We start from the raw sequence: 115,343 nt of genomic DNA on the forward strand, positions 1-115,343 counted from the left end.
CGCATATCTGGCAAAAAAGCCCGCACATGCGTTTTGGGTTGTACTGGCTTATCCTGCTGCCTAATCTGAAAGCTTTGAATCAGCCCTTCCGTATCGGCAAAATCGCTCTCCCTAGCACTACCGACTCGGGGCAATGGAAACAGAACTGTTTCTTCGATGTCTTGGTCAGTCAAATTTTTAAACTGATAGGCCACCCGAATCTGCTTTTTACTAATAAACAAGTCTTCACTCTGCATCGCAATCTTGGGATTATGCAAATATTCAACGCCTCCAGTCTCCACAAAACCTGTACTATCATTGGCATAGGCATTCACCACTATCAAGGCACTTACCCATATACTGCACCACTGCCATTTATACATTCTCTATCCTTTTATCTTATTCAAATTTTGCTGATCTATCGTTTAATACTATATTGAATTTATTTAAAATCACGCCATTTCGGGGACTCAAATGCCAGCTAAACAATCGCTTTTCGCCATATCTGCACTGCTGATTTCTAGTACACTCTTTGCGCATCCCACCTTTCAAGATTATCCAGCGCAGGCGTATACAGGCAAAAACCATGCTGTGGTTTTGAATAAAGAAACTAGACTGTATAAAACCTTAATGACTGAACTTTCAAAACAGCCTGTTAATTTTGCCGGTCATTATGGCGTTGAAACTTATGGCTGTGGTGGCGGATGTGTCGCAGGTTTACTGTATGATGCGAAAACGGGTGCAACCGCCTATTTACCCGACTCATTCCGAGACTGTTACTCCGAACAATATGGTTTTTCATCGAGAGAGATCAAATTCAAAGCTGATAGTCGCTTGCTAATAGGTACAGGCAGTCGCAAAGGCGATCATGAACAATGCGAGCTGGTTTATTATCTGATGGAGAATGGTCGATTCAAAGAATTAGAAAGTTATCGTATCAACAACGGTCAGACCCCTTGGGTGAATGCATTATTCGAAGAATGGAATAAAGAAGAAAATTAATGCTTAAAATTCCGCAGACCCGAATTTTAGTTAGTGAGCAATCCTATCTCAATTAAATTGCCAAACGGTTATTTTTGCATTCCAAGCTTGATGGCTACACATAAAAATACATCAAACTTGGAATCTTCAAAATCTGCTAATTGCGTACAGTCGATTGAAGCTGAACACCACGATCATTAATCACAATCGCTTGTCGGCAAATGCCTTCCGCTTTACGCTGCTGTTCAAAAACCAAGGCAGGCATTGACTCAAAATTATCAAAGAAATAAATGGCTTGATCATCAATCGAATACACCAAGGATTGATTACCCACTTCATCTAAAGTGTCGTAGTACACAATCACCATGTTTCCCTGCGCAATTTCTTTTTGGATTTGGGCATAGCTCAATGCAGGTTCAATCGGAATCCGCAACGCTTTGGCTTCGGTATAACTTTGACGCTCAGTTCGGTCAATATTGGGATCTAGATCGCTATGAAATGACACCTTAAAGCCGATCTTTTTTAAAGCAACCGCCAAAGCAATGGTAAAAGTTCCATCTTGACGATCATGTCGGCATAACTTGATTAGCTCTTCGATGTCGATATGCACACCATGATGTTGCAACAACATCCAAACTGCAAAGACCCCGCAGTTTGCTTCTAGATTCAGCAAGGAATCAGGAATCTCTAAAGCCATAGGTTTGATCTCAAGATATAATGGGCGGATGATAAAGCTTACAGATTTAAACTCAAGGATTATTCCAGCAACCTGAGCTTTGACTATCAAAAAATTCCACCTCAACTTGTGGAGCTAACTTATTTATTTCAGTATAAATACGATGACACTCTGATTGATCTTTAGAGTAAGTAGAAATTGCAATTTTACCACTTAATTTATGCTTAAAAATTTGATCAACCAAGTGAGACTCTTGTTGCCCCATTCCCCATCCATAAATGACTAAATTCGTTTTATCTTTAATTAGTGACGGTAAAACCTCGTAAAAAACCGTACTTAAATATGGACTCGTTTTAATAGATTCCTTTTTCTTTTCTCCCGTGCCTTCAGCAACGAATAAAGGAATTTTATCATCTGTCCAATGTTGAGTTATCGTATCTAATAATTTTGAATCCTCTAAAGCTTTTAGCTTTTTTTCAGTATTAAAAATATCTCTAAAAATAGCTAAACTGCCATGTTGATAAAATGTCAAGGTAATTGCTTTTTCGCTTCTATAGGGCTTCTGAAATTTTTCCCAATCATGATCGAATACACCACCACCAATAAAACAATCTTTAAAAATATGTCCATCATTATTGATTTTCAAATCATTGCCATACATTCGAATCCAATACAACAACAGATCATAATTTAGAGAAACAATCGTGCTAAAACACTTTGTAAACTCGTAAAGCTGTGGTAACTGATCTACAATTTGATCTCTAGAACAATGTACTTCACGTACAACTTGAATGAGTGCATTTTTTATATTTTCATAAGCCTGATTTGTTTTTTTATCTTCTATTTGCAGTTTTTCATTAATCAATTTTGCATGCCAAACTAATCGAAGGATTAGTTCAAAATCAGATGTTTCAAACTCATTAAACAGTTTGGAAATATCATGATTAAACAACTCTAATTTTTCAGCTTCTTCTTTTAATGAACTAAATCCAAATTTGGAGTGCAGTGCCATACTTGCACCGTTACCAATGATCAGGCTGCCATTTTGATAATCATCTTTAATATCGCACCATTCTTTAATTTGATATTTAAAACTATTACTCATTGAATCATCTCAAATTTTTCTTATCAGCCAGATATTAACCAATTACAGATTGGAACAAAATCAATTTCCAAGTACAATATCTCGCAGTCGAGGGATGCTGCGACTTTTTCACAGGTACACAAATGTGAAATCGCTAGGCTCGACGATTCGGTTAGACACTCGCTCTAATCAACAACGGCATCCGCGAACATAATGATCAATTTTTGTATTTATAAGGAGATCGTAATGAACGCGGTTAATGCTTCATTTACAGATTATAAAGTTGCTGACATCACTCTAGCTGACTACGGCCGTAAAGAAATCAAACTTGCTGAAGCTGAAATGCCAGCATTAATGGGTCTTCGTAAGCGCTATGCTGCTGCAAAACCACTTGCAGGTGCGAAAATCCTTGGCTGTATCCACATGACCATTCAAACTGCTGTTTTAATTGAAACATTGGTTGAATTGGGTGCAGAAGTTCGTTGGACTTCATGCAACATCTTCTCAACTCAAGACCACGCTGCTGCTGCAATTGCAGCTTCTGGTGTTCCTGTCTTTGCTTGGAAAGGCGAAACTGAAGAAGAATACATGTGGTGTCTTGAACAACAAATCAATGTAAATGGCACACCTTGGGATGCCAACATGATTTTGGATGATGGTGGTGATTTAACACTCCTTGTTCATGAAAAATATCCTGAAGTGATTGCAAAAATTCATGGTGTAACTGAAGAAACAACGACAGGTGTTCAACGTCTGTATGAAATGCTTCGTGACGGTACTTTAAAAGTTCCTGCAATCAACGTAAATGACTCTGTAACAAAGTCTAAAAACGACAACAAATACGGTTGCCGTCACTCACTCAATGATGCAATCAAACGTGGTACAGATATGCTTTTATCTGGTCGTCGCGCCCTTGTGATCGGTTACGGTGACGTAGGTAAAGGTTCTGCTCAATCACTTCGTCAAGAAGGCATGATTGTACGTGTAACTGAAGTTGACCCAATCTGTGCAATGCAAGCATGCATGGACGGTTACGAAGTTGTTTCTCCATACAAAAATGGCGTACAGACTGGTAAGAAAGAAGACATCAACCTTGACCTTCTTCAAAACACTGACCTAATCGTAACGACTACTGGTAACTACCACGTATGTGACGCTGCAATGCTTGATTCATTAAAAGCAGGTGCAGTGGTGTGTAACATTGGTCACTTTGACACTGAAATCGACACGGCTTACCTCCGTGGTTACAAGTGGGTTGAAGTGAAGCCACAAGTTCACCAAGTTTACCGTTCAGAAGATGAAAATAACTACTTGATCCTTCTTTCTGAAGGTCGTTTAGTGAATCTTGGTAACGCAACAGGTCACCCATCACGTATTATGGATGGTTCTTTTGCCAACCAAGTACTTGGTCAAATGCACTTATTCGCTGAAAAATTTGCGGATCTTCCAGAAGATCAAAAACAAGCAGCAATTCGTGTAGAACTTCTTCCTAAGAAATTAGATGAAGAAGTTGCAGCAGCAATGGTTGCTGGTTTTGGCGGTGTCTTGACTCAATTGACGCAAGAACAAGCAGACTACCTAGGTGTAGCTGTTGAAGGTCCATTCAAATCTGACGCTTATAAATACTAAGTTTTATATTCCCCCTCATCCTAGCCTTCTCCCGGTGGGGGAAGGGACTTTTCATGATTAATTCAACTTATATGGAAAGTTCCCTCTCCTTTTAGGAGAGGGATAGGGAGAGGCCTAAATAAAAAGCATTTATAAAAAAGGATTTGATGATGAGCAAAAAAGTTCCAATTTCTTTTGAGTTTTTCCCAACCAAAACTGATGCGGGTGCAGAAAAACTTAAAGTCGTACACCAAGAACTACAGTTATTAAACCCAGAGTTCTTCTCTATTACTTATGGTGCTGGCGGTTCAACTCGTGAACGTACGCTTGCAGCGATTGCTGAATTCAATGGTAAAGGCACACCGGTTGCGCCGCACTTATCGTGTATTGGTGATGACAAAGCCCGTATTGCTGAATTACTTGATATCTATAAAGACCAAGGTATTGACCGTATTGTGGCTTTACGTGGCGACTTACCGTCTGGACAAGTCGGTTTAGGTGAACTGCCTTATGCAACAGATTTGGTGCGCTTTATCCGTGAGCATTCGGGGGATCACTTCCATATTGAAGTGGCGGCCTATCCAGAAATGCACCCACAAGCAGAAAGTTTTGATTTAGATATCCAGCGTTTCTGCGACAAAGCCCATGCAGGAGCGAATGCTGGTTTAACCCAGTTCTTCTTTAATCCAGATGCCTATTTCTACTTTGTAGAGCGCATTCAAAAAGAAGGCGTGAATATCCCAATCGCACCCGGCATTATGCCGATTACCAATGCCAGCAACCTGATTCGTTTTGCTGATGGCACAGGCGCTGAAATTCCACGCTGGATTCGTAAGCAATTGGCAACCTATGGTGATGATACTGCAAGTATTAAAGCTTTTGGTCACGAAGTTGTGGTCAAACTCTGCGAGCGTCTACTGGCTGGCGGTGCACCGAGCTTGCATTTCTACACCATGAACACCACTGATCCAACCCGTCAGCTTGTGACTGACCTTGGTTTAGTTTAATCCTGACTTAGACGAGTTGTACTTTATGCCACGTTTTTATATTGAAGCTGAATTAGCGGTTGAAACCCAGATTGAACTGACGGAAACTGTTTTTCATCATTGGTGTAAAGTACTTCGCGCCCAAGTTGGCGATCAAGCCATCTTGTTTAATGGACAAGGGGGTGAATACCTCGCAGAACTCACCGAAGTTTCGAAAAAGACTGCGACTGTTCAGGTATTGACGTTTAATCCTAGCAATCGGACTCCTGCCATTCACACCCTACTCGGTCAAGTAATGAGTAAAGGTGATCGCATGGATTATGCGATTCAAAAAGCGGTTGAACTGGGTGTTGCTGAAATTCAACTGTTGACCTCTGAGCGCTGTGAAATGCGTTTGAAGTATGACCGTGACCAGAAAAAATTAGACCATTGGCAAGGTATTGCAATTGCAGCATGTGAACAGTGCGGCATGAATATTGTGCCAAAAATCCATGCACCGATCAGTTTAGAGAAATGGCTTGCATCTGCATTGCCAAACACTAAACTCGTGCTTGCACCGAATAAAGATGAAACCGATCCTTTGAACGATGCGAGTCAAGATATTACTCTGCTGATTGGACCTGAAGGTGGTTTAAGTGAAGCGGAAATACTGGCCGCCAATCAGGCTGGGTTTACGAGTTGGTGCATTGGTGAACGTGTATTACGTACCGAAACTGCCCCTGTGGTTGCATTGTCCATCTTGAATTACAATGTTAGACCATAGTTTTTGAATATTTATGCAAATACAGATGGATTCGATTGAAATTTATGAACAACCTGATTAATCTAAAAGTGATTCAAATTACTGTAATTTTATTAAACGCCTAAGCTGATGAATGGAACGTATAACCTATACTGTATCTAGAACAAAACAAAAATAAGGTTATGAAAGATATGCCAGATTTTTTAGATGCGAATCTTAAACCGCAGTTAAGAGCTGCGCAAATTCATAATTCCATACGGCATATCCAACTGTTTTTAGCCAGCATTCTGATTATTTTTCTTTATGTATATTGCGTTTACCAATTTAATTTTTCTCAATTTTCCACCTTTTTTAATATCTGGTTTATTGGCACTGAAATTTTAGTCAGTTTTTTTTGGTTACTAACCGCCATTTGGTTCAAGCCCGAGCAATATCAAATCACTAAAGCACATCACTGGGTGCAGTTTCTTTGCCTGAGTGTCGGCAGTTTGATCGCGATTGGAATTGCCCTGATTTATTATTACTTACCTCAGGTCAACCCAAATTTTGAACATGTCCATGCATTAACCTTATCCGCGTTAATGCTGATCGTCACGCAAACCTTGGCACTAACATTTCTAACCCAACGCCTAGATTATTTTTGTTTAGTTTTTATCCCCTCGATTATTCCCTATTTTATTTCTCAATTCATTCTAACCGACCAGATTAATCAACTCTTTCATCTCACGGTCAATTTTGTTCTGATTGTTATTCTACTTTGCGCAAATTCAACTTCTAGAATTCATAAACGTTTATCCGCTCTGTATTTACGTAATGCTCAATTAATCAAAAATACAGAACAACAAGTGACTTGGACTGAAGACTTGTGCATGCAACTCCAAAACGAAATGAACAAATCCAAAGAAATTGAATTACAGCTTCAGCTTAACAATCAGCTTTTAGAACAAAAAATTAAAGAACGAACGTTTGATATTGAACAAATGAACTGCAATCTCGAAAATCAACAGCAAAATTTGGATCTTGCGCATGAAATTGCAGGCTTAAAGCCTTGGGACTGGAATATTCGTGAGCGGCATATCTCTGTCAGTGATTACCAACAGCAGCAGAAGCGTAAACACTCCAAAGATCATCGTATTCAATTAAAAAATATCATTCATCCCGATGATCTACGCTGTTTTAAAACCGCTTTAAAACGCCACTTACGCGCAGAAACAGACCGTTATGAAGCCACTTACCGTGTGCTACAGAGTACCGGTGAATGGACGTGGGTCCATGATATTGGTCGTGTAATTGAACGTGACCCTCAAAGTAAAAAACCATTGCGTATGGTGGGTATTCAACGTGACATTCATCGTGAGAAAACCGATCAGGAACGACTAAAACTTGCTGCGAGTGTCTTAGAGCAAGCAGCTGAAGGCATTTTTATTTTAGATAAACATTTACGTTATGTGAATGTGAATCCTTTCTATGAAAAAATTACTGGCTTTAATCAGGAGCATTGTCTAGGACTACATCTTTTTGACATTAGCTCAAAGAGCAAAATACAGCAGCAAAAAAATCATCTGCTTATTCTCGAACAATTAGAACGTACAGGTGAATATGATGGCGAGTTAACCGAAAAGTTTGACTCTGGCAAAGAACTCACCCTCTGGCTACACATCAATGCCATTCACGATGAATACGATCGTGTCATTAATTATATTGGCATTGTGTCGGACTTGACTGAACGCAAACTCCAAGAACAGCGTCTGTCTTATCTGGAAAATTACGATACCTTAACTGACCTGCCGAACCGTTTTTATTATAACTATCAATTACATCAATATCTGGTTTCGCATCAAGATTCCATTCAACAATTGGCTGTCATTCGGCTCAATATTGACCGTTTCCGCCCATTAAATGAGTTTTTAAGCAACAATGGTGGTGATGAGCTTTTAAGACAAGTCGCTCAACGCTTACGACTGACCAATACAGAAGCTTTATTCTTGGCACACTTAAATGGTGATGATTTCGCGATTGTGTACGAAATTTCGCATATCCGTCCGTCCATTCAGCAGCATTGCCAACGTATTCAAGATGCCTTTAGTGAACCCTTTGACATTTTTGGGCAAGATCACTTTATTACCATTTCTATGGGGATTTCTTTCTATCCAGAACATGGTCGCCAACTCGATTATCTGAACAACTGTGCTGAACAGGCATTAACTGAAGCCAAACGCCTCGGTGGACATACTGTTAAATATTATTCGAGTGATAATACCGCCCTGCTTGAACAAGGCATTTATTTAGAACGTGATTTACGCCGTGCAATCCGTAATGATGAGCTCATTGTTTATTATCAACCTAAAATTAATTTTAAAGATCAGCACGTTTATGGATTTGAAGCCTTGGTTCGCTGGAATCACCCAACCAAGGGCATTATTCCTCCGGCTTTGTTTATTCCAATGGCGGAAAAAACCAGCTTAATTTCTGATATTGGACGTATTGTTATTCATAAAACAGCCAAACAAATTAGTTATTGGAATTCGATTGGCTTTAAAAATATTTGTGTTTCCGTCAATGTGGTTGCCCAGCAATTACAGCGCGGACAATTACTATCTGATTTAGATGATGCGATTCAAACTTATCAAATTTCAGGTGAGAGTCTTGAGCTAGAAATTACTGAGTCATCGCTGATTGAAAACTCCAAAACTGTAAAACTGGTGCTCGATCAAATCAAACAACGCAAGATCAATATCGCTCTCGATGACTTTGGTACAGGCTATTCGTCCTTAGCCTACCTTGCCGACTTCCCGATTGATATCTTAAAAATAGACCGCGCCTTTATTGCAAATATCGGCGATGGCAAACAAGATGCCATCATCAGTGCCATGGTAGCTATGGGCAAAGCCATGGGGCTGACCGTGGTTGCTGAAGGAATTGAAACTGAACAGCAGCTTTGCTATCTCGAAAAACTACAATGCGATATAGCGCAAGGCTATCTCTTCTCCAAACCTTTATCTGAAAATAATGCGACCGAATACCTTCAACAGCACAAACTTATAGCTTATTAATCTGAGTCAATAGGCTTTAGGTCTAAGTTTGTGTAAAAAAGAACCGTGTTCGACTGTGCTTAAAACGCAAGTAATGGTATATTCGAGCAAATTCAGCAAAAACCACCAGCCTCGCTGGACCACTCAGTAACAAACGAGATTCAGATGGACGATCAATCATTAAAACAGCAAGCTTTGTATTATCACGAGTTTCCAACCCCAGGTAAAATCAGTGTTACACCAAGTAAGCAGCTGGTCAACCAACATGACTTAGCCCTTGCTTACTCTCCAGGTGTTGCTGCTCCTTGTTTAGAGATTGAACGCGACCCTTCAACTGCAGCCCTATATACTGCTCGTGGTAACTTAGTTGCCGTTGTCAGTAACGGTACTGCTGTACTTGGACTAGGCAACATCGGTCCATTAGCGTCAAAACCTGTAATGGAAGGTAAAGGCGTACTGTTTAAGAAATTTGCTGGTGTTGACGTATTCGACATCGAAATCGCTGAAAATGATCCAGACAAAATTGTGGATATTGTTGCGGCATTAGAACCAACATTTGGCGGTATTAACCTCGAAGACATTAAAGCCCCAGAATGTTTCTACATTGAGCGTAAACTACGTGAACGCATGAACATTCCTGTGTTCCATGATGACCAACACGGTACATCTATCATTGTAGGTTCTGCTTTACTGAATGCACTTCAGTTAAATGGCAAAAAAATTGATGAAATCAAAATCGTGGCTTCTGGTGCGGGTGCTGCTGCCCTTTCATGTTTAGATTTACTTTGCGCGATTGGTGCGAAGAAAGAAAACATCATCGTTGCGGATTCACGCGGTTTGTTAACCACAAAACGTGAAGGTCTAGACGACTCGAAAAAACGCTACGTACAAGATATCGAAGGCACTCAACTGGCAGATGTGATTGCTGGCGCTGACATGTTCCTTGGTCTTTCTGCTGCGGGCATCTTAACCAAAGAAATGGTTAAGGAAATGGCAAATGATCCTATCATCTTTGCATTGGCAAACCCAGATCCAGAGATTTTACCAGAGCACGCTCACGAAGTTCGTCCAGATGTGATTATGGCGACAGGTCGTTCTGACTATCCAAACCAAGTCAACAACGCGCTTTGCTTCCCATACATCTTCCGTGGTGCACTTGATGTTGGTGCAACCACCATTAATGAAGAAATGAAGATTGCCTGCGTATACGCAATCGCACGTATGGCACACATTGAAGCAGATGCTGCGACCTATGGTGAAAAATCTGCATCATTCGGTCGTGACTACCTGATTCCTCGCCCACTTGATCAACGCTTGATTCTTGAAATTGCACCAGCGGTTGCGCAAGCAGCAATGGATTCTGGTGTAGCGACTCGTCCAATCGAAGATTTCTCTGCTTATCGTCAACGCTTGTCTGAGTTTGTTTATAACTCTGCATTCATGATGAAGCCAATCTTCGCACAAGCAAAAACAGACCCTAAACGTATTGCTTATGCTGAAGGTGAAGACCTACGCGTACTTCGTGCGGTTCAAATTGCGGTTGATGAAGATCTTGCAAAACCAATTTTAGTCGGTCGTACTGCGGTTATTGAAGCGAACATTAAAAAGTTAGGCTTACGTCTTGAACACGGTGTAAACATTACGATTGTGGATCAAGAGAAAAACCCTGACTACGAAAAATTTGCTGAAGACTACTACGACATCATGCAACGTAAAGGGGTTACACCTGAATACGCACACCGTGAAGCACGTCGTCGTTCTACCTTAATCGCAGGTATGTTGGTTAAACATGGTCTTGCCGATGGTATGTTATGTGGTACGTATTCAAGCTATGACATTCACTTAGACTTTGTGAAAAATGTCATTGGTTTAAAAGAAGGTCACAACTCATTCTTTACACTGAATGCGTTAATGCTTGAAGACCGCAATCTGTTCATTGCTGACACTTACATCAATCGTAATCCAACAGCTGAACAGCTGGCTGAAATGACCATTTTAGCCGCTGAAGAAGTACGTCGTTTTGGTATCACACCGCGTGTAGCACTACTTTCACACTCAAGTTTTGGTTCAGATCAAAATGATCCAAGCGCGCAAAAAATGCGTAAAGTATTTGAAATCTTGAGTGAAATTGCACCAGAACTTGAAGTTGAAGGTGAAATGCACGGTGATGCTGCAATGGACGAAACCATTCGTCAATTTGCCTTCCCGAACTCACGTTTCAAAGGCTCGGCTAACTTGTTAATTATGCCAAACCTTGATGCTGCGAATATTTCATTCAACCTATTAAAATCGACTTCTGGTAACAACGTAACTATCGGTCCTATTTTATTAGGTGCAGCAAAACCAGTTCATATCCTTACTCCGACGACCACAACTCGTCGTCTTGTGAATATGACGGCTTTAACTGTGGCTGAAATTCAGCAAGCTGAAACTGAAGCACTTTAATCTTTAGTGAAAAGCTCAAGTTATTGACTTGAGAAAACCTCTATTCTGTAGCATGATTGCTTGAAGAATAGAGGTTTTTTCATGCAAGTTTATTTAGTAGGCGGTGCAGTACGAGATCACTTACTCGGACACCCCTATCACGAAAAAGATTATGTTGTTGTTGGTGCTACACCAGAACAAATGCTTGCTCTCGGCTATCAACCCGTTGGCAAAGATTTTCCGGTTTTTTTACATCCAGAAACAAAAGAAGAATATGCATTGGCCCGTACTGAACGTAAGTCAGGTCAGGGTTATCATGGGTTTGAATTTTATACGGATGTGAGCGTTCGCTTAGAAGATGATCTCATTCGTCGTGATTTGACCATCAATGCCATGGCCATGGATGAGCAAGGTCAAGTCTATGATCCTTATGATGGTCAGCAGGACTTAAATGATAAAATCCTGCGTCATGTATCCCAAGCCTTTGTAGAAGATCCACTTCGTGTATTACGTGTTGCGCGTTTTGCCGCACGCTATAAACCTTTAGGTTTTAGCATAGCCGCTGAAACCTTAGACTTAATGCGGGAATTGGCGGAATCAGGCGAACTGAATGCCTTAACGCCAGAGCGTGTCTGGAAGGAAACTTCTCGTGCACTCATGGAACCGCATGCAGACATCTATTTTGAAGTTCTGCACGCATGTGGTGCCTTAAAAGTTTTATTTCCTGAAATTGATGCCTTATTTGGCATTCCACAGCGCCCTGAGTATCATCCCGAAATTGACTGTGGCGTACATACCCTCATGTCATTACATCAAGCCTGCAAAGCCAATTACTCACTGGATGTTCGTTTTGCCGTACTGGTTCATGATTTAGGTAAAGCACTGACTCCCGCACATGAATTACCGCGCCATATTATGCACGAAGAACGTGGCATCAAACCTGTAACCGAAGTTTGTGACCGCTTAAAAGTACCGACTCAAACCAAACAACTGGCTTTGGCAGTCTGTAAGGAACATCTTAAATGCCATCAGGCTTTGGCACTCAAACCGGGAACATTGTGGCGCCTGTTACAGCGCTTAGATGTATTGCGCCGTCCTGAACGTGTTGAAGCCTTTATTCAAGCCTGTGAATGTGATTCGCGAGGTCGTTTAGGGCTAGAAGATCGAGAATATCCTCAAGCGGCTTATGTGCGGAATGCCATGGAAATTGTACGCGGCATTAAAGCACAAGATTTGCCACCTGAAATTCAAGGCTCTGAAATTGGTGAAATGCTGATTCAACGTCGGATTCAAGCCTTAGAAACCTATAAAGCACAACACGCCACCCCTCCTACTGCTGAATAAAATAAAAAGCCCTCACTTGGTTTGGTGAGGGCTTTTCATCTAGCATCATTTAACTTTTATGAAACCTGAGCAGGAAAAGTGATGACCTGCTCTAAACGCATTTTTTGGGTTGCAATCATCAACAAACGATCCAGCCCCAATGCAATCCCCGCACATTCACTCATCTGCGGCAAAGCTGCCAATAAATATTCATCTACAGGCATCACATGTAATCCGAGTTGTGCACGCTCTTGATTATCCGCCTCAAAACGCTGACGAAGCACATCTGCATCAATCAGTTCATCATAGGCATTCGCTAGTTCCAACCCTTCGATATATAACTCGAAGCGAGCTGCAACCAGCTCACCATCTTCATCTTGCTTGGTTTTCGCCAATGAAGCGAGCTCGGGGGGGAAATCTGTTAAAAAAACCGCTGTGTCAAAACCTAAACTTGGTTCAACAAAATGAGAGAACAAAAGATCAATATAACCGAGTCGATCCTCACCCAAATCCAGATTGAGCCCCATACGCTGACAACAATCCTGGAGCTGTTTAAGGCTGGCTTGTAATGGATTTAAATCCAAGCGATCCATAAAGGCATGTTTATAACTTAAGATGGTTGGACGAATTTCACCAAAACGTTGTGCCAAAGTCACATTTAATAAATCCGTGACCTCAAACATCAAATCTTGCAGGCTAAAGTGCGGACGATACCACTCCAGCATGCTGAACTCGCTGTTATGTTTACGACCATGCTCATCATCGCGAAACACCTTGCATATCTGGTAAATTGCACCACTGCCACTTGCCAGTAAGCGCTTCATCGCAAACTCAGGCGAAGTCTGTAAATAATGCGTTGCCAGTTTGCCCTGCACATGACGCTGTGCTTGTACAGAAGCCAAATGCACATCGGTTACACCAGCTTGAGATAAAATCGGCGTTTCAACTTCCAAGACTTGGCGATCTGCAAAAAACTGACGGATTTGAGCATACATTTTTGCACGGGCTTGTATTGCAGCCAGATCACAGGTCGGTTGATAGTGAATTTGACTCATGCTTGTGGCCCCCCATGAGCGGCCCATTCACGTCGCAGCGGATAGTTTTTTCTTAAAGCATCAAAAGCATGTTGCTCAACTTTGCCATCCCGCACACAGGCTCTCAACTGCGCATCATCTTGCGCAATATCATAAATCTGTTTGAGGTATTGTGAGATTACTGTTTTGAAATCGGCATGTGCGAAATATTGTTCGCAACTCGGTAATTGGGTTTCAAACTTTTTGTTATTGCTGTAGTCAAATACTCGACAGAAGGCATCATAAATCATTTGCGTTCCACGCGCTTTGCCTTCCAAGCTATACCCTGCAATATGTGGCGTGGCCAAACTCAGCATATTCAACAGTTCAGCCGAAATTTCTGGTTCATGCTCAAACACATCCAGCACCACTTGGCGACCTGTTTGCTGTATGTCAGCCATTAAAGCAATTTCTTCAACCACAGGACCACGAGCGGAATTAATCAAAATGGCATTCGGCTTCATTTCTGTAAAAGCCTGCGCATTAAACAAATGATAAGTTGGATAAGCCCCTGCTTGAGTTAAGGGCACATGAATCGAAATAGCATCGGCTTGTTGCAATAACTGAGTAAAATCGACTTGTGTGACATCTTGAGATTGAACAAATGGATCATACGCAATCACCTGCCAACCCAAAAGCTGAGCCATTGCAGCTAAACGTGATCCCACATTACCTAAGCCAATAATACCGAGACAAAATGTCTGCTGAGCAGTAATCAATTCCGATCTCAAATGCAATAAAGCGGTAATCACATATTCGGCCACGGCCTGCGCATTACATCCTGCGGCATTCGACCATGTTATACCTGCTGCATTTAAAGCGGCTATATCAAGATGATCTGTACCAATTGTGGCACTGCCAACATATTTCAAAGCGGTATTTTGAATCAAGTCCGCATTTACTTTGGTCACCGAACGGACCAACAGCGCATCAGCATCCACAACATCTGCATGCTGCAAATTGCGCCCTGCCGCATGTTGAATTGAACCAAATTCTGCAAAAAAATAATCCGTAAACGCTAGATTTTCATCAGCCACAATTTTCATAAAGTTGGACCTGCAATAGAGTCAAATCTATATTACTGTTTTCGAATTACACTGACTATTCAAATAGATTTTTTTGGCGCTCTCTGTCGCTCTTTTTATTTATTACTGCTTAGTTTACGTGCAAAGAAATACTGCAACCCATTAAAAAGATTTATTCCAGACAAATTGACACTTACAATGCTGCTCAATTTATTACTACACCGCATACAATGTTACGCCTTCCTCTTATCACTTGCATTCTGGCTTTATCAGGATGTGCTCTCGGTACCAGTCAAGAAATAAAACAAGCCGAAATACTGCTCGCACATTTTCAATGTCACAATATTGAAACGAGCCAGATGATGCATAGCCCAATTATTACTTACCATGAACGCGCTTTAGGCAATAGCCGTCAAAAAGTGGAAGGTTATCTACAAAGTTATAAAGATGGCGATATTCTATTTACCGAACCCTTGCCGGACATTATTTCCGCAGAATATGAACATTATAAAGCCGCCTGCCAGTCTTTAGGCGGCTTAAGCCGATAATCCCATCCAGTTGAGATTATACATATAGCAAAGGGCAGTAAAAACTGCCCTTGCTTGATAGTGCTGGAATTTAAGCATCTCGCTGATTGAGATATCGTGTATCGATACTGAATTTTTCTGGAAACTTCGGCTGAATACTGGCATAAAACTGCATGATTTCTTGCATATCCTGCTCATAATCTCCAGTGGGATAAACAATTTTGCCGACGCCTGCTTCTTTTTTTACATAATCCATATAAGCCAGTGCAATTGGCACGCCTGCATTTACTGCTACATGGTAAAAGCCCGTTTTCCATTGTTCTTGTTTCGAACGTGTACCTTCTGGCGTTACCAACATCACCAGCTTCGGGTGGGTTTTGAATAAATCAGTCATCAGTTCAACCATACTTGGTCGAGCATCCCCTGCTTTCTTCGGGCGACGGTCAATACCAATGCCGCCCATAGCACGCACAAAAGGACCAAATGGTAATTTCATATAACTGTCTTTAATGGTAATTCGGACATTTACCCCAAGTGCTTTCAAGGCTAAACGCGCATAGAGTGCATCCCAATTACTGGTATGTGGTGCAGCAATCATCACACATTGTTCTAGATCTTCCGGCCACTGATCATCTGTCTTCCAACCCATCAATGCTAAAGATTGTTCAGCCAACTTCTCAAACACAGCAACACCAAAATCAACAAAAAAAGACAGCGAATTCTACCAATCTGTTTGAATAAAAAAAGAGCCATAAGTACAAAAAACAGGCTATTAATATATAAATGTATAAGTTGTTAATTTTGATTTTTTTAATTTAATTGCTAAATCCTGAGCAGATTTTCATATGGTAATTATTCTGATCAGAAATGCATGCTATAACTGCGAATTTGGAATTAAATTCTTAGGGTGCTCTAAATTTTATAACCGTAAATCCCAACCACTGTTTTGTAAGCAAATATCTCTTTATTCATGATTCATCTTGGGCTTAAAACTTTTTAAAACCAAATAAAACTGAATCACAGAAACAAGACTTAAAATATATTTGATATATTTCAATAACTTAAAAAATATCAGCATTAAAATTTAATCACTATTTAAACGCCATCTCAGTGGTCTATGAAAAAGAGAAAGCATACTGGAGATTGGCTTATGGTTTACGGCCTAAGAGGATTGTCGTCCATCGGCTCATCAGCCCCAAACAGTTGCTCCACAATTCGCTCAGACTCAGCAAAAAAAAACCCTGCTTACGCAGGGTTTTTCGAATCAGTTCGCGACTTAGTGAGCAGCGAATTGGTTCATTGTGTTTTTAGCATCGTCATGTGCTTTAAGAGCGTTGTCACCAGAGAAGATTTCTTTGTGATCATCACCGATGTCAGAACCCGCCATTGCTTGGTGTTTAACACAAGCGATACCGCCACGGATTTCTTTACGTTGTACGCCAGCAACATAAGCCAACATACCTTCAGTACCGAAGTAACCTTGTGCAAGCTCATGCGTAGAAAGAGCTGCAGTGTGGTAAGTCGGAAGAGTGATCAAGTGATGGAACACACCCGCTTCACGAGAAGCATCAGCTTGGAATGTACGTACTTTCTCATCAGCTTCAGCAGCCAATTCAGAGTTGTCATACTCAGCGCTCATTAATTTAGCACGGTCGTATGCAGATACATCTTTACCTTCAGCAACCCAACGATCGTAAGCTTGTTGACGGAAGTTTAAAGTCCAGTTGAACGATGGAGAGTTGTTGTAAACAAGTTTCGCATTTGGAACTGTTTCTTTAACACGGTTCACCATGTGAGCGATTTCGTCAACGTTTGGAGTTGCAGTCTCGATCCAAAGAAGGTCAGCACCGTTTTGTAAGCTAGTTACACAGTCAAGTACAACGCGGTCAATTTGTGTGCCTTCACGGAATTGGTATAAACCAGAAGCTAAACGCTTAGGACGGTGTAATTTGCCATTACGTTTGATCAAGATTTCGTCTTCTTGAGCTTCAGAGATATCAATTTCAACTGTGTCTAAGTAGCTGATGTATTGAGAAGCGATGTCGCCTGGCTCTTTAACCACTGGGATTTTTTGAGTCAAGTCAGCGCCTTCAGAGTCAGTACGCGCAACGATAATACCGTCATCAAGACCCATTTCTAAGAATGCATAACGTAATGCATGGATTTTAGCGATGAAGTCTTCGTGTGGAACAGTTACTTTACCAGCTTGGTGACCACATTGTTTAGCGTCAGATACTTGGTTTTCGATTTGTAGTGCACAAGCACCCGCTTCGATCATTTTCTTAGCAAGTAAGTAAGTCGCTTCTTCGTTACCGAAACCAGCGTCGATGTCCGCAATAATTGGCACAACGTGAGTTTCAAAGTTGTCGATTTGTGCAGTGATTTCAGCAGCTTTAGCAGTATCACCCGCTTCTTGAGCTTTTTTAAGCGCACGGAACAAATCGTTTAATTCTTTAGCATCAGCTTGACGTAAGAAAGTGTAGATTTCTTCGATTAATGCAGGAACTGAAGTTTTTTCGTGCATAGATTGGTCCGGAAGTGGACCGAATTCTGAACGAAGAGCAGCAACCATCCAGCCAGAAAGGTAGATATAACGACGTTCAGTAGTACCGAAGTATTTTTTGTTCGCAATCATTTTTTGTTGTGCGATGAAACCGTGCCAGCAACCTAATGATTGAGTGTATTTGCTTGAATCGGCATCATAAGCAGCCATATCACGACGCATAATCGCAGCTGTGTATTTAGCAATATCTAAACCAGTTTTGAAACGGTTTTGCAATTGCATACGCGCAGCATCTTCAGGACTGATGTCTGCCCAAGTGTTACCGAATTTTGCTTTTAATTCGCGGATTGCATCAATCGCTGTTTGGTATGTAGTCATGATATTTTCCTGTAATAATATTAGGATTTCATCAATTGAAGCAGTAAAATCTGAATAATGATTTTTGTTCAGATTTACAACACTTCATTACGATGAATACAGATTAGATTGAGTTGTCAAATTAATCCAATATCCTCAAGTAATTTTCGGTATTTATTTAATAAATGTATAGATCAAAGTCGTATTATATTGCAAATAAATATAAATAATTATTTTAAAAATCAATAATATAGGAAAATTAAAATTACTTGCAATTTACATATAATGACTAAATATTCAGCATTAGACTTAAGTCTCGCATGCCTTAAAATCTATTTTTGGGGATGAAATAGCACAACTAAATGGACTTAATTTTGCCATTATAATTAAAATACAATCGTATAAAATAAATACAACCTTCAGCTCAGTTCACTTCGCTTTTTTTATTTTCAGCTTGGCATTCCAACTATATGGCTTATTTTCTTTCCTCCGCATGGGGGACGATATTGGTTTAGATCAGGCTTTTATCTGTTGTCATTTTCCTATACTATGCGCAGGCTCATAATAAAAATCCAAACGCGCTTTTTCATCATATTTTCTACACAAGCCTTACAGCTTATGGCATAATCAACATAATTTCATAAGTTTATTCTTGGTATTTATTTTATGAATCTGGAGCGGGTCGACCTTAACTTACTCATCTATCTTGACGTGTTATTACGTGAAAAAAATGTCACACGTGCAGCAGAACAATTGGGTGTCACCCAACCTGCAATGAGTAACATCTTACGTCGTCTTCGTAATCTGTTTAATGATCCCCTCTTGATTCGTTCATCTGAAGGTATGACACCCACCGAACGTGCATTGGAATTACAACCACGCATTCGTGATGCCTTATCTGACCTTTCGATGATTTTAGAGCCACGCACCGAATTCCGTCCTTATACCTCTAATCGCGTGTTCCGCATTATGACGTCAGACTATGCCGAAGCGACTTTAGTCCCTCGCCTAGTTAAAGCCTTACGTTCTGAAGCACCAAATGTCGTACTCGACTTTTTAACGCCCAGTGACGTGTCTTATCGTGATATGGAACAAGGCAAAGTTGACCTAGCCATCAACCGTTTTAATGAAATACCGCAAAGTTTCCATCAGGTTCTGGTTTGGCGCGACAGTTTCTCTTGCCTACTCAATGGCAAACACCCAGCCGCTACCAACCTGAACTTAAAAAGTTATCTAGATGCTCAACATATTTGGGTATCGAAAACAGGTATGGGGGTTGGCTTTGGTGTAAACCCAGAAAAACAAGCCGGTTTAGGTTGGATTGATCAAGCACTGGAACGTATTGGTCAAAAGCGTAAAATTTCTGTATTTACGCGTCATTATCAAATGCCGGCATTATTAGCCTCGAATGTTGATTTGATTGCGACCTTACCCACCCGTATTGCTCGTTTACAGGCGAAAAATCAGAACTTATTGATTAAAGACCCACCGTTCTATATTCCAGAATTTGAATTAAAAATGGCATGGTGCCCATTGTTACATCATCACCCTGCACACCGCTGGTTGCGCCAATTAATTTTATACGTTGCACGCCAGATGATTGAGGAAGAAAATCGTGAATTCTTACTCAATAACTCACAATTTTCACATTATTAATTAGATTTTTTCTTAAATTCTTAATTTTTGAGATTATACTGTAAGCACTTCGGGACTAATTAAATTATTCCCCTTGTGCTTTTTTTGTTCAAAATATTTCATAATAATGATGATCCGCAGGTGGATTCGTGAGCCTCTTCCAGAATATTATAATCATTTTTCTGCTCATCGCAGGAGCGGGTTTTCTGTCGCTTACAGAAATTGCGCTTGCAGGCGCGCGCAAAGTCAAATTAAAAATTCTGGCTGAAGCGGGTGAAGAACGTGCGCAAAAAGTTCTAGATTTACAGGAAAACTCTGCTGACTTCTTTGCTGCATCGCAAATTGGACTCAATGCCGTTGCCATTTTGGGCGGTATTTTGGGCGAAGGCGCCTTCCGGCCTTATTTTCTTACTTTTGTCTCTCGCTTCTACACAGGCCCTTGGTCAGAAACCATCAGTTTCGTCCTCTCTTTTACCTTGGTCACCTCGTTATTTATTCTTTTTGCCGATTTAATGCCTAAACGCTTGGCAATGATCGCCCCTGAAAAAATCTCAATTGCGGTGATTAATCCGATTCAGGTCTTTATTAAGGTCTGTAAGCCTTTAGCATGGATTATCAATGCTTTAGCAAATTTACTCTTCCGCCTGTTTAAAGTGAATACCATCCGTGATGACAATATTACCTTTGATGATATTTCCGCAGTAATGGATGCTGGTGCGCAAGCTGGGGTACTACAAAAGCAAGAACACCACTTTATTGAAAATGTGTTTGAGCTTGAAGAACGTAACGTACCTTCCAGTATGACGACACGCGAAAACGTGGTGTATTTTACCTTAAATGAATCTGAAGCCAGTATTCGTCAAAAATTGGCTGAATACCCCTACTCTAAATTTTTAGTTTGTAGTGAAAATATTGATGATGTAATTGGCTATGTCGATGCCAAAGACATTCTGGTTCGTATTCTCAATAATCAATCTTTATTGCAGCTCAACGAAAACACCATCCGGAATGTCCTAACCATTCCAGACACCTTAACCTTGTCTGAACTGTTAGACCGTTTCCGCTCCAGCAAAGAAAAATTTGCAGTAGTGATTAATGAGTATGCCCTTGTGGTAGGTGTAATTACTCTCTCTGACATCATGATTACCGTAATGGGTGATTGGGTTACCCCAATGGAAGAAGAGCAGCAAATTATTAAACGTGACAACAATTCATGGCTCATTGAAGGCAGCACTCCAATTGAGGATATGAAGCATGCACTCGAAATAGACGAGATGCCTGACGAAGAAAATTATGAAACCCTTGCAGGTTTTATGATGTATCGCTTACGTAAAATTCCTCGTCCAGCAGACATCGTTATTTATGCGGGTTATAAATTTGAAGTGGTCGATGTGGATCATTTTAAAATTGACCAATTGCTCGTCACTCGCCTGTTAGAGGAACAGTCGCTAAACAACAGCGACAACGTTGAAGATTAATTATTTTGATTTTTTCTTAGGCCTTGTCATCTGTACAAGGCTTTTTATTGCTTTAAATTTAGTGATAGCAATAAAGTTGCATTTTTAGATAGTTTATAAATCCATATTATTTATTAGAAAAATAGAATAAATAACACCATTTGTTAAATTATATTTAAAAAACCAGATGAATTTAATAGTATTAATTTCACTTGAATATTAAATAAAACTATCACACTCAAAGGACTGATCCATGCTGACTATTTTAGGCTTAGGCATGATTATTTGCTTTATGTATTTAATCATGTCCAAGCGTCTAAGTGCTCTTGTCGCCTTAACTCTTATTCCTATTCTTTTTGCATTAATTACGTATGCACTAAGTTTCTTTGTAGACAGTCTAGCTGGATTTAATATTTCAGAATTAGGTAACATGATGATGGATGGGATCAAGAAACTTGCCCCAACTGGCGTCATGCTGTTATTTGCTATTCTTTACTTTGCCATCATGATTGATACTGGCTTGTTTGATCCATCAGTAAAATGGATTTTGAAACAAGTCAAAGGGGATCCTCTAAAAGTGACTTTAGGGACGATTACGCTAACTTTGATTGTATCCTTAGATGGTGATGGCTCGACAACCTATATGATCTGTGTAGCAGCTATGTTGCCATTGTATAAACGGATTGGGATGAGCCCATTAATCATGGCATGTTTGATGATGCTTGCCAGTGGTATTATGAATTTAACCCCTTGGGGCGGGCCTACTGCACGTGCCGCAACCGCACTTCATGTCGATCCAAACGATGTCTTTGTACCCATGCTGTTTCCGATGTTGGTGGCGATTATCTGGCTATATTTCCTAGGCTTTATGTATGGTCGCATGGAGCGTAAACGCATTGGTATTGTAGAACTAGACATTAGTCATGGTGACAATATTCAAATCTCGCAAGTGCCAGAAGCAAACCGTCATCATTTACGTACATTTAATGCCTTACTGACACTCGGCCTGATGATTACGTTGGTGATGGGAATTTTGCCTGCGCCAATTTTATTTATGGTGGCATTATCTATTGCATTAATTGTGAATTATCCCGACTTAAACATGCAAAAGCAGCTGATCGGCAATCATTCTGCAAGTGCTTTGGCTGTAGTTGGGATTATTTTTGCCGCAGGGATTTTCACGGGTATTCTATCCGGTACAGGTATGGTCGATGCGATGTCTAAGCAATTGGTCGCAATTATCCCAGAAAGTATGGGACCGTATTTAGCACCTATCACTGCCCTCATTAGTATGCCATTGACCTTCTTTATGTCGAATGATGCTTTCTATTTCGGTGTCTTACCTGTGTTATCAGAAGCTGCTGGGCATTATGGCATTACCCCAGTAGAAATGGCACGTGCCTCAATTGTCGGACAGCCTGTACATCTACTTTCACCTTTGGTTCCATCTACCTATTTATTGTGTGGGCTGGCGGGTATCAATTTTGGTGAACATCAAGAGTTCACTTTTAAATGGGCCGTTATAACGTGCTTGGTGATGCTGGTGACTGCTGTCATTTTTGGTATTTTCCCACTCTATTCTACGCTCGGATAACTACGTTATAAAAAAAAGAGCACCTTTAGGTGCTCTTTTTGAGTATGAATCAAATATATCAGTATTTCGCAAGCAGCGCTTCTAGAACAGCTTGATAGTGAATCAGAATATCTTCTTCTAAAATTTTATAAGCATTATCGAATTGCACCATTGGCCAACCCTGTTTCCAAAATGGAAAGATGTTATGAAGATCTTCCGTAACGATTGCATCTTCACGGGTAATGGCTTGCGCAATCTGGGAAAGCACTTGTGCTGTTTCAGCACCATCAATGGCTAAATAATCAATACCTTGTGCTTTCAAAATACGAATACGATCTTTTTTATAACGGATTTTTTTCGCTTGGGTCGAATTTAAATTTAACGCCAAGGTCACTGCTTCAACAAATTTTTCTTCAAAAGATTGATGCAATGCCAATAAAGCCTGCTTATGCGACTCCTGACGACCCGCTTTTCCACCAGCACGAATAATTTGGTTGGCTTCAATATTGAGCTTATCGTTTTTCATAGACTTTAAAACGTCTAAAATTTCGATATCACTTAATTGCGCGGGAGATTGTTCAGTCATGCACTGCTCGTATAAATTCATTAGAAAGTACTATTCTCGCATACTTCCTTCATAAAGAGCAGTGTTTACGATGACCTTGGACACGTAAGCATGCAGAAAAGATTCAATCCCACTTTGAAAGCAATATTGAATCTTCTTTATCGCGCTCTTTTTAAATCGAATTAAATCACTTCGACCACAATTTTCCCAATATGATCCCCGGTATCCATGGCGCGATGTGCATCTTGAATCTGATCAAATTTAAAGGTTTTATAAATCATTGGTACACATTGCCCCTGCTCTAACAACGGCCAGACATGCTGCAATAAACCTTGGGTAATTTCTGCTTTTTCAGCCGTATTACGTGCACGCATAGTTGAACCTGTAATGGTTAAGCGTTTCATCATAATTTGACCCAATTTTACTTCTTTGGCTTTCGTTCCACCAAGAAAGGCGATATACACCAAACGTCCATCTTTACGCAGTAAATTCAGATTTTGATCTAAATACGGTGCACCTACGATATCTAGAATAATATCAACCCCGGCCTGCTCCGTTTTCTCCAAAATATAACTTTCGAAATTTTGTGTTTTATAGTTAATTGCATCGGTTAAATGCGCAATTGCCTGAACTTTTTCATCCGAACCAACCGTTGCAAAAGTTTTAAGCCCCATCGCCTGACATAACATCAGTGCAGTCGTGCCAATACCACTGGTTCCACCATGAATTAGAATGGTTTCACCTGCTTGGGCTTTGCCCATTTGGAATACATTTGCCCAAACTGTAAAAAATGTCTCTGGAATCGCAGCCGCTTGCACATAACTAAGACCACTCGGAATAGTTAAGGTTTGTGACTCAGGAACTACACAATATTCGGCATAACCGCCACCATTGGTTAATCCGCAGACCTGATCACCAACCTTAAAATTGCTGACTGATGAACCAACGGCAACCACCTCACCCGCAACTTCCAATCCAGGCACTGGCGTGACGCCTTTTGGCATTGGATATAAGCCCTGACGTTGTAAAATATCTGGACGGTTTAAGCCAAAAGCATGGACTTGAACCAAGACTTCATCTGCCTTTGGCTCAGGCACATCCGTTTGCACAATCGCTAATGTTTCTGGTCCACCCGCTTCGGTAATTACCACCTGATGCATCATTGGATTTGACATGATGTTTCCCTATATGTACTTGTGCTTATCATTCTGTATTTCATCATAAAGCCTTACTGGAATGAAACCAAACCTGCTACACATTTAGCCGTATAAATCATACATTTTGTATAAAAAAAGCCCCTATTTTCAGGAGCTTTTTCTTCAAATCAGATTTAGCGTTTTGGTAACGGAATGTACTGTGAACCCGCATTCTGTAGTTGGCGCTCACCCACAACCACATCTAGCGTTAAAGGTTGACCAGCACGATCGACTTGAATCTTAATGGTGCTATTTGGCGCTTGTAAGGCAACATAATTAATTAAATGTGAAGCTGAAGTAATTTTCTCATCATTCACTTGAATAATCTTATCGCCTTTTAATAATCCAGCCTGTGCCGCAGGACCATTTTTTAACACATCTGCGACCACAACACCCGCCTGTTTCGGTGCCATGACATCATCTTGTTGAACTGGCATTAGGCTGATGCCTAACCAACCGCGAACCACTCGTCCATCTTTCAGAATAGAATTTAATACTTGCTGACAAACTTTTGCAGGAATTGCAAATCCAATTCCTAATGACCCACCCGACTGCGAAAAGATGGCAGTATTCACCCCAATTAAATTACCCGCCACATCAATTAATGCACCACCCGAATTACCTGGGTTAATTGCTGCATCAGTTTGAATAAAGTCTTCGTAGGTATTGATGCCTAAATCAGAACGACCTGTCGCGGAAATAATCCCTTGTGTCACGGTTTGACCCACACCAAATGGATTACCAATTGCAAGGACTACATCACCAACTTCGTTGCCACTGAGTTTGAATGGCAATACAGGCAATTTATCCAAATCAATTTTGATTACCGCCAAATCGGTATCTGGGTCAGTCCCAATAATTTTTGCAACTGCACGACGTCCATCTTGCAAAGCAACAATAATTTGATCGGCCTGAGACACCACATGATTATTCGTGAGGATATAGCCATCTGGGCGCACAATTACTCCCGAGCCCAGACTATTTTCATTTTGACCTTGCTCTAATTGATCTGGCACTTGATTGCCAAAAAATTCTCGAAAAGCAGGGTCATTTAATAAAGGATGATCGAGCTGTTTCACTTTTTGGGTGGTGAAAATATTCACCACCGCAGGTGCAGCCACTTTAACTGCAGCACTATAAGAAACAACGCCGCCTGTCCGACTCGTATCAATTAAAGGCTCAACTTTTTCTGCGGGTAATTTCACCCCATCCGAGGCAATAGGTGCTTTCGGTTTTTGGTATTGTTGCCATGCAATAAAACCAATAATCACAATAATGAGTAACACCCAAGGTAACCATGTAAAGGTCCGGCGCACGTTGCTATCCTCTTAAAATATTTTAATTTCTTAATGACGAAGAATTTCTGCTTATTGTAAAGGCAAATACAGTTAGATACACAAAATTGATGCAAGAGTTTTGTGATGCTTTAGTTACAATTGAAAATATGTTTTGATGATATTAATTCGCAACTTAAGAGATTTTTATGGCCGCTCTACAAGAAATTATTCAATGGTGCAATGACACATTAAAAACCCACGAATTTAAAGACTATGCACCGAATGGTTTGCAAATTGAAGGGAAATCTGAGGTCAAAAAAATTGTCTGTGCTGTCACCGCCTCTCAAGAAGCGATTGATGCAGCCGTTGCACAACAAGCGGATCTCCTCTTGGTTCATCATGGCTATTTTTGGAAAGGAGAAGCCTACCCGATTACAGGGATGCGCGGTAAACGTATTAAAACCCTTATCCAACATGATATTTCTTTAGTGGCTTATCACTTACCGTTAGATTCGCATCCGATGCTAGGTAACAATGCGGCTATTGCAGATCTTTTAGAACTGGAAATTTTTGAAGCTTTAGATGCATCAGAACGTCATCCGATTGGTAATATTGGCTATTTAAAACAAGCACTTACTCCTGAAGATTTAAAAAATTTTCTTACAGAACGCTTAGGTTTTCAAACCATTCATTTACCTGCAGATAAAAAAACCATTCAAAAAGTCGGATTCTGCACGGGTGCTGCTCAAGACTTTATCAGCAAAGCCGCTGAACAAAATTGTGATGCCTACATTTCAGGTGAAGTCAGTGAACGAACTTATTACGAAGCCAAAGAACTGGATGTACATTACTATGCCTGCGGACATCACGCGACTGAACGTTATGGTGTACAACGTTTAGGCAAAGCTATTTCAGAACAGTTTAATCTTGAGTATAGTTATTTCGAATTAAACAATCCGATTTAATTTTGGATGGGGTTGATTTTCCATACTCAAAGTATGGATTTAAAGCAACGTGATCGGGTTTACAGTATTTTTTATATACGTATAAATTCGAGCTTTATTCTGTATTGTTATTTAAAAGTATTGCGCAAATTCAACCTCGAATCCTTTACAATAGTGCCACTTAATGTCAAAACCCAGCAAAAGCAAGGAATTGAAATCATGACAACGATCACTTTACCAGCACTTCCATATGGTTATGAAGATCTTGCTCCTCATATCAGCAAAGAAACTTTAGAATACCACCACGACAAACATCACAATACTTATGTTGTTAACTTAAACAACTTGATCAAGGGTACAGACCTTGAAGGTAAAACTTTAGAAGAAATCATCAAAGCTTCTGCTGGTGATGCATCTAAAGCGGGTGTTTTCAATAACGCAGCACAAGTTTGGAACCACACGTTCTACTGGAACTGTATGGCGAAAAACGGTGGCGGTAAAGCGACTGGCGCATTAGCAGCGAAAATTGATGAAACTTTCGGTTCTTACGAAAAATTTGCTGAAGAATTCGCTGCTGCAGCTACCACTCAGTTCGGTTCTGGCTGGGCTTGGTTAGTGGCTGACGAAGTAAATGGCGCGCTTTCAATCATGAAAACTTCAAATGCAGATACTCCACTTGCTCACGGTAAAGTTGCAGTATTAACAATTGACGTTTGGGAACACGCTTACTACATCGATTTCCGCAATGCACGTCCAAAATATATCTCGACTTTCTTAGAAAGCCTAGTGAACTGGGACTATGCAAATGCGAAATATGCGGGTCAAGCGGCTGGTGTTGAAAAATAATTTTTATTTTTCTGCATAAAAAATCACCCTTTATGGGTGATTTTTTTATTTTTATGGATTATCTGAATAATAATAAATCAAATAATACAATTATCTGCAAGAACGTGTTGACGACTTTGGTTTTCATGCCTAAAATGCGCATCAGATTCTCCAATAGCTCAGTCGGTAGAGCGACGGACTGTTAATCCGCAGGTCCCTGGTTCGAGCCCAGGTTGGAGAGCCAATCTACTATTCTCCCATAGCTCAGTCGGTAGAGCGACGGACTGTTAATCCGCAGGTCCCTGGTTCGAGCCCAGGTGGGAGAGCCAAGATTCTAAAAAACCCACGCATAATGACGTGGGTTTTTTATTGCTTTTTACTCAGCAAAGCTCCCGCCTTTTCCCCCTCTTTTGCCTAGATTGAATTGTTCAACTATTTTGATTATCTTAAGAAAGAATAAAAATTAGGCAGCTTATAATGAATACGCCTTGGTTAAAATCTTTAATCTTTTGGGTCATCGTTGTGGTGGTGATCTTTGCAGTTTTTCAATGCACTCAAAAATCAGAGAATAATAAATCGGCATCCACACTAATGTATGAACGTTTATACCAATGTAGCCGAGATTTATCGGGAAAAAATCCTGAAGTTTTAAAATCAATACAAACTCAGCTACATGCGAATATGACTCAACAACAACTGATGCAGTTGATCAATCAATGTCGTCAGGCCAATCCCCTAGCAAGCCAAGCCCGTTATATTGAAGCGATTCAGTCGATTAAATAAACGCTTTGTTTGTTTTTGAAGCACTTAATACAAAATCCCTGTTTTTTTCACTTTTTACTTGACCACATTGGCTTAGCCCCCTAAAATGCGTTCCAGATTCTCCAATAGCTCAGTCGGTAGAGCGACGGACTGTTAATCCGCAGGTCCCTGGTTCGAGCCCAGGTTGGAGAGCCAAGATTCTAAAAACCCACTCACTATGTAGTGGGTTTTTTATTGGATTCAATCTGTGTTTACATCCATTCAAACGTTGTTTTTTATTATTGGCTGTCTAGCAAGTTTTGTGTTGCTGCTGATGCTGTTTCAGCATTGGTTTTGGAAGCGTCAGCAATTTTATCAAAAGCCGATTATTACCGCGTTTGAACAGAAAATGTTTATCCGTTTGAATGAAGCATTACCTGATCATCATATCTTGGCACAAGTGGCTTTTAGTGCCTTAATTACCAGTCACCATTTCAAAATTCGTCAACAATTTAATCGAAAAGTCACTGATTTCGTCGTGCTGAATCGTGAAATGAAAGTGATTGCAATTGTGGAACTTGATGACCCAAGCCATATTGGTAAAGAAGATGAAGATCGTCAACGTGATGCCATGCTGACAGAAGCGGGATATACCGTGTTTCGTTATACCTCTATACCCAGTGCCCGTGAACTCCGTAAAGATTTACTGTAATAGTTACCGCTCAAACTTTTGGAGAAAGCTTCTGCACAAAAAAATAATCTCTACAAATTGCCTAAAATTAACAACAAAATTAAAACCGTTTTCATTTAATTTTTATTCAACAAACACTTACACTAACTTCTAATTGTTTAAAATCCCAGTTTACAGGTATAGAACATTTTCAGCATTTGGAACACAGTCAAAAGATAAATTGGATGCTCACGTCTAGGACAACAACATTGTGAATGAGCTTTTACTCCCAGCACCTGTCTTAATTCTTTCAGAAGAAATAAGCTTAGACCTTCACATTAAAATATTATTGATGGAGTTGGGTTATCCTGCGCAACTGATTCACTCTACCCCCTATTTAGATGATGCACTAGAAATTTATCGCCTACATTTACCCAATATTGTGTTGATTGACCTAAATTTTAGCCAAGCGCCATTACATGATTTAATCCGTTCGCTGAAATCTTTTCACCCGTACGTGGTCATTATTCTTTTGGCCTCAAAAGGACAGACCGAACAGCTTTTCCGTGGTATCCAGTCTGGTGCTCAAGGCTATTTTTTTATTGAACAAACGGATCGCGAAGCATTACAGCAAATTCGTACCATCTTGAGGGGGGGAGCAAGCTTGGATGCAGAACTGGCACAATATATTTTAAATGCCCAAACCCAAGGTTTCACGCGCCATTTCATTCAGTTTAGAGATGCTCCCGTGCAATTTTCAGATTTGGAATTTGAAATCCTGACCTTACTTGCCGAACAAAAAAATACCCGTGAAATTGCCCATCAGCTCAGCATGCCGCTGTACAGTATTGAAGGGCGAATTAAATCGATTTATCGTCATTTGAACCATAATTAAAGCATAAAAAAAAAGAGCCGATTAAGGCTCTTTTTCCTGTCAGTTATTTAATCCATTCCAACAAGGTTCGTTGTGCATTATGCGGCTCCTGCCCTTCAGCAACCTGTGCACGCAGCCAAGAACCATCACCTTGCAGTAACCACGCCTGTTGATTGTCTTTTAAATAATTCAATAAGCCCTGCTGATAAATACGTTTTTTCAAAGCAGGATCTTCTATCGGGAAGCAGGCTTCTACCCGATTGAATAAATTACGATCCATCCAGTCCGCACTTGAACAGTACACATGTGGATTACCATTATTACTAAAGTAATAAACACGCGTATGTTCAAGGAAACGCCCGACAACCGAACGCACTCGAATATTTTCCGACAAGCCCGGTAAACCTGGACGTAAACAGCAAATCGAACGGATGATTAAGTCAATTTGTACCCCAGCCTGCGAGGCTTCATACAGTTTATTGATTAACTGCAATTCAGTTAAGGCGTTTACTTTGACAATAATCTGAGCAGGCTTACCTGCCTTGGCATTGGCAATTTCATCGTCGATGAAATTGATTAATTGTGCATGTAAGGTAAAAGGCGCATGCAATAATTTTTTCAATTTTGCCATTTTGCCCATACCCGTCAGCTCTTGGAATATGCGATGCACATCTTCACAAAGTTCTTTGTCAGTCGTCAGCAAACCATAGTCGGTATAAATACGCGCATTACCTGCATGGTAATTTCCTGTGCCTAAATGGACATAACGCACCAGTTTGTTATTTTCACGGCGCACTACCAAAATCATTTTGGCATGGGTCTTGTAACCAACAATACCATACACCACCACAGCACCCGCTTCTTGCAGTACGTTCGCCACGGCGATATTGGATTCTTCGTCAAAACGCGCACGAAGCTCAATCACCGCAGTGACTTCTTTACCATTTCGTGCGGCTTCTGCCAGTACCTGCACAATTTCAGAGTCTGCACCGCTACGATATAAGGTTTGCTTAATGGCCAAGACTTGCGGATCACGTGCTGCTTCTCTGAGCAAGTTAATGACTGGCGCAAAAGATTCATACGGATGATGTAATAAGATGTCCTGTTTTTGCATCGCAGAAAAAATATTTTCAGATTTTTTCAAGACTTTGGGAATGACAGGCGTATGCGTGTCATAACGCAAATGCGGACGTTTAAAATTAGACAGTAAGCGCGCTAGATTAACAGGGCCATCAACCTTATAGAGCTGCTCTTCATCCAAATCAAATTCATTCAGCAAGTAATCATAAATATGTTTTGGACAGTTTTCCGTAACCTCTAAACGTACAGCACGTCCAAAGCGTCGCGAATTTAACTCCCCTTTCAAGGCTTTGGCCAAGTCTTCCACATCTTCATTCAAGGCCAAATCGGCATTACGCGTGACACGGAATTGATAGCAGCCAGTAGCCGTCATACCTGGGAACAAATCAGAAACATGCTCATGGATAATAGCCGAGAGCATGACATGATGTTCTTTGCCACCCGTCAATTCATCGGGTAACCGAACCACCCGCGGCAATGAACGCGGTGCAGGCACAACCGCCAGATCAATTTGACGTCCAAAAGCATCCTTACCTTCCAAGGTCACAATAAAGTTCAAACTTTTATTGACTAAACGCGGGAATGGATGGGCTGGGTCTAAGCTGATCGGGGTGAGTACAGGGGCAACCTGTTCTTGGAAGTATTTTTTGACCCAAGATGATTGTGCCGGTGTTAATTCCCCACGACGTAAGAAACAGATATCTTCCTCACGTAATTTCGTCAAAATTTCTTCATTTAAAATACGGTATTGGCGTTCAATTGCAGCATGGGCAGTTTGTGAAATTTGATCTAAAACTTGTTTTGGCGTGAGACCATCAGGGGTGTGACTTTCATTGCCTAAATCTAGCTGCTCCATCATTCCCGCAACGCGAATTTCAAAAAACTCATCTAAATTGCGCGAAAAAATCAGCAAGAAATTCATGCGTTCTAATAATGGATGCAGAGGATCTACAGCTTGTTCAAGCACGCGTAAATGGAAATCTAAAATGGAAAGTTCACGATTAATAAATCGATCATTATAAGTATATTCTACTGGCTCTAATGGAGTCTGCGCCGCCGTATTCATAATCAACCCATGATTTTAAGACGAAATGTGTATAGCCATAAGTATGCTTCAATTTTGTGACATTTTCATAAAAAAAGCCCAAAATAATTTGAGCTTTTACACGTTGAGTTGAGCGTTTAGGGAATTTGACTATATCGCATATATTTACGAATCATTTTTTTACGAATTTGAATACGGCGATCATTTTGATGGTCTTGATAATATTTAGGATTTGGTAATATCGCGGCTAAAAATGCAGCCTGATCACGGCTTAAACTGCGCGCACTTTTTCCAAAATAATGCTGCGTTGCCGCTTCCACGCCATAGATATTGTCCCCGAATTCGACTGAGTTTAAATAGACTTCAAGAATACGCTGTTTCGACCACATACGTTCCATCATCCACGTTGCAATGGCTTCTTGTCCTTTACGAATAAAAGAACGCTTGTTGTATAAAAATAAGTTTTTTGCCAATTGCTGTGAAATGGTAGAACCACCTGCCACGACTTTGCCTTTATCTTGATTGCGCTCTAAAGCATATTGCATACCTTCCCAGTCAAAACCATGGTGATGCATGAATTTACCATCTTCCGATGCGACGACAGCACGTTTCACGTAGTCACTAATCTCATCATAATCACGCCATTTGTGCTGAATAGCTTGAGAGGGTTCAGCCCAGTAATCTAAGCGCATAAACATGGTAGTTTCGACCGGATGGGTACGCCACCAAACCAAACTACTGAATATCCATAACTGTACAAGTAGAAAAAAACTGACAATGACTAACAAAGTTCGAACAAAAAAGGCTTTCATGTCAGTATGTTGCTCCAAATATTCTCATTCTTTCATGCTAAGCTTTATGCAAACATAGAGTGAAAGTCAAACCATAACATGTCTCATTCAACACCACCTTGGGTTCCAAACAAACTGAATATGCAGGATTGGTGGCTCACTGCACTGTTCATTGCAATCAATGTGGGTTTATTTCTCTGGCAAATTTTTTCTGGCGTAGATGCGAGCCATCCAAGCCTACCAGATGCAATACGCTGGGGAGCTGATTATGCACCTTTAACCTTTTTAGAGGAACCCATCCGACTGTTCAGTAGCATGTTTTTTCATTTTGGCATGGTGCACTTAATGTTGAACATGTGGGCTTTGTACATTTTTGGCAGCGTTGCTGAACAATTATTTGGTCGGTTTTATTTTCTGATGTTGTATGTGGCAGCGGGACTGATGGGGAGCTTATTCAGTGGTTATTTGTCCATACATGAGACCATCAGCATGCTCTCAAACCATGCCATTGATCCTGACTTATTGCCTCATGTTAGCGCTGGTGCTTCAGGTGCTGTCATGGGTTTAGGCGGTGCTTTAACCTTACTCTCATTGTTTCCTATTTTACCGCAACAGCGTTTTATCTTAGATAAAAAGACCTTAATCATGGTCATGGGCATTAACTTGATCATTGGCTTCACCATATCAGGAATTAATAATGCCGCGCATGTGGGGGGTATGCTGATGGGCGCAGTACTGGCAGGCATTTGGTATCTATGCCAAAAATGGCACAAGCCTTTCTTGAGTACCCTCTTCGGAAGTGTGATTGCGGTGGCCAGCTGCTGGTTGCTCTATCAATACTGCCTGCAACAACTCCAATTGATTGATCCACTTTGGACAGAATTGTTGCAAGCCATGCGGCAGCATTATCACTTTTAAATCCGCTAGAGATGAATCCTAAGACTGATTCATCTCTCTAAGACTTTGTAAAGGCGGAATATCGCAGAGATAACTTAATCGATAGCGTCCAATCAAGGCACATAACAGCATCATGCTCATAGGCAGGATCAACCAGATTTCCCAGTGCAGCTGAATCATCAAGTTCATTTTTGCACTGGCAATAGCGCTGATAAATTCGGCAAAAACACATGCAACGAGACCTGCTACCAGCCCCATAAAGCCAATCTCCAACATCAGCATTCGTTTCAGTTTTTGCTTAGAACTACCAAATGAACGCAACAAAGCCACTTCTCGCTTACGCTCATCTAACAGTAAGTTTAAACAGGCAATTAACACCAATATTCCTGCGACGCTAACCAATAACGCTAAAATGGTCACCACCCGAATCAATACATTCATTAAGCGCTTAATCTCATCCAGAATAAGCCCCACATCAATGAAAACAGTATTACTGAACTGCTGAATTAACTGGATCAGTTGTGGCTTATCCTGTTCGGGCACGTAAAAACTCCCCAGATAACTGCCTGCATTTTCATCTAAGGTTTCGGGTGAAAAAATAAAGAAGAAATTGGGGCTAAAACTCTCCCATTCCACGGTTCTCAAGTTCACCACTTTGGCTTGCAGTAAGCCTTCAGGCAAACTAAAGGTTAAACGGTCTCCAACCAGAATTCCCAACTCGGCAGCCGTTTTGGCCTCAACGGATACTTCACCAGCCTGAGCAAACTGAGCTTGCCCTTGTAAAATCTGATTATCCGCTGGTAAAACATTGCTTTGGGTCAAATTTAATTCGCGACGCAGCGAATTATTTTGCTGCACCAGTTGTTCCGAAAATGGCTGTTCATTTTTCGCCACCAATCTACCACGGATATTCGGATACAACGGGGTACTTTGCCAACCATGTCGTTGTAGTTGCTGTTTAAACTGCGCTAAATCGAATGGTGGCAAACCATATACAAACTGATTGGGTGTCCCCTGCGGTAACTGTTGTTGCCAGCGTTCCAATAAATCACTTCTTAAAACCGCCAATACAGTAATTAGACTCAAGCCCAAGGCTAAGGCGGTAATCTGAAAAGCAGTTTGATAAGGTACTTTAACGTAAGCTGAAACGCCTATTTTTAATTGTTTTAATCCTTTCAGAATGAACCAAACCACGGCATACAATACAGCAGATAGGACAATAATACCCCCAATCACCAAACTGCTTAGCCGCAGATTTTCAGTTAAAATGGCGCTAAAAATAAATAGACTGAACATACCTGTGATGAGTGTCCAGAATAAAGTAGACAGCGTTTGTGTTTGTTGACGAATTACCCGAATAGGCGGTGTAGACATCAGCTGCCATAAATTAGGCAGAATAAAACCTACTAGAACCACGGCACTGGTCAGCACTGCAATCGGTAAAGGCCCTGTGAGCATAGCCCAGGCCGAAAATTGCACCTGTAAGTTTGGAATCAATTGCAGCATTAACTGTAAAAGTCCATAACCTATGGCAATCCCCGTGACCAATCCTATAGCAATCGCGATGCCCAACATTAATAACAGTAAATATGCATAGACCTTTAAAATTTGTGCCTTAGATGCTCCCATACAACGCAGTAAAGCAATATAGTCTTGATTTTGCTGAACATAACGTTGACTGGTCAGCGCTATGGCAATACCACACAGTAAAATGGTCAAAATATTGGCGAGCTGTAAAAAAGTGTCCAGATTTTCAATCGGACGCATCAAGCGTGTATTTCCTTCAGTCGCGGTACGCAGTTTTAACCCGCTACTGTCATCAACTTCATGCTTAGCATTTTTTATCGATTGTTGCTGCGTAAATAAGCGCTGAAACTGACGAATCTGCGGAGGATCGCCTGCCATTAATAAGCGATAGTCAATACGGCTGCCAACTTGAATGGCATGGGTACGGGCAATATCTTGCTGAGCAATCATCACTGTTGGTGAAAACCCTGAAAAACCCAACTCCTGATTGGAATCATGCTTAATTTGAGCTGTCACCTTAAATGTGGCATCGGCAATTTGAATCTGGTCGCCCAATTTTACCTTTAACAAATCCATGACCCGCGGACTCAACCAAACCTCACCACGTTGTATCGGGCGCCGCAACTCAGGCAGCAACTGTAACTGCCCCCGCAGTGGAAATTGCGCATCAATCGCTTTGACATTAACCATGACAAATTGATCTTGGGTGTGTGCCATGGAGTTAAACACGGTCACTTCAGACTGCTTCAAATTCAGTGCATTGGCTTGTGTTTTCCAATGCGGCTCAAGCGCAGTCTGATCGGACAAAACCAGATCAGCCGCTAACAGTTCGGCCGCTTGTAAGGTGACTGCATTTTGAATCTGTTCATTACTAAATTTTAGTGCCGTGGTGACACTAATTGCCAAAACCAGTGCAATAATCAGCAAGTACATACCTGTGCTTTTCAGGCTCTGCTGCAATAATGGACGGAATAACGTACTCATAGTTACTCTCCATCCTGTGCAGACTCATGTAATTGACCATCTAACAAATAGACATGCCGCTGGCATTGTTGGGCGAGTTGTAAATCATGGGTCACCAACACCAGCGTCGTGCCCAACTCCCGATTTAAGCTGAAGAGTAATTGCTCAATCTCTTTAGCCGTTTGACTGTCCAAATTACCTGTGGGTTCATCCGCAAAAATGATTTTGGGCTGACTGATCAAAGCTCGGGCAATCGCCACACGTTGCTGCTCTCCACCAGAGAGAACTTTGGGAGTTTGCGTGGCCTGCCGCTCCAATCCAACTTTTTTCAGGAGCTGTAAAGCTCGTTGTTCTGCCTCGGCATAGTTGAAATCTGCATGCAAACGTAACGGCAACATCACATTTTCCAAGGCACTTAAATGCGGCAATAATTGAAAGGATTGAAAGACAAACCCAATATGTTGCAAGCGAATCTGTGCCCGTTGTTCTTCATCTAAACGGGGAATTTCTGCGCCACAAACTTTTAACTGTCCACTGCTGGCCTGATCCAGCGTAGCTAAAATACCCAATAAAGTGGATTTTCCTGAACCTGAACGCCCAGTAATGGCAACTTGCTCCCCCTCCATAATCTCAAGATTCAAATTTTCGAAAATCACAAGGTTCTTGTCGGCAAGTTGTATTTTTTGTGTCAAATTCTGGGCAGAGATAACGGCTTGTGGCATCATGAATCCTTCTTCTGTTTTGCTCAGGTTTTCGTCAGTTTATATGCATCAATTTCGTTTTAAAGTATTCATTTGTTCATGGGTTACCGCTGTGCTGTGCTGTGTTAGCCCCATAATGGCTTCTGCCAAAACCATTATGATCTTGGGAGATAGCATCAGTGCAGGTTATGGCTTACAGCCCCAACAAGGATGGGTATCGTTATTACAAAAACGATTGGAGCAACAGTATCCGAAACAACATCAAGTGGTCAATGCAAGTGTAAGTGGTGAAACCACCAGTGGTGCACTGGCACGTTTGCCTAAATTGCTAGCAACATATAAGCCAAATGTTGTGGTGATCGAACTGGGTGGAAATGATGGTTTACGCGGACAACCCCCACAAATGATTCAACAGAATCTGGCACGTTTGGTTGAGCAAAGCCAAAAGGCGCAAGCCAAAGTTGTAGTGTTTGGCATGAAAATTCCACCCAATTATGGAACAGCCTATAGCAAAGCATTTGAGCAAAATTACACGGTGATCAGTCAGCGCTATCAAGTAAAATTGCTGCCGTTCTTTTTAGAAGGGATTGCAGGAGAGAAAAACCTGATGCAAAAAGATTTAATTCACCCCAATGCCCAAGCGCAACCGAAATTATTAAATCTGGCTTATCCATACATTAAAGGCGCTTTATAAAGCGCCTTTAATCATGATGTTATGTTCTAAGTCGGTAAAACTTAGAAGTCAAAAAAAATCACTTCACCGGTTTCAAGTGAGTATTCTGCACCCACTACAATCATTTTACCTTTAGCAATTAATTGTTCTAACACGGCTGAGCCATGACGTAATTGATTCACAGAAGCAAAAACATTAGAACGTACTGCATGCGTTGAAAGCTTGTCCAAATCATTTTTCAATTCAGTTTGCATCAAGGTTTCAACGGATGGACGCACACGGTTCACAATGGACATTAAGTTATTCGATGGTGGACTGTCTGGATTCATCAAAGTATCAATCGTGGCTTTAATCGCGCCACAGTGACTATGTCCCAATACCACAACCACTGCACAGTCGTAACGTTCAGCAGCAAATTCCACACTACCGACTTGTGAAGGTGCAACCACATTGCCTGCAACACGGATGACAAACAAATCACCTAAACCTTGATCAAAGACCATTTCGGCAGGGACACGTGAATCTGAACAGCCGAGTACAATCGCAAACGGGTTTTGATCTTCTGCCATTTGAGCACGTTCTTGGTGCGTCAATTGTTTAGGGTGGGTCGTTTCCCCAGAGACAAAACGTTGGTTTCCTTTTTTAAGACGGTCTAATGCTTCTTGAGCCGTTAGCATGCTTTTTTCCACCATGATTTGAATTTTCACTATTCTAATCCCAGCTAAAATGAAAGTCACTTGCAAAAAAGGATAGTGTTTTGGAATTTATAAATTGGCAAAAAAGTTCATATGATCACCATCACTAGATTGAACAGCATCACACTATTCAGTCTGAATAAAAACTACTTCAATAAACTTATGCGTGACATTCTAACTATTGTATTTAAAATAGTTCACCATCAAGCTGAAGATAAAATTTGATACCATTTCAGCCCATTTAACTGCTTCTAAAACGGATTTTAAAGCAGTTTATTTTGATCAGAAGGATTTAAGTCAATGACACAAACTAGTAAATATTTTTCTCATTTTGTTACAGCAATGGGAATCCTAATTACCGTGTCCTTGCCCAATCTCGCCTCAGCCAAAACTCAACCACCCACCCCTGAACAAATTACTCTACAAAACTACTTGCAACACGAACGTGAAAGCAGCGGCTTAAAAAGTAAAACCCTCAAAGTCGGGGATGTTGTTTGGAGTTATAATGAAGGCGGTTCTCCGCAAAAGCCCACGGTGCTCTTGCTGCATGGTCTTGCCAGTAATCGGGACAACTGGAATCGCGTAGCGGCTTATTTAACCCCCAATTATCATGTGGTAGTGCCTGACTTACCTGTTTATGGTGAGACCAAAATCCCTGCGAATTTTGACATCGCGGTTCCCAATGTTACCTCAAGTCTCAGACAATTTGCTGAAGCCATCGATATAGAAAAAAAACTTAATATTGCAGGACATTCCTTAGGCGGCTCGATTGCGACTTTATATGCAGCGCAATACCCTTTTGATACGCAAAGTCTGTTTCTTTTAAACAGTGCGGGCATTTATAAGAAAGCCAATACCCCTTACAGCAAAGATCCCAATTTTTTAAAGCATATTATTGTGGCTAAACCGGGGGATTATGATGATATGCGCCATGAAATCATGCAAAATCCACCCAAGCTTTCCCCAGAACTGCAACGGGCAAAAGAACAGCTACTGATTGCTCAATCAGGCAAAAATAATCTGGTGATTGAACAAATTTCTACCTTAAACCGAATTTATACACCTGAAACATTTGCCCGAATTACTCGAAATGTTGAAGCCCCCACTCTCATTTTATGGGGCAAACAGGACAAAATTTTTAATGTTGAAGTGGCAGATGAATTAAAATCATTATTGAAACGAGCCGAGGCTCCTGTCATCCTTAACAATGTTGGTCATATGCCGTTATTGGAAGCAGATAAGCAAGTTGCGAATTATTACTTACCGTTTCTTGCGAAAACCCAAAATCTGAAAAATCCACTGGCTGATCAACTGATTCCTCTCCACTGAATTTGAGCTTGTATGCAAAAACACCCCATGATTGAGCAACTGATTGAGGCTCATATTCAATTTTTAAATGATGAATTCTCTCAGTCAAAAACAATTCAAAATGAGTTTGTCGAATTTTATCATTGGTTTAGAAAGCAAAATTTAAAACAACTTTGGACAGTTGAACAGATTCATCAACTGATTCAACAACAGGTCTTAAACACCCGTGCCAGCGATTTTTTAATTGAACAGATTGCAGAACATATTCGTTTTACACTGGTGCATCCAGCCAATGACCACACCAAAATTGCAGATGCCATCCCTGTACTCACCGTCGATAAAATTGCTCAATATGTGGCCAGTAAAAGTGGACATCGTCAGCGCCTGATTCATACCGTGGTCAATAATCCTGCTTTTTCTGCCATGATTACCCAATTGATTCAACATGCCATTCAGGACTACCTAGACAACTCCGTCATGGTGAAACATGTACCTGGGGTGTCACGCTTTATGAAAATGGGCAAGTCTGTGTTGGAAAGTGTCACCGACTCCAATCTTGATCAGGCCATTCAGCACTATTTACAGAAAAATATACAAAAGCTCAGTCAAATGAGTGAACAAGTGTTAAATCATCATTTTAATGACGAGAAGCTGTACCATTTCCAAGCCAACTTATGGCACAAAATTAAAGACTTACCTTTAAATGTTTTAAAAAATTATATTGAAGTTGATGATCTGCCGCAAACGGTCGGTTTAGGGCATGAAATTTGGGATCATTTGCGCCAGACCACCTACTTAGAACAGCAAGTCAAAGACGGAATTTCAGCATGGTACGCACGTAATCAAGATCGAAGTTTTGATGTGTTATTACGTGATTTAAATATTGATGAAGCGCTGATTCAAAACCAATTACAGCAGTTACTCGAACCTGTGATTCAGCACATGCTGCAATCGGATTATTTACAGCAGCGGGCACGTCATTATTTAGAAACGTTTTATTACTCAAGTAATACCTTAGAAATTTTACAGCAGAAAGATGCCTAAGCGCATCTTTCTGCATAACTGCTCAGCTTAGAACGAATATTTTAAGGATGCATAATAGGCACGACCCGGTTCGTTATAAGTCTGACTGGTCGACTCACTATCTCTTAATTTCTGTTCATCAAATAAATTACTCACCCCTATACGCGTACTCAAATTGTCAGTAAATTTATAGCCTAGATTAATACCTGCAATGCCATAACTTTTCACGACACTAGGTTGCAATGCATCATCTGTCCCCCCCGAACCCACACCTGCTTCAATGCGATTTTGAGCATATTGACGAGACTTTTGACGACCGTACTGGGTATAAACAAAATTCACATCCAATTGATCGGTAATGTCGTAGCCAAAAATTGAGTTAATCGTATAGTTAGGTACAAGAGAAAGTGGGTTACCTGTGGATTTATCTTCTGAATCCATCATATAAGTAAAGTTATTGGTCCAACTGATATTATCCCACTCTAGACCGATACTGCCTTCAAAGCCCTGAACCAAAGCTTCAGGAATATTCTCCCAACGCAAGACATTCCAAGTCGTTCCTGAAGTCGTTGTAGCTGTGGTAATAATTTCAGTTCCTGCCGCAATCTTGTCTTTATAATCATTACGGAACCATGCGAAACTCGCATTAACATTATCTTTGGCGAATTGGATCCCCAATTCTTTGTTGATTGATGTTTCAGGATTTAAATCTGCATTACCTTGAAGCAAACAACGGTTTTGAATAGTCGCTGGACAACCATTACCATTAGTCGATAACAAATACCCTTCTGCATTTTGATACATATTGGGGGCTTTATAAGCTTTCGCAATTCCACCTTTAACCGTGAAATAATCCCCTAATTTTTGCGTTATGTTTAGACTTGGGCTCCAATTTGATCCTGATTTATCATGATCATCAAAGCGTAAACCAAGTACTAGGTCTGTCGAATCGGTAATTTTTAAATTGTCTTCTGCATATACGGATGCAATTCGTGAACTCATATCACTACGATTTTTGGGTGCAATCGCATCTAAACCTGCTGAACTTCCTGTTGAACCCACGCTGGTATTGGCTTCGTCGGTAAAATCATCTTCAATCCATTCAGCACCTATGGTTAAATTCTGAGGAATGTAAACCTCAAACGGAATATTCACTTCACCATTTATACGGAAAGTATCTAAGGTTGAAGTCGACTTATCGGTTTCCGTATTAATCCGCCCTTCGGTGCTGCCACCTAAGCCTTCCAATAAACGCTTGTTCTTCGTTTTATCGTATTGAAAGATTAATTTATTATTACCCCAATCCCATTCACCATCATGCATTAATGAATAGCTTTCGCGGTACATTGTATTGGTTTCACTGCCATATAAGGCTGACAAAATAGCATTCGCTTCGGCATCCGCATTCAGTTGAGAATCACCTGAGTAGAGATTCCCCTGACGGCTGGAAGCAGCATCCAATGTAAGGGTTTGACTGTCTGTGATTTGCCAAGCCAAACGTGCAGATACATCCTCATTTTTAACCCCTTCTCTTCCTGCCGCAGTACTATTAATGAACTTATTGATATCTACGGCATCTGGTTGAGTCTTATTAAAGTTCCCATATAAACGATAGGATAAAACATCTTTAATAATTGGGCCGCTTAGATTTACACTGACACGCCCAGACTCACCTTCTTTAGAATCTTCAGGCTGATTGCTAAATAGTTCAACCGAACCATGTACTTCATTGGTCACTTTCTTGGTTTTAATATTGACCACACCGCCCATTGCTCCAGAACCATAGCGGGCTGCAGCTGGACCACGTAGCACCTCAATCGATTCAATTGCATCAGCTGGTACCCAGTTCGAATCACCTCGCGTATCACGCTCACCTCGCCAGCCATAACGCACTGAGTTTCTTGAAGTTACAGGTTTGCCATCAATCAAAATCAAGGTGTTCTCAGGTCCCATGCCACGAATATCAATTTGACGGTTATTACCGCGCTGCCCTGTTGCACTATTCCCCGTTAAATTCACCCCAGGCATACGGCGGACATACTCAGAAATGTCATTGACTACAGGCAGGTTTTCCAAATCTTCTGCGGTAATTACTGAGGCTCCTAGAGATTGTTTGACCTGTTCTTCAGCCGTCAGGACAATTTTTTCAAGCTGGGTCGTATCTGTAGCTTGTGTCGTCATTTGTTCTGTTGTGGTGGTGTGCTGTTCTGTTTGTAGATTCTCAGCATGACTGAGCACACTCATAACCGACAAAATAGAAAGTGCTAATGCGGATTGGACAATACGTCTGTTCATTCAATGACCCCAAAAAACTGTTGGAAGATAGAAAACAACATGAGATTTCGGTTTCAGAGTGTAACAAACATCACCATAAATGCAATTAATATTAATAACAATTATCATTAACATATGGTAATAATATTGCATGATCCGAATATAGGCTTATAACAGACATAAAAAAACCTCCAAAGGTGGAGGTTTTTTAATTTGAGGGTGCAGATTACTTGAAGTAAGCACCTTCTGCTTGGCTATGGTCAGTTTGGTCAATCACGCGTTGTAATTCAGGTACGTGTTGTTTAAGCGTGGTTTCTACACCTTGCTTTAAGGTGACATCGATTGCTGAACAACCTTGACAACCACCACCAAACTTAAGCACCGCAGTTAAGCCATGCTCTTCATCTTCAACCACTTCTACCAGCGCACAGTTTCCGCCATGCCCAGCCAAACCAGGATTAATTTCCGATTGCAAGACATAAGTAATACGCTCTTCCACAGATGCATCTGGTCCAACACGTGGCACTTTCGAGTTTGGCGCACGGAAAGTCAGCTGACCACCAAAACGGTCTTTATTGTAATCAATCACCGCATCTAATAGGTATGGAATTGATGGCGCATCTACATAAGCCGGGAAGTCTGGATAGTCTTGCTTATAATCTGTTGGAATAACTTCTTCAGGCGCACTATATGCCATACAACATTCAGCACGAGGTGTACCAGGATTCTCTACAAAAACACGTACACCAATACCTGGGGTATTTTGTTTCGCCAATAAATCACGTAAATACTCTTGTGCATTTGGTGTGATTAATAGGTTTGGAATCTCTTCTGCAACTGCAGTGCTGGTGTTCTCAGTCGACATAACAATATTTCCTCAAGCTGAAGTCGCTATTTTAACTGAAGATGCGGCTTAAATAAAAAAAATCAACCAAAATTGTCGGATTTATTCTAAAAGTTCTGTGCAATTAGACAATTAATGGCATTATTAAGCTTTAAATATGAAAATTTGAACCTTTCTCTATGCTCAATCTGCCTTTCAACCATACTGTAGCGCTGATTATCATTACTGTAGTGGTTTCACTTTTGGCGTTCTCCAATCAAAAGCTCATGAGCCGCTTAATTTTCTGGCCTCCTGCCATGCAAAAAGGTCAGTATGACCGTTTTATTACCCATGGTTTTGTGCATGCGGATGGCGCACACCTGCTGTTCAATATGATTACCCTATTTTTCTTTGGCAGCATTATTGAAAGTTTTTATCGTCAATATTTTTACGATCTTGGTTTTGCCCTGTTTTATTTAGGTGGACTTATAGTTGCCATCTTGCCAAGTTATTTAAAGCATAAAAATGATTTCCAATGGGCAAGCCTCGGGGCTTCAGGTGCCGTATCGGCAGTTTTGTTTGCCTATATTCTATTTGAACCATGGAAACTCATTTTTGTGTTCTTTATTCCTGTCCCAGCCATTATTTTTGCCGTGCTGTATGTGGCCTATAGCATTTGGTCAGGTAAACGTGGCAATTCGCATATTAACCATAGTGCGCATCTTTGGGGGGCAGCATATGGCGTAGTGGTCACTATTTTGCTTGAACCGCGCTTAATTCCACACTTCCTAAATAAGCTCGCTCAACTTCCCTTTTAAGAACTGCCTCAACCCGCTTTGATCAATGTTTTGGAATGGTGAATTATGCAAAATAACCCGCCATTCCTAACCTACTTGTTCAAATAATGTTTTATTTCATTGCTTCTTTCACATAGAATAAATCGTAACAATAAAGTGTTTTCTCTAGACATAAACCCAAATCAGAACAAGATGGAGAATGTATATATGCATAAATTTCTTATGATTGTTGCAACCTGTTTCAGTTTGAGCGCACTGACTGCATGTGCTGTTCATACTCCTGAAGGCAGTATTGTGGTCGATCCGAATGGTAACTTGGGGCACTATGAACATGGCGGAGGAGATTTCTGCCCACCAGGTCAAGCAAAAAAAGGCCGTTGCTAGTCATCTTATTATTTCAATCCATTTTTAATGACTGTCAGTCGATTGCCCTGACTGACAGTATTATCCCTTTATCTTTAAATGCCGATCTCAAAATTTTCAAAGCCCTACCCCATATTCCAGTTTCGCACTTCGCTTTTTTAAAATTTAGACGCTGCGGACATAAATTGGTATTTAATGCCACCCCAATCTTCAATTTGGCATAGATAATGAATACATCTGTATATTAATACTGTAATCAGACGAGATTTTTTGCATGTCCAGCTCTTTAGAGGGTCTACAGTTCCCTGTTCAACCCGACACCCAAAAACCAAGTACAACTCGTACAGGCAAGGAAATTATTGCTGAAGCATTATCGATTGTAGACCATCAATCTGCTCAGCAAGCTTTAAAAGAAAAAAAATGGCGTAAAAATTATCCAAAATATTTTAAAGCCTTGGTCGAACATGGCATTCGTAGTTGTAACAACCCGATTACCATTGCCAAGCAGGGGCTACATAAAGCTCAGCACAGCTTTGAATTTTACCGTAAGGGACAGCGTTATTTACTAAAAGACATGATGCAGGTTCCACAGGAACAGTTGCATACGGTGCAATTGCAAGGTGAAGGACAAGCAGAACCTGAATGGTATATTCCTTACCATGGCCAAAACCTAAAAGGTGAAAGCTTATTGGCTCAAGTACAAAAATGGGAAGATGACGGCATTATTGAACCTTCACATGCCGATGCCTTACGCCTAGCCAATGCACATCCAGAGTGGTTTGATTTATCCGACCGTACCATGGTGTTATTTGGTGCTGGCTCAGAAGCTGGTCCTCTGACCTGGTTATCACAATGGAAAGCCAATATTGTAGCGGTCGATTTACCGAATGAGCGCGTTTGGCAAAAAATTCTTAATACCGTACAAAATGGTAATGCGACCCTCTATGCACCAAGCGCAACGCCAGTACCTGAAAATACCCCAACCCGTGAATTAAGTAGCAAACTGGGGGCGAACTTACTCACGCAAACCCCTGAAATCGCTCAATGGTTACTACAAAGCCATCATCAGCTTGATTTAGCTGCGATTGCTTATTTAGATGGTGAAAAACACGTCCGTGTAGCCATGGCCATGGACAGCATTATGAAAGTGGTCAGTGAACAAAAAGCCGATACCAGCTTAATGTTTATGTGTACCCCAACCGATGTGTATGCTGTACCTAAAGAGGTTGTTGCCTCATCAGCCGATAAATTCCGCTACCGTTCGCAGCTTCAAAAAGTGCTGACCAAAGGGGTCGCAACAGCTTCGTTAAAACACTTTTTCCAGCAAAACCTGCATGAACTGATTGCTTCAGACAATGGGCAAGAATATGGCATTGCCGACTGCTTAGTAATAGAACAAGGTCCTAACTATGCGCTCGCCAAACGCATTCAACAGTGGCGTGCAATATTAGCCCGTCATGAAGGTCAACGCGTCAGTATCAATATTGCCCCTTCAACCACGACACATTCCGTCACCAAGAATCCACTGCTAAAAGCGGCTTTTAATGGGGCAAGCTTGTTCGATGTCGAAGCATTTAATCCTGAAACCACCAATGCCATTATGGCAGCGTTATGGATTCATGACTTACGGAATCCAGAGTCTGTTGCCAATCCTGAAACGGTGATGGAACATCCATTGGAGCTTATGATGCATGGTGCGAATCATGGTGGCTTATGGCGTGTGGCATATTTGGCCAGAACTGCACTGCCTTTTGCTGCCATTTATGGTTTTGCAACAGATAAATTACCGCTGAAAAAAGCATTTTCGATGTTCAAACGCTAAATCAAAGCTGAATAGATTTTAATCTACCGATCTAACGCAGGAGATCATCTCTAGATGATCTCCTGTGTTTTATTCGGCAGGAACTTAAATACTTAAGCTCTTTTTCAACTCGTCTTCAACAATCGTCAACTCAATTTCACTGAATTTACGAATTTCACCTTCCGCATGTTTTTCTAACATGCCACCAATTAAAGGCACCTTCACATTTACGGTCCAATCTAACTGGAATTCAATTTGCTGGTCTGAACCTTTCACAGAACGCTTACAACTGGCATGTAAAGGTAAGTTCGCACCCAAATCAACCGTTGAGGTCATGGCTTCAAGGTCACTCACATCGGTGCGATGTAAACGGAAGGCATCTTTTAATAGTTTTTTCGCAATTTCGGGAATATTGACATCTAAATTGTAGGCACGTTTTAACGTGTATTGATCCCCTTGTTTTTTAGACTCCAAAATTTCTAAATTTTCGCCAGGAATCCGGCGACAGACTTCTTCATGTAAGCGGGTATCTGCTGCTAGGCGTTTAAAGTCTGCCAGTGAGACGCCACGAATAATTGCATTCACAGTAAACTGGTGTGCCATGAGGGTTCCTTCTATTTTTGTTTTGCTTGGACTGAAATGCCACGCTCATACTCTGAATCGTCTCGATTGCGCAGCATCACTTGAGTGCCTGATTTAAATCAATTGCGCCGGCACTGTCATTGACCTATTTTGAATTATGCTGATTAGAAATGCCAAAGATGGCTGTGCTTTCTGCTAAACAGCTGATTTTTAAATAATGATGCTGATATTCAATTAAGGCATAAAACTCGGTTGCCCCGTCATCCAAGCCCGTCGCAGTCCACGTGGTGCCTGGCGGAAATTGTAATAACCACTCCGCCTGATAAAAATCAGCGACTGAATCAAATTGTAGATAATCCTGAGGGGAATGCGCAATTTTTCGCGCCAAAACATCAAATTGCTGCAATTTGGCTTGCTTAAAATCGATCAGCATAAGATTGCCCTATAAAACTATGCAGACTCGGTGAGTTTGTGTTGCTGTTGCTTTTGTACTTGAATCCATTGCCACCAGCCGAATGCAGCCAATCCCACGAAAGCAGCATACAGCCCCGCAGTTAAGAACAGATCTTTATAAATAAACATTCCAACATAAATAATATCGACAAATACCCAGAGTATCCATGTCGCAATATGCTTGCGGCTTGTCCAATAGGTGGCAAGTAAACTAAATGCAGCGAGTTGCGCATCAAGCAAAGGAACCGCAGCATCGGTCCAGAAATGAAGACTCAAACCAAACAGCAAACCGCCCAAAGCCGCCAATGCCATTTGCCATAACACGGTTTTACCGGCAATCGGTTCAATCCGAATCTCGTGATCTTGCTGTTTACCCTTTAACCAATGATAGAAGCCGTAAAAATTTAGCCCGATAAAGAAAAACTGTAAAATTGTTTCGCCATAAAGTTTAAAAGTATAAAACAAATAGGCATACAGAACGAAGGCGAGAAAATTAAACCACCAACACCACATATTGCGCTTAACCGTTAATGCCACGCCAATGAGGCTAATGATGACAGCAAAAATTTCCAGTCCAGACATCAGTCACATTCCCAAAGAGATGGCACATTATGGGAATTTTTTGTTAAAAGGCAAAGTAAATCAGCACATCGCAGGGAATGAATAGCCTTGCCCTTTGTTATGTTGTGCCGCGGTTGGCTAGCGATCCTGCGGATTTAATGTAGTTTCGCACTTATGTTCTTCACCATGACGATCTACATGACTACAGAACACCCCATATTTACCCACATAATACTCCAAAGACTGATCATAAAAATGCCAATAAATTGACCATTCATTTAGATCGAGTTGACGAATTTGAGTTAAGGTTTTTGCTGGTAATTTTTTCAGTAAATTATGTTGAATTTCTTCAGCACGCTGAAGATCTCGAATATGAATATTTTGCTCAAAAAACAGTTGTGCCGCATCATCAAACAGGACTTGCTCATAGTATTCAATTTCAATGACCAGCCCCTCTACCTGATCCAATGCTGGATCATCAACCATGAGGTTCTGTGTTTGTGTTTTGGCTAAATATTGAGTGCGATACTTTTGCGTCTTTCTCATTTTTTTAAAAATCTGCCAAGCCGCTGTCAGCACCATCCCCAATACAAACAAAACGATAATTTTAAACATATCCCCTCCCGATTAGGAGTACATTCAGCATTACAGTCTTTTTCATCATACTCGGAATTCTTGCTTGCTTTAACATAATTCTTTGAAAAATCAGATTAATGAAGGCTAAGTTCTCACTAATCTGTGACCCAGATCAAATAAATTGTGCTGGGTAAAGTTTAAGCGAATAGCAAAACATACATAAAAAGCAACAAATCGCCACTTTTGTAATTGAGCGTATTCACATGAAATAAGCCTGTTTTCAGGAAATAAGAACAAACAATGATTAGGGCAGCAAAAATTCAGGATATCCCTGAGATTCTTTATGTTTTACAGGAAGCGATTCGTGCCTGTGTACCAGACCATCAATCCGATGAAAGTAAAATTCAGGCATGGTTGGAAAAAATCACGCATGCCAATTTACTGTTATGGATGCATTATAACGACAGCTGGATTTATAGTATCAATCAGCACATTGTCGGCTTTATTATGGTCAGTGACATTGGGAAAATCTTACTGAATTACACCTTACCCGAGATGCAAAATCAGGGCATTGGAACCGCATTACTCAACAGTGCAACTGCCCATTTAAAACTAAGAAATCTGGAACAAATCACGCTTGAAAGTACCCAGACAGCTCTCAGTTTTTACCAAAAACAGGGCTTTCAAGTTCGTACTTATGCACTACCAGAACAACAGACCATTCCGATGATTAAATATCTCATAGCACATTAATTAGTCGCGATCATATTTTAAGCTGATCTCGCCCAGCATTCTTGGCGAGATACAGATTTTGGTCTGCGGCTTTCATCAGTTTGTGTATATCCTGAAATGGATGGTTTCGATCCATATAGGCCGCTCCAATACTCATGGTGACATATTGCTTTGCATCAGCACGGTTGAGGTGTTCAAAATGCTGATGACGAATGGCTTGTAGCAACTGATTTAAGCTTTTTTCAATCACCACAACTGGCATATCACGTATCAGTACAGCAAACTCTTCTCCCCCATAACGCGCCAAATAGGCATGTTCAGGCAGATGAGCTTGAATCACCTGAACCAGTTGTTGCAGGATTTCATCACCTTTGAGATGACCATAATAGTCATTATAGTTTTTAAAATAATCGACATCTAACATGGCAAATGCCAATACAGCATTATGATGTTGCGAGGTTTCAGCAAATTGACGCTGGATTTCAGAATTCAATGCGCCCCGATTAAATGCACCCGTTAGAGGATCTATTTTTGCCTGTAATTCTAGCTTTGCATTCAGCTCGCTTAATTGCAGTGTTCGCTCCCTCACCTTCTGATCTAAAGAAGAGTTAAGCTCTAATAAATTATTATTCAATTTTTCAATGCGGTCTGAATGGTAGGCAAAGCTCTTGGACTGTTGCAACATAATTAAAAATGCATAAAAACTGGTCGAAGCAAACGATAAATTTATGGAATCAATCCAGTTCAGGCTTAATAAAAAATCATGTAAGAAGGTAACGCACAGCAACACCACTGCCCATAGATTAATGCTCGAATAAGGCTCATGCCGCTTAATGGTAATTAAAAAACCATAGGCAAAATTCAATACCACCACAATACCAAATAGAAAACTATAAAATGCTAACCGTTCAAACACATCAGGGAGTGTTAAACAGGTCATCACAATATTCAGACTGAGAATAAAAACTGCGATGGCAAAGATGTTGGGATGTAAATAGCGTCGATTCAGTAAAAACATGTAGTTAATAAAAAATAACGCGGAAAGATAGGTGAAAATATATTCCAGCCGTGTGCCCCATAACCAATCAATATTGGTAAATACGGTATAGACATAGGGGGCAGAAAATAAATTATGCAGGGCTAAAAAGATAATAAAAACGCCGAAAACCAAGAAGCCCCGACTTTGGTGATGTTTGACACCTCGGAAAAAACCAAACAGGATGGTAAAAACACCAACACCGATCACGGCACCACAGACTCCAGCAATACTCATCATCAATTGTTGAAACTGACGGTTAATGGTTTTACTGACTCCTATGCGCATAGGATTTTCCAAACCACCGTGTAAACTTTGAAAACTCGACACCTGCATGGTGACAGTAAAATATTCATTCTCGGCAATAAAATAAGCAAAGCGTGGAGCATTTTCCGTCTGATGTGTTGCTACAGTTTTGCCCACCTCCCCGAGCCGGAGCAGTAAGTCCCCATTCAGGTACATCCGATAAGCCCCGTATTGATTTGGAATCCAAATCGCTATACGGCGACCAATAAATTCTGAGGGAATTTTAAAATGCCCGACAAAGGTGCCATAGGTATTTTTTGGGTAACCCAATTCTTTAAAGGAAATAGGCAATATAACGGTTTGCGTGGGTGCAGCAGGCGTTGCTGTTTGTATGAATTGCTGCGGATAAAATTGCCATTGCCCTGCCAAATAACTGGTGCTGTTTTCAGTAAAGTCGACAGGATTGATATTTTTCTGCTGGACGTAGTAAGACTTGGGGACTGGCTCGTAGAGTGCCCAACTGGATTGCTGTAGCAGCAACAACACACTACTAAGCGCATATAAGATAAATTGAATGATCCCATATCGCTGGGGGAATTTATTATACCAGTCGCGCTTATTCCTTGATCGCGAATTTAATTTTTAATGCAGTTTTGGTTCGGCTCAATAGCAATAACTGAGCCGAGCTTGATTTAACCATAACATGCTTTTTCATCCACATGCTATGGTTTATTTTTCAAATATTATTAGTCACGTGTTTTTACATCATATAATTCAATTTCAAAGATTAAATTTGAATTTGCAGGAATAATATTCCCCATTTTACGCTCACCATAAGCCAAATGTGCTGGGACGATCAACTTACGTTTACCGCCGACTTTCATGCCCATAATGCCTTGATCCCAGCCCTTAATGACTCGACCTGTACCAATCACGCACTCAAAATAATTACCTCGGTCAAGCGAGGAATCAAACTTGGTGCCATCTTCCAACCAACCAGTATAATGCGTGGTAATTAAAGCGCCTTTTACCGCCTCTTTACCTTCACCCACGATTAAATCAATAATCTCTAATTCTTTAGTCATTTCAAAAACTCCTTAAATACCGTTTACTGTAACTGAATCCACTCAATTTGTGCTTGGGCATGATCACCAATTAATGTCCACTCGCCATCCATCACATTCAATTGTAACTGCATGGTGCGCTCACACAATTGCTGAATGGCTTCTGTGGTTGCTGGCGTTAATTGCCAGACTTCAACATTGCGCAATGTTTTGAGTTTGCTGTTGCGTTTGTACCATTCTTCTACAGATGTACCATAGGCGATCACCGCCACCGACTTACAACGGGCACTGGCTTTTTTAACCTTATCTTCATCTGGACAACCCACTTCAATCCATTGAACCAATTGCCCCGTGAGGTCTTTTTCCCATAGCGCGGGCTCATCAGTTTCAAAGAGGTCTTTGGTGAATTCAAGCTGTTCCGACGCATAACGGGCAAATGCCAAAATCCGTACCATTAAACGTTCAAGGGTTTCTGAAGGGTGCAATGCCATGGTGAGTTGATAATCACCATATTGGTGAACATCCATATTGGCAATGTTCAAATCTGCTTTGTAAATTGTTGCTTTCAGCGCCATGAAAAGTTCCTCAAATTTGGCGCCTAGCATACTCGATTTTGATTGGCTTAGGACAGCTTGGCAGAGTTTTTGCTTTTGATGATCGGACAATAGAATGAAAGATGTAACTCATGTGGCAGAATCTCAAACACAACCTGTTCCTGCAAGTGGTCTTTGCCCTGATTATCGGCATTGCACTCGGTCTCAGTTTCCATGATTTTTCCCTAAATTTAAAACCTTTAGGTGATGGATTTATTTCTCTGATAAAAATGCTGATTGCCCCGATTGTCTTCTGTGTGGTGGTACTCGGCATTTATGGCGCACAAGACATCAAAAAAATGGGCAAAGTGGGTGCAAAAACTATTCTGTATTTTGAAATCGTCACAAGTATGGCGTTAATTTTCGGGTTTGCCGTCGCCTATATGTTTAAACCGGGCGCAGGCATGAATATTGATCTGCATGCACTGGATGCCAAAGATTTAAGCATCTATGCCGAACGCGCTGAACATTTAAGTTCAAGCAGTGATTTTATTTTAAATATTATTCCTAAAACCATTTTTTCCGCATTTAATAACGGTGATATTTTGCAGGTTCTATTGATTGCCATAATTTTTGGTATCAGTATGCTGCTGATTCCCAAAAAGTTTGCAGAAATTGTCCGCCAAGCATTAGAAGCCTTCTCTGAAGTATTCTTTAAAATGATGGGGCTGATTATTCGTTTAGCACCACTCGGGGTATTGGGTTCTGTGGCTTACACAACGGCAAAGTTTGGGCTCAGTTCCTTTGCTCAACTCGGCTATTTGGTACTGGTGTTTTATGTGACCTGTATCGCTTTTGTGATCCTGCTGCTGGGTAGTATTTTAAAAATGACAGGTTTAAATATTTTTAAATTTTTGAATTACTTTAAAGCGGAACTTTCGATTGTTTTAGGCACAGCATCCTCCGATTCAGTCCTGCCACGGGTTATGCAAAAACTGAAAAAATTAGGCATTAAAGATTCGACTGTGGGACTCGTAATTCCGACTGGGTATTCATTTAATCTCGATGGTTTTTCCATCTATTTAACATTGGCAGTCATTTTTATTGCTCAGGCCTGCAATATCGAGCTATCGATGACCGATTTACTGAGCATTTTATTGGTTTCTTTGGTGACTTCCAAAGGTGCACACGGTATTCCTGGCTCTGCCTTGGTTATTCTTGCAGCAACATTATCGGTCATTCCTGCACTACCAGCCATTGGTTTAGTGCTGTTACTTTCGGTCGACTGGTTTATTGGAATGATGCGTGCCTGCACCAATCTAATTGGTAATTGTGTCGCAACTGTTGTGATTGCCCACTGGGAACAGGATATTGACCATGCCAAAGCACAATATGTACTGAATCAACCCCAACCGATTACTGAAACTAGGCAAGATGCTTAAACACGGCAATCCAATAATTGTGCTTCAAACAATGTCCAATCCCGTGCTTGAAGCACAATTATTTCGATCCGATTGTCGACATTCTCTGCGGCAGACTGATAATTGAATTGATTCGGATTGAAATTAAAACTTTTCCAGCCCTGATTGGTATTGAAAATGCCTTTAATTCGAAGCCAATCCTGTTGTTCGCATAACAAGTCTAGCAAATCATAAAAATCGAATTGCCAACGTTTGGAAAATTTCCAACCTGCCACACTATAGCCTTGCGCTGTTTCGACATAATGGTAAGGCAATTGCTTAATTTCAGGTAAAGCATCTGTATTGCTATACTGCTTTTGTAATTGAATTAAGGGTTGAATTTTACGTTGTACGCCTTGAAATGGCACATCAATTTCGGCCAATTGGAGTTGCCCTAAATCGGGTTTTAACCATGTCTGGGCATACGCTGCATATTCTTGCTGTAATTGCTGTAAAGCTTGTTCATCCGCAGCCTGCATCTGTTCTACGTGAGAAATCACCACAATCTGCGCGGCTTTGAGCTGATCGGCATACAGGTTTTGCTTGACCCATTCTTGCTCATGCAAGCGTGAACCATCCACCACCGTAACTAAAGCGCGCATCTGAATTTGACTTTGCCAATGCGGTTCCGTCAGTTGTTCTAACAATTGGGCGGGATGTCCCAAACCTGTCGGTTCTATGAATAAACGGTCGGGTTTCGCTTCAGACAACAAACGCGATAACGCAATTTGCATTGGTAATTGACTGCTGCAACACAAACAACCGCCTAACAGTTCTTTGACCGCATAACCTTCGTCTTGTGGAAGCAGGTTTTGATCGACCCCAATCTGCCCAAACTCATTCATCAACACCGCCCAGACTTCATCTTCAGGCTTTTGTGCCAATACACTGTTCAATAAGGTCGTTTTTCCCGCACCAAGAAACCCAGAAATAATATGGGTCGGTACGGATTTTTGTGGGGTTAACAGTTTCAAAATGAGATGCTCTCAAGCCAAACGAAAAGTGAAGATTGATGTAATAGTATAACAAAATCTTTACTTTCGCTGTGTGTCCATCTTAGCAACTCATATGCCGTCGAATATATTTTTAAACGGATCTTGCATATCAACTTAAACAAACTGGCTCGAGTCGAGCATATGTAAGGTAATCTTTTTCACCTCATCTCGACTTTGCTGAATATGGGTGGCTATTGCCGCAATAGCATCTTCAGTTTTTTTCTCAAAAATCAGTTTTAAAATATGTTGATGTTCTTGATAAGTCGCTTCAATCCGGTACTGTTTCGAAAAATCTAGGCGGCGGATAATCCGTATTTTTTCACTTAAGTCACGATGAATTCGCGCCATCTCATGATTACCTGCTGCACGAAGCAAAGCACAGTGAAAATCTTCATCCAGTTGTGCGAGTTGCTTTATGTCATTCAGATAATCTTGTGGTTCCACCATCCAAATTGCTTTCAGTCTTGTCAACTCACTGGATGGCTCACAATTCTGCTGTGACAATTTATAAATGGCCTCTTTTTCCAGCACAATCCGTACATCATATAGTTCTTCATAATAGCGGAAGTTCAGTGGTCGGACTTGCCAACCACTGCGGAAACTGACCTCGACATAGCCTTCTTGCTGTAAGCGATACAAAGCTTGCCGAATCGGAGTTCGGCTCACCGCATAAACTTGAGCAAGTTCAGACTCAGTAAAACGCTCACCTGGCATGTATTTAAAATCAAAGATATCGTTTTTAATACGTTGATAGACCTGCGCGGACAAACTGTCTGCACTTTTACTTGTCGCGCTTTTCATTTCCTATACTCAACTCTATTCCATATACACCAAAGGTTCTCCGCTGTGTACGGTCTGCCCCGCACGACAAATGACTGCTTTAACGATGCCATCTTCAGTCGCATACACAGGCAACTCCATTTTCATGGCTTCAATAATAGCAACTGTTTCACCTTTTTTAATCTCCTGTCCTGACTCAACAAAAATTTTCCAGATATTACCTGTCATAGAAGCATTCACAGCTAAGAAATCATCAAAGTCTTCGAACTGTTGCTGAATGATTTCTTCGGGTTGTGCGCTATGTTCCTCTTTCCAACGCCCGACTTCTGCACTGAAAGCGTGTTGTTGCTGTTGCTTGAATGCTGCAATGCTTTCGGCTTCGTCCTGTAAAAATTGGGTATAACTGGCAAAATCAAACTCAGTTTCTTCAATTTGAATCTGCGCTACACCATGTGCAAAATCGGTACGCCATTGATTCAACTCTGCTTCAGTAACAGGGAAGAATTTAATTTGGTCGAAGAACTGCAAGAACCATTGTTTATCACCAAATTGTTTGTTTTGTTTAAACTTATTCCAAATAGGTAAGGTACGCCCCACCAACTGATACCCCCCAGGGGAGTCCATGCCGTAAATACACATGTACATACCGCCAATACCCACTGTACCTTCCGCAGTAAAGGTACGTGCAGGGTTATATTTCGAACTGAGTAAACGATGACGCGGATCAATTGGCACCGCACAAGGTGCAGTCAGATAGACATCGCCTAAGCCAAGCACCAAATAATTGGCATCAAAAATAATGTCGCGGACTTGTTCACGGCTGTCTAAACCATTAATGCGTTGAATAAAGTCGACATTGTTGGGCAACCACGGTGCTTTGGCGCAGACACTTTCCTGATAACGCTTCACAGCGCCCAAAGTCGCACTGTCCTCAAATGCCATTGGCAAATGCACAATCCGAGATGGAATTTTTAACTGGCTTAAATCTCCCATTGAAGATTCCAACTCAAGTAAATGTGCAATCAATTGTGGCTGTGAAATCACCAGACCATCATATTTAATTTGCAGAGAGCGTACCCCAGGCGACAGTTCTAAAATGCCGTTTTGGTTCGCGCTACGAATCATTTGCATCAATTGGTGTACGCGTAAACGCAGCGCCAAATCTAATACATTTTCACCATATTCCAGCAGAATATAACTGTCTCCTGCCTGACGGTAAATTGTTTTTGGTGTTGTTGCTGTTTCCTCACGTAAAGCCAGTATGGTGCTACCTAGCTCGATTTCTGCTGGTCTTTCTGCAACCATTTGAGCCGTAGCAAAATGCTCAATCTGCTCAATTTGCTGACGTTCTAAAGCATTGGCTTGCTCGACTGTCATCGGGTAAAAACTAATTTTATCATCAGCTTTTAATTGCCCTACTTTCCACAGCTCTGCTTTGGCAATCGTTACTGGACAAACGAAACCACCCAGACTTGGACCATCTTTTGCCAAGATCACAGGAAAATCCCCCGTGAAGTTAATTGCCCCAATTGCATATTCACAGTCATGTACATTGGAGGGATGTAAGCCTGCTTCACCACCATTTTCACGCGCCCAACTTGGAGTTGGACCTGATAAACGGACACCTAAGCGGTTGGAGTTAAAATGTACTGTCCATTCAGTTTGGAAAAACTCTTCAATATATTCCGCTTTAAAGAAATCAGGAGCGCCATGCGGACCATAGAGCACACCAATTTTCCATTCATGCCCATAACGTGGAATCAAATCGCATGCGAGATCTTGGGGTTCGGCTGTGGCTAAAGTTAACCCAACATGCGGCATATCAGGATCAACCAGTTTAATCATATCGCCAGTACGTAATGTACGCCCTGCATGTCCGCCAAAGTTACCTAAAGCAAAAGTTGCACGACTGCCTAAATATAGCGGGACATCTAAACCATGACGTACAGCCAAATAAGTTCGACATCCTGAATCCACCTGACCCAGTTTAAGCACCTGCCCCGCCTTCACCTGAATCGCCGACCAAAACGCAACAGGTTGATCATCCAATGTGGTGACACATGGGGCACCTGTTAATGCAATCGTAGTGGTCGCGTGGAACTTGAGTGTAGGTCCCAATAAAGTGAACTCAAATCCTGCCGCATTTTGTGGATTACCTACAATTTTATTCCCCAATTGGAAAGCATAATCATCCATTGGACCTGAGGGTGGAACACCAATATCCCAATACCCTGTCCGTCCCGGATAATCTTGAATCGAGCTTAAAGTTCCCGGCTGTAAGACTTCAATTACTTTTGGCACATAAGTAAAATCATCTAACATCCGTGTCCAAATGTTCATCTCGGCAAAACGCTGATCGGCAATAACAGCACGGGCATAATCCAAATTGGTACTGATACCATTAAGACGTGTTTCGCTCAACACTTGCTGTAATTTTGCAATCGCTTGTTCACGGTTTTCCGCATGCACAATGATTTTGGCAATCATCGGGTCAAAGTATTGTGAAATTTCTGTGCCCGTCGCCACCCATGTATCCACACGAGCGTGTTCAGGAAAATAAACTTCAGTTAATACCCCCGGACTCGGTTGAAAGTTTTTCACAGGGTCTTCTGCATAAATACGCACTTCAATCGCAGCGCCTTGCGGCTGAATATTCTGCAATTTTTCCCAATCTAAGCCATCACCCGCAGCCACTTTGAGCATACATTCAATTAAATCCAGTCCTGTTACCATTTCTGTCACAGGATGCTCGACTTGTAGACGAGTATTTACTTCCAAGAAATAAAATTCATCACGCGCAGCATCATAAATAAACTCGACGGTGCCCGCACTACGATAGTTAACCGAAGCACCCAGTTCTACTGCCGCTTGATGTAACTTCTGACGTGTCGCTTCAGGCAATAATGCAGCGGGGGTTTCCTCCACCACTTTCTGGTTACGGCGTTGTAAGGAACAGTCACGCTCACCTAAAGCCACTACTTGACCCAAACCATCGCCAAAAATTTGAACTTCAACATGACGTGCTTTATCGATAAAACGTTCTAAAAACACGCCTGCATCTTTAAAAAATTGTTCACCTAAACGTTTGACACTGGCATAGGCATCTTGCAGTGCTTCAGGCGTATCACAGCGGGTTAAACCAATACCGCCTCCTCCTGCGGTGCTTTTCAGCATAATTGGATAACCAATTTCTGCCGCAGCAACCAATGCTTCTTCTAAACTATTGAGCAAACCTGTACCCGGTGTCATTGGAACATGCGCAGCAGCAGCCAATTCACGTGCACGATGTTTCAGACCAAATTCCAAAATCTGTTCGGCAGTTGGTCCCATAAAAGCAATATGGTTGGCTTCACAGGCTTGTGCAAATTCAGTACTTTCAGACAAAAAACCATAACCTGGGAAAATTGCTTCAGCACCTGTTTGTTTTGCAGCAGCAATTAATTTTTCAATTGATAAATATGTCTCAGCAGGTTTGGTTCCCTGTAAGTCCACTGCAAGATCGGCATCTTGAACATGCTGCGCATAACGGTCACTGTCCGAATACACAGCAACACTGGTGATTCCTAATTTTTTTAAGGTACGTATTGCACGTACAGCAATTTCACCACGGTTGGCAATTAATACAGTTTTAAACATGAGCGTTCCTATTTTTTTAATGTGTTATTTGTAGTTGTTGTGCATTACGATGCTGAATATAGGCGCGCCAGCCACCAAAATGACTGATATTTTCAGCATCGGCTAAACCATAAGGCTCGCAAATAAATCCCTTGACCCAGCGCCCATCACTGAGTTCAACATTCCCCATGCCCAAAGGCGTTGGAATTTCAGCGACAAACTCACCAAACCTTGCTGTTGGCACATCCCAAAGTTCGACAATAATTTCCTGTCCCTGTGCTTGACGTGCTAAACCAGGTTTTGGCGGAATCGTACCATTCAAAGCATATAGGGCATAATGGGCTGAAGTTTTCGTGGTTTCCACATGTACGGCTTGTCGGGTCGTCAACTGAAAACTCAATGGCATTCCTGTCAAATGCGCTCCCACTACTGCCAAACGAATATGCTGTGCTGATGGTGCAGAGATTGACTTTACCTTTTCAGCGTAAGGACGTCCTGTCGCCCCTAAAGGGAGTTGCAGATGTTGCTGCCATTGGCGTCCAAAATCTGCCAAAGCACGGTCATGCCATGCAGGTGCAATCAAGCTGATGCCAAACGGCAAACCATCACCACGGAATCCCGCAGGTAATGCCAAAGCACTTAGATCTGCGAGATTGGTAAAGTTGGTATAAGTGCCAAAATGTGAATTGTACTGAATTGGCTGCTGCTGCATTTCTGCTAGGGTATGAATGGTCGGCGATGTTGGCACAACCAAGGCATCGAACTCAGACAGCAACTCTTGAATTTGTCGCGCCAAATCATGCTTCAAATATTCGGCTTTATAGGCATCGAGTGCCGTATAGTGCTTACCTTGTTGAATGATTTCTAAAACAGTTGGATCAAATGCTTCTGGTGCTTGCTCTAATATGGCTTCGACGGCCACTGTACGTTCAGCCACCCATGAACCTTGATAAAGTTGGGCTGCCAATTGTTCAAAAATCGAAAAATCTATTTCGGTCAACCGAACATTCATCTGTTTTAACTGCGCAATTGCTTGCTGAAAAGCTTGCTCTGCCTGTACATCACCAAAGAATTGCAAAGTTTTTGGAAGGGCAAAATTCAGTCCTGCCGAGAATTTGGCGGGCGCTGTTTTCGGGTTATGGCGTGAATAGCTATCACGTACATCAAATTGTTCCAATACCTCTGCCACCGCTTCAGCATCGGTTACGGTCAGGGCAAATACCGAAATACAGTCAATACTTTTACAAGCGGGTAATAGGCCATGATTCGAGAAGCGCCCTTTGCTTGGTTTTAACCCCACAATATTATTGAATGCCGCAGGAACTCGCCCCGACCCTGCCGTATCGGTTCCCAAGGAAAAAGGCACCAAACCCCGTGCCACCACACTTGCAGAACCTGAGCTTGACCCGCCACTGACATATTCGGGATTAAAACTATTTTTGACAGCGCCAAATGGCGACCGTGTGCCCACCAAACCCGTTGCGAATTGATCCAAGTTGGTTTTCCCAACCACAATCGCGCCGGCTTGCTTAAGTAACCGCACAGTTTCAGCATCTTCAGTGGCAATTGAGTTTAACGCTTTACAGGCGGCAGTCGTGGCGAAACCGTTGACATCAATATTGTCTTTCACCGCAAAAGGGATACCGTATAGTGGGAACTGTTCCCATAAGGACTGGCTATGAAGACTTCGCTGTTGCAATTCCTCAATTTGCTGTTGCAATACATCTGCTGGTGCTATGGCAATCCAAGCCGTATCTTGAGGATCAAACGACTGCACCCAAGTGATTAAATCTGCGAGTTGAATCTGTTGTTTAATATAAGCCTCTTGCCATTCATGAATGGTCCAGCCCAAAGCTTGAAGTCTGCTCACTTTATGCATCCTATCTTGTATACAAGTTAAGATACTGAAAGCGAATTCTATGCCAATTATATTTTTTATTTAAAATCAAATAAATAATTCAATTTACTTTATAGTAGCTTCAATACAGCCTTTTTTTAGATCGCAATATGCCTTGTTATTGCTCGCCCACCCTCGCTCTGCACTAAAATTATTGCAACTTGAATTAGTCAGTCAAATTGCCCTAGCTCTGTAGCTGCCTAGGTTCAATCCAACATATATTGCCGCTGATTGTTTAAGATCCAATAAAAAAATTCCCTTCCTCCATGTTTCAGGAAGAAGGAAGGACCTAAACTGGTAAAAATTAGAAAAAATTATTTTGATTTATAAGAAAGCTTCATCCCCACGACGTAACCGGTATTGTCTTTGAAATCACCTACAATACGACCATCCGATACTTCACCTTTAACGTCACCGAACCACAGGAAGCGACCACCTAAACTTAAGGCAACATTGTCATTAAAGTTATATCGTGCAGCTAAACCAGCACCCCAATAACCTTCAACAGGACCTAAAGTTGGTGCTGGAGCCCCTGCACCTGAGTCCCACAAACCAGACACCGATATTGCGAGGTTTGGCATGACTTTTTTACCAAGACCAAGCTCTACCGCAGTTTGGTCATCATGGTAACTTAATAAAGGCAAGCCTTTCCCTCCAGCAGCCCCCATTGATGCAGTGACTGCTTTTAATGTCGGTGGATAGTATGTGAAATCACCCCATGGCACCCAACGGACTTTTGCGAATAATGCTGTGGTTGGATTTAAACCTGTTTGTAAGTGCAAATTCACAGATTCAGGAGTAGTAATACTGCCTGATTTATCAAAAGATCCTAAACCTGGAATATCTTCATGAATTGAAGTTTTATGATCAATCTCGGAACGATAGGTTAATGAAGTAAGAATACCCAGCTCTGGCTTGGCATAGCTCATCCCTGCCACCCAACCGACAGCAATATCATCAAAGTTGTTGTTATAGCCACTCGATGAAGCGTACGTTGCACCACGTAAATGAACATCAGCTTGAAGCTCTTGCAGCGCTGGACCACCATAAATCATGAAGTTTTTATTGAGGTTATAACCCAATAAAGTGGTGAGATTTTTCGACTTCACCTCAACACGGGTACTGGCATCGTCAGCAGGTAGATTTTGTGCGATGAAATTATTTTCGCCATGAAATTTTACTTTCGCGCCATAAGGTTCATCATAGATAAAAGCAAGATGCAAATTTGGATTTAAATCTGTTTTAACTGCGTAACCAAGTGCTTGAGTATCTTCAGCTAGATCTGAAATGTGATTACCACTTACATCAGTACCCTGAACATCTGGTGAAATATGCGTATAGCTGACTTCGGCATAAGTGCCATTTTCAAACAAAGCATCAATTTGCTGTGGTGAACGCTCTAAACCTGCGGCATAGGTTTGACCTGCAAATACCGACAACATTGCTACGGCAAGGTATTTTTTCTTAATTAATTTCATCTCAACGCTAATCCTTTAGTGTAAGTTTAAATCAGTGAGTATTTTTCGGTCCTATGAAAAACACCCACAAATTCAAGATTAAATAGCTGATATCTAATCTGATGGGTTTTACGAAAGCACCATTACGGTACGTTTAAGCCGATGTCTTTAACTGGGAACTTCTTGAATGTGCTCGCATGGTAACGTACCAAATTCAAGGTACGTGGATACCCCCATTCAAAACCGTGATGGCTTGGAATTTGCTCTTTCGGATCTAAGTATAGGTTGTAAGCCCATGGTGCAGGACTGGCGACTGACAGTACTGTGGCATCAATATTCTTACGCGGTGAAGTGGTATCCATCACTTTAAAATGCACTTTAAACTCGTTCCAACGTAACGCTGCAAACTGGTTATTTGCATAGAAATAGGAGGTTTCACGATTGGATTCACCATCGTCTGCCAACAAGAAGCTCGTTTGGTCGATACCATCAAAATAGCGATCTTTTGGAATCTGGTTGCTTTGACCACCTAGAGCCACCGAGGTATTGAATAAGTCCAAAATGTCAAAGAGGCCATCGCTAACGCGACCCGCTTTAATCATACCCGGCCAGTAAGCAATACCTGGCACACGGATACCGCCTTCCCACGTGGTTCCTTTACCCCCTTTCCATGGATGGAAACCTGAATCTGGCCATACATCTTCATTGGCACCATTATCTGAGGTGAAGAATACGATGGTGTTTTCCAACTGCCCTGTATCTTTCAGGGTTTTCATTAAACGACCCACAATATCATCGACTTCGACTACACCATCTTTATACGGGAATTTGGCGGGGCTTTTGCCGGCATAACCTGGTGCTGGATAGTTGTCGTTATGCAAACGCGAGAATGAATGCACGAGGTAGAAGGGTTCATTCTTTTTCGCAGAACGACGAATGAAACCATCGGAATAATCCGCAAACTTTTGATCCAGACGGCTGATGTCATCAATCGTTTTAATGTTTTGTTCTACTTTAATCGGGCCATTTTTCATACCACTGGTAATTTGTGGTGGCTGAATTGAACGCATCGCTTCAATGCGCTCTGGATCATGAACCAAATTTGGATATAAACGCTCATCCGTCATTTCTGTGATATTTGAAATAACCTGTAAGAAGCCAAAATATTCGTCATAGCCATTTTGCTGTGGATAGGCACCATCAATTTCGCCCAAATGCCATTTACCAATCATGCCGGTACGGTAACCTGCCTTTTGCAACAGACCCGCAGCAGTCACTTCACCCTCCCATGGATTGGCTTTGAGTTTTTCACCCGTTAGGATTGGACGAGTTAAACCCGTCCGTATCGGTAAACGGCCAGTCATCATTGCCGCACGGGATGGCGTACTTAAAGGCTGTGCATAGAAAGAAATAAAACGCATTCCGCCATAGGCCAATTTATCAATATTTGGGGTTGGCGCACCGACTGCTTCACCGCCACCATTAGCACCAATATCACCCCAGCCCATATCATCCACAATAAAAATCAGAATGTTCGGGGTACGTCCTGTTTTCTTTTTATAGGCCTCAATTTTTTGCTGTGCAGCAGCATTTTGCGCGGGGTGAATAATCGCGGGTTCCATGTTTTCAGAAGTGATCACCGCCTTCAAAAAAGGATCATCGCTGATGGTCTTTCCTTTTTGATAGGTTGTTGATGATGCCGCTTGTACTGTCGTCATTGCAGCACATGATAATAAAGCCGTCCCGATAGACAAACACAGCTTTGACTTCTTGATACCCATGGTACCCTCCTTGACCGTTTTTTAAGGTGTAATTATCCCTTCCGACTTACGTCAGAATTTTTTTATGCGCTTCCATTTAATTGGCTTATTTCATGCAACACCGTTGTTGAGGTACTGCATCAAGACATCTTGGTCTTTTACTACTTGTCGATAAAATATTTTTAATCCTGCACACAGATAATTTAATCCTGCCTCTCCCTCTGGCGTGTGTGTAAATCTATTTTTTGGACATTCTCCCCAGCACAGGGCTAAGAAATCGCAACGCTTACAATATTTGGGTAAAGTCAGATATTTGTCATATGCAAACTTTTCCTGCTTTTTCGAGAACACCAAGTCCCCCTGATGGATGTCTCGGATATTCCCGAGTTTGAATTCCGGATAAACAAAGTGGTCGCAAGAATAAACATCACCGTTAAACTCAACCGCGACTGCTTTGCCACAAATCTGCCCTGTGGTGCATTTTTGTGGTCCAAAACCAAATAATTGTGAAATTACATTCTCAAACTGATCGACAAAAACGTCGCCATAATCCTTGGCGAGCCATTCTTGCCAGATTGTTGCAAGAAAATTGCCCCAATCCTGACTGTTCACCGTCCAACTGCTGACCGCAGCATCCTCTTTTTTCAATGCCGATTTGGGTTGCAGCATCCAGTCAGGTTCAACGGGGTCAATGCCAGCACTGAACTGAATCATTTTGGGGCGAACTTCATCTCTTAAATATTGATAGACTTCAAGTGGATGCTGAGCATTCACATTATTTACGACACATAAAGCATTAAACTCAATCTGGTACTGACGGAGTAATTCAATGGCCTTGAGCACCAAAGAGTGAGTCGGCTTATCATTTTTAGTACGACGATAAATATCATGTAAGCGTTCTGGACCATCAATCGAAAGTCCAACCAAAAAGCTATGTTGCTGCAAGAATGCACACCATTCATCATCTAGCAATAAACCATTGGTTTGTAAGTCATTAAAAATCGCTTGATTGGGCTTCTTATATTTTTGTTGCATAGCAACAATCTGTTTAAAGAAACCTAGCCCCATTAAGGTCGGTTCGCCACCTTGCCAACTAAACACCACTTCTGGTCCAGTTTGCGCTTCAATATATTGACGGATATGCAACTCTAATACCGAAGCTTCCATACGCGGATATTTCGGTTGATTAAGGAAATCTTGCTTATATAAGTAAAAACAGTATTCACAATCGATATTGCACTGCGCACCACTCGGCTTAACCATAGAATGGAATTGATACAATTCATTCGTATGTACCAGTTTCAATTGTGGTGAAATTGAAATATTTTCTACCGCAATTCTGTCTGTATGATTCACCATCATGGTTTAAATCCTTTTAGCAGCAATCTCTTGCAATCCTGCAAGTACTCAATATCTCAGCTATTCTCGAATTCAATATTGACGAGCTATATGTATTCGATTTCCCATCGATATTTTTTAACAAGCTGATATTTTCAAAAACACCTTCTTCATCCTGAATTATGGGGCTCTTAAAAATATAACTTGCGCCTCCACCTCAATCATTGAGTCTTGGAGCCGCTTCTGAAGATTAACAGCCTTAAAGTATGGAACAACCATGCAAAAGAATGGTTACTGAATGGTTTTGCATAAAAATTCGGCAACAAAGAACAAAAAATCGGCTTTTAATCAGCGCAAAAGAAGAGAAAATAATGCCCCTAACAGGGTTAAGTAGAAATACTCATCGACTGTCGGGACTACAGCCAAATGCTGCCCTTAAGTATTAAAATTTTAATTCCAGAAGATCATTTGCAAGCTAAGCTTTCTCAAACCCAGCCATTTTTACTGCCCCCTATCAAAACAATAATGTCGAATACACTGGCCCTAAATGAGTTTAGATCAAGAATTTTTACATGGATCAGCATGATGCTCCCAGAAAACTAGCTCCTCAAAGTTTTAAAGAGTACTCGTAAATTTATCCAGCAAGGTTTTGCAGCACAATTGAAAGCAGAATGATGCTTGAAAAGCCAAACTGCTGTTAGCTCAATCTGATAGAACAGCAAACAAAATCAAGTTTGCATTAGACTTCGTCACAGCAGAAATTTTTTGTCATGGCTTTGAAGCTCTATGCGTATCCCCCTAAGTTTCGGGAATATCTGATCGTAAAAACTGTAACACCTCGACAAGTCGGTAGCCCGTTTTAGATCAGTTCGCACCCTGCACTAAATTTTGTTTGGGCAATAACTTACATCCGCAGGATAAAGCATCATTTACACGAGCAACCGCTTTCCCCATCACCAGCATATGGGGATCACCAACAACAATCGTAGCAACGACTTTATGTAATGGGCATGTTGCTTTATCTCCAACACAGGCTACAGCAATACCTTCAATTAAATAGCTGGATTGACCCGAAATCACCTTCCCGCCCCCCGTTGTAGGACAACCTACTGTAATATAAGGTGTAGCCATAATCTAATTCCTCAAAATAAACTATAAGACTTCAAATTCAATTCTTCTATTTTTCTTTCGCCCTTCTACAGTTGCATTATCTGCGACAGGCTTTTCTGATCCTAAACCAGCCGTACTCAAACGTTCTGCAACGATTTTCTTTTCAATCAAATAGGCTTTAACGGCTTCAGCTCTCGCTAAACTTAACTGTGCATTTTTCTTTGCATCACCAGAACTATCGGTATGACCAATAATTTTGACATTTTTATTTTGTACCTGAACTAAAGCAACCGCCATCTCATCAAGGATTTTTGTGCCCGATGCAGTCAAAATGGCACTTCCTGATTCAAATTCAACAATCCGATCTTTTAAGGCATCATCGACAACTTTCTGTTCTGATTGATTCGCAGAAAGTAATGCATTGATTCGATACGGCGGTTGCACCAAAGACTGATACATCGAAGTAATTGGTTGTATTTCACTCGGATTATTCAATTTTCCAGTTAATTCGACCTGCGTGCCTTTTACCGCCAACTTTCCAGCACTGACTTTTTTTAAATCTGGCGTAATGACACGCGTAACTAAATCATTCCATCCGTTTGGTACAGCAACCGCACGAATTTGGACTTTATCTACCACCTGCTCTGCACCATATACCGCATATAATTTTTGTAAAATCGCCTGTTTACTGGCTTCATTCGGAACGACACCTTCAACAATAATTGGCTGTGCATAAGCCAAACAGCTGCAATATAGTCCAACACTAAAGATTAGTGCGCTAAATAATTTTTTATTGATTGCATTCATTTTCTTATTAACCATGTATAAACGTTTGTTTAAAAAGTTTGATGCCTTGATTTAAGCTAAGCTGACGCTCACAAAGCGCTTGTTCTAATACGGCTAATCCAGCATTTTGCTCCAAATAAGTATCTATCCACCCAGCATCAATCAATGAAACCCAGCGCTCCGAATTGAAGTTTTGTGAAAAAATATCACTTAAGGCAAAAATATCTGCACCTTGGAAACCAAATAACAAAACAGGCTCATGCTGATGGAATAAGCCAATCAAAACTTCGGTATTTTGATGACCAAGAAACATGTTGATTAAATTGACCCAAAATGCTGCTATTTCATAACTATAACGTGCATTATGAATCGGTAAAATCAGCACCTTATTCAGCTTGGCCACACCAAAATTAAGGATTGGCTGGAGTAATAAACCAAGACCTATCATGCTTTGCGCCAATTGATAACTATTCAGTTTCATTAATCCTGCAAATGAATGCATCGTATGATTATCAAAAAAATCTAAGTGTGTATTGGCATGTGTTTGCGACAAGTCGCGACTAAAATCCGCTAATAATTCGACTAACTCATCAGGATCTCGGACTGTTTTTAATCTTTTATTCTGCTGAAATAAATGGACTAAGGTCGGTTTATAAAGCAAAGGGGCATAAGACAAATTCAGTGCAGGATGCGAAACTTCAATTAAATGACTTAAAACCATTGGAAATTTTCGCCCCGATGAATCTTCACTAGACGCTAAGTTCGCTAGTAAAAACATCTGTTCAACAGGATTTGCTATAAAAAAATCTAGACTGGGCAGACTTTGATAAGCTTCATCGAAGTTGGCATTTTTCTTTGCCAACTCCAATGCCTCTGTCATCCAACGATCAATCATATTGATGATTGCAGATTGCCCTTTGCTTTTTAAAAAATCACCACGAGCAGGACTTTTACCAAAATACAAAGATGTGGATTTAATGATCTGCATTTGAACCTCCCGCATCTCGATGCCAACATTGCTGCATTAGTTATTCACTCCTGACAATGATGATTGCGGATTGGATACAGCAGCATTCCCCGACTGAGCAGATTTGATGGGCTCAGGTGCAACTTGGGCAGCAACAACGCGAACTGCTTTGTCCATTACCACTTTATCGACCAATTGCAAACCGGCATAACCGCGTCCAGAACCGACATTACTGCCACTATTACCGCTAATCAGACGGAAATTGAGCTTAACCGACAAGGCTGGATTTTTAGGATCAGCCCATGTCATTTCAAAACTTCCATTCTGCGGTTTACGTTGAGCCGAATCGATTAAGCGATTAATGCCATATTCACCTGGTGCATCAAAAATGGTATGGGTTTGTCCCTCTAAATCGACCGCAGTAATTCGTACTCCAGGAATTGCACCTGGATTTGGCCAAATAAAGTTCACCCATTGCTGAATACCGTTTTCATACAGCATGCGTTGCCCATCAATATCAATGCTATACGACTGCAACTTTGGATTTGGCAAAGGATAAAACTGAAAATTGGACTGATTTGCCGCGGCAGTTGCCGCAGTTTGATTGAGTTCTCCAGTCGCAACCCCATTTGCAGGTGCAACATAACTTTGGAAATTCATCACAAATTGTGGATTTAGACCAATTCCTAAATCTTTCCATGTTTTCGATGACAGCATATAGCCGCGTCGTATCACCAACGGATCTAAACTTTCTTTCACAAATCGGGCAATACTGCCAGTTTCACCAAAAACTTGACCAATTTCACCACTGGTGGCTTGAATAGTTGCCGCTGGATTAAACGGATAATTCTTTGCCAAATTTTGACTGAAAGGTTGATAGGCCTGCATCTGCCATAATTTATTGATTTCATCTTGGGCAGGTAATAACAATGCATTAAATGCTTGCGTTAATGGGCTAACCAATAAACGCTGTAACATTTGCTGATCTGTCGCATTTAAACCAACTGTGAGCTTTTCATCTACAATTTTTTGAGTATTATTAAATACAGATGCCTGATCATTAATTGTCTGTTTCACCACAGTTAATGCATTTGGACCAATGTCCCCTGCATTTTTCAGATCATTAAACTTACTTCGTACCTGCGACAAACTGTGTAAATACTCATCCAATAATGATTGATTTTGCTGATCATCACGCTTACGAACCAATTGATAAAACACAACAAATTCTTGAGATATCGGTCCTTGGGCTTGCTGCAATGCTTTTTTTACAGCATCTTCATTATTTTGTCTTAGAATTTTACGTTTAAACCATGCCACAAAACCTGTTTGAGGGGCAGCAAGCTCCGCTTGAACAACTGGATTATCCCAACTGGTTTCCTGCGCCACGCGATTTAAAAAGAGACGTATTGGCGAATTTTGGGACTCTCCCAAAATATCAACAATACGAGCATCAGCCTTAAAATCCGTCCCTTTGGCATAATGCACAGCATTAAGAAACTTTTTCCATTCTGCAATATATTCTTGCTTATATAGCTGTGTCAGTTGTTTTCTGATTTGATCCGGACTACCACTAAACGTTAAATCATCTGACTGAGTCGTGTTAAGCACCCAGTCTTTTGTATCTGTTGGTTTATTGGCGGCTGCATCAATTGCTTTTGCAACATAATCATCCCATGCATGGTAAGTAAATACGCCAGGTAATGCATATCCCCCCATTACGATAGTTTTATTGTTTTCACCGACGATTTGGGCAACGGTTAAAGCTGGGTAGCGAACCGCTGCACGCATTTTAATTTCATTATAAACACGATCCCGTGCAGGCATCCCACGCACCACAGATACCATCACTTGTCGTGTCTGCTCAACCAGTTGCGTATCCGCATCCAAGACAGGAAAATTTTTCTGATTGGCCAATGTCATTGCATAACTCAGCACTTGCTCTGCTTTTTGGGTCAGCTCAGCTTGAGGCATTGCTCCTCGATTCGCCAATAACCAAGAACGCCAAAATTTAGTGACCTGATCACTTAAATGACTGGCATCCATATATTCGGGATTGCTCATCATCAAATAAGCTTTTAAAGCGTTATAAGCATCTTGGGGATTATTATCTGAAGGTTCAAAATACTGAGGACTTTGCTGTGCAGATGCTTGCTGAATTTGAACATTGGCATGATTTGCTTTCAATACGGCTTCATTTGCCTTAACTCGTTGTAAATATTGCTCGATATTTTGTTGGGAGGGCTCTAGAACCAGTTGACGAATCCCCTTCAGATACTCAACTTCGAGCTTTTCTCTTAATGCTTGACCTTGATATAAGCCAAATGAAAATTTAAATGGTCGATCCTGTTCAAAACTATCCAATTGCTGTAGGCGATTTTGCAAAATTAATAAGGCATCAAACTGTGTAGCCAATTCGCTGCCTGTACTTTTTTCCATTTGCATTACTTTATTGAGGTCGGCCTGCACATCTACAATTAACTGCTGATTATTTCGATACGACCAAACCCATGCACCTAGACACAACGACACGGCCAAAAGAGCAATCATAAAACCGAAATAGCGTTGTCGTTTACGCATAGGGTTAATATGTTGTTTGACTAAATTCTTGTCTTTTAAGATGACATTTGAAAATAATCCTTTTAAAAAATATCCATGATTTTGAGTGGTCACTGCAAGAGAGTGCTCAGGTTGCTCTAATAATGTTAGATCAAACTCTTGTGCAATTTGCTCAGTCATTGGACTTTCAATCATGCCCTCTTGCAGGGCACTGGTAAAATAAAAGCCACGGAAAACAGGCTTAAATTGATAGGGATTATCTTCAAATAGTGCAGCAATAAATGTTTTTACCGCAGGTTTAAGCGTTTTAAATTCCAATGGAAAAGTCATTACTCCTGGCGAAATATTCTGCGCGTGCCGACGACTTAAATGTGTGGTACTAACACTCTTCAATCCATCAAATAAAATATTATAGTGCTGTTCAAATAATTCAGACGCATTCGGAGCAGATTCAGGATGATATGGGAGTGTTGCCCCCCAAACCTGATCAAATTCTTGACCATCATAGCAATCAAAAAACTCCGTAAAACCTGCAATCAAATCCATTTTGGTAAAGACAACATAGACAGGTGCAAAAACCTCTAATCGCTCGGTCAAGTCTTGAATACGTGCTCTTAAGTTTTTCGCCAATTTAAGAGACTTTTCTGGGCTTTGGCTAATCAGTTCCGCAATACTGACCACCACAATCAGGCCATTCACGGGAGCTTTGGGACGGTTTTTTTTCAATAATTTTAAAAATCCCAACCACTCTCCATGATCTTCAGCATAAACCGAATAACGACCTGCGGTATCGAGTAATACACCATCTGTAGAAAAAAACCAGTCACAGTTTCTCGTTCCACTCAGCCCTGCAGAAACCACTTTTTGATGCGATTCTTCGAATGGAAACTTGAGACCAGAATTATAAATTGCTGAACTTTTTCCAGCAGCAGGATTACCAATCACCATATACCAAGGCAATTCATAAAGTGCTGCATTGCCTTTTTTATCCCCCAATCTGGATTTCCGAATCAATTGGATGGATTCTTTCATCTGCTGTTGAATCAGCTTTAATTCTTCATTATTTTTTGTCTGGCCATATTCTGCATCAGTTTCTTTACCAATCGCCTCTGCGAGTTCTTCGCCTTGGCGCTCATGTTTTCTGCGTTGTATTAACCAATAAATGCCATAACCGATCAGGCCCACAACATAGGCCACGCATAACAAAATAAAAATATGTCGAGGAATCACATTATATGAGGATAGCAGTGCCACAAATAATGAAAGGGCAATAATGGCTTTGGGGTTGGTAATGTACTGCCATAAGTAGCCTAAAATTATATACATTGTTTTCTCATCAATTTTAATATTATGTTTGGTTAAATTCAGTTAAGTCATCTTCGGCATAAACATGCATTAAAGCCTGTGCAGCATCCAAGCTATAAACAAAACCATGAACAGATTCAGGTACCTGTAGCCCCAAAATAAAGGCATAGATTTTGGCCAGATTTTGGGTATGGCCTAAACTGTAATGGCTATATAGATGGTGATGCGGTTGTATCGACGAAGAGTCAAAATATTTTGAAATCTGTTGAATAACCCGAGGCTGGGCAATATTGTCAGGCAACACAATAAATGGCTGTTCTAATTCATATTGTTCAAGGTTTTCAATATTCAATCGTTTTAAAGCATCTGCTGCATTTACTTCATTCAGAACAAGATCCAGAACTTTTATATGAAGCTGTCCTAAAATCTGTACTGTTTGACTGGCAATACAACAACTACCGACAAACTCAGCAGGGATATATTGATCGGTCCGCCAACTATGATCATCAATCAATTCTTGGTCTAATGCCGAATCTGCCACCAAAAGAAATGACACTTCAGCAGTCTGATTTTGGATTTTTTTTAATAAATTCATCCATTTTGAATAACAATTGTGGATATCCCAATAGTGATATTGAATCTTGAGCTGCTGCGGCAGTAATCCTAAGTTATGTAGAAAATCCTGTATAAGATGCTCACTCTCAGTTTCATTCCAAACATGCAATAAAGTCTCGGATAGCACCAGATGTACATTGAGATGATTTAAACGTGGAATATCCTTAAGCGCAGGGATCTCTTCATCCTCTTGAGCATCTGCCTTGATCCAAGCAGGATGAATACGATATTCATAGGCAAGCTGCTGATCATAAAACATAGCCGATTGTTTTAAATGCTCAACCACATTGAGTAACACCTCTTCGTTTTCATATAACTCGTTCTGAATAAAGTGCTGAATCCGCTTCTGAATGTTTGCAATGAATGAATCTTCAAACTCCTCATCTTCAGCAGCAGTCAATTGCTCCTCCATACGGTACGATAAAATTGGATTACCAATATGATTCATAAGGACTGCATCTAATGTTGGAGCAAGCATATCCAAAGTTTGATGAAACGCCTCTTGGTTCCTTCCGATTGCACTCTGCAATGAGGTTGCATAGACATGCAATCGGATATGCTCCACTTCCGCTGTTTTATTTGCGACTGAGTCAGTCACGCTGTTTTCTGCCTGCATCTGCTCATTCAGCTGTTTTTTCTGCGATGCGGCTTTATACCCAGTCCAGATTAAATATGGACTTAACAGTATTAGACTGATGACACTGGGTAACAAAAACAAATACAGGAATAAATCTTCAGCCGTAGGCTCGAACTTTGAATCTTGCCAATAGACAATCACGACAGCAGAACTTAAGAGAAATACACTTAAGACTGTACTTACTATTAGCTTAAGCATATGAAATTTCCCGAATCAGCGGATAACAAAACTGTTGGTGTTCTTGGTGATCATCAGACAGCAAGAAGCTGCTCTGCCCTAATCCCATATTTCCCTGAGAACTGAGAACGATAGAATGCATTTCATCCATTTTGAGAATAAGACGAACATCAACTTGTAATGTTGGGCTACACCAACTTTGGACTATTTTTTTGAGTTTTAGACTTAAACTTTTTTGCGGTAAATAATCCAAATAATCTTGATGGCTTAATGGACCAATTTGGATTTCAATCTTTCCATCCACTTGGCGGATTTTTTCACCACAAAAGGTATTTATACCCAATGAACTTTGATGATTTCCGCCCAAACAGGTTTTTTGCTGATCACTCAAATAAAATGTTTCAGTGATAAATTCTTGAATATGCACCTGCTGTTTTAATACACAATGCAACATGGTCTGCATCGCATGCACATTATTATTTTGACCTTGCAACAGACCAGAAAACTCAGCAAAGAAATGTACTAAATCCGTATCTTCCGTATGATTTTTCTGACATCCACTCAAAGCATGTAAAATATTTAAATAGTGGTTTTCTTGCTCAATTTCATAACGAATAGGTAAATGATAAGTTAGGCTAGAATCGACATACTGACTGGTTAACTTATGATTAAATAGCCCGATAAATTTTTGAATTTCAAGTCGTTGCTTTCTAGCTGCTAGCTTTACTTTCTGCGTATACGTATAGGGTAAAGCTCCTTGTATCCCCATCAACCCAACAATCAGGTTCTTAATCTCAACTTTTTCATCATTAACGGTTAATGACTCGATTTCTGCCGCAGGGAAATTCAGATTAATTGAACTTTCAAAACTGAATTGACTCGACCAATCCAACCCCTGTTTTAATGCAGGCTGATGACGTAACAAACGTGTCGTTTGTATAAACTCATAAGCGGTAGGAACTTGAAATAAGTTATCAATTACAGAAGCTTCTTGCCACCAACGTTCTGCACGCATTGGTATAACTCCTGTCCTGATTGATCATCAATGATATTCAGATCGATAAAACTGTTCATCTGAACTTTTAAATTAAAAACATGACTTAATAATTGACTAAATAGATACAGACTATGCCCTCGAAAGACTTCCGATTTCATCACTAGACTGACCTTTAAACCTCGCACAAATGCTGGAAATGGCTTGGTATCCATCATTTTATGACTGAGCTCAAACTTGACCTGCTGAATTGAATTAATCAGCAAATGATTTTCTTGTGAATTCGGTAAATTATATAAAGTCAGTAATTCCTGAATGGGCTGAACCGAATCATCTTGCATTAAAGACATTAAATTGAGTGACAGGTGAGAAACCAGACGCCATTGTTCAGATTTATGTCCCGAAAATGCATAACACGCTGAAGGTCTTTTTAATACCAATGCTCTGCGAATTAATCCTGTGCTGGTGGAATTTAAAACCTGATGACTCATACTCATGGCTTCATAAGGCAAGTTACCATTCGAGCACAGCAAAGTTGAGCTAATAAAGTCAGATTTTATTTCTTGCGGATTAAGATTTTTAGAAAGAATCGAGTAAAATATTTCACAGTTTTTCTGATTTTGTTTTGTATTTAAAGTATAAAAATACTGAAGATTATCTTTGTGTGCATGACTCATTGCAAAAAAAGGAGAAATTGGATAATTCACTTCTTCTTGATCATGTTTTTCTCTTATCATTTGCATCTTTAAAATAGAATACACCCGATAAAACTCAGGATGATGGGCATCGGTTAAAATTAGATATTCTATTTTTTTATGATCAATCTTCTGTGGCTCGGCTTGTTTTTCAAAAAGATTAATGGCTGGGCTGGTAAAGAGTTTAAAATTCGCAATACTTAATGCAGAATAATTATGAACTAGGACGGGATCACTTAAATTTAATTTCAAGTGTACCTGCAATTCAAAATGATGACCGTGTAGTTTTAATTGCTTAAGAAAGTTTAGATTCAAGTTTAAATAATTAAATTTTTCTGGAAAACAAAAATACTCCATCAACAGGCGATAAGCATGATGAGTATGTTGATCGCGCGGTAATACACTTTCATTTTCGCCATACCCCATAACAGTAAAGGGATTATCAATATATACGACATGTTGACCCGATTTTATACAGAACCGAGTTTCTGATCTAAACACCGCATCCAAAAACTGTAAGGGAAAATTTGATATTGCATCCAAATAAATCGGAAGTGATTGATGTTCTAGCCAATCTTCCGCTCCATTATACACTTCGAAAGAAAATGCTAATGATGCATTTTGATTTAAATGAATATGTGAACTTTGGTTAGAAGTGAACTCTAACCCTTTCAGCTGTATGGGTAATAAATGCACATCCAAACTGGTTTTAAATTCACACTGAACCCCCTTAACACTTCTGGATTTGAGTGCGGTTTTGGCAGGAATCACATGGACTTCAGTTAATTTTTTTTGCTTTTCAATGTCTTCAAAACTGATGACTGTGCAGGCAGGGAAATGACGTAAATATTGCGGAAACATCACCTCAAACAAAGAATGGGTGAAGAGGTCGTAACTATCAACTAACTTCTTATCAATTCTAGCAGCAATCAAGGAAAAGGCTTGAATAAGCCGTTCAATGTGCGGATCATCAATTTGTTCTTGATTCAATGATAAACGTTGCGCAATTTTGGGATACTTTTTAGCAAAATCACGCGACTGTTGCCCAAATTCTTGGAGTTGCTTTTCGTAATACGGTAAAAGTTCTTCTATCACAATATTATCCTGAAAGCTTAAGACTGGGCTGACACAACATATTGTTGTGTTGTAGGTTTTAATAAAGCATCGAAAACCACAGGTTCATACAAAGGATGAATATTTAAAAAGGCCTGAATGGTTAAACAGAGTGCCCCCATATTGTGACCATCTAATAGCATTTCGACTTTGACTTGTCTTAAACGAGGTTCATGCGCAGAAATAGATTGTTCAATCGATTGGCAAATCTTATCTCGATCTAATGGATTTGCGGTTGATAAACCAACAAAATCTATAATGCCAAATTGGATAATTGACTGTTTAACCAAGGGATATTGGTCTAAAGCAGCATCTAACTTTGCCACACGACTATTCAGTAAATCTTCAAGATCATTCGCAACAGACTGTCTTAATTCTTGTAATGACAAACCGTTTATAGTCTCATTTTCTGGCAGTAAACGGTCAAAAAGTGTCGAACGGAAACCGTAAGGGTACAACTGATCTAAGCTCATTTTGATGATCTAAATTCAACAGTGATTTATTCAAAAAATAGAGGACAAGCCATGCTGTCCCCTATTTTCAGGTCGTTGTTTAATTAAGCAGCATAAGATGCCGTGTTATTAGACAATGACCATTTCTTAGTCACAGCACCTTTCGCAGTACCATTAATATCCTGTTGATTATACGTCCACTCAACCGCAGCATATTTCAAACCAAAGGTTTCAGTTGGTACACCTTCTTCATTCACGCTTGGCGCTACACTCGAAACTAAGACATGCTTAAGTTTGATTTGAAGATATTTGATACGCTTATCACCATTGGCACGGTAAAAATCGATTTGTACTTCATCAAAGGTATAACCCGCTGAACATGCTTCCCAAAGTTTAGGACTCGTTGCATCCAGGTCTTTGACAAAATGCATATCTGCATGTTCCACACGTTCAGCCGTATGACCACCGACGCTTGAAGAAGTTGCAGATTTTGGCTGACGGATATTGTGTGCCCAAGAGTTTACCTCTAACCAGCCCTTATGCTCTGAGTCGCGTGACTCACCATCAACTTTGTATTTACCTCGAAACTCGACGTATATATCTTTCATGGAATTATCCTATTATAAAGTTCTTAATTATTTAGCTGTTCTTAATTTAATTAGAAGACTGAGGCAACTCAGTGACAAGTCGCAAAGAGACGGACAACTCGTCCAGCTGGAAATGTGGTCTTAAAAAAACCACAGACTTGTAGTGACCAGGCTGTGCTGGATTTTCTACAACTTTCACGGATGCTTCTCTTAAAGGAAATTGTGCTTTCGCTTCTTGAGAAGCCCCATCATCCAGTAATACATATTTAGCAAGCCATTCATTTAAAAAGGCTTCAACATTTCCTGCCGAAGCAAAACTCCCGACTTTATCTCGCATCATTGCTTTTAAGTAATGTGCTATGCGAGATACTGCCATGATGTATTGGATTTGACTGGATAAAGCTGAATTGGCATTTGCGGTATCGCTATCGTATTTTTTAGGCTTTTGTGCAGATTGCGCACCGAAAAATGCTGCATAATCAGTATTTTTACAATGCACCAAAGGAATAAAGCCCAAATCACTCAGCTCTTTTTCGCGACGGTCTGTAATTGCAATTTCGGTTGGGCATTTAAATGCAACTTCACCATCGCTGGTTTTAAAGGTATGTACAGGCAGCCCTTCGACTAAACCACCACCTTCCACCCCGCGAATCGCGGCACACCAACCATGCATATCAAAAGCATTGGTTAAACGCGTACCAAAGGCATAAGCAGCATTCATCCACAAATATTCATCATGATTTTGGCCGGAAACCTCTTCAACAAAATTGAAACCTTCGGTTTGGGTTCCTTGTTTCGGATCATAAGGTAAACGCCCCAAAACACGTGGCATAGTTAATGCAACATAGCGCGCATCATCACTTTCTCGGAAAGAGCGCCATTGTACATATTCAGCTGTCTCAAAAATTTTAGAAACATCACGTGGTCGGTCAATATCGGTAAATGATTCAAGTCCCAACATATTGCAGCTTGTGGCAGAAATAAATGGTGCATGCGATGCTGCAGCCACATGAGAGATCTGCTCCAGCAAATACATATCTGCTGGTGTACGATCAAACTCGAAATCACCAATTAAGGTTGCATAAGGCGCACCACCAAATGACCCATATTCTTCTTCATAGATTTTCTTAAACAACGTGCTTTGATCAAAGTCAGTCGCACTTTGAAAATCTTTAATCAATTCTTTTTTGGTGGTATTAAGCATGCGAATCTTAATTAAAGGATTCGAAGGTGACTCTTGGCAGAAATAATATAGCCCACGCCAAGTTGATTCGATTTTCTGAAACTCGGCATGATGCATAATTTTGCTGAGTTGCTGCGAAATTAAGTGATCAATTTCAGCAATACGCTTATCAATCGACATAGACATATTGTCAGAGACGGTGATAGTTCCAGACATGACTTCTTTTGCAAGTTCTGCAATCAGACTTTTTGCTCGATCATGTTCATCATCAGTTCTGGCAATACGGCTTTGCTCTACGATTGAATCTAATAAAGTCAGCTCAGTATTATTGTCTTGAACAGCAAGAGCAGATTGCATATTACTCATTGTCTGCTCCTGCTTCTTGACTCAATTGTCGAACTTGCTCGGTATTTTTCAAAACCTCATCAAGTAAATCTTCTAGACGCTCACTATTTGAAATTTTATTGCGTAAATCGGTCAGACGTTCACGTGCTTCTACCAATTTACGCAGTGGTTCAATCTGTTGCGCAATATTTTCTGGACGAAAATCATCCATAGATTTAAAGGTCAAATCAACCCCAAAGCGCCCACCCTTTTCTGTCAGGGTATTTTCTACCTGAAACGCTGCTCGAGGTGCCAGTGATTCCATAACTTCATCAATATTCTCTAAATCAACATTGATAAATTTCTTATCTTTTAATTTCGTTTTTTCATGCTCAGATGCCGCTGAAAAATCACCTAACACCCCAACAACAAAGGGTAATTCTTTGATTTCTTTACCTTCACCGACTTCAACGTCATACGTTAATTGAACACGTGGAGGACGAATACGTTGCAATTTTTTTTGCACGCTTTCTCGTTTAGCCATGATTTTTTAACCTTAAATTAAATTGTTATAGACCTGCAAAAGGATTGCTACTGGTATTGCTCGTAGTTGTATTTGTTTTCGCTATGCTTGTATTGGGTTTCGTTTTGTTTGCTGGAGGGTTGGCTTTTGATTTAGTTTTACTTTTCGAAGCAGATACTTTAGTGGTTTTTGCTTTCGACGATTTAGAAGAACTTGGATTCTTTTCAGCAGTATTAAGTGCTGTTTCTAACAACACTGAAGCGGGTTTAGCTGAATTGATTGCCCGCGTAAAATCCTGCGCTGCGGGGTAAGTAATATCTGAACTTAAATAACGCATTTCTTTCTGACGCATCTGTTTTAATGCATCATTAGCAATACCAGTTGCTGCTAAAAATTTAACATCGGTCAGTGTATTACCTTGCACTTTTTCTGCTTCAAGTTGCTGAACAATGGCTAATGCTTTTTCATTTTTCCCAATCAACTGAAAGCGTTGTGCAGCTTGAACTAAATATCCATTTTTATTATCTGCATTTTTTTTATCACAGATTTGAGCATAGGTTTTTAATAAAACAGAATCTGTTTCACCAGCAATCAGCGGATTTTTCTTAATACAGCTTCTTGAAATATCCACTTCTGCATTACTCGCGAGTGTACTCATAGATACACAGCACAATGATAAACATGCAGATATCAAAATATTAGTTTTCAAAACAACCTCTGTTTATAAAGTATTTATCTAAAGTTTTAACCACATTCACTGGTTTTTACTTTATGTATTTTTAAAGTAGGCAGATTTAACTAAAAAATAACCGCACTCGTCAAGACAAATTTCGTCAACTTATGACAATTAGCAAGTGTAAATAACACTTTTTTTCTTAAATTTTATGGTATAAGATGCGCACGACTTTATACCAATTAATTAAAAACATAATTTTTCATATTAAAAGTTATGATTTTTTGACTAAGAAAACTTGATTATTACTTTATTATTAATAGCTTATTCACTGTATATTTTTATTTTAAAGTAAGCATTTATTCTTAGTCTCAAAAGCTGAGATCCATGATGAATAATTTAAAAGTTTTAATTACAAAATTGTCTATACCTGTGCGTGATGCACTTGAAAAGGCAGCGAATTTTTGTGTTTCTCAACAAAATTTTGAAATAGAAATTGAACATTTATTCTCTGAAATTGTTAAACAGCCTGCTGATAACGATTTAAAAATATTACTAAAAAAATATAAAATTTCTGAACCTGATTTAATTCATGATTTATCACAGAGTATTGCTCAATTACCCAAAGGCAATACTCGCACCCCTATTTTTGCACGATCGATTGTCCGATTATTTGAACAAGCTTGGTTGGTCGCCTCTGCTGAACAAAAGCCCGTTATTCGCAGTAGCCATCTTCTGGTCGCCTTACTTACGGCTTCAGATCTCTTTCAAATTGCCAGCCGAGCGTCTTCACTGTTAGAAAACTTTCCAATTGACAGCATGAAGCATCAATTTGGGGAATTATGTCAACAAAGTATTGAATCTGAGCCAACTACAGCAAAGCATCCCAAATCTGATGTGAGCTCCGATACTACACAACAAAAATCTGCCAAAACACCTGCACTAGATCAATACACCATCAATTTAACGGAAAAAGCACAACGAGGTGAAATTGATCCAGTCATTGGTCGTGAGCATGAAATTCGTTTAATGCTCGATATTCTGATGCGCCGCCGTCAAAATAATCCAATTTTAACGGGTGAACCCGGTGTTGGAAAAACGGCTGTTGTTGAAGGTCTCGCATTAAAAATTGCACAAAATAATGTGCCTGTAGCACTTCAAAATGTGCAATTACGGACCTTGGACATGGGGCTGTTACAAGCAGGTGCCAGTGTCAAAGGTGAGTTTGAAAACCGACTCAAACAAATTATTCAAGAAGTCCAAAGCTCAAGCCAAGCTATTATTTTATTTATTGATGAAGCCCACAGCCTAATTGGAGCTGGAGGTCAAGCTGGGCAAAACGATGCTGCGAATTTACTAAAACCTGCCCTTGCCCGTGGTGAACTGAGAACAATTGCTGCAACGACATGGGCTGAATACAAACAATACTTTGAAAAAGATGCCGCTTTGAGTCGTCGCTTTCAAGTAATTAAAGTTGAAGAACCAAGTGAAGCTGTTGCGATTGATATGTTGCGCGCCATGATTCCAGTCATGTCCGCCCATTTTCAACTCGCAATTGATGATGAAGCCATTATTACCTCAGTGCATGCCTCACATCGATACATTACAGGAAGACAACTTCCAGATAAGGCAATTAGTGTATTAGATACGGCTGCCGCACGGGTTGCATTGACCCAGAATGCGCAACCAGTCGCCTTAGATCAAGATAAGGCGCAATTGCATAATTTGCTATTAGAACTAAATATCCTTGAAAAAGAAAATCAGCTTCATGCGATTCATAATGAACGTATCCACCAGATTAAACAGTCCATTCAACAATTAGAACAAAATATCCAGACTTTAGAACACAAGTGGCAACAAGAATTAGCACTGGTGCAACAAATTCAAGCGCTGCAACAGAGTAGTACACAACAGCCAACTGAAACAATCGCTGAGCTCCGAAAACAATTGCGTACTCTACAAGGTCAGCATCCGCTAGTGTTTGAACGCGTAAATGCAACGATTATTCATGAAATTATCTCTGACTGGACTGGTATTCCTATCGGCAATATGGTCAGTGATGAAATTAAACAAATTTTAAGTTTAGAAGAGCAACTTTCTCAACGTGTCATGGGGCAACCTTATGCCTTAAAGCAACTGGTGCAAGGAATTAAAACATCTAAAGCAAAATTGGAAGATCCCAATAAACCTCAAGGTGTGTTTATGCTAGTCGGACCAAGTGGGGTCGGTAAAACAGAAACCGCTTTGGCATTAGCACATGAGCTATATGGTGGTGAATCCCATCTCATCACCATCAATATGTCTGAGTATCAAGAAGCTCATACCGTTTCTTCATTAAAAGGTGCACCTCCAGGTTATGTTGGCTACGGTCAAGGTGGTGTATTAACTGAAGCTGTGCGTCGCAATCCCTATAGTGTGGTGCTGTTGGATGAAATTGAAAAAGCCCATAGTGATGTTCAAGAACTGTTTTATCAAGTCTTCGACAAAGGAACACTAGAAGATGGTGAAGGTCGCGTAATTGACTTTAAAAATACCACGATCTTGCTAACCTCCAACACTGGCTCCAGTGCCATTATGCAAGCCTGCTTAAATCAACCCATTGAGCAATGGCCAACCGCGGAACAATTGCTAGATCAACTTAAACCAAGTTTATATCAGCAATTTAAGCCAGCCTTTTTAGGTAGAATGCGCATCGTTCCCTATTTCCCATTACATGATGATCTGTTAATTCAGATTATTGAGCATAAATTAGCGAAAGTCATTCAACGACTAGAACAGCAATACCAAACACAAGTGCAGTACAGTGCTGAAGTCCCAGAACTGTTACTAAGCCGTTGTACCGAAGTTGATAGTGGTGCACGCAATATTGACCACATTTTAAATGCAACGATTTTACCCGCGCTAGCAACAGAAATTTTACTTGCCCTTAGTGAACAAAAGCTTCCTCAACAGATTTGGATTGATGTGAAAGATGATGAGTTCATCTATGTACTGGATCCTCACATTAAGTCGGCCAAGAAGAAGATTGCTAAAAAACCTAAATTAGAAACCTTGTAAAAACAGACTCGGATTATTCAGTACTTATGAATTTTTCACTTGAATCCTTGCTTGAACCCATAGCGGGTTCTCGCGCTTGTGGAGAGGATTTGTCTTTCTCCAATGAATTCCATGCCATAAAAAAAGCCAAGACTCAGGATGACCCTTTACTCGCCTTGGGTGATTGGGTTACGGAACCTAAACAGGCAGATTGGCAATTTGTTGCTGAGCAAAGTAGCATGCTGCTTGCCAATAAAAGTAAAGATATTCGCTTACTGACTTGGTTATCTGAAGCTTGGGCACATTTATATGGCTTCCAAGGTATTGCCTCAGGATTAGAATTATCCTATCGCTTACTAGAGCAATACTGGTTAAAGCTACATCCTGAAATTGAAGAGGATGATTTAGACCAACGCCTCGGTCTACTCAAAGGTTTAGTTAATCAGCTGCCAGTGCTTATCAAAAAAACCCCACTGATGGAAACTTCCCCTGCTTACTCATTGTTTGATTATGAAAACTTTCTTTATCAACATAATCAACTCCGCAAGCAATCTGAAGATGAGGATCATGGGGTTAATGCTCAACAGCTTGAACAATTTGAGTCAGCGCTAGCGACAAGTGCTCAAAATATACAACTACAAAATTACCAAAATTTTGAATTAATTTTGGCGCACTGGGAAAGTTTGAAGCAAGTGCTTGATCAATTGATGCAGCTAGAAGCCCCAAGTTTTGCTCAGATCGATTCTCAACTTGAAGATATCCATAAATCCTTAAAAAAAATTTATAAACCCGATCTGTTACAGACCAAGCTAAATACAACTGCACTGACCGCAATGCCTGACAGTAATCTCGGAACACCCCTGCCCGATATCTCCAATACCATGACAACTATACCTCAGCAGCAACCGCAAAATTTTCAAGCTTCAGCACAAAGCCACCTACAGAATCGTGAACAGGCAATCAAACTTTTACAAGATATTGCCGAGTATTTTAAAACACATGAACCTCATAGCCCAGTGAGCTACATGCTACAAAAAACTGTGAAATGGAGCCAAATGCCTTTACATGAATGGCTGGCTCAGGTCATTAAAAATGAAAACCCACTGGAATCTGTACAAGAATTATTGGGTGTTCCTGCAACTAGCAATGAAACAAGTAACTGGTAATTTATATGTTTAAAGCAGAAAAGATTCTTTGGGGTGAGGGGCTTTTTTTACGTCCGCAACACTTTCAATTACAAGACCGTTATCATGAACAACATTTAAATCACACCATTCGATCTACTATTCCTTTTGCTTATGGTGTGCAAAAAATTAATTTCGATGAAAGCCAATTAAATATCAACGTACTGACTTTGTCATCAATTGAAATGATTTGGCAAGATGGCGAAATTTATACGGCTCCCGCACGTGATCTTTTACCAGAACCGATTTTACTGGATCATTTAAACGTGCGTGGAGAAATGCAAATTTACCTTGCAATGCCCATCGTACAAGCCAATAAAAAAAATGTCTCTTATGAACAAACCACGCAACCAAGTCGCTATCACTGTTATTTAAATGAAACCCATGATCTATTTACCGATGCTTCCCCAGCAGAGATTTCGCTGTTAAAACGCAGAGCTGAATTTAAATTATTAGAGCCTCATGTCATACCATCACATGAAATGGATGGTTTTCTCTATTTACCTGTTGGCAAGATTAAACGTCAAAGTTCTGGTCAGTTTGAGCTTGATCATAAGTTTATTCCGCCTTTGTTACATATAGAATCTAGCGAAGCATTATTTAATCAACTTAAACGCACGCTGAATGTGATTCGTGCCAAAATTAAAACCATTCAAACCAATAATCGTGAAAACGAACAGAAACTAATTGAGTTTAGATCGGGTGATATTGTTTCATTTTGGCTGGTGAATGCCTTAAATACCGCTTATTCCAGCTTAAATCATATTTTTCAGCATCCACAAATTCACCCTGAACGTTTGTTTTGCGAATTATTAAGATTAACGGGATCGTTACTGACGTTCTCTTCGGCACATGACATCGATCAACTGCCTCAATATCAGCACCATCAGTTACAACAGAGTTTTTATCATTTAGACCAAATTCTACGTGATCTATTAGACACCATTATTTCGAATCGCTATATCAGCATTAGCCTGAAAGAAACACGACCATCTTATTGGGTCGGTAGTCTTGAAACAGACAAAATTACTCGTGACACTCGGCTTTACGTCGCAGTATCTAGCAGCATGATGCCAACCCATGAGCTGATTCAGATTGTTCCTTTACGCTTTAAAGTGGGCAGTACAGTGGATGTTGAACAGCGAGTGGTGGCCGCTCTTCCTGCCATTCCATTACATCATCTGATGCAAGTGCCGACCGCGATACCAGTCCGCTCAGGCGTGAGTTACTTTGAGGTAGAGCCACATCATGAGCTTTATCAAAATATGCTGGATTCAGAAACTATTTGCATCTATGTCCCTTCTGGTTTTCAGGACATCAGCATTGAATTAATTGCGGTCATCAATGGTTAAGGAGTAATTAGAATGAATTCGACAACTAAAGCTCCTTCCCTCTTTGATGATGGTCAGATTGGTAGCAGCATTCCACAAAGTATGCCAATCACTACGCAGCAAAGTTCAACCTTAACGGATCTGCTGTACGATGGCTTCTACATTGTATTCTTATTACGTAACCAATATATACCAACCAATCCCGCTCAATTTCGTGAGAAAGTACTGGATTTATTGCATCGTTTTGAACAACAAGCACGAAAATTACAATTTTCAGCCAATGATATTCATGATGCGAAATATGCCTATTGCGCACTACTCGATGAAACAATTGTGACCCAGCAAGATGCTGCATTTTTTAACTTGCAGAATGTCTGGTTGATTAATCCCCTACAATTGAGCTTGTTTGGTTCGCAATTAGCAGGCTATCAATTCTTTGAAATTTTGGAACAGTTACGACATAAAGGCAAAGAACGGCTGGCATCACTAGAGGTCTTCCATTACTGCATGTTATTGGGGTTTCAAGGAAAATACCGTATTGAGTCGATTGAAAATCTGAACCATTTAGTGGCTCGCGTTGGTGATGAAATTGATTTTCTCAAAGGTAAAAAAGCTGCATTTTCTCCATTCTCCGCATTACCCGACCAGATTAAGAACATCATTCATAAAGAACTACCATTTATTTGGATTATCTTATTTTTATTCATATTCAGTTTGCTTGCTTTCGCAGGCTTAAAGTACTCATTGAATCAACACACCCAGACCTCTCTTGCACCCTATGAAAATGTAATTAGTACGCCTGCCGAACAGGCCAATATTACGATTTATTTACCTTAAATTGTGAGTGGCTCATGGCACTAGAAAAACAGAATACAATACGTATTTTAAAATCCACACCAACAAAACCACAAAAAAAATCATCTATTTATGTTATTTGTGGTTTTTTGGGCGGAATTGTTTTGAGTTGTGGACTGTTTGGTTTTTTTTACTATTCCCAAGATTCAGAAATAAGTAATCTACATCCTTCAGACCATCAGCAAACGGAATCCGAGACAAATACACATATTCCTCAAGCAACTGAGCAAAGTGAAATGAAGGAGGATGATCTCGATTATTCCAATCAAATTAATGAACAGGAAATGTCAACACTGTTCAAGCATCCTGTAAATCCTACTGTAAATCTCAACAGTCATGTTCAGCACACCTCCCCTTTTGCACAGCTTAACCCAGAACCCCAATTCGTGACCAAGGATGTCATTGTTATAGAGAAAAATGAGAAAAAAAATCAGCCAACACCGACGAAACCCAAACCATTAGCTCAAGGGGTGGTGAAACCTGCACTATTGGATCAATTGGATAAAGAAATTGAATTAGTCCAACCTCAAGCACAGACGATCCTCGCTCCATCTACTCCTGCACATTCAAACTAAGATGATTATTTTTATTAGTTGCAGTTTTTTAGCCTTAGTGATTGGACTGAGCTTGTTAATGTCTTACGAACTGCGGCTACGGACTCTCAATTATGTCCGCATGATTTTACCCAGTAGCAAACAGAAACTTGGGCATGCACGACATTTTGCCCAAGAGATGAGTTATGCTGCCTCGGCTGAACAAACCCAGACACATTGGCATTTACAGCAATGGTGGATTTTAATTGCAGGATTTTTTTTATTAGGTAGTGTGTTGCTGTTCGCTTTTACGCGACCTATTGACCCCACCAAAGTTGAAGCCAATTATCTGGAAAAAGTTGACCCTCAAATTTACGCCTTATTAAATGGTGAAATGTTAACTCCACCACCTGAAGTGGATGAACAATTGGTGGATGCAGCAATTGTTGAAGCAATGCAACTCGAACAACAATATCAGGCACAGAGTCATCCGAGCACAGCACCAGCCTTCTCTTTAGAACGTGACAGTACCTTCGAGCAAAGTCATGGGCATTTTGAGACTGCATTGGTCGACCGTAAATGGGATCGTATGAATCCTCGTTACAAGCAACGCTTATTGATGGTCTTTAAAATTATGAAAGAGCGTTATAACTATGAACTGGTTTTGTTAGAAGGTTACCGTAGTCCTGCTCGACAAAATATGCTGTCCGGCAATAAAAATACCACTCGGGCTAAAGCCTTTCAAAGCTATCACCAATTTGGCTTGGCTGCGGATGTGGCTTTCAAACGTGATGGCAAAGTTGTAATTTCTGAACGCGACCCATGGGCATGGCGTGGCTATCAGCTATATGGCGAGGTTGCGGAGTCAGTCGGTTTAACTTGGGGGGGACGATGGAAGTCCATTCAGGATTATGGTCATACCGAATATCGCATGCCGGGTTTAAAGAAAACCGCTGAAATGGCAGAAAAATTAACCTCAGAAAGTCAACTTTTAGCACAGGATCTAAATTAAGCGCATGATGAATAGCTCTGACTAAATTTTATTAAAGTGTAGACCACAAAAAGCCCTATGCAGTAATAGGGCTTTTCTTTTAAAACAGGATTGACTGTTTTAGTGATGTTGCACAAGCACGTTTATTTTTTAAATTCGGTGCAATGGCATTTGGTACACGGGGGTAAACGATCAGTACCAATTTCTAAGTAGACTCGACGTCCGCATTGAACACAAAAATAGAAGCCTGTTCCAGGTTTTTCGCCAGCAGTAATCATTTTTGTCCTCCTTATGTTCTTTTAGAAATGGTTTCCCTAGTATAACGCGCTTCATCCCAATGTCTATTGATCATTTTAAAAAATAATGATGTCATAAATGTAAGAAATGATGTAAAGCTAAAACCGTAACGGTTTCGGTCTAATCGATTGCGCTTGACTTGCATTTTTGTCTACCAAATGACTGAGGCATGATGTCGAACTAAAGTTCCATCCAACAAAAAGCCCTATCAGGTGCGACAGGGCTTTGATTCGAAACAGCGGATAACTGTTTGCAGGGTGCGACTTATGCAATCTTATTGTTGAATTGATTGCCAAGGCATTTGGTACACGGAGGTAAACGATCAGTACCAATTTCTAAGTAAACGCGGTAGCCGCATTGCATACAAAAATAGAAGCCTGTTCCAGGTTTTTCGCCAGCAGTAACCATTTTTGTTCTCCATGTGTTTTAGAAATGGTGAACAAAGTATAGACAAGCTATGCAGATTGTGGAGGATGTTTCGTGACCGCATGGGTCAAATAAAATCATACCGGAATAACATCGGTTTAATGAGCCCAAATCGCGGATAAACCATCCCCTTTGAAAATGGGAAAGGCTCAAGCGAGCTATTCAATTTTTTTAAAGCAGAACTGTATGGGCTTAAGCATACGTCTGGCTCTGCCCAGTATTTATGAGATTGTTTTTTGGGCAAAGTCCCAAGTGATACAGGTGTTTTGGTTGAGCGTGATAGATCTAAATCGGCCTATTTACACAGTCAATATAATAAGCCGATGATGCTAATGTATAGCATCATCGGCTAAAACAAGATTCAGATGAAGTGATTCATTCTTGTACAGTTGGGTTCGACTCAGCCAACCATGCATGCAAACCTTGGTCTCAATCAAATAAATAATTAAAAATCAAATATGCTGCGAGCTTAGCGGTTCTGTTATCCAAATCGTAATTTGGATTGCACTCAGCCACATCAAATACCCGAATTTTTCCCGTTTGCTTGATGGCTTGGAACAATGGTTCAAATATATTTAAATCAATACCTTTGACCGCTGGTGCACTCACCCCTGGGGCAATACTGGCATGAAAAACATCTAAATCAATGGTGACATACAAGACATCTACCTGATCCATAAATGCTTGAACTTTTTCAATCAATACCGGCAGTTGAGCCAATTGCAATTCATGGTCGTAAATATAACGACAATTTAAGCGATCCGCAGTATTAAACAGCACTTTGGTATTGGCATGCTTGGCTACACCAATGCACAAATAATGAAATGCTTGTTGATGCTGTGCGGAAAGCTGAGCTGCATTTAAAAATGGGGTACCTGAGGTCACGTGCTCCGCTTCACGCAAATCAAAATGAGCATCGAAATTGATAATGCCAATCTTCTGCTGAAACTGATGTTGTTGCACATACTGGAACAAACCCGAAAAGCTACCAAAAGCGACCTCATGCCCTCCACCCAGCACAATCGGTTTCATGTCCTGTTCAAGGCTATGTTGCACACGGCTTGCCAATGCGGCTTGTGCCTGTTCTAACTGCCCCTGCTCACAAATGACATTCCCTAAGTCCTGCAAATGAATATTTTGATGGACAGGCAAGTTAGCCAATTGGCTACGAATGACATTTGGTGCTTCGGCTGCACCAATACGTCCTTTGTTGCGCTTTACTCCCTCATCTGAGCTAAAACCGATCAGGGCATATTCAGCCGTTTGCTCTTGATTGATGATTTGGTGAATACGGCGATGTTCTTCTGTATCGCCATCATTTCGACCTTGCCAAGTAAAGGTTTGATTCATTTTTTTCAATCACTCTATGCAATAAGGAGCCAATGGTTAAAACTGGATTTCTACACCATGCTGAATAATCCGTTTAGGTAAATCACCACCTAACCAGTAGACAATTTCGGATGGGTGTTCAATATCCCACGCCACAAAATCAGCCAGCTTGCCTTGGGCTAAACTGCCGTGTGTGTCGTGTAAACCAAGTGCCTGCGCCGCATGAATAGTCACACCAGCCAAGGCCTGTTCTGGGGTTAAACGGAATAAAGTACTGCCCATGTTCAGCATGAGGCGTAACGATAATGCTGGTGAAGTACCGGGGTTTAAGTCACTAGATAAGGCTATACGCACCCCATGTTGCAGCAAACTTTGCATGGGTGGTAATTGGGTTTCTTTTAACAAATAGAACGCCCCCGGTAACAACACCGCGACGGTGCCTGCTGCAGCCATGGCTTTGACATCATCTTCGGTCATGTATTCCAAATGGTCTGCCGAAAGTGCATGATAACGTGCCGCAAGACTTGAACCGCCCAAAGCCGACAATTGTTCGGCATGCAGTTTAACGGGTAAGTTCAGTGCTTGAGCCGCTTTGAACACGCGTTCGACTTGCGCAGGAGAAAATGCCAAATATTCACAAAAGGCATCCACTGCGTCGACCAAACCTTCCGCATGTAGTTTCGGTAGCATTTCGGTACAGATATGCTCAATATAAGCATCGCTTTGATCTTGATATTCTGGCGGTAAAGCATGTGCTGCCAAGCAGGTACTCTTGACCGTCATGGGCAATGTCTCTGCCACCTGACGAATCACGCGTAACATTTTGCGCTCATTGGCATAATCCAGACCGTAGCCCGATTTAATTTCAATGGTAGTCACGCCATCGCGCAGCATACAGCGGATACGCTTTAAGGCAGATGCCAATAACTGTTCTTCGCTGGCCTCGCGTGTTGCACGTACAGTACTGGCAATGCCCCCACCGCTGGCTGCAATTTCCGCATAACTCACGCCTTGCAAGCGTTTTTCAAACTCCACACTTCGGTTGCCACCAAAGACACTGTGGGTATGGCAATCAATCAAGCCTGGTGTTACCCAAGCCCCATTCAGATCAATACGCTCGGCATAATCGTCAACAGGTAAATCTTGTTCAGCACCAATCCAGTCAATCAACTGCCCAGAGGTCACAATGGCTCCCTGCTCAATGCTGGAGTATTGTCCATTTTGCATGGTGGCAATGTGGCAGTTGTGCCAAAGTTTTTTCATTCCAATTCCTCACATTGCCCAAGCATGCACTGCAACTTGGGCAATTTACTAATGAGCTTTACATTTCAAGCTGACCAGAAAGATTTTGATCTTTCACTTTGAGCGTGTTTTGTTTTGGTTTGCCCCATATGTTATAGGCAATACAAAGTAGGGCTAATTTAATGGCCGATGCTGAACCGTAAAAAAGCCCCGTTCAATGGCTGAACCTAAGGCCAAAAACGGATATGGCGAGTATTAAGACCCCGCTGCAGTGAAGCCTGTTGTGACATTATCATCTCCGATCCTTGAGGAAGTTTATTAAGTTACGGCCACTTCATGTGGCCGTTTGATTCATCACTTTTTATAAACTTGGCAGCAAATCAGGGATTAACAATTCATTTAAACAGCCACTTGCCAGTAATTCACTTGCTTGCTCAATGTCTGGTGCAAAGAAACGGTCTTCACTATAATACGGCACTTGATCACGTAAAACTTTGCGCGCACGTTCCAGTTTTGGAGAGCTTTTTAGACCTTCACGGAAATCTAAGCCCTGACACGCACCTAACCATTCCACGGCCAAGATGCCACGCACGTTATCTGCCATGTACCACAAGCGTTTACCTGCATTTGGCGCCATAGAAACGTGGTCTTCTTGGTTTGCTGAAGTCGGCAAGCTGTCAACGCTGGCAGGATGAGCCAATGCTTTGTTATCACTCGCCAAAGCCGCTGCGGTTACTTGAGCAATCATAAAGCCTGAATTGACACCGCCATTGGCCACCAAGAATGGTGGAAGTTGTGACATATGGCGATCCATCATCATGGAAATACGGCGTTCAGACAATGAACCAATTTCAGCAATCGCTAGGGCTAAATTATCTGCCGCCATAGCCACAGGTTCTGCATGGAAGTTACCGCCTGAAATCACGTCACCTTCAGCAGCAAAGACCAATGGGTTGTCAGAAACTGCATTCGATTCAATTTCAAGTACTTCAGCCGCTTGACGAATTTGAGTTAAGCACGCGCCCATCACCTGAGGCTGGCAACGTAATGAGTACGGGTCTTGAACTTTGCTACAGTCTTCATGTGAATGCGCGATTTCACTTGATTCAGTCAATAAGTCACGATAAGCCGCAGCGACATCAATTTGACCACGCTGACCACGAACTTCATGGACACGTGCATCGAATGGGGCACGTGAACCGAGCATTGCTTCTACGCTTAAACCACCACAGACAGTTGCCGCAGCAAACAAATCTTCCGCTTCAAATAAACCGCGTAAGGCATAGGCCGTCGAGACTTGCGTACCATTCAGCAAAGCCAAGCCTTCTTTTGCAGCCAATGAAATTGGCTCTAAACCTGCAATTTTTAAAGCTTCAACTGCTGGAAGCCATTCGCCTTTATAACGTGCTTTGCTTTCACCAAGTAACACCAAAGACATATGAGCCAATGGTGCTAAGTCACCAGATGCCCCTACAGAACCTTTAAGGGGAATATGTGGATACACTTCAGCATTAATGAGGGCCAAAATAGCTTCAATGACTTTACGACGAATACCCGAGAAGCCGCGTGCCAAACTGTTGGCTTTCAACAGCATAATTAAGCGAACCATCGCATCATCTAATGCTTCGCCTACACCAGCTGCGTGTGAAAGTACCAATGAACGCTGTAATTGCTCTAAATCTTCAGGCGCAATTTTGGTCGAAGCCAATAAACCAAAACCTGTGTTAATGCCGTATGCCGTACGGCCTTCATTGACGATTTTTTCCACACAAGCAACACTGGCTTCAATGGCTGGCGCTGCACTTTCATCAAGTTTAACCTGAATCGGATTTAAATAGGCTTGACGGAGTTGAGCTAAAGTTAGTGTACCTGGTTGAAGTAACAGTTCCATTTTTTCGTTAGAATTTGAATATGTTTGACGGAGATCAGCTAAAGAAGTTGTATCTGATTGAAGTAAGAGTTCCATTTTTTCGTCCTGTAATGCACGATACTGTGTAATTACGATGCTATTGACTTAAGCAACAAGCATCGTAATCCATGTCCATAAAAATATTATTGCGTGATCATTGGCAAGTTTAAACCTTGCTCTTTTGCACAGTCGATCGCAATCTCATAACCTGCATCAGCATGACGCATTACCCCAGTTGCTGGGTCATTGGTCAATACACGCGCAATACGTGCTGCTGCTTCATCGGTACCATCACAGACAATCACCACACCAGAGTGTTGCGAGAAGCCCATACCAACACCGCCACCATGATGTAAAGATACCCATGTTGCGCCGCCTGCAGTATTCAACAAGGCATTCAATAATGGCCAGTCAGATACAGCATCTGAACCATCTTTCATGGATTCAGTTTCACGGTTTGGACTTGCCACTGAACCTGAGTCTAAGTGGTCACGACCAATTACGATTGGTGCAGATAATTCACCTGAACGTACCATTTCGTTGAACGCTAAACCAAGTTTAGCACGTAAGCCTAAACCTACCCAGCAAATACGTGCTGGCAAGCCTTGGAAGCTAATGCGTTCACGCGCCATGTCTAACCAACGATGTAAATGTTCATCATCAGGAATCAATTCTTTAACTTTAGCATCTGTTTTATAGATGTCTTCTGGATCACCTGAAAGTGCTGCCCAACGGAATGGACCTACACCACGGCAGAATAATGGGCGGATATAAGCAGGAACGAAGCCAGGGAAATCAAAGGCATTTTCTACGCCTTCTTCTTGCGCCATTTGACGAATGTTGTTGCCGTAGTCAAAAGTTGGAACACCCATTTTTTGGAAATCAAGCATCGCCTGAACATGCTTTGCCATCGATTGTTTCGCAGCTTTCACTACCACTTCTGGCTCAGTTTTCGCACGTTGACGATATTCTTCCCATGTCCAACCAATTGGCAAGTAACCATTCAATGGGTCATGTGCGCTGGTTTGGTCAGTCACCATATCTGGATGCACGCCACGACGAACCAATTCAGGTAAAATTTCTGCGGCATTGCCATGTAGCGCAATTGAAATTGCTTTGCCTTCTTTTGTGTATTTTTCAATACGCGCTAAAGCATCATCTAAGTCAGTGGCTTGTTCATCCACATAACGGGTACGTAAACGGAAATCGATGCTCGCTTGTTGACATTCAATGTTTAAAGAACAAGCACCTGCAAGTGTTGCAGCCAATGGTTGTGCACCACCCATGCCGCCTAAACCAGCGGTTAACACCCAACGACCCGTTAAGTCACCGTTGTAATGTTGACGACCTGCTTCAACAAACGTTTCGTAAGTACCTTGAACAATCCCTTGGCTACCAATATAGATCCAAGAACCTGCGGTCATTTGACCGTACATTGCTAATCCTTTGGCATCTAACTCGTTAAAATGTTCCCAGTTGCCCCAATGTGGCACCAAGTTCGAGTTTGCAATGAGGACACGTGGAGCATCTTTATGGGTTTTAAACACACCGACTGGTTTGCCCGATTGCACCAACAATGTTTCATCAATTTCTAAATTTTTCAGGGTTTCTACAATTTTATCGAAACATTCCCAGTTACGTGCAGCACGACCAATACCGCCATAAACCACCAATTCCTTTGGATTTTCGGCAACATCTGGATCAAGGTTATTCATCAGCATACGTAAAGGGGCTTCTGTTAACCAGCTCTTCGCATTCAATTTTGTGCCACGTGGTGCGCGAATTTCTACATCACGAAATTTTGTTGTTGATGCTGTCACAATCGGACTCCTTCCATTGATTTTTTCAGCAGAGATACTCTGCCTTATCTGTACAATAATGTATGGACTTGTATATACATCCATATACTACACAAAACAAAATAATTGAAAAGATGCTTTTTAATATTTTTTATAAAAAAACAATAAGTAAATGTATTTATTGCTTTTATTTTTTAATAGCAATAAAAAAACACATACAACTACAAATTGTATGTGTTTTTTTTGAAGCATAAAAACTTAGTTTTTTGTCAATTCAATGAGACAACATTGTCTAAACTGGGCTGCTTTGAATTCTATAACGTGTAGCTTTTGATGCGCTTGGATCAACAAACTCTGCTGAGCATCCAGTACCAAATCTTGTCCATCTACACAGAGTTCAATTTGGCACTGGGCATGATTAAATAAAAAAATCACATCCGCTGCGGAAAAAAACTGCAAGGGTTCAGCCGTATGAATCCATTGATAACGCGCAGCGTATTTGTCAGGATCATAAATTAAATTAAAATCGCGGATTGCCCCTGCAACCAAATCACAACTGACTGACTGCTCGCCACCAAATTGGGCCGTTTGCATGGCATTGAGCCGCAAGGTTTGATCTTCAATATGTAAATCAATGCCCTCACCTTCTAATACAGTCAGGAGCCGTTGCATCCCGAAAAATGGAGAAAATGCCCCCGAAGTGGTGACATCTGCCATAGAAATGCGCCAATCAAAGGCTGCTAAATCTTGCCCTGCACTACGCGCCAACTCCAAGGTATAGCCCGCTCCGTTTTTCCATGGCATTTTTTTATAGTCACTGAAACTGAGTAACTGCATCATGGGGTAAATTTACCTTCCAAGAAGTAACGACTACCGGGATAAATCAGTCGGGCGCTGGAAATTAACTGTTTATTCGACCATGTACGTCGACGAATCAGCAAGCAAGGTTCAGTTTTATTAATTTTTAGCCACTTACATTCTTGAGCGGAAGCTTGAATCGCGGTCACGACGTGTTCGCCTTCCGTGACTGGGGCTTTCGACATTAAATACGCATTCGGGGTAATCTTGGTGAAATCTTGGCTTAAATAATCAGCAATGATCGTCGGATCTACCAGTCGATCTTCAATCTGGACAGGGACATTATCTTCATAATGCACAATAATTGAATGATATAATTTTTGCCCTTCACGCACCTGCATTAATAGACTTTGTTCAGGATTGGCTTGGATTTGTTCGAGCACCAACACTTCTGCATGGTGTTTATGGTTTCGGGCAATAATTTCATCTGCAATGTTATTGATTTGAAATAAAGCTGTACGCCCTTGTCCTTCAGCAACAAAAGACCCCACGCCTTGAATACGTACCAATAAACCTTCGGTCGTCAGTTCACGTAAAGCACGATTGACCGTCATTCGGCTACACCCGAGCAAATTCACCAATTCACTTTCTGAAGGAATCTTTTTATTAACCGCCCATGTTCCTTCATAGATTTTCTGTGAAATCATTTGTTTGACACGTAAATACAATGGAACAGGACTATCATCCTCTAAAGATAACTCCAAGTCGTGTTGTGTAGACCCTCGTGGCATTTGCTAAACTCTTACAAAATAATCAAATTTAGTCTATATTACCCTAAGCTTATTTGTATATACAAGTTCATACAAATTGTTGTTTTTTTCAGTCATCTTCTCTCGGCTTAAAGTTTGGAAAAGCTTATCACTTCGCCTAAATATCGAAAAAATCTGGGAATTCTTAGCTCCATATATCAAACCACTCAGTTACACATAAAAAAGCCATGCTGTCGCATGGCTTAATGTTCGGTTTTCCTACATCAACGATTAAGCTGGAATTTGCTGGGTAATACAGTGAATATTACCTCCACCCAACAGAATTTCACGCGCAGGAACTCCGGTGATCAAATAATCAGGATACATTTGCTGGAACAATGCTTGTGCCTGCTCATCCGTGCTTTCATCGAACAATGGGAAAATAATCTGTTGATTACTGATCAGGTAATTCACATAAGAACCCGCTAAACGATTGCCCTCCACACGCTCAATGGCATTGCCTTTTTGCACGTCATGCGTTTCGTTGTCACGCGCATACAATGGACCCGGTGCAGGCAGTTTCCACACCTTCAAACGGCGACCTTGGGCATCTACAGTATTTTCCAATACCTTAAGTGCCGCAACAGAACGTGGGTATTGTGGATCTTGTTCATCATCAGTCCAATGTAATGCCACTTCGCCCGGACGCACGAAACAACACATATTGTCGACATGACCATCTGTTTCATCATTAAACACGCCTTCTGGCAACCAGATAAATTTGCTCACGCCTAAGCATTCTTGCAGAATTTCTTCAATTTCAGCCTGCGTCAAATCTGGATTACGATTTGGATTCAGTAAGCATTCTGCTGTGGTGAGTAAAGTGCCTTCACCATCGACATGAATGGATCCGCCTTCCAATACCAAAGGCGCCGAGTAGGTGTCGAGTTCATGCATGGCAGAAATTTGCTTGGCAATCAGTTGGTCTTGATCCCATGGGAAATATAGCCCCCCATTTTCACCGCCCCATGCATTGAAAATCCAGTCAATTCCAAGGCGTTCACCTTGTGCATTTTTCACAATGGATGGACCTGTATCACGTGTCCAAGCATCATCACTTTCCATCGCATACAACGTCACTTCTGCAGGCATAGTTTGACGTGCTTTTTCCATTTCAGTCACTGGGACAGCCATAAATACAGGTGTCTTTTGAGCAATGGCTGCTGCCACTTGAGCAAAGGCCTGTTGTGCGGGTTGCGCATTATCACGCCAGTTATCGGTACGAAACGGCCAGATCATCCACACGGCTTCTTGCGCTGACCATTCAGCTGGCATGCTATAGCCTTGTTGTTTTGGCGTTGTCACGACTTGTTGCTTTTCTACCACGAGTTCCATATTTACTCTCTTTTAATTTCAATGTTTACCAATTCTTGAGTGAGTGCTTGAAGCCAACTCACTCACACGCATTTAACTGTTTGAGACTTCTTCAGCCGGTGATCCTAAAGAAATCGGCTGTTTTTTGATTTTCTTGTACACCACCAAGACAATGCCGACGCATAACCAGATGCCGCCAAATTCAAGCGCTGATTTTTCTAAATTAATCCAGAGTCCCAGCAATGAAAGTACCGACGCCAGGGGCAAAAATAAATTCATAAATAGATGCTTCAAGCCCGAGCGTTGTTTGCCAATCACAAAGAATTTCATAAATACGGAGAAATTCACCATGGTAAAAGCAATCAAGGCACCAAAACTGACGAAGCTCACCACTGTTGCCAGATCCACATAAATCGCCAGTAAGGAAATTAAACCAACAAAGAAGATTGAATACAGTGGTGTCCCGAGTCTGCTGACTGAACCGAAGACTTTCTTATTGAAGATACCATCACGACCCATAATATGAATTAAGCGCGAAGCACTGGCATGTGTTGCTAAACCAGAGGCAAAGGCATTCATAATTTGGACAGTCAGTAGCTGGGTTTGAAATGCCGCACCACCCACAATCAGTGCAATTTCAGGCAAGGCTTCATCCGGATTTTTAAATTGAGCCAAGGTCGGAAATTGCAGCGTGACGAACCAAGACACCGTAATGAAAATGGCTCCCCCCACCAAAGTTGTCCAAATAATTGCTTTTGGAATGGTTTTGGTTGGGTTTTTGGTTTCATGTGCCAGCGTTGAAACAGCATCAAAACCTAAATAGGAGAAACACACCAAAGAAACACCCGCAACCAGTGTAGTCAATTCAGGATCCCCACTGAACATCGGTTTCACCGTCATCACCGCGTTATAGCCTTGCGCTTGTCCAATGCCCGTCACGACCAAATAGATAAACACCAACATCATGACCAAGGTTGCTGCTACAAAGACAAAGCTAAAATTGGCCAGAATATTAATGCGGAAGCTATTAATTAACGTCACCAGCCCCACCATGATGAGAACCCAAGTGGTATACGATACATCGGGGAAAATGGAGTTTAAATAAAAGCCCGCGAGTAAGGCATTAATCAGCGGCAGCAACATATAATCGAGTAACGAACACCACCCAACAAAAAAGCCCATGGTTTTTCCGCAGGTTTCAGTGGTGTAGGTATACGCCGAGCCTTCTTTAGGCGATAAACGGCTAAAACGCGCATAACTCAATGCGGTGAGTAGCATAGCAACCAAGGCCAGTAAATAAGCTAATGGCACCTGACCATTGGTCACTCTGGAAATAATGCCAAACGTATCGAATACTGTGGCTGGCGCCATATAGGCCACACCTATGACAACCACTTGCCATAGGGAGAGACTCCTTTGATGATTATCGCTTTCCATGCTTTTTACTCCTGTAGCATTCTGCGCACATTTATTTAGTGCAATGGTTGTTCCACCTAACAGCACACTTACTGAAAAAGGACATCCCTTTCCTTTCCAATAACCCTTTAAAACTTCATCTAAATCGTAATCACGTTTTCCTCTAAATAACTTTGCATACCCGACTCACCTAGCTCGCGCCCAGTGCCACTCTTTTTAAAACCACCCCATAAAGAACTTGGGTGAATCATTTGGAAAGAGTTAATCCAGATATGCCCCGCACGTAGTCGTTTCGCGATGGTTTTACCGTGATCGACCGATCCCGTCATAATGGTGGCCGCCAGTCCAAACTCTGAATCATTGGCAACTGCAATGGCTTCATCTTCAGTACTAAAGCTACGGCAGCACATCACTGGACCAAAAATTTCTTCTTTCCACAGACGACTGTCTGTCGGAACATCAATATAAATTTGTGGGCGAATATAATAACCCTGTGCAGGACATGGAATATTTTCCGCATCAATCAAAGCGGTGAGCTGCTCTTGCGCGGCAATGGCTAAATATTCATGCACTTTTTTGAATTGCTTTTGTGTGGTCATGGGACCCATGCTGAACTGACCTTCAGCTTCTTGACCCAACACAATCGACTCTGTCGCCTGCTTCAATTTTTGATAAAAAGCTTCCGCAATGGATTCATGCACCAACACGCGTGACATGGCAGAACACATTTGACCCGCGTTATAGAACATGCCACCCACGGCTTTTTCCACGGCATCATCAAGGTCGGCATCCTCTAATACTAAAAATGCCGACTTGCCACCCAATTCCAAAGTCACCCGTTTGACACTCGTTGCCGCAGCCTGCATGACTTGAATGCCAATTTCCGTACTGCCAGTGAAGGAAACCTTCTGTACCTCAGGATGACGAACCAGATGCTCCGCAGCCACCGCATCACCCAACACCAAATTGAATACACCTTGCGGGAAATCAATCTGATTCAGCAATTTAATCAATTCAATTTCCGGCAATGGCACCAATTCTGAAGGCTTAAATACCAAGGTACAACCTGCCGCCAACGCAGGCGCAATTTTCCATGCACTGGTAATTAATGGGAAATTCCACGGGGTAATTAAGGCCACCACACCCACGGGATTTTGCTGATGGGTGAGTTCAGTCCCATGGTCAGTTTGACTGGTTTTCGTGAACGCAAATTTCTGAACCAAGTCGGCATAGTAGCGATAGCATTTAATGCTGTTCTCGACATCGACTTTAGCTTGACAGATGGATTTGCCATTGTTGTGATGCGACAGTTCCACCAGTGTATCTTTCGACTGTTCAATTGCATCTGCAATTTTATTCAGCCATGCGGCACGTTCTGCTGCACTGGTATTGCTCCAGTCGGCCAAAGCTTGATTGGCTGCTGCAACTGCAGCATCTACATCATGGGTAGACGCTGCAATAAATTGCGCGAGTGTTTGTTCACTCCGTGGATTGATCACCACAATCTCGGTCGAGCCTGTCGTTGCCGCCCATTGTCCATTGATATAATTTTTCATCTTCTTACTCGCCTTAGCATGCTGGCATTGCTGAAAACCGCTTTGGTCTCAAATTCAGCACAGCCCAACAGGACTATTATTCCATTTGGCTTTTTAACTGTTTTTACCTGTTGCTGCGCTAGCCAGATTCACTGACCGACAGCTTCCGAGCAACCTGATTGTTTGGAATCAGGCTGATCGAATAAATTGCGGATTAAAACTTATAAATGACCCTCAGCTTTAAGTTCCTGAATGGTATTTTGAATCGCGTGACGCAAGGTTTTGACTACAAAATCTACTTGTTCACGCGTTAAAATTAACGGTGGTGACAGCACATTCATGTGACCCACTGGACGGACAATCAAGCCTAATTTTTGACAGTGATTGGCAATACGTTTACCAACCCCCACCGAACCATCAAATAACTCTTTGGTAGCTTTGTTGCGCAAGTTTTCAATACACATCATGAATTTCTTGCCACGTACCTGACCTACAATTTCTAGATCAGCTAAGGTTTTCAACTGCTCTTCAAAATACACACCAACATCTTGCACGTGTTCACAAATCTTTTCGCGCTCAATGATTTCAATATTTTTCAGTGCTGCAACACAGCTCACTGGATGACCTGAATAGGTGAAGCCATGGGTTAGTAATCCACCCTTATGATGCGGCTTACTGATCGCTTCATAAATTTCATCCGAGATAATGGTGGCACCTAAAGGTAGATAACCTGAAGATAAACCTTTGGCACAAGTAATAATGTCTGGAACAATATCGAACACCGCTTCAGACGCAAACATATGACCTAAACGACCAAATGCGGTCACAACTTCGTCCGACACATATAACACGTTGTATTTTTTACACACGGCCAAAGTTTTCGCATGGTAGCCTTCAGGTGGAACTATTACCCCACCAGCCCCCATAATTGGCTCAGCAAAGAATGCTGCCACATTGTCTGGACCCAATTCCAAAATCGTGTCTTCTAATTCCTGTACTTTTTCATTACAGAAATCTTCCATCGACTGCGATTCAGGCTTACGGTACGGGTTCGGACATGAAACGTGATGCACCAATTGGTTGTGAATTTCAAAACCAATATGATCGGCTTCAATCCCCGTCAGACTCATACTGATATAGGTACTACCGTGATAAGCATCTTTACGTGCAATCAGTTTTTTCTTAGACGGCTGACCAATTTGATGGAAGTAATGGTGAATTAAACGCACGGCTGTGTCATTGGCGACCGAACCACCACAACCAAAGAACACATGGTTTAAGCCTTGTGGAGCATGCTCTGCCAATTTTGCTGCTAATTTGGCCGCAGGTGCCGTAGTTTGATGACCAAATGGCGAGAAGTATGGAAGTTCCATAATCTGTGCAGAGACCGCATCAGCAATTTCTTGACGACCATAACCGACATTGACACACCACAAGCCACCGATACCATCAAGGTATTTATTACCATGTGCATCATAAACAAAAACATTTTCACCTTTCGCCATAATTAAAGAACCTTCTTCTTTAAATGTGGTGAAATCTGTCCAAGGGTGAATTACATGGTCTTTGTCTTTTTGCCAAACATCTTGAATATCAATTTCTACAGGTAATTTCGAGTTCATTCTTTGTCCTTCCTTACACTCGCAGTCGACTCATCCAGAAGACTGCTTTTTACGGTTTATTCGTTCATCATTTTGCTCAGACGGCTTGAGCGCACTGAGTTTCTAAAGCTTCTGCCTGCATGGCATCATAATTGAGGATTGCATTTAACAGCACATCCGCACCTTGAGCCGCATCTAGCGCATAGACATCTTCGGCTTCGTTATGGCTTAAACCATCAATACATGGAATAAAAATCATGGTGGTTGGACAGTGCTTGGCAATATTAATGGCATCATGTCCTGCACCACTGACAATTTTCTGATTGCTATAACCTAGGCGATCCACCGCCTTTTGTACGGTTTCGACACACACTGTATCAAAATAGGTGGCTGGACTAAACCAGTGTTCGCTAATGCTGATATCTAAATCATGATGCTCGGCAAGGGTATGCAGAATTTTACGCGTTTCTGCTTCCATGTCTTTCAATGCCGCATCATTCGGATTACGCAAATCAATGGTCCATTGAATCTGACCTGGAATGGTATTGCGAGAAGAATTCGCGACCTGCATTTCACCAAAAGTCACCAATCCCTCAGGGAAGCGTTTTCGAATATTTTGTTCCAGTTCCACAATCATCGCGGCTGAACCCACCATGGTATCTTTACGCATCGCCATTGGGGTTGTGCCTGCATGCGCTGCTTTCCCTTTGGTTTCTACATCTAACCAGAGAATCGCTTGCCCACCCGTCACCACACCAATCGCCACATGGTTTTGTTCTAGAACAGGACCTTGTTCAATGTGCGCTTCGTAATAGGCCTTAAACGGACGTGCTAACGGTGTTTCGCCCAATTGCCCCGTACGTACCAGCTCGGAATATACTGAAATACCTTGCTTGTCGGTACTGTCATACACTTTTTGCTTATCCAACAAGCCAGTGAATGCCGCAGAACCCATCATGGCTGGTGTAAAACGCGCACCTTCTTCATTGGTCCACACTACTACTTCCAAAGGATGGTAAGTATTGATCTCTTCTTCAGTCAGACGTTGCAAAACTTCCAGACCCGCCAACACGCCATAAATACCATCAAAACGTCCACCTTTAGGCTGGGTATCTAAATGACTGCCCATTACAATCGGTAAAGCAGTTGCAGAAAGACCTGCACGTCTTAAAATCAGGTTTCCAATTTCATCATAATGAATTGAAAGATTGATTTTTTTTGCCCATTCAATCAACAAGGAACGCCCAGCAACATCTTCATCAGATAACGCCAAACGTGTGTTGCCACCTTTATCTGTTGCGCCAATTTTTGCCATTTCCATCAGCATTTGCCACAACCGTTCCGCATTCGCTTTCATTTACTAGAACATCCATTTTATAAATACTTTTATGTGTCATGCATGACACCTAATTTCGTAAATTCACTCTAGAAAAAAAACCGAATAGCAACAAGCGATATATTTTTAAGCACGACATTAGAAAAACTAATACCCCTAAATTGAATACCACTTGCTCGCTTTGCTCATGCTAAAGAAATCCTCCTACAAACCCAAGTAAAATAGATAGACCTGACGTTCAAAAACTTTCAAATATCTGAAAAATATAAATTAAATAAAAAATTAAAATCCATCTTAAAAACTTTAAAAACACAGATTGATTATTTTTAAAACATATTTTTATTATTAAAAAATGGTATAAGCCGAACCATAAAATGCTGATATTTTACCCAGATTTTATTCTTTAATAACCAATACCCTTCAAGCATCATTAAATAAAACCATGGATTAAAATAATAAATTTTTCAACAGAAAAAGGACTACGCCGAGTATTCCAGCGTAATCCTTTTTAAAATCTAAACTCAACATTTAAAACATGATGTGGCGATTAAAATGCCTTGGTGATACTAAAAATCAGCGCATCATCAGCATTATCAAGGTCTTTATTCATATTTGAATCAACATAATACAGGTCAAAAATAAAATCGTTGTAGCTATAGTTTCCACCAATTTTATAATCTGTATACGCATCTTTCTTATCGGTTGCCCACAACACATCATAGGCTTGATTGCTTGAAAATTGGTTATAACCCACTTGTCCGTAAGCATTCCAGTTCTCTGCAATTGGGTACAGATAAGTCACCTCGTAGCGCAACTCCTTGCCCGTCTGGAAGGAATATTCAGGTGAGTAATAGAACGAGAAATTCAGCTCATCATTTTCTTTGAGTAAGCCCATACCAACCGCACTGACAGAATATTCCTCATAATCTGGACTTGGGATTGATTTATCGGCCCCAGGATAGTTCACATCCAGATACTGAACATTCAATCTAAAGTAATCATTCACCAAATAGTCATAACCCAAGTAATAATCGAGCTCTAAGCTGCTCCCAATATCTAAATCAATATTGGAGGCAAATAACTGGGCATATAATCCCGAAGTATGATCAACTCTCAGAAAACCCTGTACCGCTGGATTCCCCTGATTTTGTGAATAACCTCGTGAATAATAGTCTGTTAAAAATGCTACGCTACCACTACTAGAGAAACTATCTAGAATTTTAGCTTCATTTACTGTTTCAGCGTGTACTTGAGTAACTGCAATTGCTGCGAATAAACTATAGATAAGCTTATTTTTCATCATTTTATTTCCATCAATTCCATGATTTTTATTTTGCTATTTCATTCTCTTTCTTTTTTTGCAAAAACATAGAACCAATTTCACATAAACACTGAGTACCATTTGCACAGAACAAATAAAATATCGAGTTCATCAACTCTATTTTTTAATAGGCAATTAAACCGTTTTCTTATAATTTCTATAATAAACACACTGCATCACTTTTTTTTCGTCACTCAGCGACACCGTTGCTGTAAAGCCTTTTTGATTTAATTCATCTTGAAAATAAACAAGGTCTGAAGAGATGGGTCCTCCCCTTCAGACCTTTAGAAGCATGGAACTCTGCCCTATGCGTCTAATTTGAACTTTTTTGAGTATAGATACGAGAGCCATTTAATGAGGCTGAAAGAGTGCCAATTCAATTTCAGTTTAGTAAACTTCTTAATGTTCATAATATCTAATATGTCACAGTCACTACCACCGTATCTGTATAACTTCCAGCTGGTGGTATGCTTGTACCTTTAGGAATTCGCCCATAAACTGGGAAATTTTGATTAACTCCAGTACCTGTTACTGCTACACCACCACTACCACCAGTCACAATTACACCGCCCGTACTATCCCAAATATTAATTCGCGCTGCTTCTTTATATAGTTGATAAGCTAAATAATTACTCCCATTTGCCATCCTACGATTTCCACCAGTAATCCGATTATTTCCATTACCCAAATAAATTGAATAGCTACGATTGACATTGCAACGTGTTACAACAGCACCATCGGCATCATAATTTCTTTTTGTCAAACCAGCATCAGCAATATTACCAAAATCAATATCTGTCACGGAGGTTAAATAACAAATTGGAGGTACTACATAATTAAACGCAAAATTAATACTACCTGAATCCCATCCATTATTCTCCCCTGTCCCACCTTCACAAAGAGTACCTTGCGCTGCTTGCATATCTACATATAACTTAACACTAGAACTGTACGTTCCAGCAGGCAGAATTGTAGATGGAGCAGGTACATCAATTGTTAAAGTTATAGTCATATAATTATTATTAACTGTAGTTGCTCCCGGCCCATACCATTTTCCAGTTGTTGCATTTGAACCAGTTGTAGTTGTTCCTGCTGTCGCAGTGACCGTATAAGGTAAAGTATAATTTGAGTTAGGACCAGTCAAAGGTGAGGAAAAAACTGGTTTTAAGCAAGTATAACGACTCGTTCCGTAGTTACCATTTTCTTCACAACGCCAAGTTCCATTCAGTGTTAATGTTGCTTTATTACCATAGTTAGCAGCGGTATACGTGTAGGTACTAGATGATGTACCTGTATATGTACATGCAGCATGTGCTTGTTTAGGTGTAAATAATAAGAAAAACAAGCAACTTGTTAAAATCAGAAAACTCATCAAATAATTTAAAGGCAGTGTTCGGGTTAAAGTATTAAGATTTCGACTGTTCAAATTATTTACACTTAATTTTTTTATGAGCATATATACGGCCCTAATTTCTGAGTTGTTGCCTGATCTTGATCATATGGAAATTCAACAGAACATTGCCCGCCATCCAATAAATCGACAATTAGCTTATTCTTTGGTAGCAATCCTCTTAGAAACACTTCACCATCATAACCAACCATACTACCCGTCTGCCCATTAAGGCTGACTGAATAACCAACAGGAAGTGGTTTTAAATCTTTATCTAGCAATACAACGGTAGCTGAAATAATATTTTTTGCTGAGAAATCAAGCACAATACCTTGTTGATAACCCGCAATCGCCAAATTTTCTGTTTTTTCTGCTTCCCAACCTATAGGTAAATACTGAGTATCCAAATAAATATGATTCTTAGCATAAGGTGTTAAATGTGGAATCAGAAAGTTTCCATTCTTACTTGCTTTACCCAAGTTCACACCACCATTAATAATTTCACTCCTAGGCCCTGCATTTTTAACAATCGCAAAAGCATCTCCAATTTCATTGCTCGCAAAAATATCACCTTGTGCTATAACTAAGGCACCTCTTGCACCAAGCATGCTTTGTGAACTACTACCAAACTGACTATAACGACCAAACAAATAGGCTGGTCGTGAGCGATAATCAACATATGCTGTATTAAGGTCTGACTCCCCTTCACTATACGTCGTTGTAACGCCCCACCCAAAACTACCTAATTTTGAATCACTAATACTATTCAACTCTTGGGTATATTTTATATTTCCATAGTCATTGCTTACACTTGTAGATGCTTTTAACTTCGAAGACAAATCAAATCTCAAAGCCAAGTATGCGCCATAATTATCATGATCATTAAAATCTTGATACAGTGAAGAATATAGATTAATTCGATTCGTAATATTGCCACTTAAACTGAGTGAAAATAAATCATATTGCTCATTTGTATATTTTAAACGGTTATAATTACTCGAAATACTCCAACCAGGAATTGGATTAAAATTCAAACCTGCTCGAATTATTTCTTCTGCAGTCGCACTATTTTCAACGACATCACTATCTACAGAAAAGTTAGAGTTTTGATAATTGATGAGTGATAATCGGGCCAAATCATAGTAGCCTTTACTCGCACCTTGATAGCTAAAATTAAAAGATGAAGATGAACTTAAGCGTCCCTCAACACCAATTAAACCCAGAAATCCTTCTATGCCTTCATAGCTACTGCCCACTACGTTAAAATTCCAAACCCCTCTACCTGCAATATTTTGTGCATAACCTACACCTATATTTGCTAAACCATCTGTTGAAGTTTCTAAATGACCTGTCGCTGTTTGTGAATTAGAAATAGCTTGGCGTAAAGAGCCAGATGCAAAGACAATATCAGAATCATAATCATTAGATTTAGTACTATAATTATAACGAGGGACACCAACATCAACGGAAAACTCTTGAATTCCTTCTTTTAAAATTTTTGGTGAATAGTAATAATATTGTTTATTTACTTGTTGCTGCCCTAATGCATCAGTAGTGACTAATGTAATTTCATTACCTGAAATAAAAGGTAAACTCTTAACATCAAAGGGCCCAGATGGAATTTCACCTGAATATATTTTCTGTTGATTGACAAATAAATCCAATGAAGACGGTAATGCCGCATTTCCCGAAAATTGCGGTAAAGCTGCAGTAATAATATCTGAACGTAAAGTATAGGCACTGGACCACTGTAAGCCTAATAGTCTAAGACTACTTCCCCAATCTACAGTATTACTATTAAAATCACCAATTACATATGAACGAATTTTTTCCGCATCTATATACTGCCATTTTGATTCCAAACGAACAGATTGATTCCTAGATTGTTCGGTATTTCTGTTATATAAATAGCCTGACTGAAACAATCCATAATTTGAATTATATATTGCATTAGCTGCAGTCGAAAAATAATTTTCATCATCTGAGTATGTATTATTGACCTCATAATTCAATATTACTGTTTGAATACTTTTTTGAGGAATAAGCTGGTCTTCTGTAATAGCATTTCCATTTAAATCTACGACATGAGACTCTAAATTTTTATCTAATGTTTTAATTAATAAAATTTGCTCATTTTCGTCATATGAATAAGACAAGCCCTTAATCTCATCAAGTTTGACTAATTCTGTATCTTTGACTGGTATCGGCAATTTAATTCTTATTTTTCTTAGATTACGGGCTTGTACCAATATTTTTTTACCCTTTGAATCTAAAAGACAAGGAATTAATTCTTTAGAAGTAGAACCATTAACTGAAGAAATCAAGAAAAGTGGAATATATTCCTGATTGCTAAAGGTATTACCTTCTAAAACTGTTACTTCTTCAGCAAATGCCGGCCCTAAAGAAATATAGGTAACTAAACATGTATATAGAAAACACTTCATGTTCTTATCTAACTTGGTAAGAGATATCTTTACCATTTACATTTGCTTGAATGCTGTAATTGTGTTTTTCAATATAATTAAATTTTTCGTTTAAAGGATATGTTTTCACATTACCATTTAAAATATAACCATTTAAAGTATTAATCTCTATAGGGTAAGACTGCTTCGTCGTCTCATCTATCAGCTTTAAGCTAGTGAGCTGAATAAAACGGCTACCAATATTATTAACTTCAATTATAGATTTGCCATCTTGATGTAACAGTTGAGCTTTTGCTTCACGAATAGATTTTGGGTTAGTGATAAATAGAGGTAATGAAGTTCTTAAGACAACATTAATTCCTTGCCCTATTGTTCTTGAATCAACAGCTGTAGGCAATTCATCTATTATAATACGATAGCTTTCTTCTTTAGCAACATCAGATTGATTGACTCTTACTACTCTTAGATTATAAGACTGCTGTGCATTTAGAGATAAGGCTGGAGGGCTCACAACAACGTCATTGGTAGAAATATATGATTCTTCATTTCCCTGTTGTTGCCATTTAAATATACGTATCTGAAGATTTGTTTTATCAGGCGATTCATTTGCTATAGTTAAGCTACTTGCTTGTTGACTTTGTACTAATTCAACACTTACTGGAGAAATTTTTAATGCCGCAGCATGCACTCCAGCACTACATAACAAAGTAGAAATGACCACAAAAAAAATTTTATTCATTACGCATAAACCTTAAACGTTTCACAATATTGACATCATAGTGACCAAAGCTGACTATGATCAGCTCTGGTTTTTTCTTTTAAATCAATATGTAATCGTTAAAGCAACAGTATCTATATAATTACCAGCTGTAGGTAATGGAGTTCCTGCTGGAATACGAGCATAAACGTCATATGTCTGCTGATTACCAGTGCCTGTACCTACAGCAACGTTTCCACCTACAGCAATCTGTGTCGAACGAGCTGAGTTGGAATAGAGGTTGTATGGTAGATAGTCAACTGTGGTACCTGAGCCTGTAATCATTCGACGTTGAGTTGAAGCTTCGTTATTTCCTGCTCCCGCTGTCAAAGTCCAACTTGTACCATTTGAACAAAGAACACCGACTTTAGCACCACCAGATCCAGATGTATCAGCATCTACATTATTTGCAAGTGATGTGATATCACCAAAATCAATAACTGCTGCTGTTACAGCACCTGTTGCATTTGTATTTACGAAACAACTTTTCACAACTCTTGCTTTTATTAAAAGGTTACCTGTTGCTGCGTCAGCCATTGAGTTCATTGAAATTAAACCACTAACTGCAAGCATGGTTAAAACTAACTTTTTCATGTGTATTCCTAGCTAAGAAAACTTTGTTACAACTATTTATTTTCATAAAATCAATGGCTTGGGTATAGATAATCCTAATCCCACAAACTCAGTTACAAATAAGATAATTGATTAACAGAATAATACACAAAAATTATAACAATTCAAATATTTTAATATAAATATGAATTGCATCACATTATTGATCTTGAATTTATTTTACGATTCTAAAAATGAATCTTTAATAATTTCATTAAATGTTAAAGTTATTACACAAAGTCTCTTATTTTGAATTCGAGAATGCTTCTTTTAAAGACTTTTTACTCACATCATATGCTTAATAGTTATGTTATTTATTTTCAATGATTTAGTTTAATAAAATTCCAATTTTTTGTTTCCATTTTCTAGATTAAGATTTAAAAACCGTCTATCTTGGAAATTTTTTTTATTAAATTTTAATTACTTCATATGATCATTCAAAGCAATATCATTTCGATGTTTACTTATTCTGTAAAGATATCTTATTTGGCTTCCTAAGCCATCATTATTCTCTAAAAATTACGTACTAATCCAAAGTTTTTGATATAAAAAAGCCCCTGTAAATACAGGGGCTTTTCGAATTTGGCGGAAGCGGTGAGATTCGAACTCACGGAGGACTCACACCCTCGTCGGTTTTCAAGACCGGTGCATTAAACCGCTCTGCCACGCTTCCATGTGCGCAAGAATACTAAGCTTTTTCAGTTTAGACAAGTAAAAAATAGCATCACAGCATTCAAGTGCATATTGTTTCATCAATTTATTAAAGTTTGGCTGCAATTTCAGCACCATCACGAATCGCACGCTTGGCATCAAGCTCTGCCGCAAGTTTTGCACCACCAATAATATGGTAATTTGCCAACGTGGCTTGTCCTTCATTTGGCATTAAATCTTTGACAGATTCTTGCCCTGCGCACACCACAATCGTATCGACGCGCAGTAGCTGATCTTGACCATTCATTTCTACCCATAAACCTTCGTTGCTCACCGCTTTGTACTGCACACCACGGAGCATCCGTACCGCATGTTTTTTAAGTTGCGCACGATGTACCCAACCCGAAGTCTTACCCAAACCAATACCTAACGGCGTGGTTTTACGTTGCAATAAGTAAATTTCACGGACAGGAGATTCGACTTCGGCATGTTGCAAACCACCTTCGGTCATATAGTGGGCATCCGTATCGACACCCCACTCACGCTTCCAGTCGGCTAAGGGTTGTGGCTGAGGTTGATGCTGAGGCTTGAGTAAAAATTCGGAAACATCAAAGCCAATACCACCAGCACCGATCACCGCAACCCGATGCCCCACTGTTGCTCCCCGCAATACTTGTGCATAAGAAAGTACATTCGGTGCATCACTGCCTTGAATTTTTAATGCCCGTGGTACGACACCTGTGGCAATAATCACTTCATCAAAGCCTTCGCGCTCTAATTGCTCACGGTTGACTTTGGTATTTAAGCGCAATTCAACCCCTGTTTTTTCCAGTTGCACTTTAAAATAGCGAATGGTTTCGTGAAATTCTTCTTTACCCGGAATGACCTTGGCCAAATTAAATTGCCCGCCCACTTCATGGCTCGCTTCAAATAACGTAACCCGATGCCCACGTTCCGCAGCTACAGTTGCTGCGGACATGCCCGCAACACCACCACCAACGACTGCAACACGTTTTGTTTTTTGAGCTTTGAGATAAACCAATTCTGTTTCATACGCAGCACGCGGGTTAACTAGACAGGTAGCGCGCTGATTTTTAAAGGTGTGATCTAAACATGCTTGATTACAGGCGATGCAGGTATTAATTTCATCCACGCGATTGGTGGCTGTTTTATTCACCCAATACGGATCAGCCAATAAGGGTCTTGCCATCTGTACCATATCGGCTTTGCCTTGTGCCAAAATTTCTTCGGCCGTGTCTGGCATATTAATACGATTCGAGGCAATCACTGGCAGGCTCACATGCTTTTTCACCTCTGCGGTATAATCTACAAATGCAGCACGTGGCACTGAAGTGACAATCGTCGGAATTCGAGCTTCATGCCAGCCAATCCCTGTATTTAACAGCGTAATACCTGCTTTTTCCAAGGCCTGAGCCACCGTGATGACTTCTTGCATGGTATTGCCATCATGCACCAAATCCAGCATGGATAAACGGAAACAGATAATAAAATGCTCACCAACCTTCTGACGAATCTCTTTAACAATTTCAACCGCAAAACGCATGCGATTTTCAATCACTCCGCCCCAACGATCGGTACGTTGATTCACATGCCGGCTTAAAAACTGATTCAGCAAGTACCCTTCTGAACCCATAATCTCCACGCCATCATAGCCCGCAAGTTTGGCTAAATGTGCACATTCTGCATAATCTTGAATGGTCGCCAAAATTTGCTTTTCGCTCATTTGACGCGGCTTAAATGGAGAAATCGGCGATTTAATTGGGCTAGATGACACCACAAAAGGCTGATAACCATAACGCCCTGAATGCAAAATTTGCATCAGAATTTTAGCGCCATGCTTATGCACAGCATGCGTCACTAAGCGATGTGGCGCAATATCGCCCACCGTATTCATAGTGCCCCCCGCAGGCAATAACCACCCCTGTCGATTGGGTGAAATGCCCCCTGTGATGATGAGCCCGACACCCCCTTTTGCCCGTTCGCCAAAATAAGCAGCCAGTTTAGGATAGTTATAAAAACGGTCTTCTAAACCTGTATGCATAGAACCCATCACCACCCGATTTTTGATGGTGGTAAAACCCAAATGCAGGGGCTTTAAAATATTGGCATACGGTGTTGTCATGGCGAATCCTTATAATTAATTAGCTTTGCAACTTGTTGCATAATACTTTAACGTGATTTTTTATTTTGTTTATGGCTATAACAGACTGATTCTGCAAATAATCAGCCAATAAAAAAAGTGTAGCCAAACACTATTGCGAGTTGACTACACTTTTATCACAACTAATGAAGCAGCTGTTGTATTTACTTCCAGTATTTTAACTTCGACGTTTGCCCAATCCCGACATTAAAGCTATTGGTTGGATCTAATTTTTGATAATGCTGTTTTAAGGCGGGTTTCGCCACATATAAATGTCCGACATTATGTTCCGCTGGATATTCAGCACCCCGATGATCGAGTAAATGCCACATCTGATGTTCCATGGCCAAAGGATCGACACCTTTTTTGACAATATAATCCTGATGGAAAACATGACATAAGAAATGACCGTAATACAGCTTATGTACAATCAGCTCGTCCATTTCTTTGGGCAATGTTTCGACCCATTGGCGGTCATTCCGACGTAAAGCAATATCCAACGCGACAATATCTTCTACTTCACTACGATGCGTGTCACGGTAGCGAATTGCAGCACCGGCTACAGCAAAGCGATGTAAAAAGGCTTTACGCCCTTCTTCATCTGTACAATGGAAAAAATTGCCTGTCGTACGCTGAGCGAAATAGCCACTCAAGAATTGCTGTACTTGCTCTACATCCTGATTTTCAATCCGAAGAATTAGGTGATGCTCGTATAAGTCTCGGAATTGATTCATGCGTTCCGGCAAATGATTCGGCATGAATTTGGTGACCAGTTGCAGAACTTTATCCGACAGCCCTTTCATGCCCACTTTTTCTAAATAACCATCCACTTTGTCTTTCATGGCAAAAGCCGCAGGTACTTTAGCTGTGCCAAATTTCTCAATAAAGACAAAGGTGTCTTTGCCGTATTCAGCACCAATGTCATACGCCACACGGTGAATATATTCGCCCGCAATCGGTAAGCGTGGTAAATCGGTTAATAAGAAACGACGGATTTCAGTCAGGTCATCCTGAGCATTGGTACCGACATAAAATACCTGACTGGGTATTTTCTCAAAGGTATCTAGACGCACCGCAAACACACAAACTTTGCCTGCCGAACCAGAAGCTTCAAACAAGCGTGATGGATCCGCATTAAAGCGTGCAGGCGTTGCCTCATCTACCTGTTTTACATCATGCGCGTAACGCTGGTCAGAAGCACAACAACTTGGATTATGCTGCACATCTGCATTTTGATAGTGTTGATTTTGCAAGCGAGTTAAGATTTCTTCAGGTGTCGAGCCTAAATCCACGCCCAAATGATTAATCAGTTCCAGTTGCCCAGCATCATTGACGCGTGCATAAAGCGCTAACTCCGTATAAGCAGGACCACGGCGAACCAATGCTCCGCCAGAATTGTTACACACACCACCTAATACCGATGCCCCAATACAAGAGGAACCGATGACCGAATGGGGTTCGCGATTAAACGGAGCCAATTCTTTTTCCAAACGATCCAAAGTCGCACCCGGCAAGCAAATCACTTGTTGACCATCTCGGATAATTTGAATACCCGCCAAGCGTCGTGTGCTCATCAGTATCACAGGTCGGTCATAGTCATCACCGAAAGGCGTAGATCCACCCGTTAAACCCGTATTGGCCGCCTGCATAATTACAATACAGTC

Annotated in this window: 94 protein-coding genes, 4 tRNA genes and 1 pseudogene (2 of these 99 running past the window's edge); 34 read left to right on the forward strand and 65 right to left on the reverse strand. The window is 40.8% G+C overall.

The features are described from left to right. Positions 1-362, reverse strand: partial view of a DUF4424 family protein gene (locus ACX17N_RS01090; protein ID WP_458890745.1) — the 5' end (the start) only. Its footprint begins 616 nt before the window's first position; the window shows 362 of its 978 coding nt (coding positions 1-362); the start codon lies at positions 360-362; its stop codon lies off the left edge, out of view. A 91-nt stretch (positions 363-453) separates the two neighbouring features. On the opposite strand from ACX17N_RS01090, the gene ACX17N_RS01095 reads away from it, so the two are divergent. After that, a complete protein-coding gene (locus ACX17N_RS01095) occupies positions 454-981 on the forward strand; it encodes a hypothetical protein (RefSeq protein WP_458890746.1) in 528 nt (175 codons plus the stop codon). A gap of 136 nt (positions 982-1,117) precedes the next feature. Here the strand turns inward: ACX17N_RS01095 and ACX17N_RS01100 are convergent, their stop codons facing one another. Then, a complete protein-coding gene (locus tag ACX17N_RS01100) occupies positions 1,118-1,657 on the reverse strand; it encodes a cysteine peptidase family C39 domain-containing protein (RefSeq protein WP_458890747.1) in 540 nt (179 codons plus the stop codon). A gap of 52 nt (positions 1,658-1,709) precedes the next feature. Next, on the reverse strand, positions 1,710-2,741 hold the full coding sequence (locus ACX17N_RS01105) for a DUF4917 family protein (RefSeq protein WP_458890748.1): 1,032 nt from the start codon (positions 2,739-2,741) through the stop codon (positions 1,710-1,712). A 225-nt stretch (positions 2,742-2,966) separates the two neighbouring features. On the opposite strand from ACX17N_RS01105, the gene ahcY reads away from it, so the two are divergent. The 6 genes from ahcY (at position 2,967) to ACX17N_RS01135 (ending at position 12,856) form a co-directional block, all read left to right on the forward strand. Further along, positions 2,967-4,349, forward strand: a complete 1,383-nt coding sequence (gene ahcY, locus ACX17N_RS01110; RefSeq protein ID WP_458890749.1) for an adenosylhomocysteinase — start codon at positions 2,967-2,969, stop codon at positions 4,347-4,349. 149 nt (positions 4,350-4,498) lie between these two features. Next, positions 4,499-5,335, forward strand: coding sequence for a methylenetetrahydrofolate reductase [NAD(P)H] (gene metF, locus ACX17N_RS01115; RefSeq protein WP_241624069.1), 837 nt, complete (start codon positions 4,499-4,501; stop codon positions 5,333-5,335). A gap of 25 nt (positions 5,336-5,360) precedes the next feature. Further along, positions 5,361-6,077, forward strand: a complete 717-nt coding sequence (locus tag ACX17N_RS01120; RefSeq protein ID WP_458890750.1) for a 16S rRNA (uracil(1498)-N(3))-methyltransferase — start codon at positions 5,361-5,363, stop codon at positions 6,075-6,077. Between the two features lie 170 nt (positions 6,078-6,247). Next, the gene (locus tag ACX17N_RS01125; protein ID WP_458890751.1) at positions 6,248-9,109 is read left to right on the forward strand and encodes an EAL domain-containing protein; all 2,862 of its coding nucleotides are present in this window, start codon (positions 6,248-6,250) and stop codon (positions 9,107-9,109) included. A 144-nt stretch (positions 9,110-9,253) separates the two neighbouring features. Further along, entirely contained in the window at positions 9,254-11,533 is a 2,280-nt protein-coding gene (locus tag ACX17N_RS01130) for an NADP-dependent malic enzyme (protein ID WP_458890752.1), read from the forward strand. An 81-nt stretch (positions 11,534-11,614) separates the two neighbouring features. Then, positions 11,615-12,856, forward strand: a complete 1,242-nt coding sequence (locus ACX17N_RS01135; RefSeq protein ID WP_458890753.1) for a multifunctional CCA addition/repair protein — start codon at positions 11,615-11,617, stop codon at positions 12,854-12,856. A gap of 56 nt (positions 12,857-12,912) precedes the next feature. Here the strand turns inward: ACX17N_RS01135 and epmA are convergent, their stop codons facing one another. After that, complete coding sequence (gene epmA / locus ACX17N_RS01140; RefSeq protein ID WP_458890755.1) at positions 12,913-13,890, reverse strand: EF-P lysine aminoacylase EpmA; 978 nt, start codon at positions 13,888-13,890, stop codon at positions 12,913-12,915. Further along, positions 13,887-14,954, reverse strand: a complete 1,068-nt coding sequence (locus ACX17N_RS01145) for a 4-phosphoerythronate dehydrogenase (protein WP_458890756.1) — start codon at positions 14,952-14,954, stop codon at positions 13,887-13,889. The genes epmA and ACX17N_RS01145 overlap by 4 nt, the downstream gene beginning before the upstream one ends. A 338-nt stretch (positions 14,955-15,292) precedes the next feature. On the opposite strand from ACX17N_RS01145, the gene ACX17N_RS01150 reads away from it, so the two are divergent. Then, the gene (locus ACX17N_RS01150) at positions 15,293-15,481 is read left to right on the forward strand and encodes a hypothetical protein (protein WP_458890757.1); all 189 of its coding nucleotides are present in this window, start codon (positions 15,293-15,295) and stop codon (positions 15,479-15,481) included. 70 nt (positions 15,482-15,551) lie between these two features. Here ACX17N_RS01150 and ACX17N_RS01155 read toward each other — a convergent pair whose 3' ends face one another. Together ACX17N_RS01155 and ACX17N_RS01160 are read right to left on the reverse strand one after the other, a co-directional pair. Further along, positions 15,552-16,145: a 1-acyl-sn-glycerol-3-phosphate acyltransferase gene (locus ACX17N_RS01155; protein ID WP_458890758.1), complete on the reverse strand. Its 594-nt coding sequence runs from the start codon at positions 16,143-16,145 to the stop codon at positions 15,552-15,554. Positions 16,146-16,736: 591 nt separating this feature from the next. Beyond that, positions 16,737-18,341 (reverse strand): isocitrate lyase, encoded by a 1,605-nt coding sequence (locus tag ACX17N_RS01160; protein WP_458890759.1) that lies wholly within the window; start codon positions 18,339-18,341, stop codon positions 16,737-16,739. 645 nt (positions 18,342-18,986) lie between these two features. Here ACX17N_RS01160 and ACX17N_RS01165 point away from each other — a divergent pair. The 3 genes from ACX17N_RS01165 to ACX17N_RS01175 all read left to right on the forward strand — a co-directional run bounded on the left by ACX17N_RS01165 (position 18,987) and on the right by ACX17N_RS01175 (position 23,006). Beyond that, positions 18,987-19,976 carry a LysR family transcriptional regulator gene (locus tag ACX17N_RS01165; RefSeq protein WP_458890760.1) on the forward strand — a complete coding sequence of 330 codons (990 nt, stop codon included), beginning with the start codon at positions 18,987-18,989 and terminating at the stop codon, positions 19,974-19,976. A 128-nt stretch (positions 19,977-20,104) separates the two neighbouring features. Beyond that, positions 20,105-21,433 (forward strand): polyamine export protein PaeA, encoded by a 1,329-nt coding sequence (gene paeA, locus ACX17N_RS01170; RefSeq protein WP_458890761.1) that lies wholly within the window; start codon positions 20,105-20,107, stop codon positions 21,431-21,433. 232 nt (positions 21,434-21,665) lie between these two features. Then, positions 21,666-23,006 carry a CitMHS family transporter gene (locus ACX17N_RS01175; RefSeq protein WP_458890762.1) on the forward strand — a complete coding sequence of 447 codons (1,341 nt, stop codon included), beginning with the start codon at positions 21,666-21,668 and terminating at the stop codon, positions 23,004-23,006. Between the two features lie 58 nt (positions 23,007-23,064). On the opposite strand, the gene ACX17N_RS01180 is transcribed toward ACX17N_RS01175, so the two are convergent. From ACX17N_RS01180 to ACX17N_RS01190, 3 genes are all read right to left on the reverse strand, one after another. Continuing rightward, the gene (locus ACX17N_RS01180) at positions 23,065-23,571 is read right to left on the reverse strand and encodes a hypothetical protein (RefSeq protein ID WP_458890763.1); all 507 of its coding nucleotides are present in this window, start codon (positions 23,569-23,571) and stop codon (positions 23,065-23,067) included. 161 nt (positions 23,572-23,732) lie between these two features. Further along, positions 23,733-24,725 (reverse strand): NAD(P)H-quinone oxidoreductase, encoded by a 993-nt coding sequence (locus tag ACX17N_RS01185; protein ID WP_458890764.1) that lies wholly within the window; start codon positions 24,723-24,725, stop codon positions 23,733-23,735. 155 nt (positions 24,726-24,880) lie between these two features. Continuing rightward, positions 24,881-26,062 (reverse strand): S1C family serine protease, encoded by a 1,182-nt coding sequence (locus tag ACX17N_RS01190; RefSeq protein WP_458890765.1) that lies wholly within the window; start codon positions 26,060-26,062, stop codon positions 24,881-24,883. 167 nt (positions 26,063-26,229) lie between these two features. On the opposite strand from ACX17N_RS01190, the gene ACX17N_RS01195 reads away from it, so the two are divergent. The 8 genes from ACX17N_RS01195 (at position 26,230) to ACX17N_RS01230 (ending at position 30,098) form a co-directional block, all read left to right on the forward strand. Continuing rightward, positions 26,230-26,988, forward strand: a complete 759-nt coding sequence (locus tag ACX17N_RS01195; RefSeq protein ID WP_458890766.1) for a Nif3-like dinuclear metal center hexameric protein — start codon at positions 26,230-26,232, stop codon at positions 26,986-26,988. A gap of 198 nt (positions 26,989-27,186) precedes the next feature. Continuing rightward, positions 27,187-27,813, forward strand: a complete 627-nt coding sequence (locus ACX17N_RS01200) for a superoxide dismutase (RefSeq protein WP_458890767.1) — start codon at positions 27,187-27,189, stop codon at positions 27,811-27,813. A gap of 147 nt (positions 27,814-27,960) precedes the next feature. After that, positions 27,961-28,036: transfer RNA gene (locus ACX17N_RS01205), tRNA-Asn, on the forward strand. A gap of 9 nt (positions 28,037-28,045) precedes the next feature. After that, positions 28,046-28,121 (forward strand) — tRNA-Asn (locus ACX17N_RS01210). A gap of 148 nt (positions 28,122-28,269) precedes the next feature. Next, on the forward strand, positions 28,270-28,575 hold the full coding sequence (locus ACX17N_RS01215) for a hypothetical protein (RefSeq protein WP_458890768.1): 306 nt from the start codon (positions 28,270-28,272) through the stop codon (positions 28,573-28,575). 98 nt (positions 28,576-28,673) lie between these two features. Further along, positions 28,674-28,749, forward strand: a tRNA-Asn gene (locus ACX17N_RS01220). A 52-nt stretch (positions 28,750-28,801) separates the two neighbouring features. Beyond that, positions 28,802-29,245: a DUF2726 domain-containing protein gene (locus ACX17N_RS01225; RefSeq protein WP_458890769.1), complete on the forward strand. Its 444-nt coding sequence runs from the start codon at positions 28,802-28,804 to the stop codon at positions 29,243-29,245. 229 nt (positions 29,246-29,474) lie between these two features. Further along, the gene (locus ACX17N_RS01230; RefSeq protein ID WP_458890770.1) at positions 29,475-30,098 is read left to right on the forward strand and encodes a hypothetical protein; all 624 of its coding nucleotides are present in this window, start codon (positions 29,475-29,477) and stop codon (positions 30,096-30,098) included. Positions 30,099-30,141: 43 nt separating this feature from the next. Here ACX17N_RS01230 and ppk1 read toward each other — a convergent pair whose 3' ends face one another. Further along, positions 30,142-32,223 (reverse strand): polyphosphate kinase 1, encoded by a 2,082-nt coding sequence (ppk1, locus tag ACX17N_RS01235; RefSeq protein ID WP_458890771.1) that lies wholly within the window; start codon positions 32,221-32,223, stop codon positions 30,142-30,144. 116 nt (positions 32,224-32,339) lie between these two features. Beyond that, on the reverse strand, positions 32,340-33,014 hold the full coding sequence (mtgA, locus tag ACX17N_RS01240; protein ID WP_458891110.1) for a monofunctional biosynthetic peptidoglycan transglycosylase: 675 nt from the start codon (positions 33,012-33,014) through the stop codon (positions 32,340-32,342). A gap of 78 nt (positions 33,015-33,092) precedes the next feature. Between mtgA and ACX17N_RS01245 the strand changes: the two genes are divergently transcribed. After that, complete coding sequence (locus ACX17N_RS01245; RefSeq protein ID WP_458890773.1) at positions 33,093-33,911, forward strand: rhomboid family intramembrane serine protease; 819 nt, start codon at positions 33,093-33,095, stop codon at positions 33,909-33,911. Positions 33,912-33,929: 18 nt separating this feature from the next. Here the strand turns inward: ACX17N_RS01245 and ACX17N_RS01250 are convergent, their stop codons facing one another. Beyond that, positions 33,930-36,401: an ABC transporter permease gene (locus ACX17N_RS01250; protein ID WP_458890774.1), complete on the reverse strand. Its 2,472-nt coding sequence runs from the start codon at positions 36,399-36,401 to the stop codon at positions 33,930-33,932. Positions 36,402-36,403: 2 nt separating this feature from the next. Then, the gene (locus ACX17N_RS01255) at positions 36,404-37,105 is read right to left on the reverse strand and encodes an ABC transporter ATP-binding protein (protein WP_458890775.1); all 702 of its coding nucleotides are present in this window, start codon (positions 37,103-37,105) and stop codon (positions 36,404-36,406) included. A 40-nt stretch (positions 37,106-37,145) separates the two neighbouring features. Here ACX17N_RS01255 and ACX17N_RS01260 point away from each other — a divergent pair, with 40 nt between their 5' ends. Continuing rightward, on the forward strand, positions 37,146-37,775 hold the full coding sequence (locus ACX17N_RS01260) for an arylesterase (protein WP_458890776.1): 630 nt from the start codon (positions 37,146-37,148) through the stop codon (positions 37,773-37,775). Positions 37,776-37,816: 41 nt separating this feature from the next. Here the strand turns inward: ACX17N_RS01260 and ACX17N_RS01265 are convergent, their stop codons facing one another. Continuing rightward, positions 37,817-38,431 (reverse strand): carbonic anhydrase, encoded by a 615-nt coding sequence (locus ACX17N_RS01265; RefSeq protein ID WP_458891111.1) that lies wholly within the window; start codon positions 38,429-38,431, stop codon positions 37,817-37,819. 318 nt (positions 38,432-38,749) lie between these two features. Here ACX17N_RS01265 and ACX17N_RS01270 point away from each other — a divergent pair, with 318 nt between their 5' ends. Together ACX17N_RS01270 and ACX17N_RS01275 are read left to right on the forward strand one after the other, a co-directional pair. After that, the gene (locus ACX17N_RS01270) at positions 38,750-39,778 is read left to right on the forward strand and encodes an alpha/beta fold hydrolase (RefSeq protein WP_458890777.1); all 1,029 of its coding nucleotides are present in this window, start codon (positions 38,750-38,752) and stop codon (positions 39,776-39,778) included. 12 nt (positions 39,779-39,790) lie between these two features. Beyond that, entirely contained in the window at positions 39,791-40,801 is a 1,011-nt protein-coding gene (locus ACX17N_RS01275) for a hypothetical protein (protein ID WP_458890778.1), read from the forward strand. A gap of 27 nt (positions 40,802-40,828) precedes the next feature. Here the strand turns inward: ACX17N_RS01275 and ACX17N_RS01280 are convergent, their stop codons facing one another. Together ACX17N_RS01280 and nfuA are read right to left on the reverse strand one after the other, a co-directional pair. After that, positions 40,829-43,075: a FepA family TonB-dependent siderophore receptor gene (locus tag ACX17N_RS01280; protein WP_458890779.1), complete on the reverse strand. Its 2,247-nt coding sequence runs from the start codon at positions 43,073-43,075 to the stop codon at positions 40,829-40,831. Between the two features lie 205 nt (positions 43,076-43,280). Continuing rightward, positions 43,281-43,919, reverse strand: a complete 639-nt coding sequence (nfuA, locus tag ACX17N_RS01285; RefSeq protein WP_458890780.1) for a Fe-S biogenesis protein NfuA — start codon at positions 43,917-43,919, stop codon at positions 43,281-43,283. Between the two features lie 158 nt (positions 43,920-44,077). Here nfuA and ACX17N_RS01290 point away from each other — a divergent pair, with 158 nt between their 5' ends. The 3 genes from ACX17N_RS01290 (at position 44,078) to ACX17N_RS01300 (ending at position 46,859) form a co-directional block, all read left to right on the forward strand. Then, entirely contained in the window at positions 44,078-44,695 is a 618-nt protein-coding gene (locus ACX17N_RS01290) for a rhomboid family intramembrane serine protease (protein ID WP_458890781.1), read from the forward strand. 186 nt (positions 44,696-44,881) lie between these two features. Further along, positions 44,882-45,058: a hypothetical protein gene (locus tag ACX17N_RS01295; protein WP_458890782.1), complete on the forward strand. Its 177-nt coding sequence runs from the start codon at positions 44,882-44,884 to the stop codon at positions 45,056-45,058. Positions 45,059-45,311: 253 nt separating this feature from the next. Then, complete coding sequence (locus ACX17N_RS01300; protein WP_458890783.1) at positions 45,312-46,859, forward strand: hypothetical protein; 1,548 nt, start codon at positions 45,312-45,314, stop codon at positions 46,857-46,859. Positions 46,860-46,943: 84 nt separating this feature from the next. Here the strand turns inward: ACX17N_RS01300 and ACX17N_RS01305 are convergent, their stop codons facing one another. The 4 genes from ACX17N_RS01305 to ACX17N_RS01320 form a co-directional block, all read right to left on the reverse strand. Further along, the gene (locus ACX17N_RS01305; protein ID WP_458890784.1) at positions 46,944-47,441 is read right to left on the reverse strand and encodes a DUF2505 family protein; all 498 of its coding nucleotides are present in this window, start codon (positions 47,439-47,441) and stop codon (positions 46,944-46,946) included. 124 nt (positions 47,442-47,565) lie between these two features. Then, positions 47,566-47,853, reverse strand: a complete 288-nt coding sequence (locus ACX17N_RS01310; protein WP_458890785.1) for a hypothetical protein — start codon at positions 47,851-47,853, stop codon at positions 47,566-47,568. A 17-nt stretch (positions 47,854-47,870) separates the two neighbouring features. Beyond that, positions 47,871-48,455: a nicotinamide riboside transporter PnuC gene (gene pnuC, locus ACX17N_RS01315; RefSeq protein ID WP_458890786.1), complete on the reverse strand. Its 585-nt coding sequence runs from the start codon at positions 48,453-48,455 to the stop codon at positions 47,871-47,873. Positions 48,456-48,572: 117 nt separating this feature from the next. Beyond that, entirely contained in the window at positions 48,573-49,049 is a 477-nt protein-coding gene (locus ACX17N_RS01320; RefSeq protein WP_458890787.1) for a hypothetical protein, read from the reverse strand. 261 nt (positions 49,050-49,310) lie between these two features. On the opposite strand from ACX17N_RS01320, the gene ACX17N_RS01325 reads away from it, so the two are divergent. Beyond that, positions 49,311-49,763, forward strand: coding sequence for a GNAT family N-acetyltransferase (locus tag ACX17N_RS01325; protein ID WP_458890788.1), 453 nt, complete (start codon positions 49,311-49,313; stop codon positions 49,761-49,763). 10 nt (positions 49,764-49,773) lie between these two features. On the opposite strand, the gene ACX17N_RS01330 is transcribed toward ACX17N_RS01325, so the two are convergent. The 3 genes from ACX17N_RS01330 to ACX17N_RS01340 form a co-directional block, all read right to left on the reverse strand. After that, positions 49,774-51,561 (reverse strand): sensor domain-containing diguanylate cyclase, encoded by a 1,788-nt coding sequence (locus tag ACX17N_RS01330; RefSeq protein WP_458891112.1) that lies wholly within the window; start codon positions 51,559-51,561, stop codon positions 49,774-49,776. 209 nt (positions 51,562-51,770) lie between these two features. Then, positions 51,771-52,109: an FKBP-type peptidyl-prolyl cis-trans isomerase gene (locus tag ACX17N_RS01335; RefSeq protein ID WP_458890789.1), complete on the reverse strand. Its 339-nt coding sequence runs from the start codon at positions 52,107-52,109 to the stop codon at positions 51,771-51,773. A 23-nt stretch (positions 52,110-52,132) separates the two neighbouring features. Then, the gene (locus ACX17N_RS01340) at positions 52,133-52,663 is read right to left on the reverse strand and encodes a YaeQ family protein (RefSeq protein WP_458890790.1); all 531 of its coding nucleotides are present in this window, start codon (positions 52,661-52,663) and stop codon (positions 52,133-52,135) included. A gap of 110 nt (positions 52,664-52,773) precedes the next feature. On the opposite strand from ACX17N_RS01340, the gene dctA reads away from it, so the two are divergent. Further along, positions 52,774-54,063 (forward strand): C4-dicarboxylate transporter DctA, encoded by a 1,290-nt coding sequence (gene dctA / locus ACX17N_RS01345; protein ID WP_458890791.1) that lies wholly within the window; start codon positions 52,774-52,776, stop codon positions 54,061-54,063. Here the strand turns inward: dctA and ACX17N_RS01350 are convergent. The 19 genes from ACX17N_RS01350 to ACX17N_RS01440 form a co-directional block, all read right to left on the reverse strand. Continuing rightward, a complete protein-coding gene (locus ACX17N_RS01350) occupies positions 54,060-55,055 on the reverse strand; it encodes a CobW family GTP-binding protein (protein WP_458890792.1) in 996 nt (331 codons plus the stop codon). The two genes, dctA and ACX17N_RS01350, sit on opposite strands and share 4 nt — an antisense overlap. Before the next feature lie 135 nt (positions 55,056-55,190). Beyond that, a complete protein-coding gene (locus ACX17N_RS01355) occupies positions 55,191-55,877 on the reverse strand; it encodes a GntR family transcriptional regulator (RefSeq protein WP_458890793.1) in 687 nt (228 codons plus the stop codon). A gap of 15 nt (positions 55,878-55,892) precedes the next feature. Further along, entirely contained in the window at positions 55,893-59,492 is a 3,600-nt protein-coding gene (uca, locus tag ACX17N_RS01360; RefSeq protein ID WP_458890794.1) for an urea carboxylase, read from the reverse strand. 16 nt (positions 59,493-59,508) lie between these two features. Then, positions 59,509-61,341: an allophanate hydrolase gene (gene atzF / locus ACX17N_RS01365; RefSeq protein ID WP_458890795.1), complete on the reverse strand. Its 1,833-nt coding sequence runs from the start codon at positions 61,339-61,341 to the stop codon at positions 59,509-59,511. A 341-nt stretch (positions 61,342-61,682) separates the two neighbouring features. Then, positions 61,683-62,846: an OmpP1/FadL family transporter gene (locus tag ACX17N_RS01370; RefSeq protein ID WP_458890796.1), complete on the reverse strand. Its 1,164-nt coding sequence runs from the start codon at positions 62,844-62,846 to the stop codon at positions 61,683-61,685. 122 nt (positions 62,847-62,968) lie between these two features. Further along, positions 62,969-64,606: an arylsulfatase gene (locus tag ACX17N_RS01375; protein WP_458890797.1), complete on the reverse strand. Its 1,638-nt coding sequence runs from the start codon at positions 64,604-64,606 to the stop codon at positions 62,969-62,971. Positions 64,607-64,696: 90 nt separating this feature from the next. Continuing rightward, positions 64,697-65,947: an anaerobic sulfatase maturase gene (locus ACX17N_RS01380; protein ID WP_458890798.1), complete on the reverse strand. Its 1,251-nt coding sequence runs from the start codon at positions 65,945-65,947 to the stop codon at positions 64,697-64,699. A gap of 840 nt (positions 65,948-66,787) precedes the next feature. Beyond that, positions 66,788-67,054 carry a PAAR domain-containing protein gene (locus ACX17N_RS01385; protein ID WP_458890799.1) on the reverse strand — a complete coding sequence of 89 codons (267 nt, stop codon included), beginning with the start codon at positions 67,052-67,054 and terminating at the stop codon, positions 66,788-66,790. A gap of 21 nt (positions 67,055-67,075) precedes the next feature. Then, positions 67,076-67,840 (reverse strand): OmpA family protein, encoded by a 765-nt coding sequence (locus ACX17N_RS01390; RefSeq protein ID WP_458890800.1) that lies wholly within the window; start codon positions 67,838-67,840, stop codon positions 67,076-67,078. A gap of 7 nt (positions 67,841-67,847) precedes the next feature. Continuing rightward, entirely contained in the window at positions 67,848-68,807 is a 960-nt protein-coding gene (gene tagF, locus ACX17N_RS01395) for a type VI secretion system-associated protein TagF (protein WP_458890801.1), read from the reverse strand. A gap of 36 nt (positions 68,808-68,843) precedes the next feature. Beyond that, the gene (tssM, locus tag ACX17N_RS01400; RefSeq protein ID WP_458890802.1) at positions 68,844-72,671 is read right to left on the reverse strand and encodes a type VI secretion system membrane subunit TssM; all 3,828 of its coding nucleotides are present in this window, start codon (positions 72,669-72,671) and stop codon (positions 68,844-68,846) included. Positions 72,672-72,693: 22 nt separating this feature from the next. Continuing rightward, positions 72,694-74,100: a hypothetical protein gene (locus ACX17N_RS01405; RefSeq protein WP_458890803.1), complete on the reverse strand. Its 1,407-nt coding sequence runs from the start codon at positions 74,098-74,100 to the stop codon at positions 72,694-72,696. Beyond that, a complete protein-coding gene (gene tssG / locus ACX17N_RS01410) occupies positions 74,093-75,094 on the reverse strand; it encodes a type VI secretion system baseplate subunit TssG (RefSeq protein ID WP_458890804.1) in 1,002 nt (333 codons plus the stop codon). The genes ACX17N_RS01405 and tssG overlap by 8 nt, the downstream gene beginning before the upstream one ends. Further along, positions 75,058-76,863 (reverse strand): type VI secretion system baseplate subunit TssF, encoded by a 1,806-nt coding sequence (tssF, locus tag ACX17N_RS01415; protein WP_458890805.1) that lies wholly within the window; start codon positions 76,861-76,863, stop codon positions 75,058-75,060. Before tssF ends, tssG begins: the two co-directional genes overlap by 37 nt. Before the next feature lie 17 nt (positions 76,864-76,880). Next, on the reverse strand, positions 76,881-77,354 hold the full coding sequence (gene tssE / locus ACX17N_RS01420; RefSeq protein WP_458890806.1) for a type VI secretion system baseplate subunit TssE: 474 nt from the start codon (positions 77,352-77,354) through the stop codon (positions 76,881-76,883). Positions 77,355-77,437: 83 nt separating this feature from the next. After that, positions 77,438-77,941 (reverse strand): Hcp family type VI secretion system effector, encoded by a 504-nt coding sequence (locus ACX17N_RS01425; RefSeq protein WP_016165884.1) that lies wholly within the window; start codon positions 77,939-77,941, stop codon positions 77,438-77,440. Between the two features lie 46 nt (positions 77,942-77,987). Continuing rightward, positions 77,988-79,469, reverse strand: a complete 1,482-nt coding sequence (gene tssC / locus ACX17N_RS01430) for a type VI secretion system contractile sheath large subunit (RefSeq protein WP_458890807.1) — start codon at positions 79,467-79,469, stop codon at positions 77,988-77,990. After that, positions 79,462-79,971 carry a type VI secretion system contractile sheath small subunit gene (tssB, locus tag ACX17N_RS01435; protein WP_458890808.1) on the reverse strand — a complete coding sequence of 170 codons (510 nt, stop codon included), beginning with the start codon at positions 79,969-79,971 and terminating at the stop codon, positions 79,462-79,464. The genes tssC and tssB overlap by 8 nt, the downstream gene beginning before the upstream one ends. Positions 79,972-79,996: 25 nt before the next feature. Next, positions 79,997-80,659 (reverse strand): hypothetical protein, encoded by a 663-nt coding sequence (locus ACX17N_RS01440; protein ID WP_458890809.1) that lies wholly within the window; start codon positions 80,657-80,659, stop codon positions 79,997-79,999. A gap of 354 nt (positions 80,660-81,013) precedes the next feature. Here ACX17N_RS01440 and tssH point away from each other — a divergent pair, with 354 nt between their 5' ends. From tssH to ACX17N_RS01470, 6 genes are read left to right on the forward strand one after another with little or no spacing between them, the layout of a single operon-like run. After that, positions 81,014-83,680: a type VI secretion system ATPase TssH gene (gene tssH, locus ACX17N_RS01445; RefSeq protein ID WP_458891113.1), complete on the forward strand. Its 2,667-nt coding sequence runs from the start codon at positions 81,014-81,016 to the stop codon at positions 83,678-83,680. 26 nt (positions 83,681-83,706) lie between these two features. Continuing rightward, positions 83,707-84,825, forward strand: a complete 1,119-nt coding sequence (gene tssA, locus ACX17N_RS01450) for a type VI secretion system protein TssA (protein ID WP_458890810.1) — start codon at positions 83,707-83,709, stop codon at positions 84,823-84,825. A gap of 5 nt (positions 84,826-84,830) precedes the next feature. Further along, entirely contained in the window at positions 84,831-86,195 is a 1,365-nt protein-coding gene (gene tssK / locus ACX17N_RS01455; RefSeq protein WP_458890811.1) for a type VI secretion system baseplate subunit TssK, read from the forward strand. A gap of 12 nt (positions 86,196-86,207) precedes the next feature. Next, on the forward strand, positions 86,208-87,011 hold the full coding sequence (locus tag ACX17N_RS01460; protein ID WP_458890812.1) for a DotU family type IV/VI secretion system protein: 804 nt from the start codon (positions 86,208-86,210) through the stop codon (positions 87,009-87,011). A gap of 14 nt (positions 87,012-87,025) precedes the next feature. Beyond that, entirely contained in the window at positions 87,026-87,604 is a 579-nt protein-coding gene (locus ACX17N_RS01465) for a hypothetical protein (protein WP_458890813.1), read from the forward strand. A gap of 1 nt (position 87,605) precedes the next feature. After that, positions 87,606-88,574 carry a M15 family metallopeptidase gene (locus ACX17N_RS01470; RefSeq protein ID WP_458890814.1) on the forward strand — a complete coding sequence of 323 codons (969 nt, stop codon included), beginning with the start codon at positions 87,606-87,608 and terminating at the stop codon, positions 88,572-88,574. 122 nt (positions 88,575-88,696) lie between these two features. Here the strand turns inward: ACX17N_RS01470 and ACX17N_RS01475 are convergent, their stop codons facing one another. The 22 genes and pseudogenes from ACX17N_RS01475 to dld all read right to left on the reverse strand — a co-directional run. Beyond that, on the reverse strand, positions 88,697-88,846 hold the full coding sequence (locus ACX17N_RS01475) for a zinc ribbon-containing protein (RefSeq protein ID WP_458891114.1): 150 nt from the start codon (positions 88,844-88,846) through the stop codon (positions 88,697-88,699). Between the two features lie 268 nt (positions 88,847-89,114). Beyond that, positions 89,115-89,258, reverse strand: coding sequence for a zinc ribbon-containing protein (locus ACX17N_RS01480; RefSeq protein ID WP_458890815.1), 144 nt, complete (start codon positions 89,256-89,258; stop codon positions 89,115-89,117). A gap of 447 nt (positions 89,259-89,705) precedes the next feature. Beyond that, positions 89,706-90,626 (reverse strand): formimidoylglutamase, encoded by a 921-nt coding sequence (gene hutG / locus ACX17N_RS01485; RefSeq protein ID WP_458890816.1) that lies wholly within the window; start codon positions 90,624-90,626, stop codon positions 89,706-89,708. Positions 90,627-90,662: 36 nt separating this feature from the next. Further along, positions 90,663-91,868, reverse strand: coding sequence for an imidazolonepropionase (hutI, locus tag ACX17N_RS01490; protein ID WP_458890817.1), 1,206 nt, complete (start codon positions 91,866-91,868; stop codon positions 90,663-90,665). A gap of 121 nt (positions 91,869-91,989) precedes the next feature. After that, positions 91,990-92,137: pseudogene (gene proY / locus ACX17N_RS01495) on the reverse strand (proline-specific permease ProY); the annotation flags it as partial. Positions 92,138-92,208: 71 nt separating this feature from the next. After that, positions 92,209-93,738, reverse strand: coding sequence for a histidine ammonia-lyase (gene hutH / locus ACX17N_RS01500; protein ID WP_458891115.1), 1,530 nt, complete (start codon positions 93,736-93,738; stop codon positions 92,209-92,211). 161 nt (positions 93,739-93,899) lie between these two features. Beyond that, positions 93,900-95,576, reverse strand: a complete 1,677-nt coding sequence (gene hutU / locus ACX17N_RS01505) for a urocanate hydratase (RefSeq protein WP_458890818.1) — start codon at positions 95,574-95,576, stop codon at positions 93,900-93,902. 237 nt (positions 95,577-95,813) lie between these two features. Then, positions 95,814-96,395: a HutD/Ves family protein gene (locus ACX17N_RS01510; protein ID WP_458890819.1), complete on the reverse strand. Its 582-nt coding sequence runs from the start codon at positions 96,393-96,395 to the stop codon at positions 95,814-95,816. Next, entirely contained in the window at positions 96,392-97,144 is a 753-nt protein-coding gene (gene hutC / locus ACX17N_RS01515) for a histidine utilization repressor (protein ID WP_458890820.1), read from the reverse strand. Before hutC ends, ACX17N_RS01510 begins: the two co-directional genes overlap by 4 nt. A 249-nt stretch (positions 97,145-97,393) precedes the next feature. After that, positions 97,394-98,497: an agmatine deiminase gene (aguA, locus tag ACX17N_RS01520; protein ID WP_458890821.1), complete on the reverse strand. Its 1,104-nt coding sequence runs from the start codon at positions 98,495-98,497 to the stop codon at positions 97,394-97,396. 72 nt (positions 98,498-98,569) lie between these two features. Beyond that, positions 98,570-99,913, reverse strand: coding sequence for an APC family permease (locus tag ACX17N_RS01525; RefSeq protein WP_458890822.1), 1,344 nt, complete (start codon positions 99,911-99,913; stop codon positions 98,570-98,572). Positions 99,914-100,032: 119 nt separating this feature from the next. Further along, the gene (locus ACX17N_RS01530; RefSeq protein WP_458890823.1) at positions 100,033-101,448 is read right to left on the reverse strand and encodes an aldehyde dehydrogenase family protein; all 1,416 of its coding nucleotides are present in this window, start codon (positions 101,446-101,448) and stop codon (positions 100,033-100,035) included. A 200-nt stretch (positions 101,449-101,648) separates the two neighbouring features. Beyond that, positions 101,649-103,049 carry an aminotransferase gene (locus ACX17N_RS01535; RefSeq protein ID WP_458890824.1) on the reverse strand — a complete coding sequence of 467 codons (1,401 nt, stop codon included), beginning with the start codon at positions 103,047-103,049 and terminating at the stop codon, positions 101,649-101,651. 76 nt (positions 103,050-103,125) lie between these two features. Further along, entirely contained in the window at positions 103,126-104,385 is a 1,260-nt protein-coding gene (locus ACX17N_RS01540) for a Zn-dependent hydrolase (protein WP_458890825.1), read from the reverse strand. Positions 104,386-104,911: 526 nt separating this feature from the next. Beyond that, positions 104,912-105,667, reverse strand: a complete 756-nt coding sequence (locus tag ACX17N_RS01545; protein ID WP_458890826.1) for a TorF family putative porin — start codon at positions 105,665-105,667, stop codon at positions 104,912-104,914. A 433-nt stretch (positions 105,668-106,100) separates the two neighbouring features. After that, positions 106,101-107,141, reverse strand: a complete 1,041-nt coding sequence (locus ACX17N_RS01550; RefSeq protein ID WP_458890827.1) for a Csu type fimbrial protein — start codon at positions 107,139-107,141, stop codon at positions 106,101-106,103. Beyond that, positions 107,132-109,555, reverse strand: coding sequence for a fimbria/pilus outer membrane usher protein (locus ACX17N_RS01555; RefSeq protein WP_458890829.1), 2,424 nt, complete (start codon positions 109,553-109,555; stop codon positions 107,132-107,134). The genes ACX17N_RS01550 and ACX17N_RS01555 overlap by 10 nt, the downstream gene beginning before the upstream one ends. Then, positions 109,524-110,237: a fimbrial biogenesis chaperone gene (locus ACX17N_RS01560; RefSeq protein ID WP_458890830.1), complete on the reverse strand. Its 714-nt coding sequence runs from the start codon at positions 110,235-110,237 to the stop codon at positions 109,524-109,526. Before ACX17N_RS01560 ends, ACX17N_RS01555 begins: the two co-directional genes overlap by 32 nt. An 84-nt stretch (positions 110,238-110,321) precedes the next feature. Next, positions 110,322-110,849 (reverse strand): Csu type fimbrial protein, encoded by a 528-nt coding sequence (locus ACX17N_RS01565; RefSeq protein WP_458890831.1) that lies wholly within the window; start codon positions 110,847-110,849, stop codon positions 110,322-110,324. A gap of 601 nt (positions 110,850-111,450) precedes the next feature. Beyond that, positions 111,451-111,540: transfer RNA gene (locus tag ACX17N_RS01570), tRNA-Ser, on the reverse strand. An 87-nt stretch (positions 111,541-111,627) separates the two neighbouring features. Next, the gene (locus ACX17N_RS01575; protein WP_458890832.1) at positions 111,628-113,661 is read right to left on the reverse strand and encodes an FAD-dependent oxidoreductase; all 2,034 of its coding nucleotides are present in this window, start codon (positions 113,659-113,661) and stop codon (positions 111,628-111,630) included. Between the two features lie 182 nt (positions 113,662-113,843). Beyond that, a protein-coding gene (dld, locus tag ACX17N_RS01580) for a D-lactate dehydrogenase (RefSeq protein ID WP_458890833.1) crosses the window boundary here: on the reverse strand, positions 113,844-115,343 show its 3' portion. It continues 198 nt past the right edge of the window; the window shows 1,500 of its 1,698 coding nt (coding positions 199-1,698); its start codon lies beyond the right edge, outside the window; it ends in the stop codon at positions 113,844-113,846.

Source organism: Acinetobacter sp. GXMZU3951 (assembly GCF_054457875.1).

Coding starts and splice junctions, on each gene's coding strand:
- ACX17N_RS01280 (WP_458890779.1), bottom strand. CDS start 43,075: ATGAACAGACGTATTGTCCAATCCGCATTAGCACTTTCTATTTTGTCG.
- ACX17N_RS01160 (WP_458890759.1), bottom strand. CDS start 18,341: ATGACTACATACCAAACAGCGATTGATGCAATCCGCGAATTAAAAGCA.
- ACX17N_RS01390 (WP_458890800.1), bottom strand. CDS start 67,840: ATGAATGCAATCAATAAAAAATTATTTAGCGCACTAATCTTTAGTGTT.
- hutC (WP_458890820.1), bottom strand. CDS start 97,144: ATGCCACGAGGGTCTACACAACACGACTTGGAGTTATCTTTAGAGGAT.
- ACX17N_RS01370 (WP_458890796.1), bottom strand. CDS start 62,846: ATGAAATTAATTAAGAAAAAATACCTTGCCGTAGCAATGTTGTCGGTA.
- dctA (WP_458890791.1), top strand. CDS start 52,774: ATGTGGCAGAATCTCAAACACAACCTGTTCCTGCAAGTGGTCTTTGCC.
- ACX17N_RS01325 (WP_458890788.1), top strand. CDS start 49,311: ATGATTAGGGCAGCAAAAATTCAGGATATCCCTGAGATTCTTTATGTT.
- ACX17N_RS01135 (WP_458890753.1), top strand. CDS start 11,615: ATGCAAGTTTATTTAGTAGGCGGTGCAGTACGAGATCACTTACTCGGA.
- tssE (WP_458890806.1), bottom strand. CDS start 77,354: ATGAGCTTAGATCAGTTGTACCCTTACGGTTTCCGTTCGACACTTTTT.
- epmA (WP_458890755.1), bottom strand. CDS start 13,890: ATGAGTCAAATTCACTATCAACCGACCTGTGATCTGGCTGCAATACAA.
- ppk1 (WP_458890771.1), bottom strand. CDS start 32,223: ATGAATACGGCGGCGCAGACTCCATTAGAGCCAGTAGAATATACTTAT.
- ACX17N_RS01385 (WP_458890799.1), bottom strand. CDS start 67,054: ATGGCTACACCTTATATTACAGTAGGTTGTCCTACAACGGGGGGCGGG.
- ACX17N_RS01100 (WP_458890747.1), bottom strand. CDS start 1,657: ATGGCTTTAGAGATTCCTGATTCCTTGCTGAATCTAGAAGCAAACTGC.
- ACX17N_RS01180 (WP_458890763.1), bottom strand. CDS start 23,571: ATGACTGAACAATCTCCCGCGCAATTAAGTGATATCGAAATTTTAGAC.
- uca (WP_458890794.1), bottom strand. CDS start 59,492: ATGTTTAAAACTGTATTAATTGCCAACCGTGGTGAAATTGCTGTACGT.
- ACX17N_RS01255 (WP_458890775.1), bottom strand. CDS start 37,105: ATGATGCCACAAGCCGTTATCTCTGCCCAGAATTTGACACAAAAAATA.
- ACX17N_RS01290 (WP_458890781.1), top strand. CDS start 44,078: ATGCTCAATCTGCCTTTCAACCATACTGTAGCGCTGATTATCATTACT.
- ACX17N_RS01295 (WP_458890782.1), top strand. CDS start 44,882: ATGCATAAATTTCTTATGATTGTTGCAACCTGTTTCAGTTTGAGCGCA.
- ahcY (WP_458890749.1), top strand. CDS start 2,967: ATGAACGCGGTTAATGCTTCATTTACAGATTATAAAGTTGCTGACATC.
- ACX17N_RS01575 (WP_458890832.1), bottom strand. CDS start 113,661: ATGACAACACCGTATGCCAATATTTTAAAGCCCCTGCATTTGGGTTTT.
- ACX17N_RS01460 (WP_458890812.1), top strand. CDS start 86,208: ATGAATTCGACAACTAAAGCTCCTTCCCTCTTTGATGATGGTCAGATT.
- ACX17N_RS01555 (WP_458890829.1), bottom strand. CDS start 109,555: ATGGTAAAGATATCTCTTACCAAGTTAGATAAGAACATGAAGTGTTTT.
- ACX17N_RS01185 (WP_458890764.1), bottom strand. CDS start 24,725: ATGTCAAATCCAATGATGCATCAGGTGGTAATTACCGAAGCGGGTGGA.
- ACX17N_RS01375 (WP_458890797.1), bottom strand. CDS start 64,606: ATGGGTATCAAGAAGTCAAAGCTGTGTTTGTCTATCGGGACGGCTTTA.
- ACX17N_RS01425 (WP_016165884.1), bottom strand. CDS start 77,941: ATGAAAGATATATACGTCGAGTTTCGAGGTAAATACAAAGTTGATGGT.
- ACX17N_RS01545 (WP_458890826.1), bottom strand. CDS start 105,667: ATGATGAAAAATAAGCTTATCTATAGTTTATTCGCAGCAATTGCAGTT.
- tssM (WP_458890802.1), bottom strand. CDS start 72,671: ATGTATATAATTTTAGGCTACTTATGGCAGTACATTACCAACCCCAAA.
- ACX17N_RS01340 (WP_458890790.1), bottom strand. CDS start 52,663: ATGGCGCTGAAAGCAACAATTTACAAAGCAGATTTGAACATTGCCAAT.
- tssG (WP_458890804.1), bottom strand. CDS start 75,094: ATGCGTGCAGAACGTTGGTGGCAAGAAGCTTCTGTAATTGATAACTTA.
- ACX17N_RS01200 (WP_458890767.1), top strand. CDS start 27,187: ATGACAACGATCACTTTACCAGCACTTCCATATGGTTATGAAGATCTT.
- ACX17N_RS01525 (WP_458890822.1), bottom strand. CDS start 99,913: ATGGAAAGCGATAATCATCAAAGGAGTCTCTCCCTATGGCAAGTGGTT.
- ACX17N_RS01535 (WP_458890824.1), bottom strand. CDS start 103,049: ATGAACTCGAAATTACCTGTAGAAATTGATATTCAAGATGTTTGGCAA.
- ACX17N_RS01530 (WP_458890823.1), bottom strand. CDS start 101,448: ATGAAAAATTATATCAATGGACAATGGGCGGCAACGACAGGCTCGACC.
- ACX17N_RS01165 (WP_458890760.1), top strand. CDS start 18,987: ATGAATCTGGAGCGGGTCGACCTTAACTTACTCATCTATCTTGACGTG.
- pnuC (WP_458890786.1), bottom strand. CDS start 48,455: ATGTCTGGACTGGAAATTTTTGCTGTCATCATTAGCCTCATTGGCGTG.
- ACX17N_RS01195 (WP_458890766.1), top strand. CDS start 26,230: ATGGCCGCTCTACAAGAAATTATTCAATGGTGCAATGACACATTAAAA.
- nfuA (WP_458890780.1), bottom strand. CDS start 43,919: ATGTCGACTGAGAACACCAGCACTGCAGTTGCAGAAGAGATTCCAAAC.
- ACX17N_RS01095 (WP_458890746.1), top strand. CDS start 454: ATGCCAGCTAAACAATCGCTTTTCGCCATATCTGCACTGCTGATTTCT.
- ACX17N_RS01130 (WP_458890752.1), top strand. CDS start 9,254: ATGGACGATCAATCATTAAAACAGCAAGCTTTGTATTATCACGAGTTT.
- hutH (WP_458891115.1), bottom strand. CDS start 93,738: ATGGAACTGTTACTTCAACCAGGTACACTAACTTTAGCTCAACTCCGT.
- ACX17N_RS01540 (WP_458890825.1), bottom strand. CDS start 104,385: ATGAAAGCGAATGCGGAACGGTTGTGGCAAATGCTGATGGAAATGGCA.
- ACX17N_RS01560 (WP_458890830.1), bottom strand. CDS start 110,237: ATGAATAAAATTTTTTTTGTGGTCATTTCTACTTTGTTATGTAGTGCT.
- ACX17N_RS01380 (WP_458890798.1), bottom strand. CDS start 65,947: ATGATGGTGAATCATACAGACAGAATTGCGGTAGAAAATATTTCAATT.
- tssB (WP_458890808.1), bottom strand. CDS start 79,971: ATGGCTAAACGAGAAAGCGTGCAAAAAAAATTGCAACGTATTCGTCCT.
- tssA (WP_458890810.1), top strand. CDS start 83,707: ATGAATTTTTCACTTGAATCCTTGCTTGAACCCATAGCGGGTTCTCGC.
- metF (WP_241624069.1), top strand. CDS start 4,499: ATGAGCAAAAAAGTTCCAATTTCTTTTGAGTTTTTCCCAACCAAAACT.
- ACX17N_RS01355 (WP_458890793.1), bottom strand. CDS start 55,877: ATGAAAAGCGCGACAAGTAAAAGTGCAGACAGTTTGTCCGCGCAGGTC.
- hutI (WP_458890817.1), bottom strand. CDS start 91,868: ATGAAAAAACTTTGGCACAACTGCCACATTGCCACCATGCAAAATGGA.
- tssH (WP_458891113.1), top strand. CDS start 81,014: ATGAATAATTTAAAAGTTTTAATTACAAAATTGTCTATACCTGTGCGT.
- ACX17N_RS01510 (WP_458890819.1), bottom strand. CDS start 96,395: ATGATGCAGTTACTCAGTTTCAGTGACTATAAAAAAATGCCATGGAAA.
- aguA (WP_458890821.1), bottom strand. CDS start 98,497: ATGGAACTCGTGGTAGAAAAGCAACAAGTCGTGACAACGCCAAAACAA.
- ACX17N_RS01300 (WP_458890783.1), top strand. CDS start 45,312: ATGTCCAGCTCTTTAGAGGGTCTACAGTTCCCTGTTCAACCCGACACC.
- ACX17N_RS01245 (WP_458890773.1), top strand. CDS start 33,093: ATGTCTCATTCAACACCACCTTGGGTTCCAAACAAACTGAATATGCAG.
- ACX17N_RS01125 (WP_458890751.1), top strand. CDS start 6,248: ATGCCAGATTTTTTAGATGCGAATCTTAAACCGCAGTTAAGAGCTGCG.
- ACX17N_RS01265 (WP_458891111.1), bottom strand. CDS start 38,431: ATGCTAACGGCTCAAGAAGCATTAGACCGTCTTAAAAAAGGAAACCAA.
- ACX17N_RS01150 (WP_458890757.1), top strand. CDS start 15,293: ATGATGCATAGCCCAATTATTACTTACCATGAACGCGCTTTAGGCAAT.
- ACX17N_RS01335 (WP_458890789.1), bottom strand. CDS start 52,109: ATGACTAAAGAATTAGAGATTATTGATTTAATCGTGGGTGAAGGTAAA.
- tagF (WP_458890801.1), bottom strand. CDS start 68,807: ATGCAGATCATTAAATCCACATCTTTGTATTTTGGTAAAAGTCCTGCT.
- ACX17N_RS01480 (WP_458890815.1), bottom strand. CDS start 89,258: ATGGTTACTGCTGGCGAAAAACCTGGAACAGGCTTCTATTTTTGTATG.
- tssK (WP_458890811.1), top strand. CDS start 84,831: ATGTTTAAAGCAGAAAAGATTCTTTGGGGTGAGGGGCTTTTTTTACGT.
- tssC (WP_458890807.1), bottom strand. CDS start 79,469: ATGAGTAATATGCAATCTGCTCTTGCTGTTCAAGACAATAATACTGAG.
- ACX17N_RS01145 (WP_458890756.1), bottom strand. CDS start 14,954: ATGAAAATTGTGGCTGATGAAAATCTAGCGTTTACGGATTATTTTTTT.
- ACX17N_RS01405 (WP_458890803.1), bottom strand. CDS start 74,100: ATGCTTAAGCTAATAGTAAGTACAGTCTTAAGTGTATTTCTCTTAAGT.
- ACX17N_RS01470 (WP_458890814.1), top strand. CDS start 87,606: ATGATTATTTTTATTAGTTGCAGTTTTTTAGCCTTAGTGATTGGACTG.
- ACX17N_RS01305 (WP_458890784.1), bottom strand. CDS start 47,441: ATGGCACACCAGTTTACTGTGAATGCAATTATTCGTGGCGTCTCACTG.
- ACX17N_RS01120 (WP_458890750.1), top strand. CDS start 5,361: ATGCCACGTTTTTATATTGAAGCTGAATTAGCGGTTGAAACCCAGATT.
- hutG (WP_458890816.1), bottom strand. CDS start 90,626: ATGAATCAAACCTTTACTTGGCAAGGTCGAAATGATGGCGATACAGAA.
- ACX17N_RS01550 (WP_458890827.1), bottom strand. CDS start 107,141: ATGCTCATAAAAAAATTAAGTGTAAATAATTTGAACAGTCGAAATCTT.
- mtgA (WP_458891110.1), bottom strand. CDS start 33,014: ATGAAAGCCTTTTTTGTTCGAACTTTGTTAGTCATTGTCAGTTTTTTT.
- ACX17N_RS01270 (WP_458890777.1), top strand. CDS start 38,750: ATGACACAAACTAGTAAATATTTTTCTCATTTTGTTACAGCAATGGGA.
- ACX17N_RS01175 (WP_458890762.1), top strand. CDS start 21,666: ATGCTGACTATTTTAGGCTTAGGCATGATTATTTGCTTTATGTATTTA.
- ACX17N_RS01105 (WP_458890748.1), bottom strand. CDS start 2,741: ATGAGTAATAGTTTTAAATATCAAATTAAAGAATGGTGCGATATTAAA.
- ACX17N_RS01310 (WP_458890785.1), bottom strand. CDS start 47,853: ATGCTGATCGATTTTAAGCAAGCCAAATTGCAGCAATTTGATGTTTTG.
- ACX17N_RS01465 (WP_458890813.1), top strand. CDS start 87,026: ATGGCACTAGAAAAACAGAATACAATACGTATTTTAAAATCCACACCA.
- ACX17N_RS01320 (WP_458890787.1), bottom strand. CDS start 49,049: ATGTTTAAAATTATCGTTTTGTTTGTATTGGGGATGGTGCTGACAGCG.
- ACX17N_RS01275 (WP_458890778.1), top strand. CDS start 39,791: ATGCAAAAACACCCCATGATTGAGCAACTGATTGAGGCTCATATTCAA.
- ACX17N_RS01565 (WP_458890831.1), bottom strand. CDS start 110,849: ATGAAAAAGTTAGTTTTAACCATGCTTGCAGTTAGTGGTTTAATTTCA.
- ACX17N_RS01250 (WP_458890774.1), bottom strand. CDS start 36,401: ATGAGTACGTTATTCCGTCCATTATTGCAGCAGAGCCTGAAAAGCACA.
- ACX17N_RS01215 (WP_458890768.1), top strand. CDS start 28,270: ATGAATACGCCTTGGTTAAAATCTTTAATCTTTTGGGTCATCGTTGTG.
- ACX17N_RS01260 (WP_458890776.1), top strand. CDS start 37,146: ATGCATCAATTTCGTTTTAAAGTATTCATTTGTTCATGGGTTACCGCT.